Genomic DNA, 114,295 nt, shown 5'->3' on the forward strand with positions numbered 1-114,295 from the left:
TCGTGGTGGCGTGGACGGACTGGCCCCTCGGCATCCAATCGGGCAAATACGATCTCATCACCTCCAACGTCACCGTGACCGAAGAGCGCAAGGAGCTGTACGACTTCGCGAGCTACCGGCAGGATCTGCTGGGCTTCTACGTCCGTGCCGACAGCCCGATCTCGAGCATCGAGAAGGCCGACGACATCTCGGGCCTCAAGGTCATCGTCGGCTCGGGCACCAACCAGGAGAAGGTGCTGCTGAACTGGAACGAGGAGCTCACCGCCGCGGGCAAGGCCCCCGCCGAGCTGCAGTACTACGACGACAACGCCGCAGGGAACCTCGCGCTCACGTCGGGCCGTGCCGACGCGACCTTCGGTCCCAACGCGACCTCCGCGTGGGCGGCGAAGGAGACCGGCGAGACGAAGCTCGTCGGCATCATCCCGGGCGGCTGGCCGCTGCACGCCGACATCGCCGCGGGCACCAAGAAGGGCAACGGCCTCATCGAGCCCGTGCAGATCGCGCTGAACGCGCTGATCGAGAACGGCACGTACGCCGAGGTGCTGAAGGTCTGGAACCTCGAATCCGAGGGGATCGAGACCTCGCAGATCAACCCGCCGGGACTGCCGAAGTCCTGACCGCCCGCGCGGCCCGGTCCTTCACGGGGCCGGGCCGCGCGCTGTTTCTGATCGAATGGATGCCATGACCGCCTCGCTCCCCGCCCCGCACGACCCACGCTCTGGAGGCCTGACGATCCGTCTCGTCGAGCCGCACGAGCACGCCGAGGCGGGCAGGATCACGGCCGAGGCCTATCGCCACAGCTACGAGGGGCTGACCGAGGGCTACCTCGCGTCGCTGGCCGACGTCGAGGGCCGGGTCGCGCAAGGCGAGGTATGGGTGGCCCTCGACGGCGACGAGATCGTCGGCACCGTCTGGGTCCCCCGGCCCGGCGAGCGCTTATCGCCCCTGGCCCGGGAGGGCGAGCTGGACTTCCGGCAGCTGGCTGTGGCGCCCGCGGCCCGCGGACGCGGGGTGGGCGAGGCCCTGACCCGGCACGTGATCGCGCTGGCGCGCGGGCGCGGCGCGCGACGCGTGGTGATGAACAGCGGCCCCGAGATGCTCGGCGCCCACGCGCTGTACCTCAAGCTCGGCTTCCGGCGCCTCACCGAACGCGAACAGCCGGTCGAGGTGGAGCCCGGGCGGTTCCTGGACCTGCGGGCGTTCGGGTACGACCTCTGACCGGGCTCTCGAGCACAACTCCTGCAAAAGGCGTTGGTGTGCGGGGCGCGGAGGCGAAGCGCGGGCGTTCTGCCGGAGTCGTGCAGCCGTGTCCTGGTCCGCGGACCCGGGCAGAACCGTAGCGGCCGGGAATCACCCGGCGACGATCGTGAACTCCCACGGCATGTCGGTGTAGACGACGTGGACCGTCAGCGGCCGACCCGATGCCTCGTCGGGCAAGGGGACGACGTGGGTGGTCGCTGCCATATCGGCCGTGCACACATCATTCGGCGATTCGGCGAGGGAGAGCGTGATCGTCCCGGCATCCTCCGCCCGGATTCCGGTGACGGTGGGAGGACAGCTCGAGCTGCCGTACGTGACGAGGGCGAGATTGCCGTCATCGGCGACGATCGCGCGGGGCTCGGAATCATCGAAAGCCGCCTGAACGCCGGGCGGGACACCCGCGTACCGGTCGGTAGCCACGCCCGGGACCCCACATCCCGCGAGCGCGAGCAGAGACGCGAAAGCAGCCGAAAGGGCGAGAGCTGGTCGTTGCGCCATACCGAACACCATCCTTCTCGCCCAATCTCACCGGGGGAGTTCCACGGTCGCATCTCATCGGGCGGCTCGACAGCGCGCGCTGCGCCGCGTGACGGATTCGTTACTCGCGTGGGGAACATCGGCGCGCAGAAACCGGGCACTGCGGTCTCGACGAGAAAGGCGGGCCGCGCGCATGGCAGTTCTCTCGCGCGTCGTTCTCGGCCTACCCGGTCGCCCTCGTTCTCGCGCTGACGCTCACCGATTCGCTGTCCGTTCGTGCGAGGGACCGCGACGGTCGCGAGCGCGTTCGTCAACTGTCGGGATTCCTGCTGATCCGGAGCACCCGGGTCTACACCCGCAGCCCCGCCACCGGGGTGGGCCTCGCGTTCCTCGTCACCGCCCTCGACCAGGCCGTCGGCGCCCCCGTCGTCGGAAGTCTGACCACGTCGGTGAACGCACCCACGGCTTTCCCCATCGCGGCAGCCCTGGCCGTCATCGGAGCCGTCACCGGGCCCGCGGCACACGACGGTATCGCCGCTCGACGGTGAGGGATGCCGATCCCCGACCCCGTGGCGAGATCGCGCAAGCCTCATCCGGCCAGATCCGTGCGTGCCTAGGTGTTGTGGCTGGGGAGGTTGGGGACGCGTGAGGCGGGGGTGCCGTTGATGGCGGTGTGGGTTCGGTGGTGATTGTAGTGATGGAGCCAGGGGGCGAATGCGGCGGTGCGTTCGGTTTCTGATCTGTATGCGCGGGCGTAGGCCCATTCTTGGAGGAGGGTGCGGTTGAGGCGTTCGACTTTCCCGTTCGTCTGGGGCCGGTATGGGCGGGTGCGGATGTGGCGGATGGGGCCGAGGGCGTCGCGGAACAGGTGGGAGCGGTAGCCGTTTCCGTTGTCGGTCATCACGGCTTTTACCTCGATGCCGGCGCCCTGGAACCAGGCGTGGGCGCGGGTCCAGAACGCGGTGACGGTGTCTTTGCGTTCGTCGCTCAGGATCTCGGAGTACGCCATCCGGGTGTGGTCGTCCACGACGGAGTGGATGAACGCGTACCCGTGGCCTTTGCCGGCCCGGTTGCGTTTGCCCTGGGCGGGTCCGTGGATGCGGTGCCCGCCGCCGTCGGGGATACGACCGAGCTTCTTCACATCCATGTGGACCAGATCGCCCGGGGTGGCGGCTTCGTAACGGTTCGTGGCGGCGCGGCTGGTCTTGATCCGCACCCCGGTGCCAGGGTCGGTCCACCGTAACGGCGGACACCCGTAGCGACGCAGGATGGCCTGCACGGTGGAGCGATTCAACCGCAGCTGCGCGGCGATACGCGCCGGCCCCCACCGTCTCGACACCCGCAGGCTCACCACCCGCCGCTCCACCCGGGCCCGAGTGCGGTTCGGGTTCACGCGCGGGCGGGAGGAACGATCGGCCATCCCCGCCGCGCCGGCCTCACGGTAACGGCACGCCCACCGGGCGGCGGTGGTCACCCCGACGCCGAAACGCTCGGCGGCGCGGCGCAACGGCCACCCTTCATCAACGATCAGACGAGCAAGGCGCAACCTTCCAGCGGGCGCGAGAACAGCATTAGCGTGGGACATCGAGGACCTTCTGGTTTCGGAGCGGTTAGTTGTGGTGACTCCACTCCACCAGAAGGTCCTCACCTACATCTACGTCCCTAACCACCCAGGTCAGAACACCTAGGGTGACCGGCGTGATACACGCGGTGGAGGGGCTCGTTTTCCGGTCGGCTTCGAACCGGCGGGCCGGTCGCGCGGTGTTCGTGCTGATCCATGGCATCGGCATGTCGCATCGGTATCTCCGCCGTCTCCACGCCGAGCTGGCGACGGATGCCGACGTGCACACGATCGACCTGCCCGGCTTCGGGGGCCTGCCCACGCCGGACCAGACCCCCGACGTCGGGGAGATGGCCCAGGGGCTCGGCGTCGTCCTCGACGAGCTCGGTGTGCGGCGAGCCGTGCTCGTAGGGCACTCGATGGGAGCGCAGTGGGTGGTCGAGCTGGCCATCCGGCGGCCCGACCTCGCCGACGCGGTCGTCGCGATCGGGCCCGTCACCGATGATCGGCGGCGAGGCGCCCTCACCCAGGCGCTGCTGCTGGCCCGCGACTCGGCTCTCGAGCCGCTCGGCGCCAACGCCATCGTGCTGACCGACTACCTGAGGTGCGGCCCGGTCTGGTACGCGCGACAGGCGCGCCACATGCTGCGGTATCCCCTCGAGGAGAGGGTCTCGCGGCTGCGGATGCCGCTGCTGGTGGTGCGCGGCGGATCCGACCCGATCGCTCGGGAGGCGTGGGCACGTCGGCTGAGCGATCGGGCGCTGAGCGGAACGCTCTGCACCGTCGAGGGACACCGTCACCTCGTGCAGTTCACGGCCGCCACCGTGGTAGCGGCACGCATCCGGGCGTTCGCCCTCGACAGATGACTCCGGGCGAGCGTCTCGGCGACGTGGCCGTCAGAGCGGCGACCACGTGACGGCGAGCACGGTCACGTCGTCTTCTTGCTCGGTGGCCGCGGCACGGTCGATGAGCTCGGCAACCACGGTGTCGACGTCGACGCACCGCTCGAGAAACTCGGCGTAGCGGTCGATCGAGTCGAGCGACCCCCCGAACAGGTCGAGCACGCCGTCGCTCACACTCACGATGCTGTCACCGGATTCGAGAAGGGTCTCGGTGCTGCTCCAGCTCGTGCCCACGCCGATGGGGAGGTACCCCGACCGGAGGAACTCGGTACAGCCGCTGGCGCGACGCAGCACCGTGAGCCCGTGGCCGGCATCGACCCAGCGCAGCATCCCGTCGGCAGAGATCCGCGCGTGGAAACACGTGGTGAACTGCGCCCCGATCATGTCGGTGGACCCCGTGCTGAGCCCGAGCGCCGTACGCTGGAACGCCTCGGCGGGGTCGGGGTCGGCGAGGCCGCTGCGGATGACCGTGCGAACCGCGGCCGCGATCATGCCGGCACCGACGCCCTTACCCATGACGTCGCCGAGCGTGAATGCCGCACCCCCGTCGGGCGTGCTGTACCAGTCGAAGAAGTCGCCCCCGACCGTGCGCGCCGGAACGCACGCCCCGGCCGCGCGGAACGCCCCCGGGAGCTCGGACGCATCGGTGGGTTGCAGAGAACGTTGCACGAAGGCCGCTTCCGACACCTCGGCCTCGGCCAGGCGTCTGCGGCGCTGCGACCTCGACAACGCCAGCGACGAGCGCCGCGAGAGCTCGTTGACCACGGCCGCCGCGCCCGCATAGACGGCGAGGGCGATGAGCAGGCGCACGAGCTCGCTCACGGTGAGTCCGCGATCGACGGAGAGGGCCAGGGGCGAGAGCAGCGTCACGCCTACGCCGACGAGCGGCAGCAGGATGCGCCACCGCCCGTCTCCCGCGGCGATCCAGATCACCGGCAGCACGATGATCGCCAGGAACACCGACTGACTGTCGCCGGTGCCGAAGCGCAGCAGACCGATCGCGATGAAGTCGCCGAGGGGAACAACGATCTCGACGCGCCTGAGGAGCGGCCAACGCCCCATGGCACCCGCGAGCACCAGCAGCGCGACCGCGACGCCGACTCCCTGCCACATGCGCGCGGCATCGGTCACCAACAGCCACGGCAATGCGGCGCTCGCGACGGCGGCGATCGCGACGAGGGCCGTCACGATCGCCTGCTTCGCCAGCGGCTCCCACGAGGTGTGAACGGCCGTCAGCACCCGTGACGCTCCGCTGAGCGACCGATCACGCGTCCGCGGAAGCTCCTGGGTCATGCGCCCAGTCAATCCGGCGATACGCGTCGAAGGCCAGAAGTGGTCGTGAACCGAAACGGAACGCCCGAGATGCGAAGATGCGCCCGCACCCGCGGGTGCCCGTCGTTCGGGGATCCCGGCTGCTCACGGCGGGAGCGATCCGGACGGGTCAGGCGCGGTCGTCGGCCGCGGGCAGCGGCTTCGCGAAGCACCGCGACGCGGGGAAGCGCACGTACGGCGGGAACACGTCGATGACGCGATAGCCGATCCGCTCGTACAGGGCGATGGCCTCGGGCTGGCGGTCGCCGGTCTGCAGGATGAGCCGCGACGCGCCGCGCGCGAGGGCGAGGCGCTCGAGCTCCGCCATGAGCGCGCGGCTCGCGCCCTGTCCGCGGGCGCGTCGATCGACGAAGACCCGCTTGACCTCCAGTTCCTCGCCGAGGGCACGCAGCGCCGCGTGGCCGACCGGCTCGCCCGCGGCATCCACAACGAGGATGACCTCGACGATCGTCGCGGGATCGACGGCGAAGTCCTCGGCCAGAACGGCCTGCGTTTCTTCGTCGAAGGCCGCGAACACCTCGGCGTAGCGGGGGCCGATCTCGTCGTCCATCGCCGCGCGCAGCGCGACGGCGCGCTCGTCGTGCCAGTCGACGCGCTCGATGGTCCAGGTCGGATGCCGCGTCGTCATTCCGTCAGTATCGCCGGGACCGCGCGACGGCCGGGAGCAGCCGGAAACGGCGGGTAACACGGCCGATGCCGCCGCGCCGGTCACCGATTCGACGACGGTCGTCGCAGGGCCGGACTCAGAGCCACCACGAGAGCGACGAGCACCGCTCCCGCGGATATCCCCACGGCGACCCGGAGAGAAGACGTGGATGGAGCCGCAGCCACACCCAGCAACACTCCGGTCGTAAGAGCGACGAAGAACGTGGCCGACAGCCGCTGCGTGAGCTGGAGGAAGGATGCCGCGACCCCGTGCAGCGTGGACGGCGCGAACCCGAGGGTGATGGCACGGAGCGCGGGTTCGATCAGGCCGCCCGCCAGCCCCATCGCCGTCTGGAGGACGATCACCGCCGTGAACAGGGTCCACGAGTCCCACACGAGGGTCGCGCCGACGAGCAGCACGAGGCAGACCAGTTCGACGGCGAGACCACCGCTGACGGCCGCCGACCCGAGTCGCGCGTAGATCGCCGCGCTCGCGCGCGACGTGAGCAGGCGAGCGAGGGAGCCGGGGATGAGCCCGGCCGCGATCACGAGCGCCGGGAGGTTATGCGCCTGCAGGAAGTAGACGGCGACCACGGTGGACAGAGCGAGAAGACTGCCGAACCACAGCAGGGCGACGACGTTCCCAGCCACGAAACCACCCGAACGCAGCAACGCGGGGGCGAACAGCGGCAGCCGCCCGCGCCGCGCATACGCGCGCTCCCACAGGACCAGGGCCGCTACCGACAACAGCACCACGACCGAGACGCCGATCGTGGACGATGCCGGCATCCCGGGATCGATCACCGGCAGCGTGACGAGCACGACGATCGCCCCGAGGAGGACGATCCCCGGCACGTCGAGGCCCGCCGTCAGTCGTGCCGGGCGAGCCCGGGGAAGCGAACGCCAGCCGCGCCACGCGGCGATCGCGGCGAACGGCACGGGAAGAAGGAGCACGAGCCGCCAGCCCAGCTCGGCCGGCAGCAGCCACAGCAGTCCCCCGGCCGACAGCGGCCCGACGATCGCCGCGAACGCACCGACCGCGCTGTACGCGCCGAGGGCGCGCACGCGTGCGGTCCCGTGCGAGGTGTCCTGGATGATGCCGAGCACCTGCGCGCTGATGAACCCCGCGCCCAGGCCTTGTGCGAGACGCCCCGCGACGAGCAGCCAGACCGAGGGGGCCAGGGCGGATGCCACGGCCCCCACCACGAACGCGAGCATTCCGGCCACGAACAGCTCGCGTCGACCGAACGCGTCACCGAGCCGGCCCGCCGGCACCAGCCCGAGGCCGAACGTCAGCGAGTATGCCGCGAGGAACCACTGCACGCCCGAGGTGGCGGCATCCAGGGAGGAGGCGACGGTGGGCGCCGTGTAGGCGATCACCGTCGCATCGAGCAGCGTCGCGAAGCCCGCGAGAAGGCAGCACGTCAGGGCCGCCCGGGCGGACTCGTCCCTCGCGGTCGCCGCCGAGGCGGTCGTCACGACACGGCGCCGACCAAGGTGGCCGTCTCGCGCGCGGGGGCGCCTTGCGACCCCGCCGACCGCGAACCGGCCGGGTCGGCATCCGTCCACAGCGTCGTCGGCAGCTCGCGGCGGAGCACCGGGATGACCTCGGTCGCGCGCTCCCCCACGGCCACGGCGTCGAACCCGAGCTCCTCGGCGCGCACCGCCGCCTCGACCGTCTGCGCGAACCGGTCGGCGGGGCTGACCTGCTCCCCGGTGAGGGGGTTGGCGGAGAACGGGATGATGTCGAGCAGCTGGAACTTCACGATGCGGCTCCCGCCGGCTCGATGCCCTGGGCCGTGGCGATGCCGTGCGCCCGAGCGAGGGGCGTCTTCTCCCCCGCCTCGATGCCGACCGGCAGGCGGTTCTCAGCCGGCGGCAGCGGGCACGTGGCGAAGTCGGTGTACGCGCAGGGGAGGTTCACGGCGCGGTTGAAGTCCACGACCGTCCGGCCCTCGGCATCCGGCTCGGCAACCGACAGCGAGCGGTTCGCGGCGTACGTGGTGAGCCCGCTCGTGGCATCCGTGAAGAGCACGTTCAGCGTGCCGGGGGCGTGCCCGGGGAAGGCGACGAGGCGGAACGTCTCGCCCCGCAGCTCGAATTCGAGGTACCCCGGCGACTCGTACACGTGCGAGAGCCCGTCGACCGCTGCACCCACCTCGTGCGGCCGCGGAGTGGCGTAGCGGACGAACCGCGCCTCGACCCGCCACCGCGGGTTCGGCACATACGTCGGCGTGCCGGCGTAGGAGCCGAGGAAGGGGAAATCGGGCCGACGAGGGCGGAGGATGTCGCGTCCCCCGCGCCGCGCCACCTCGATCACACCCCCGTCGAACCCGACGGTCACGCCCTCACGCTCGGCGATCGGACCGAACGCGTGGCGGCCGGTCACCGTGGCATCCCCGATCCGCAGGGACTCGCCCGCGGCCAGCTCCACCACGGGGCCCTCGTCGGAGGTGTGCCACCGCCCGGGGATGCCCGGGTACGGCTGCGCCTCCTCGTCGATCCAGTACAAAGCGGCCACCGCGAGGAAGCCGTGCGGATCGGCACGGCGCTCCTCGTGCGTGCGGTGCCAGTCCTCCCACTCGCGGGCGAACTGCGCGCGGTCGAGGGGCGCCTGCGTCGTGACGCTCATGATCGTCCCGTCGCTCAGAGGGCCGCGGCCAGGGCGGCCTCGGGCAGAGGGAGTCCGAGGTTCTCGCGCAGCGTGGTGCCCTCGTACTCGGTGCGCAGCGACCCGCGCTCCTGCAGCAGCGGGACGACGCGGTCGACGAACTCATCGAGCCCCGACGGCACGACGTGGGAGCCGAGCACGACACCGTCGGCGCCGCCCTCCTGCACGAACGTGTCGAGCTGGTCGGCGACCTGCTCGGGCGTGCCGATGTACCCGGGTGCGCGCGCGACCTCGTGCGCGAGGCCGCGGAGCGTGAGGCCCTTCTGCTCGGCGAGCTCGCGCCACGTGCGCACGGTCTGGAAACGGTCCTGGAAGATGAACGCGCGACCCTGGATGAAGGCCGGCGCCTCGGGGTCGGGATCGATGTCCGGCACGGGACCGTCCAGGTCGTACGCCGACAGGTCGCGGTTCCACACCTGCTCGAACGTCACCTGGATCGTGCGGTCGCTGAGCTGCTGCTCGAGGATGTGCCGCGCCTTCTCCTCGGCATCCGCCCGGCTGTCGCCCAGGACGAACCCCGCGGACGGCAGGATCTTCACGTGCTCGGGATCGCGGCCGAACCGCGCCGCGCGCTCGCGGATGTCGTCGCGGAACGCCTTGCCCTCGGCGAGCTTGGAGTACGGCGAGAAGATCGCGTCGGCGGTGGATGCCGCGAAGTCGCGGCCCTGCGGAGACACCCCGGCCTGCACGATCACCGGGCGGCCCTGGGGGCTGCGCGGCACGGTGAACCGGCCCTCGATGTCGAACTGGCTGCCGTGGTGCGAGAACTCCCCGGCCCGACCGTCGCGCAGGAAGACGCCGGACTCCTTGTCGGCGGCGATCGCGTCGTCGGCCCACGAGTCCCACAGCTCACGGACGGTGGCCACGGTCTCCTCCGCGCGCACGTACCGGTCGGCGTGGGCAAGGAAGCCGCCCCGACGGAAGTTCGCACCGGTGTACGCGTCGAACGAGGTCACGACGTTCCAGCCCGCGCGACCGCCCGAGAGGTGGTCGAGACTCGCGATCTGCCGCGCCAGCTCGTACGGCTCGTTGAACGTGGCGTTGAGGGTGCCGACGAGTCCGAGGTGCTCGGTGACCGCGGCGATCGCGGCGAGCACCGGGAGGGTGTCGGGGCGACCGGCGATGTCGTGGTCGAAGATACGGCCGTCGCGGGCGCGCAGTGCGAGGCCCTCGGCGAGGAAGAAGTAGTCGAAGCGCCCGCGTTCGGCGGTCTGCGCCACGTGCCGGAAGGTCGAGAAGTCGATCTGGCTCCCGGCATCCGGGTGCTCCCAGGCGGTGTGTTCGTTCACGCCGCCCACGTAGGCGGCGAGGATGATCTGCTTGCGCGTGCTCATGGTGTTTCGTCCTCTCAGGCGACCGGGGTGGCGTAGCGGCTGGGGAGACCCTCGGGCAGGCCGAGGCGGCCGCGGAGGGTGGTGTGCGGTGCCGACTGCACGAGACCGCGGTGGCGCAGCTCGGGCACGAGGTCGTCGGCGATGCGGGGCAGGTCGTCGGTCGCGACGCCCGGTCGCAGGCGCACCCCGGCGTAACCGGCGGCGACGAGGTCGTCGATGACGTCGGCGACGGTGGATGCCGAGCCGGCGACGATCCGCGCGTCCGAGACGAGCGGCCGGCCGAGGGCGTCGAGCCGCGCCAGGCGGTCGGCTCCGCTCTCGCCACCGGGTTCGTCGAGGAAGACGAGGAGGTCGGCGACGATGAGGAGCGGTTCGCCCTGGCGCTCGACGGCGCGCTCGGCATCCCGCACCGCGTCGACGATCGAGCGGGAGTGTGCGGCATCGGCCGGCGTGACGAACACCACGTCGGCGGATCGCGCGGCGAGGCGGTACGGTCCCTCGGCGTGCGCGAGGGCGGCGACGACCGGCTGCCCCTGCGGCGGGCGCGGGGTGATCGACGGCCCCCGCACCGAGAAGAAGCGGCCCTCGAAGTCGATGCGGTGCACCTTGTCGGCATCCAGGAACCGGTCGGTGGCGGCGTCGCGGATCTCGGCGTCGTCCTCCCAGCTGTCCCAGAGGCGGCGTACGACCTCGACGACGTCGGCCGCTTCGTCGAAGGCCTCATCGACGAACGCGCGGAAGGCGGGGTCGTCGAGAGCCACGTCGCCCGGGTGCGGGCGACGGCCCACGTGCGCGGCCTCGTCGGCGCGCACCGAGACCTTCACCTGCACGCCCGCGCGCCCCTCGCTGACGTAGTCGAGCGTGGCGATCGCCTTCGACACGTGGAACGGCTCGGTGTGTGTCACCGTCACGACCGGGAGAAGACCGATGCGCGAGACCGCGGGGGCCACGCGCGAGGCGATCAGCACGGCGTCGAGGCGCCCGCGTACCTCGTCGGTGCGTTCGTCACCCGTGAGGAATCGTTCGGACTGCAGGGCGAGCGAGTCCTCGATCGAGACGTAGTCGAGGCCGGCCCGCTCCGCGGTGCGGACGAGGTCGATCCAGTACGCGGCGGTGAACAGGTCGGCGGGGCGTGACGACGGCTCGCGCCAGGCGGCGGGATGCCACCCGGCTCCCTCGAGCGCGACGCCGATGTGCGGGGGACGCGATGTAGTCATGAAGGTCTCCTTCGGTATCGGTGTCAGGCGGCGACCGCGGCGGCGGAGCCGGCCGGTCGCCAGCCGAGGCGGGGAAGCACGCCCTCGGCGATGTCGGACAGGATCTGGCGGTACTCGTCGCGGTGGAACGCGTACGGGACGGCGACGCGCACGGCGGTGCGCCCGTCGATCGCCGGGTCGGCGCGCAGGCGCTCGACGATCTCATCGGTCGAGCCGACCAGATCGCGCTGGAACACGACGCCCCGGGTGGGGGCGAGGGTGCGTGCCTCGCGCCCCGCCGCGAACTCCGCGTAGTGCGCCCGCTGCGCCGCCGTCGCGCTGTCGGTGGGGACGATCACGCGCTCCACCCCGACCGCCGGCTCGCCGGGTCCGACGAACGCGGCGTCATACTCGTCGATCCGCGCACGCTGGACCGTCTCGAACGATGCGTCCCCGTCGGCCGCGGCCAGGTTGCCCAGCAGCAGCTTCAGGCCGTGCTGTCCGGCCCACCGCACGGAACGCGCGGACCCGCCACCGAGCCATACCCGGTCACGCAGCGACGGCACGTGCGGCTGCACGCGCGGGATCTGCGGCCCGTACGGCGTCGCGATCGCATCGTCGGCCAGGGCGCGCCCCTCGAGGGCCTCGAGGAACCGGGCGATCAGCGTGTACGGCTCGATGTCGTCGAGCTCTCCGACACGGCCCAGAGGGCGCAGCACCTCGCGATGCGGCGCCGAGGAGCTGATGCCGACGTTGAGGCGCCCGCGCGAGAGCACGTCGACGGTCGCGAAGTCCTCGGCAAGGCGGAACGGCGTCTCGTACCCGAGCGGTACCACCGCGGTCTCGAGGCGGATCGTCGAGGTGCGCTGGGTCGCCGCGGCCAAGAACGGCAGAGCCGACGACAGACCGCGTTCGAGGTGACGCTGGCGGACGCCGGCCACCTGATAGCCCAGCTCCTCCGCGTACTCGATGAGCCGCAGGGTCTCTTCCAGACCGCCGGACGGGTCGCTCTCGTCGTACGTTCCCGGCAGGGTCAGCCCCGCCTCGGCGATCGTGGGTGTGGGAGGAATCGGCATCCGAATCTCACTCGCTCTTCCACGCGGCCACGAGCGAGTCCAGACGCGAGTCCGCGCCGAGGCTCACACCGTGCACCGCGTCGCGGGTGCCGAGGATCGAGGTGAGCTCGTGCACCGGAATCTGGTACACCTGGCTCGCGATGCGCGCCTGCGCCTCGGCGAGCACCTCGTCGCGGGCGGCGGGGTCGCTGATCGCCAACTGCTTCTGCAGCAGGGCCTCCAACGTCGGGTCGTCGATGCGGTAGCGCGTCGTGGCCTTCGAGAAGGTGGTGCGCAGCACGTCGCCGTCGGCACGGGAGAGGTTTCCCCACACGATGTCGAAGTCACCGTTCTTCTGCGCCTCGAGGAAGTCCGGCACCGGTCCGCTCTGCAGTTGGATGTCGATGCCGACGGCCTTGAGCTGCTGCTGGATGAGCTCGAGCGAGGTCTGATTGGGGCCGAAGTTGGTGATCCACCACAGCTTCAGCTGCAGCTTCTGACCGTCCTTCTCGCGGATGCCGTCGGCCCCGGCCGTCCAGCCGGCGGCGTCGAGCAGCGCGGCGGCGCGGTCGGGGTCGTACCCGAACGACGCGCTCTCGTCGGCATAGCCCGGGGTGGTTGCGGCGAGCGCGCTCGTGGCGATCGCGAAGTAGTCGTTCAACGCGGTGTCGCGCACGGTCTTGGCATCGACGGCTGCGGCGATGGCCTGGCGCACGGCGAGGTCGGCGACGATCGGGTGCGACAGGTTGAACGACAGCCCGAACGAGATACCCGGGTTGCCACGCCACACCAGCGGGTAGCCGGCCTGTTCGAGGGAGGCGACATCGTTCGGCTGCACGCTGCCGGCGACGTCGACCTGGTCGGAGGTCAGGCTGCCGGTGCGCACGCTCGCCTCGGGGACGATCTGGAATGTCACGGAGTCGAGCCGCGCGCGGCCGTCGTTGCCGAGGGCCGCGGGGGCCCAGGCGTAGTCCTCACGCGCCGTCAGCACCGTCGAGGTGTCCTTCGTGTAGGTCTTCAGCGTGAAGGGGCCGGTCCCGACGACCGCCTTGCCGTCGGCGCGCTGGTCGTAGGGGACGGCGAGGGTGGCGTCGCCGACGATGCCGAGGGCCACCGACGCGGTGGAGTTGGGGAACGCCGCGTTGGGACTCGAGAAGCGCACGAGCGCGGTGTGGTCGTCGACCACGTCGGTTCCGGCGTAGCCGACGAAGCTGCTGACGGCCTGGCTCAGCGCGCCCGCGGCGACGATGTCGTCGAAGGTCGCCTTGACGTTGGCCGCCGTGAAGGGCGTGCCGTCCGAGAAGGTGACGTCGTCGCGCAGCGAGAAGGTGAACTCCGTCGCGTCGGCGTTCGAGGTGTACGCGGTCGCGAGCCACGGATCGAGGGCGCCCGTCTCGGGGTTCTGGTACAGCAGCGAATCGACGAGCTGCCGGGTGACGTACAGGGTGTCGTTGCCCGAGCCGGTGCTCGAGGGGTTCAGCGAGATCGGGTCGTTCGCGACCGCGAACGTCAGGTCTCCGCCCTGGACCGGGGTGGCGGATGCCGTGTCGGCACCGGGGGCGGCGGCGGTGTTCGCGCACGCGCTCAGGGCGAGAGCGGCGGTCACGGCGAGGGCCGCCGCGAGAGTGCTGCGTCGGGTGGTCATGGTGCTCCTTGCAGGGACAGGGTCAGGACGGGTTCGGGTGCGGAGAGGGCACGGCCCGGAATGGCATCCAGCAGCGCGCGGGTGTACTCGCTCGACGGGGTGTCGAAGACGCGGTCGGCGTCGCCGAGCTCGACGAGCCGGCCCCGGCGCATCACGCCGACGGTGTGGGCGATCTGCCGCACCACGGCGAGGTCGTGCGAGATGAAGAGATAGCTGAGGCCCCTCTCGCGCTGGATGTCGGCGAGCAGGGTGAGGATCTGGTGCTGGATCGACACGTCGAGCGCCGAGACGGGCTCGTCGAGCACGAGCAGATCGGGGTCGATCGCGAGGGCGCGGGCGATCGCGACGCGCTGCCGCTGCCCGCCCGACAGATCGGCCGGCCGCCGCCGCAGGGCCGCGGCCGGGAGCGCGACGAGGTCGAGCAGCTCGGCGGCACGGGCCCGTCGCTCGGCGCGGGAGCCGACGCCGAAGGCCCGGAGCGGGTCGGTGACGATCGTCTCGATGCTCCACCGCGGGTTCAGCGCCGCGTACGGGTTCTGCTGCACCAGCTGCACGCGGCGGCGGAGCTCGCGCAGCGGCCGGCCGGTGAGACCGGTGACGTCGACGCCGTCGATGCGCACGCGCCCGGCGGTCGGTTCGGTCAGGCGCAGCGCCAGCCGCGCGGTCGTCGTCTTGCCCGACCCCGACTCGCCGACGAGAGCGAGCGTGCGACCCCGGTCGAGGCGGAAGCTCACGCCGTCGACCGCGCGCTGCACCGCGCGACCGCCCGGGAGCACGAACTCCTTGACCAGGTCGTCGACCTCGAGCACGGGGGATGCCGTCTCCGTCGGTCGCGACGGTGCCGCCGTCGCGCGGGAGGAGGTGGACCCCGGGGCCCGGTCCTCGGTGGAGGGCGGGGTCTCGGCATCCGTCACCAGGCCCCCGCGGAGCGCGGGACCGGTGCCCGGGGCAACGGCATCCCGCGCCCTGTCGACGTTCAGGCTGGGAGCTGCCGCGATCAGCCGGCGCGTGTACGGATGCCGGGGAGAGCCGAGCACCTCGGAGGGTGTGCCCTGCTCGACGATGCGCCCGTCGGTCATGACGACGATGCGGTCGGCGCGATCGGCGGCGACGCCGAGGTCGTGCGTGATGAGCAGCAGGCTCGACCCGCGCTCGCGTTTGAGGGCGTCGAGGTGGTCGAGGATCTGCCGTTGCACCGTGACGTCGAGGGCACTCGTGGGCTCGTCGGCGATGAGGAGCGCGGGGTCGCCGACGAGGGCGATCGCGATGAGCACGCGCTGCCGCATCCCGCCCGACAGCTCGTGGGGGTACTGGCGAGCCCGGACGGCGGCGTCGGGGAGCCCGGCGCGCTCGAGGGCCTCGACCGCGCGGACCGCTGCCGTGCGCCGGTCGGCGAGGCCGTGCACACGCAGCACCTCGGCGACCTGATCGCCGATGCGCACGACCGGGTTGAGGCTCACCGTCGGGTCCTGCGGCACGAAGCCGATCCGGCGACCACGTACGGCGCGGAGCTCGCGGTCGGATGCCGCGACGAGATCGCGACCCTCGAAGTGCACCGCTCCCGCGCTGACCCGCGCCGCGGCGGGCAGCAGCCGGACGATCGCGTGCACGGTCGTGGACTTGCCCGAGCCGGACTCTCCCACGATCGCGACCGTCTCACCCGCGGCGATGGACAGGCTGACCTCGCGCACCGCCTGGATGTCGCCGCGGGGTGTGCGGTAGGCGACGGCGAGGCCGTCGATGTCGAGGAGGCTCATCGGCGTGCCCGCCCTTCGCTGTCGAGGCCCCGCGAGAGGCGATTTGCGGCCAGCACCGTGACGGCGATGGCGAGACCGGGCAGCGCCGTCAGCCACCAGGCGGTGCGGAGGTAGTCGCGACCGCCCGAGACGAGCGCACCCCACTCCGGCGCCGGGGGCGGTGCGCCGTAGCCGAGGAAGCTCAGGGCCGAGACGGCGAGGATCGCCGTGCCGAACTCGAGCACCGCCAGCACGGCGACCGGCGCGATGGAGTTGGGCAGCACGTGTCGCAGCAGCACCGCGATCCAACCGTTGCCCGAGGCGCGGGCGGCCTCGACGTACGGCGCCGTGCGCACCCGCAACACCTCGGATCGCAGCACGCGCGCCACCGAGGCCACGCTCGCGATGCCCACCGCGATCGCGACGTTGACGGTGCCGAACCCGAGCGCCGTAATGATCGCGAGCGAGAGCAGGAGGCCGGGAATCGCGAGCAGCACGTCGGCGACGCGCATGAGCACGGCATCCGTCCGCCCACCGACGAAGCCGCTGACGAGCCCGATCAGCGAGCCGACGACCACGCCCACGGCGACCGCGATGGCCGCCGCCGACACGGTGAGGGCCGTGCCGTGCACCACACGGGTGTAGAGGTCGCGCCCGAGCTGGTCGGTGCCGAACAGGTGCGCCGGCGACGGCGCCTGCAGATTGTCGGCGGGGGTGCCGCCGAGCGGGTCGCCGGGGGCGAGCAGCGCCGGCCACAGGGCCGCGATCACGACGACCGCCAGCCACAGGATCGACGCGGCGACCAGCGGTCGGCGCAACGCGGCGGGGATTCGACGACTCGGGGATGCCGTGGACCCGGAGCCGCGGGCGACGACGGCGTCGTCGAAGCGGTCGACCGCGGTGGCGGCGAACGCGTCGAAGGACTGCTCCCGACGGTCGGGGACGAGGGCGACGGTCTCGGACATCACAGGGCCGCTGTCTCGAGGGGCGCGGGGGCCGTGGCGTCCGCGGGGCGACGCCGCACCCGCCGCGGTGACGCGCTGCTCAGCACGATGCGGGGGTCCAGCAGCGGGTAGAGCAGGTCGACCGCGAGGGTGGTCAGGACGAAGACGGCGGCGGCGAACAGCACGATGCCCTGCACGACCGGCACGTCCTGCTGCTGCACCGCGAGGGCGGTCACGCGCCCGATGCCGGGACGGGAGAACACCGTCTCGGTCACCACCGTGCCCGAGAGCAGTTGGCCCACGACCAGGCCCGTCACGGTGAGGGCGGGCAGGGCGGCGTTGCGCAGCGCGTGACCGAGGTGCACGCGCACACGGCCCGCGCCCTTGGCCCAGGCGGTGTCGATGTACGGCTCGCCGAGCGCGGTCGTCAGGCTCTTCGAGAGCAACTGGGCGATGGCCGCGCTCGTGGGGACGGCGAGGGTGATCGCGGGCAGCACGAGCGCGGTGAATCCCTTATCCCCCATCGCGGGGAAGAGCGGAATCTGGAACGAGAACCACTGGATCAGCACCAGCCCGAGCCAGAACGAGGGCACGGCCACGCCCAACGGCGGGAGGGCGAGCAGGAACGCTGACAGACGATGCGAGCGCGTCAGCGTCGCCGCGATCGCGATTCCGGCGCCGAGCAGCACGGCGACGATGAGCGCGAGGCCCGCGAGCTGCGCCGTCGGGGGGATGGCCTCGCCGATGACCTCGACCACCGGACGCCCGGTCGAGATCGATGCACCGAGGTCGCCCGACAGGATGCCGCGCAGGTGCAGCAGGTACTGCACCCACAACGGCTGGTCCAGACCGTAGCGCTGGCGCAGGGCGTCGAGCTGCTCCGGCGAGATGTCGGTCGCATCTCCTCCGGCCAGCAGCGCCACGGGGTCGCTCGGCAGCGCGTACAGCACCAGGAACGACAGCGTGTAGGCCGCCCACAGCACGAGCAGCGCTTGAGCGAGGCGCGTGGCGACGTACCTCGCGAGCACGCCGCGGGCCGGGGAGAGGGCGCTCATGCGGGGTCCTTTCGTCGTTCGGGAGGGGGCGGCGCGATGCCGTCCACCGAGGATGCGACCGGCACGCGACCGGATGCGAGCGGCCTGAAACGCGATGTCGTGGATCGTCACCGACCGACGTCCACCTTCATGCGCCGTCACAAAGCGGCGTCTGGAGGCCGGAACGTTTGCTCGCGCGCGCGAACCGGCGCAGAGTGGCCCGGTGACCTCCCCCGCGACCCTCGACATCCCGCACGCCGACGCCACCGTCCTCGACAACGCCGCCTGGCACTCACTCGCCGGACCCCACGCGTCGTTCGCGATCGGTGGCGACCTCGTGCGGCGGTACCCGGCCGACGTCGCCCCGTTCGTCGCGGTGCGCACGTGGGACGACCCCGGGGTGTGGGACGCCCTTCGCGACCTCGTCGGGCCCGGCGCCGAGGTCGGCCTGTCGGGTTACGACGGCGAGATCCCGGCAGGATGGGAGCACGTCGGCGGGGGCGAGGGCGTGCAGCTCGTCGAGACTCCGGCTCTGCGAACGCGACCCGACCACGAGGCGATCGAGCTGGATGCCGATGACGCGGCCGACATGATCGCGATCGTCGAGCGCAATCAGCCCGGCCCGTTCCGGCCCCGCACCTACGAGCTCGGCCGGTATATCGGCATCCGTCGACAGGGGCGGCTCGTCGCGATGGCCGGAGAGCGTCTGCACCCCACCGGCTGGACCGAGATCAGCGCCGTCGCCGTGGACGCCGACCACCGGCGCCAGGGCCTGGCCTCGCGCCTCGTGCTCGACGTCGCCTTCCACATCCAGCAGCGCGGCGACCGGGCTCTGCTGCACGCGGCGGCGGCGAACGTCAACGCGATCGCGGCGTACGAGAAGCTGGGGTTCGCGCTGCGACGCCGCAACCGTTTCGCGGCGGTACGCACGCCGGCGTGACGCACGGCGGCACGAGCGTGTCGTGCCACGGCCGGCTCCCGGCGAGTTCGGCAGTGGACACGTCGACCTGTGCGGTGTAATCTCGCCGCAGCATCTTCGTGATGCGAGCACTGGTATGTAACTCGTTTCGAGCGAGGCAAGGCCTGAGCTTCGACCAACACCCTTGGTCAGAGTTCGGGCCTTTTTTGTTGCCTTTTTTTCCGCGAGTTCGATGACGAACGACAAGGAGTACGGTCATGGCCACCGTCAACTACTCGACCCTGGCGGGCGACGTCCTCTCCGCCGTGGGCGGCGAAGACAACGTCGCGGGAGTCGTGCACTGCGCGACCCGCCTGCGCTTCACCCTGCGCGACCGCGCCCGCGCCGACAAGGATGCCGTCACCGCCCTCCCGGGCGTGATCACCGTCGTCGAGAACGGCGGGCAGTTCCAGGTCGTCGTGGGCAACAACGTCTCGAAGGTGTACGCGGGCCTTCCCGCCTCGCTCACCGAGGGGGACCGCACCCCCGCCGCGGACGGGGGCGGTCAGAAAGTCGGCATCCTCTCGCGGGTGATCGACGTCGTCTCGGCGATCTTCGCGCCGATCCTCGGCGTGCTGGCGGCGACGGGCATCCTCAAGGGCCTGCTCATCATCCTCTCGACCGCGGGCGTGCTGCCCGCGACGTCGACGACGTACCAGGTGCTGTTCGCCACCGCCGACGCGTTCTTCGCGTTCCTGCCGATGCTGCTCGCCGTCACCACGGCCCGCAAGTTCGGCGCGAACGTCTTCACCGCGATGGCCGTCGCGGGCGCCCTCATCTACACGAACCTCGTCAACGTCACCTGGGTCGTCGACGGCGAGCGCGTGCCGATGACGATGCTGGAGTACCTGCGGGCCGGAAACCCCGTCGACTTCCTCGGCATCCCGGTGCTGCTGCAGACCTACACCTCGTCGGTCGTGCCCATCATCCTGGCCGTCTGGCTGCTGTCGTACGTCGAGCGCCTGGCCGACCGGTTCATCCACGAGGCGGTGCGCAGCTTCATCACGCCGCTCATCAGCCTCGTGATCGTCGTCCCCGTGACCCTTCTCACCATCGGCCCCGCCGGCACCTGGGTCAGCGCCCTCATGGCCGACCTCATGACCGGTGCCTACCAGTTCTCGCCGATCGTGCTCGGCATCCTGATGGGTGGCCTGTGGCAGGTGCTCGTGATCTTCGGCGTGCACTGGGGCATCGTGCCGCTGTTCATCAACAACATCGCCAACACCGGCTTCGACTACATGAAGTCCGCCGCCTTCCCGGCCGTGCTCGCCCAGGCCGGTGCCGCCCTCGGCGTGACGCTGCGCCTGCGCGAGAAGAAGACCAAGGCCCTCGGCTTCTCGGCGACGCTCGCTGCCGTCTTCGGCGTGACCGAGCCCGCGATCTACGGCATCACCCTCCCGCGCAAGCGCGCGTTCCTCGTCGCGGGCATCTCGGGTGCCGTCGGCGGCGCGATCGTGGGCGCGGGCGGCGTCAAGGTGTTCTCGACCGGGGCACCCGGACTGCTGACCCTGCCGATCGGCATCGACCCCTCGGGCGACCCGACGAACTTCCTCTGGCTGATCGTCGGCACGATCATCGCTTTCGTGCTCTCGGCCATCGGCACCTATTTCTTCGGGTTCAGCCGTGCCGACCTGGCGAAGGACCGCGCCGCCGCCGCGGCGGAGCGCGCCCCCGCCGAGGCGGCACCCGCTGGTGCGTCGCCCGCCGACGCGTCGCTCACCGTCCTCTCCCCCGCGCGCGGCGAGATCGTCGCCCTCTCGGAGGTTCCCGACAAGGCGTTCGCCTCGGGCGCGATGGGGCAGGGCTTCGCCGTGCGACCGGCCGACGGCACGTTCGTCTCGCCCGCGGCCGGCGAGATCGTCGTGGCGCAGGGCCACGCGTACGGCATCAAGACCGCCGACGGCGCCGAGCTGCTCGTGCACATCGGCATCGACACGGTCGGTCTCGACGGCGCTCCGTTCACCCCGCGGGTCGCGGTCGGCGACACCGTGGCGGCCGGGGCGCCCCTGGTCGACGTCGATCTCGCGGCGATCCGCGCGGCGGGACTGGATGCCATCACCCCCGTCGTCGTGATCAACAGCACCGACTTCGGCGCTTTCGAGGTGCCCGGCCTGGGCGCCGCCGCCGCGGGCGCTCCCGCCCTCGTCGCGACCAAGGAGAACTGATGCAGTACCGCGAACTCCCCGACTTCCCCGCCGACTTCTTCTGGGGCGGATCGACCTCGGCCTACCAGGTGGAAGGGGCCATCGACGAGGACGGCAAGGGCCCCTCGGTCATCGACGCGAACAACGTCGGCCGGGCCGACCGTACGGCCTACGCCGTCGCGAGCGACCACTACCACCGCTACGCCGAGGACATCGCCCTGATGGCCGAGATCGGGTTCCGGGCGTACCGCTTCTCGATCGCGTGGACGCGGATCATCCCCGACGGCGACGGCGAGATCAACCCGCTCGGCGTCGCGCACTATCACGCGGTGATCGACGAGCTGCTGGCCCGGGGCATCGAGCCGATCGTGACGATGTACCACTTCGACCTCCCCCAGGCCCTCGCCGAGAAGGGCGGGTGGTCGAACCGGGCGACCGCCGACGCGTTCGTGCGCTACGCGGAGGTGCTCTACCGCGAGTACGGCGACAAGGTGCGCTGGTGGCTCACGATCAACGAGCAGAACATGATGATCCTGCACGGCACCGCCCTCGGGGTGAGCACGGGCGACGCCGCCGACGCGAAGCGCGATCTGTACCAGCAGAACCACCACATGTTCCTCGCCCAGTCCCGGGCGATGGCGCTGTGCCACCGGATGCTGCCCGAGGCGAAGATCGGACCGGCCCCCAACATCGCCTACGTCTACCCGGCCTCCAGCAAGCCGGACGACGTCGTCGCCGCCGACGACTGGAACGCGGTGCGCAACTGGCTCTACACCGATCTCGCCGTGCACGGCCGGTACAACTCGCTCGCCTGGGCGTACCTGGTCGAGCGCGGGTGGGAGCCGACGATCGAACCGGGCGACCTGGAGGACCTGGCATCCGCCCGCCCCGACTTCGTGGCGTTCAACTACTACGCGACCCAGACCGTCGCGGCATCCACGGGCACGTCGGCGGACCTTGCCGCTCGCCCCGGGGATCAGCAGATGGTCCGCGGCGAGGTGGGGCTGTATCGCGCCACGCAGAACCCGAACCTGCCGACCAACGCGTTCGGGTGGGAGATCGACCCGGTCGGCTTCCGGACGACCTTCCGTGCCCTCTGGGACCGCTACCGCCTGCCCCTTCTGGTGACGGAGAACGGCCTCGGCGCGTTCGACACCCCCGAGGAGGACGGCTCGATCCAGGACGACTACCGCATCGACTACCTGCAGCGGCACCTCGAGCAGATGCGCCTGGCGATCGCGGACGGCGTCGAGGTGCTGGGGTACTGCCCCTGGTCGGCGATCGACCTCGTCTCCACCCACCAGGGCGCCGCGAAGCGCTACGGCTTCATCTACGTCGACCGCGGTGACGACGACCTGCGCACGCTCGCGCGCACGCGGAAGAAGTCGTCGTACTGGTACGCCGACGTCATCGCCACGCGCGGTCGCGCGCTCGAGCCGGCACCCACCGCCGAAGCGTGACAATGAGGGTGGGGTCCCACCGACCCCACCCCATCGCGTCGCCCGCCCCGCGGCTCGCCGCGGCATCCAAGGAAGATGCAATGGAGATCATCCGGGTTCTGAACAACAACGCCGCCATCGTGCGCGGCGACGACGACGTCGAGATCGTCGTGCTCGGCAAGGGCATCGCCCATGGGAGGAAGCGCGGCGAGCGCCTCGACGACGCCGCCGTCATCGACCAGGTCTTCCGGCCCGACTCCCGGCATCCGGTCGAGAGGATCGCCGCCTACCTGTCGGACATCCCCCTCGACGTCGTTCGGTGTGCCGCCCTCGTCGCCGAGCGTGCCCACGACAGGCTGGGGATCCGCGTGTCGCAGGCGCTCATCCTCCCCCTCGCCGATCACCTGGCCTTCGCGATCGACCGCGTCCGGCGCGGGATCGAGATGGACTACCCCCTGCGCTGGGAGGTGTCGCAGCTGTACCCCCGCGAGGTGGCGGTCGGGCGCGAGGCGGTGGATCTCGCCGCCGCGCGCCTGGGTGTCGTGCTCCCGGCCGACGAGGCGATCTCGTTCGCGCTGCATTTCGTCAACGCCGCGTTCGCCTCGGAGGGCATGGCCCCCACCATCCACATGACCGAGCGCATCGGCCGGGTGCTGGAGGTGGTGTCGCAGTCGATGGGGGTGACCCTGGATGCCGAGTCGATGAACGTCGCGCGCTTCGTCACGCACCTGCGCTACCTCTTCGTGCGCCTGGACGCCGACGCCTTGTTCGACGACCCTTCCGCCGAGCTGCTCGGCGGCATCCGCGCCTCGCATCCCGCCGCGTACGCCTGCGCGCAGCGCGTGCGCTACCTGCTCGAGATGGGCGGGGCGCGCCTCACCGAGGACGAGGTGCTCTACCTGGCGCTGCACGTGGCGCGGGTCACCACGCGCGCCGAGACGCGCACCGACTGAGGGGCGCTCTGCGCGGCACCACGGCGCGCGCGGGAGCGAAGCGGGCACACCGACGAACGCGGTCGGGTGCCGGCGGATCACTCCGCCGACACCCGACCTGCTCCCGAGCGCTCAGGCCGCGGCGACGGTGATGTCGAAGGTGGTGCGCTGGCCGTCGGCGCCGGCGATCCAGCCCTTCGTGGCGCCGGCCTTTCCGGCGGAGAATGCCGCGTTCAGCGAGACCTCGTCGTCGTCGGGGCTGAGGACGGCGGCGTCGAAGTGCGCCACGCTGTCGTCGTCGGAGCCGCCGGTGCCGGTGAAGGCGCCGCCGTTGTCGGCGTCGAGGACGACGACCAGCGTCTGCCCGACCTGCAGGGTCACCGGGCCCTTGGCGAGGTCGGCCGGGGTGAGCATCAGCGGGGCGGGCATGCCGCCGAGGACGACGCCGTCGGCGTCGGGGGCCTCGTCCGCATCGCCGGCCGGGGCGGGCACGCCGTCGATGTAGGTGTCGCTCTGCGGGGCGGGCACGCCGTCGACGTAGGTGTCGCTCTGCGGGGTGGGCACGCCGTCGACGAACGTGTCGCTCTGCGGGGCGGCGAACGCAGCTGCTCCGCCGGTCATCAGACCCACGGCGAGGATCGAGGCGGTCACAGCGGAGAGGGTACGAATGCGCATGAGCTGCACCTTTCAGTCGACGCCGCAGCCCGTTCCGGGTGAACGAGCGATCATCGCGGCCTGTACCCCTTCATGGCCGGCACCCCCCGAGGCCTTTCACCTCGGACGGAACTTTTTTCGGAGATGTTCCACGGCGCGTCACACCGTCGAGGTCGACGACCGACGCGACGTCCGCATGCGCACCGCCAGACGTGCCGCGCCGGCGAGGCTCAGCCCAGGGACATAGCAGCGGAGGAGGGCGAGGGCGATCGCCGGGAGATGGATGGCATCGGGGTAGACGACCCACAGGGGGCAGAACTGCGGCTGGAACTTGTTCTTGAAGTGCGCCAGCGAGCGGAAGCCGTACGCGGGCTCGAGCGCGCCGCTCAGCGTTTCCAGGAACCGGTCGACGGCCGAGAGATCTCCGGTGTCGCCGCCGCGGTGGGGAGCCAGCGGCGACCCCGACAGGCTCAGCAGCGTGCAGCCGTCCGCCCGCAACTGCTCGACCACCGCCCCGATGAGGAACTCCATGATCCCGTTCATGGCGTCGTGGCGTCGGCGCATGACATCCAGGGCGTAGCCCGTCAGCCCCTCTTCGCCGAAGACGGGGATCCATGTCGTGACCGCGACGATCCGTTCCGATGCATCGCGGGCGAGCATCAACCGCGCCGCCGGGTCGGCCGCCTCATCGACGGTGCCGAGGGTGAAGCCCATCTCGGGGATCGACTTGTCGGCGACCCAGGCCTCGGAGATCTCGCGGATCTGCACGCGGTCGACGAGCGTGAGCGCACTCCACGACACCCACTGCGCCCGGACGCCCTCCCGGTGCGCGCGGTTGGTGGCCGTGCGGACGTCTTGCCGCTTCTTTCCCGCGGGAGTCCACGTTCGCGGGTCGAGGACGGCCTCGTCGGCCACCCGTGTCCGCCGCCACTGCAGTGCGTCGAGCGCCGTGGCCGCGGCATCGTCGACGCTGTAGAAGACCGGGATCCATCCGTTGTCGCCGCAGAACTCCACGAACGCCGCCCCGATCTCTTCGCGACATCGATCGGCGCCGAAAGCGCCGCCCAGCGTCACCGCCACGCCCCCGTGCAGACGGTAGGCGAAGCCGGCATCCGCTTCCCCGGCGAACCAGTACGTATTGCCGGGCCAGGTGGCCATGAAGCCCAGGGAACCGCAGCCGCGCTGCAGCATCTCCCGTGCCCGCACGCGATCTTCCGCGCCCTGCACGGATGACCGGCTGAACACCAACCGTGCGGTCGCCGCCACGCACACCGTCCAGAAGACGGCGGACGGCAGATACCAGAGGGCCTGCGACACGGCGGTCGTGGGGACGGCGTGCACCCATCCGCCGGGCAGGAGCGAGGGCGGCAGCAGCCGCAGGGGGACGTCGCGCAGCAGCTCGCCCACCGTCGGCCGTGGCGAGAAGTCCGCCGCAGCGAGCAGTCCGCCCGCGAGCGACAGCACCGACACCGTTGCGGCCCCGATCGAGATCGACGCGAAGAACGAGCCGACGGCGCTCGTCGTCGGCGGGACCGACACCGAGCGGCGGCACACGAAGAGCGTCACGGCCACACCGAGGGGGACCAGGGCTGCCGCGAGGAGGCCCACCAGGGACTGCCACGCCCCCGACGCGTCGGTACCCCGGACCTGGGCGAGCAGAGCGAGCATGTCCGGTTCCGAGACGACGAAGAGAGCGGTCATCCCCGCGAACACGAGCAGGTTGACCGTGATGGCCACGCCCAGAGCGGCCAGCCGACCGCGGAGAATGCCCCACGCGGCGACCAGGAGGACGACGAGCGGAAGGGCGGCGATCCACCCGGCGCTCGGCTGAAGCTCGTGGTAGCTCGCCGCGTCGGGACAGGGGACGATCGTCGAGCCCGCCGCACACGTCACCGCATCGGCGACGACCAGCGGATCGTACGACAGCCATCCGTAGACGGAGAGCAGTCCGGCGCCACTGCCCCAGAGGGTGGCGACGATCGGCCCCACCGCGGTGATCGCCGTCAGAGCGCACAGCAGGACACGGACCTCGTGATGCGAGCTGCGCTGCCCTCGCATTCCGGCTCTCCGGCCCCCGAGGAGCACCCCTGCGCCGAGCCCTACCGGGAGAGCGAGCAGCGAGAACAGGTCGCTCGCCGACGCCGCATAAAGGAACACCGTCACCGCCGACACCAGACACGCCCCCCGGACGCGGCGACGCCACAGGGCACCCGTGAAGCAGCTCGCGGCCATCGCCACAGCCAGGAGCGCGGGGACGGGGGTCGCCCCCGTGGCCGGCGACTCGCCGAGCGGGATGGCGGGGAAGAGGTTCGTCTCCCACCCCCCGACGGCCAGACCCGCCGCCGACGTGACGACGCCCCCGCAGGCGTAGGCGAACAGCATGCGTGCGCCTCCCATGAGGCGTTCGGCCCATCCGCACACGAGCACGACGGCGATCACGACGACGGGAAGCGTCGCGGGATCGTCCACCCGGGCGAGGGTCAGCACGATCGCGCGGAGGTCGTAGACGCTCGCGCCTCGGAAGGCGCCCGCGTTCATGGAGACCACGCTGACCGCGATGACGATGGCAGCGAGGGTGAGAGTGGCGAAGGGAAGGGACCGCCGACGGTCCGTGGTCACCGCGACGAGCGTGGACCCCACGCTCAGGAGGTTGCGACGGTGACGTCGAAGCTCACGCGCTGGCCGTCGGGTCCCGAGACCCAGGCTGTGGTCGTGCCGGGCTTGTGGGCGAAGAAGGAGGCGTCGTCGGTGGCGTCGGCCGCTTCGAATTGGACGATGCCGTCGTCGCTGGATCCGCCCGTGCCCGTGAAGGTCCGGCCCTGGGGCGCGTCGGAGACGACGAGGAGGATCTGGCCCGGCTGCAGCGTCACGGGCCCTGCGGCCAACTGGTTCGGGGTGAGGATCAACGGGGCGGAGGGGGCATCGATCGCGTCGTCTGCGGGGGCGGGGACGGTATCGATGTAGGTGTTGTCGTGTGGGGCGACGGCGTTTTGGAGCGCGGCGACGGCGGTGCCGCCGATGAACCCCAGGCCGCCGATGAAGATCACAGCGGTGGCGGCGGTCAGTGCGGTCAGGGTCTTGATGTTCATGGGAGGGGCCTTATCTCTCAGCTGCGGCCCGTTCCGGTGAGCGGGCGGTCGGCGCAGCGTCGTTGTGTCCATGGCCACCACCGCGCCGGACCTTTCATGTCGCCGAACATTTTTTTCGACGATTCGAGGTGAAAGCATCGCCCGAGCCCGGACATGATGATTTCGTGCACACACTTCCGATGGAACGCTCCCGAGCGTACGAATCGCTCGTACGAACGCACGGCGATGCGGTCCTCCGCTTCCTTCGTCGACGAATCGATCCGCAGACCGCGGACGATGTCTTCTCCGAGACGATGCTGATCGTCTGGAGACGGTTCGACGATGTGCCCGAGGAACCCCTGCCGTGGCTGTACGTCACCGCGCGCAACTGCCTGCGAAACGCCGAGCGTTCCGCACGGAGGCAGTGGCGGGTGGCGGAGCGGATCATCACCGTCGACCCACCGACCGACACCGTGGACCCCGGCCCGGAGGAGGATCCGCGTGCCGACTGCCTGCGCGCGGCCCTGGCCCGCCTGTCGGCCACCGACGCCGAGGTCCTGCGCCTGTGGGCGTGGGAAGAACTCGGACCGCCCGAGATCGCGACGATCCTGGACATCACGACCAACGCGGCCACGATCCGCCTGCATCGAGCCAAGAAGAAACTGCGACAAGAGATGGAAGCACCACGCCGACCAACCGGCACCACCACGAAAGGGGGAGAGCGATGAACGACGATGACCTGAGGGCCCTGATGCGCCAGGCGGACCCGAGCGCGGGCGACCCGCGCCTGGACGATGCCCGGATCCGGCGCATCGTGGCCGCCGCGGAGCGCGACGACCTCGCCGGCAACACCGCGACCGCCCCCCGCCACCGGCGGCGTCTGTTCGCCGGGGTCTCCCTCGGAGCCGCCGCAACAGCCGGGGCGGCTGCCCTGATCGCCGGCCTCGTCGCCACGCCCGCCATCCAAGCCCCCGGCCCCGGCCCCGACGAGACCCCCGCCGCGTGCCAGGCACCGACCGTGGCGAGCCTGCAAGAATTCGACACTGCCTACGAAGCCACCGCCACAGCCGTCACCGGCGAGAACGTCACCCTCACCGTCACCGAGGTGTTCGCCGGCACCCCCGGCACGACGTTGACCGTCGAACAGGTGCAGGAAGACACCGGCGTGCTGTTCACCGCCGGCCAGACGTACCTCGTCGCCGCAACGGACGACTTCATCTCACCCTGCGACAGCGGCCCCGCAACGGACGCGCTGCGACAGCTCTACACCACCGCATTCGGGACGTCCTCGAACGGCTGATCGCTGCAGGCCGGGGCCCGCGCCCCGGCCTGCGGTCACAACTCCCGAGGGATCGCGACGCGGCCAGAACGTCGACGACGTCTCTTCAGCGCTCTGCCCCGCCGCGATCTTGCACGGGCTCACCCGTGTCTTCGGCGGACGCGTTCTCGCTCCCGGGGCCCTGAGAGATGTAGTCGTCGGTGGCATCCCTCATCGCCATCAGCACCGCCGAGAACTCGGCGAGGAACGCCGGCGAGTGCGCGGCGAGCATCGCGTCGAGGCGCCGCCCGAGAGGCGCGAAGAACTCATCGGCCAGCCGCTGGACCTCGGGTGTCGAATGCAGGGTCACGACCCGCCGATCCGCCTGCGTGCGGCTGCGGGTCACATGGCCGACCGCTTCGAGCCGGTTCAGAAGGGTCGAGGTGGCACCGAAGCTGAGTCCGATCTGGTCGCTCAGTCTCGCAGGCGACAGCGGCGTGCCGCGCTCTTCGGCCCCGAGGATCTCGATCATCGCCGCGGCGTCCGTGGAGTGCAGTCCGGCGTATGCGGCGAAGGCCCGCGCGACCTGCGCGTACGTCGCACCGTAGGCGCGGAGTGCGTCCGTGACCGAGGGCGAAACCGGGTCCGAAGAGTGAGCGGCGTCGTCGTCACCCATGAAGCCCTCCGTTCCGGCATCCCGCGACCGGACTTGCAGGTTATCACTTCATCAAGTTATTCTCCCAAAGAACCATTTCACTGTGAAACTATTTGAGGAGAGACACCATGCCACGATCCGAGAGTGCGCGCCGCTGGATCGGCCTGATAGCCGTGGCTCTGGGGGTCGCCCTGATCGTCGTGGACACGACGATCGTCAACGTCATCACCCCCTCGGTGATCGACGACCTGGGCATCGACTCGAGCCAGGCGCAATGGATCCAGGAGTCGTACGCGATCGTCTTCGCCGCGCTGCTCCTCGTCGTCGGACGCCTCTCCGACCTGTGGGGGGCGAAGACGGTGTTCCTCGCCGGCGTCGTCGTCTTCGGCCTCACGAGCCTGCTCGCCGGTCTCGCACCCACGGGCGAGATCCTGGTCCTCGCCCGCTTCCTGCAGGGCATCGGCGCCGCGGCCGTGCTGCCGACCTCGCTCGCCCTGCTGAACGCGATGTTCGTCGGCGCCGCACGCGGTAAGGCGTTCGCCGTCTGGGGTTCGACGATCGGCGCCGCCACCGCGCTCGGTCCCGTCCTCGGCGGGTGGCTCTCGGAGCACGCGTCGTGGCGCTGGGCGTTCGGCATCAACATCCCGCTGACGATCGTGATCGTCGTCATCGGCGTGCTGTTCCTCCTCCAGCCCGCCCGCTCGCGTGGCGGCGTCGACGTCATCAGCGCCGCTCTCTCGGTCAGCGGTCTCGGACTGCTCGCGTTCGGGCTCGTCGAGGGTCGTGTCTACGGCTGGATCCTGAGCGAGAACGCTCTCGAGGTGTTCGGCTTCCGCTGGGACTCCGGCCTGTCGCCCGCCTTCGTCGCACTCGTCGCCTCGGCGTTCCTCCTCGCCTCGTTCATCTGGAGGCAGGCACGGCTCAGCCGCCCCGGCAGCCGCCACCAGCCGCTCATGGACACGCGCCTGTTCTCGATCGCGTCCTTCCGCAACGGCAACGTGGCCACCCTGATCATCGGGCTCGGCGAATTCGGCATCATCGCCGTGCTTCCCCTCTGGCTGCAGTTCACCCTCGGCTACTCGCCCCTGCAGGCGGGCCTCGCCCTCGTCCCGATCGCGATCGGCAGCTTCGTCGCCAGCGGCATCAGCTTCCCCCTCTCGAACCGCGTCAGCGCGCTGGCCTTCGTGCGACTCGGACTGGTGCTCGAAGTGCTCGGCCTCGCCGGCCTCGGTCTCGTCGCGGCTGTCACCGACGCATCGTGGCTGCTCATCGCGGTCGTCCTCTTCTTCTACGGCGTGGGCGTCGGCTTCGCCACCGCGCAGGTCACCAACGTCGTCCTCGCCGACGTGCCCGCCGAGGAGGGCGGCCAGAGCTCCGGCATCCAGAGCACCTTCCGCCAGCTCGGCTCGGCGCTCGGGATCGCGGCGCTCACGACCGTGTTCTTCTCGACCTTGGGCGGGGGACTGCAGAACAGGCTCGAGGCCAGCGGGTATGCCCCTTCCGACGCGAAAGGCTTCGCCGATGCCGTGACCGACAGCGCCGGCGCGGCGATCGAACCGATCGGTCAGGTGCCGGGCCTCGAGAACGTCGCCGACCTGGCACGTCAGGCGATGACGGATGCCGTGGCCTTCGGCGCCGTCCTCGCCGCCGGGTTCTTGGTGGTCGGCGTCATCGCCACCTTCCTGATCCCCTCGCGCCCGGCGGGCGTCGAGGCAGCGCGCGGCGCCGAGCGGCAGACCGGCGAGCCGTCGGCCGCGGCGACAGCCACGACGGAGGTGGCGCGATGACGGCGCGCCGGCGCGTGCTCATCAGCGGCGCGAGCATCGCGGGGCCGGCGCTGGCCTTCTGGATGGAGCGCGCGGCATGGGACGTCACCGTCATCGAGCGCGCGCCCGAGCTGCGCGCGGGCGGGCAGAACATCGACATCCGCGGCGCTGGCCGCGAGGTGGTGCGCCGCATGGGAGTCGAAGATGCGATCCGGGCCCGGAACACGCGTGAGGCGGGAACGCGATTCATCGGGACCCGCGGGCAGACGGTGGCGAGCTTCCCCGCCGGGCGTGACGACACCGGCGGGGCGACGGCCGAGCTCGAGATCCTCCGCGGCGAGTTGTCGCGGGTGTTGTTCGACCTCACCCATGAGCGCGTCGAGTACCGCTTCGGCACCACGATCCGTTCGATCGACGATCGCGGCGCCGGCGCACACGTCACGTTCGACGACGGAACCGACGAGCAGTTCGACCTCGTCGTGATCGCCGAGGGCATGCGCTCTCGCACACGCCGATTGATCTTCCCCGGCGTCGATCCGATCGTCTCGAAGAACATGTCGACGGCGTACCTGACCATCCCACGCGAGCCCGACGACACCGACTGGTGGCGGTGGTACACCGCCACGGGCGGACGGAGTATCAGCCTGCGCCCCGACAACCTGGGAACGATCCGCGCCACACTGTCCTACCCGACCCGCGGCGACGAGCGGGCCGACACAGGCGACGACGACTCCGGTCGTTCGCGAGACGCGCTGCTCAGGCGATTCGCGGATGCCGGGTGGCAAGCGCCTCGCGTGTTGCGCGAGATGGCCCACGCTAAGGAGTTCTATCTCGACAGGGTCGGCCAGGTACACCTCGACACGTGGCACCGTGGCAGCGTCGCACTCGTCGGCGACGCCGCCTATTGCGCGTCTCCCCTGAGCGGCATGGGCACGACCCTCTCGCTCGTGGGTGCCTACGTCTTGGCCGGCGAGCTCGGGCGCAGCACCGATGTCGAGACGGCCCTTCAGCGCTACGAGGACATCCTCCGTCCGTTCGTCGAGCGTGCACAGGATCTGCCACCAGGCACACCGCGACTCGCGAATCCCCGCTCCCGCGCCGGACGAGCCCTCTTTCACGGGGTGCTGCGAGCGGCCTCATCGCGCGCCGGACGTCGGCTGACCACGGGCCTGTTCCGCCCTCCCGCCGACACGTTCGCACTGCCCGACTACGGGTGACCCGCAGGCCCGGTGCCGCCGGCCCCTCGGGGGGAGAGAACGTGGCGGATCGCATCCCGCGGCCCACGCCTGCGGCAGCGCGTGCGCTTGTGCTCGAGAGGGGCGAGGCGCGTCCATCTGTGCTATCTTTTAGGTACTACCTCCCCTAAAGATAGGAACATCATGGCAAAGGTCGTCGTCTTCGGCTCCACCGGCTACGCGGGAAGCAACATCGCCGCGGAACTCACCCACCGCGGTCACGAGGTCGTCGGCGTCTCGCGCTCGGGCGGCGAGACCGCCGAGGGCGTGGCATCCGTCGCCGGCTCGATCTTCGACGAGGCGTTCGTGCGCGAGGTCACGGCCGACGCGCAGCACATCGTCGTCGCCCTGCCCGCGACCGCGCGCCAGGAGGGCGAGCCGAACCTGATCGTCGCCCTGCCCGCGGTCGTCTCCGCCGCTCTGTCGGCGGGAGCGCGCCTCGGCGTCGTGGGCGGCGCCGGTTCGCTCGCCGTCGCCGAAGGCGGCCCGCGCCTGGTCGACACCGACGAGTTCCCCGCCGCTTTCGTGCCCGAGGCACGCGCGCACGGCGAGATCCTCGACGCGCTGCGCGGCAGCGACACCGCCCTCGACTGGTTCTACCTGAGCCCCGCCGCCACCTTCGGCTCGTGGAACCCCGGCCAGCGCACCGGCACCTTCCGCCTGGGCGGCGACGTGCTGCTGACGGATGCCGAGGGCACCTCCGCGATCTCGGGCGCCGACTACGCCATCGCCTTCGTCGACGAGATCGAGCAGCACGCTCACCCCCGCGCGCGCTTCTCTGTGGCTTACTGAAACCCGACCGATCGAGAGGACGCCCATGGACGAGGTACTCGGCTTCGACCCGTACAACCCCGACTGCCCCAGCCGGCAGCTGGTGGACCGGATCGGCGACCGCTGGACGATTCTCGTCATCGGCGTCCTCTCGGACGGACCCGCGCGCCACGGCGATCTCGCACGACGAGTCGCCGGCATCTCCCCCAAGATGCTCTCTCAGACCTTGAAGGGTCTCGAACGCGACGGTCTGCTCACCCGCACCGTCCAACCCACGAGCCCGCCCCACGCGATCTACGAGCTCACCGAACGCGGCGCGAGCCTCGGCCCCCTGCTGCTCGCGGTCGAGAACTGGGCACGCACCCACATGCAAGACGTGCTCGACGCGCGTCACGCGTTCGACGAAGCCGCCCCCCGATGACAGGACACCCCATGCACGACCTCCTCTACGTCTTCGACGCCTACTGCGGCTGGTGCTACGGCATGGCGCCGGCCCTGCACGAGCTGGCCGCCGATGACGACATCCGCATCACCGTGGTCCACGGCGCCCTGTTCTCGGGCGCGAACTCCGCCCCGATCGGGCGCTTCGGCCACATCCCCGGCGCGAACGCCCGCATCGCCGAGCTGACCGGTGTCGCCTTCGGCCCCGACTACGAGCGCCTCCTGAGCGAGGGCCGCACGCTGCTGGACTCGGATGCCGCGGCCCGCGGCCTCGCCGCCCTGCGCGCGAGCGCGGGCGATGACCGCGCGCTCGAGATGGCGGGCGCCATGCAGGCGGCGTTCTACCGCGACGGTCGCAGCCTCTCGGATGCCGAGACCTACGCCGCCATCGCGGCCGACCGCGGACTCGACGCCGACGCCGTGCAGCGGCACCTCGACGACGACGTGATCGCCGGCCAGGCCCGACGGGACCAGGACTGGCTCGCCGAGCTCGGCGTCCACAGCTACCCGATGCTGCTGCTGCGGCGCGGCGACGAGCTCGTGCAGATCGGGAGCCCGACCGCGTCAGCCGCCCAACTGCGGGCGCAGATCACCGCCGCGGCGCGGATCGTGCCGGCACCGCACGAGGCCACCGCAGGGCTCGCGTGCAGCCCGGACGGGTGCGCCGACTGAACGCACGCCTCACGAAGGCATGACACCGGTCGTCGCGGGTTCCGCGGCGGCCGGCTCCGCATCCTGGCGGGGGCGGGACTCAGAGCAGTCCCGCCCCCGCCAGGATCGACGTGTGCTTCAGGTCGGAGGCCACGACCGTCATCCCCGCCGTGATGCCGGGGTGGGTGTGCTGCGTGATGCTGCGGACGAGGCTCTGCGTCACCGCGTCGTCGCCCACCTCGGTCAGGGTGTCGTTGATGATCACGGCGTCGGGGTCGAAGACGTTGGCGACGCTGCCGACGGCGCGACCGATCTGCCAGCCGATGTCGGCGAACAGACGCCGCACGGCGGGGTCGCCCTGCGCCGACGCGGTCGACAGCTCCTCGTACGCCTCCGCGTTCATGTCGACCCCGCGCGCCTGGAGGAACAGCCGGAGCTGATTCGCCGTCTCGGCGGCGAGGCATCCACGTTGCCCGCAGGGACAGATCACGCCGTCGGCGTGGACGCTGACGTGACTGATCTCACCGGCGAAGCCTCGCGCCCCCTCGAACACGCGACCGTCGACGACGATGCCGGAGCCGATCCCCTCGTGGCCGATCCCGAGGACGATGAAGTTCTTCCTCCCGCGTCCCGCCCCGAGGCGGAGCTCGGCGAGGGTCGCGAGCGTCGCACCGTTGGCGATCGTGACGGGAAGCCCGAGCGCCGATGCGAACTCGTCGACGGTCGCACCGTCGGTCCAGCTCGGCATGAGCGCGCGCGCGCCAGCCGGGTCGACGAGCTGACGCTCGTAGTCCACCATCGTCGGAAGCCCGAGGACCGCGCGCGCCGGGTGGCGCCCCTCGTCGCGATCGAGTGAACGTGCGAGTGCGACGAGGGTGCCCACCGTATGCGAGCGACCCCGCGCGATATCGGCATTCGCTTCGGCGACGGACAGGATCGCTCCGGCGGAGTCGACCAGCGCGACCCGGAGACGGTCGGGAGAGATGTCGGCGGCGAGCGTGACCTCTTGTCGCACCGGGAGGCGCAACACCCGCGCGGGGCGGCCCACACCGCGGTCGGGTCCGCGGTCGGCGTCGGCTTCGTCGACGAGCCCGGCCTGCTTCATGTCGTCGACGATGCCGCCGAGCGCACGACGGGAGAGCCCCGTCACCTCCGCCAATGCGGTCCGACTCGCCTCGCCGCTCTGACGCAGGTGTTCCAGGATGCGCGCGCGGACGTACTGCTGGAACGCCGAGACGGCGGACTGATCGGAAGACACCTCAGCACTCTACTCGGATGGACCAATTAATGTCGCTCGCTTCACAAAATTAGGTGCGCCATTATCGACAGAACGCTCGGATTACCCAGCGATGACGGGGATTGTGCGTCCGACGCTCCCTTATGTTTCCGGCATGTTGAGGACCTATTACGTTTCATATGATCCCTAATTACGTCACGCATCGGTCTGTTTAGATCCTCTCAGTTCCCAAATTCGCAAAGGACTGTTGTGATCTCTCTCCCCACCCTGGGCCGGCCGGGCGTCGATGACCCCGTGCTGGCGCGCATCCGCTCCCTCGACATCGCGCCCACCGGCTTCGGCGCGGTCGCGACGGTCGATGAGCAGTGGAAGACGCGCGCGTCGGCGGCCCCGACGCCGGGGCTGGAGGCGTTGACCGTCCTGGTGAAGGACAGCATCGACGTGGCGGGCCTGCCGACCACCGCGGGGTCCCGCGCACTCGCCGAGTCCGTTCCGGACCGGGATGCCGACATCATCGCTAACCTGCGTCGCGCCGGTGCCGGCATCGTCGGCAAGACCAACCTGCAGGAGCTCTGCGGATGGGTCACCTTCGCCGCCCCGGGAGGGTACAGCGCGCGGGGAGGATCGCCCCGCAACCCCCGCGGGCACCGCTTCCCGACGGGCGGATCGAGCTCGGGATCCGCCGCGGCGGCGGCCGCCGGCCTCGTGGACGCCACGATCGGCACCGACACCGGCGGGTCGATCCTCGTTCCGGCGGCGAACTGCGGCGTCTACGGTCTGCGTCCCACCGTCGGGCTGCTGTCGCGCCGCGGAGCGCTGCCGATCACCCTCGCGCAGGACACACCGGGTCCGCTCGCCCTTCGCGTCGCCCACCTCGCGGCCGCGCTCGGCGGGATGCGCCCCGACGATCACCGCCGGTACCTCGACGCCCTGCGCGTCGACCGCCTCGCCGGCGCGCGCATCGCCCTCTGCCTGGCCGGCCCCGAGGCGGACGCGCAGACCGCGTGGGCCGACGCGGTCGCGACCCTGATGACCGCGGGGGTCGACCTGCGGCCGGCCACCACGGCGATCCCCGTCGACCGGCCCAGCGACCTCCTCGTCCCCGCGTTCGACTTCCGCGACTCAGTCGGTGAGTACTTCGACGCCCTCCCCGCCGGTTCCCCCGTCCGCGATTTCGACACGCTCTACGCGCACTACCGCGACGCGACTCCCGACGAGCAGCCCTACGGCATCGACAACATCGAGGCCTCCGCGCGGGTGGACCTGAGCGCCGACCGCGCCTTGCGCAACCGACTCCGCGCCGACGAGTACGACGCGGCACAGCGCGTGCTCGAGCATCTGCGCGAGATCGACAGTGTCGACGCCGTGCTGTTCCCCGGTCCGCTCGCGACATTCCTCGCCAGCAAATCCGGCCACCCCGCCGTCGCGCTGCCCGCCGGCACGCTCCCCGGCGGCCGACCCTTCGCCCTCAGCCTGCTCGCCACCCGCCCCGACGACGAGCAGTACCTGCTCGATCTCGCCGCCTCGTGGGAACACCTGATCGGCCCCACTCCGTCCGCCTGCCCCTGATCCACCTCACCTCGACGCGTTCGCGCACCACCCCACCCGAAGGAGCTCCTCCCATGCCACGCCCCCTCCGCGTGACGGCGGCCATCGCCCTCTCGCTCTCCGTCACCGCCGCCCTCGCGGGCTGCGCCGGCTCGTCATCCGGCTCGTCGACCGACGAGCTCGACATCGCCACGACCGTCAGCGCCGTGAGCTTCGACCCGTACCTGGCCGACTCCGGTCCCTCGATCTGGATCCTGCAGCCCGCCTACGAGACGCTCATCACCAAGAACGTCGACGGCACCTACACCCCCGGCCTCGCCTCGGCGTACGAGTACCTCTCCCCCACCAGCTTCCAGCTCACCGTGCGCGACGGCGTGACCTTCTCCGACGGCACCGCCCTCGACGCGGCCGGTGTGGTGGCCAACCTCGAGCGCGTCAAGACCGTCTCGGGTCCCGCGATCGGCAACGCGGCGGCGATCGACACGATCACCGCGACGGATGCCAAGACCGTCCTGATCACGCTGTCGGCGCCCTTCCCCGCGATGGAGGATCTGCTGTCGCACAACGTGGGGATGATGGTCAGCCCGGCCGACCTGAGCAGCCCGGATCTCGCCACCGAGCCGGCGGGCACGGGCCCGTACGTCCTCGACACCGACGCCACCGTGTCCGGCGACCACTGGCGCTTCGTCCGCAACGCGAACTACTGGGGCGATGCCTCGGCCTTCTCGTACGACGCCCTGGAGTACAAGTACTTCACCGACCCGTCGTCGACGCTGAACGCGGTGCGCGCCGGCACGATGGACATCGCCCTCGGCAACACCACGACGGCCGCGGCCGCGAAGTCGGCGGGGCTGCAGATCGTCACGCAGTCCACCGACACGTGGGGACTGGTCCTCGGCGACCGCGCCGGCACCAACCAGCCCGCGCTCGGCGACGTCCGCGTGCGGCAGGCCCTGAACTACGCGATCGACCGCGACGCCATCACGAAGGCGGTCGTCGGCGAGTACGGCAGCCCCGCGCACCAGTACTTCGGAACCCAGACCACCGGCAACGTCCCCGCTCTCGACGACGCCTACCCGTACGACCCCGAGAAGGCGAAGGAGCTGCTGGCCGACGCCGGGTACGCGAACGGATTCACGTTCGCCGTCACCTCGGTCCCCGGCATCCACGACGCCATGGTCCAGGCCATCCAGGGGTACCTCGCCGAGGTCGGGGTCACGATGACCATCGACCAGGACGGCGACTTCTTCGCCAACGTCCAGGCCGCGAAGGACCCCGCCTACGCCCTGACGTACACGCAGGGCGACATGTACACCACGCTGGCGCCGATCGTCACCCCGACGGGCGTGCTCAACCCCTACAAGTCGTCGGACGAGCGGATCAACAGCCTGTACGCCCAAGCGGCCGCGTCGAGCGACCCGGCCGAGCAGACGTCGCTGTACCAGCAGATCGCGCAGATCGTCTCGGACGACGCGTGGTTCCTGCCGGTGTACTACGCCGACGTGATCGTCTACGCCTCGAAGAACGTCCAGGTGAAGCTGTGGCCCGGCGAGGGCTACCCCTGGATCTACGCCTGGTCGCCGATCTCCTGATGTCCCGCGGTCGGGGGCGGGGCCGCGAGCCCCGCCCCCGACTCCCACCCTCGCGTTCCTCCTCCGGAAGGAGAATCCCGTGCTCTCGGTCATCGGACGCCGTCTCGCGATCGCCGTCCCCCTCGTGCTCCTCGTCTCACTGCTGACGTTCCTGCTCGTCCCGCTGATCCCCGGCGACCCCGCCGCGACGATCCTGGGCAACACCGCCACCCCCGCACAGCTCGCATCGCTGCGCGACGCGCTGGGCCTGGACCGCCCGCTTCTCGAGCGCTACCTCGACTGGCTCACCGCGGCGCTGCGAGGCGACTTCGGCACCAGCTTCTACGACCACTCCCCCGTGCTGGACACCATCGCCGCCCGCATCCCGGTCACGCTGAGCCTCACGCTCGCCGCGACCCTGCTGTCGCTGATCGTCGGCGTGGGGATGGGGGTGCTCGCCGCGGTCCGTGGCGGCATCGTCGACCGCGCCGTGCAGCTGGTGTCGGTCGTCGGCATGGCGCTGCCCAACTTCTGGCTCGCCCTCGTCCTCGTGCTCTGCCTGGCGATCTGGGTGCCGATCTTCCTCCCGTCGGGCTACATCCCGTTCGAGGATGACCCCAACGGCTGGTTGCGCAGTCTGACGCTGCCGACGATCGCGCTCGGGCTCGCCTCGGCGACCGCGATCGCCCTGCAGACCCGCGCCAGCCTCACCGATCTCGCACGGCGCGACTTCGTCCGCATCCTGCGCGCGAAAGGCGTGTCGCGCACGTCGATCATCACGAAGCACCTGCTGCGCAACGCCTCGGGCCCCGTCCTGACGGTGACCGGCCTGCAGTTCGTCGGCATGCTGGGCGGCGCGGTCGTGATCGAGCAGGTGTTCGCGCTCCCCGGGCTCGGCAGCCTCATCTTCGCCTCCGTGTCGAAACTCGACGTTCCTCTCATGCAGGGGGTCGTTGTCGTCATGACCCTGCTCGTGGTCGCCGTGAACCTCCTCACCGACCTCGTCTCCGCCTGGCTCAACCCGAAACTGAGGTGACCATGTCCACCGCCCTCTCCCCCGCGCCCGCGGTCCCCACCGTCCGGACCCGCCGCGCCCGCCCGCGAATCTCGGTTCCGCTGGTCCTGGCACTCCTGTGGATCGCGATCGTCGTGATCGGCGCGATCGCCGCGCCCCTGCTCACCCCCTACGACCCGGTCAAGCAGGACCTGGCGAACACGCTCTCCCTCCCGACCGCCGCGCATCCGCTCGGAACCGACGGCCTGGGGCGCGACATCCTCAGCCGCCTGCTCCACGGCGGCCAGGTGAGCCTGCTCGGCGCCCTGCTCGCTCTCGTGGTCGCCTTCGTCATCGGCGTGCCCGCGGGGCTCACGGCCGGCTACTTCCGCGGGGGCCGCTGGGATGCCGTCTCGGCACGCATCATCGACCTGCTGCAGAGCGTGCCGGTCATCGTCATCCTGCTCACGATCCTCGCCGTGACCGGGAAGAACGTGTACACGGCCATGGCGGTGTTCGGCCTGATCGTCTCGCCGGTGTTCTTCCGACTCGCCCGCGACGGCGCCGCCGCCACGAGCGCGGAGCTGTACGTCGACGCCGCGAAGGTCTACGGGCTCCGCTCGCCCCGGATCATCGCGCGCCACGTGCTGCCGAACGTTCGCAACCCCCTGATCGTCCAGGCCACGATCGTGCTGAGCCTCGCGCTGCTCACGCAGGCGGGCCTCAGCTACCTCGGGCTCGCGAGCCCTCCCCCGGCACCGAGCTGGGGCGGGTCCGTGGCCGACGCGAACACCTACATCAACCAGCAGCCGTGGATGCTCGTCCCCTCCGGTCTCGTCCTGGTGCTGACCATCCTCGCGTTCACCGTCGTCGGCGACGCGGTGCGGGATGCCATTCCCGGCAACGCCGGCACCGGGCGGGGCGTGATGGTCGCACGGACCCCTCTCCCCGCCGACGCGACCCCGGTGGACCAGCGGGGCGCGATGCTGTCCGTCCTCGGGCTCTCCGCGGCCGCCGGCGCGACGCCCCTGCTCACCGACGTGTCGTTCGAGCTGCGGCGCGGCGAGATCCTCGCCCTGGTCGGCGAGTCCGGCTCCGGCAAGACGATGACCGCCATGTCGATCATCGGTCTGCTGCCGACCGGCGTCGAGGCGACCGCGGGGCGCATCGTGCTCGACGGCGACGACCTGCTCACTCTCCCCGAGAGCGAGCTGCGCCACGTCCGCGGCCGTCGCATCGCGTACATCGGCCAGGAGCCGATGGTGAGCCTGGACCCGGCGTTCTCCGTCGCGCACCAGATCGACGAGTCGCTGCGACTGCACCGCACGCTCGACCGCCGCGCCCGCCGGGACGAGGTGCGCCGGCTCCTCGCGCAGGTGAAGATCGCCGACGTCGAGCGCGTCGCACGCTCGTTCCCGCACGAGCTCTCGGGTGGGATGGCACAGCGCGTCTGCATCGCGATGGCCCTGGCCGCCGAGCCCGAGCTGCTGATCGCCGACGAGCCGACCACGGCGCTGGACGTCACCGTCCAGGCCGACATCCTCGAGCTGCTGCGCGAGCTGTGCCGGGAACGGACGATGGCGATGATCATCGTCACGCACGACTTCGGGGTCGTCGCCGACGTCGCGGACCGCGCGATCGTGATGCTGCACGGGCGGATCATCGAGAACGCCGCCGTCGAGGAGCTCTTCGATCACCCGAGCCACGAATACACCGCAGGTCTGCTCGCGGCGAACCCCGCGATGCGCGGCGACGAACACGCCGTCTGGTATGCCGATGAGGAGGCGAGCACCCGATGATGACCACCACGACACCCGCGCCCGCGACCGACGGGACGCTGCGCGTAAGCGACCTGCGCGTCACCTACCGCAAGCGCGGTCTGTTCACCCCGGCGTACACCGCGATCGACGGCGTCTCGTTCGAGCTGAAGCCCGGACGCACGCTCGGCCTCGTCGGCGAATCCGGCTCCGGCAAGAGCACCATCGGACGCGCGATCCTGGGCCTCACCCGCGTGGCCGGGGGACACATCTCCTACGACGGGCGCGACATCACGCACCTGCCGCTCGCCCGTCGACGCGAGGTGAGCACGCAGATCCAGGTCGTCTTCCAGGACCCCTACAGCTCGCTGAACCCCTCCCTGACGGTGGGCGACATCCTCACCGAACCGCTGCTGGCGCTTCGCCGGATGACGCGGGCCGAGGCGGACGGCATCGTCCGCGGCCTCCTCGACCGCGTCTCCCTGCCCGCAAACGCCGTCGACCGCTACCCGCGGGAGTTCTCGGGCGGACAGCGCCAACGCATCGCGATCGCCCGCGCTCTCGCCGTGTCGCCGCGACTCGTCGTCTGCGATGAGCCCACGAGCGCGCTGGATCTCACGACGCAGGCGCAGGTGCTCGACCTCATGGCGGAGCTGCAGCGCGACCTCGGCGTCAGCTATCTGTTCATCTCGCACGACCTCGCCGTCGTGCGCCAGGTCTCGCACGAGGTCGCCGTGCTCAACAAGGGCCGGATCGTGGAGTTCGGCCCCACCCGCACCGTGACCGAGACGCCGGCCGACGACTACACGCGTCTGCTGCTCGCCGCCGCTCCCGTCCCCGACCCTCGCCTGCAGCAGGAGAGGCGCCTCGCCCGCCGCGCCCTGCTGGCCGGCGCCTGACCGTCCCCGAAGGAGCCCCCATGGCCCAGATCACTCTCGCCGCCGTGCAGTCCGAGCCGGTGTGGTTCGACCTCGACGGCACGACCGACAAGACCGTCGCCCTGATCGCCGAGGCGGCCGCCCACGGCGCGCGTGTCATCGCGTTCCCCGAGACCTGGCTGCCGGGCTACCCCAGCTTCATGTGGTTCGGCGACGAGGACTACCGCGCGCCGTTCCGACAGCGCTACCTCGAGAACTCGCTCGTGGCGGGCAGCGCGCAGCATCGGCGGATCGAGGCGGCGGCGCGAGAGGGGCGCATCACCGTCGTCCTCGGTCTGAGCGAACGCGTGGGCGACGAGCTCTACATGGCGCAATACGTCATCAGCGACGACGGCATCACCACCATGAAGCGGCGGAAGCTGAAGCCGTCCGCGGTCGAGTGGGACATCTTCGCCTCCGGATCCGGTGCCGATCTCGAGGTCGTCGACAGCTCCATCGGCCGCATCGGTGCCCTCAACTGCTCCGAGAACCGCCGTCCGCTCCTCCGACACGCCCTGTTGTCGCAGAACGAGCAACTCCATGTGGCCTCGTGGCCCCACTTCGGGCTCTATCCCGGGTTCGTCCCGATGAGCGCCGAGGCGAGCATGGCCGCGAGCTCGCAGTACGCCGCCGAGGGCGGTGTCGTGACCCTCGCCCCGACCATCGTGGCCGGCGCCGCCTACCTCGAGCTGCTCGAGCTCCCGGAGGGCGAGCGCGATCGCATTCTCAGCGGCGGCGGTTCCACGCGCATCTTCGGACCTTTCGGTGAGAGCATCGCCGAGCCGCTCGCCCCCGAGGTCGACGGCATCCTGTACGCCACCGTGGACGAGTCCCTTCTCCGTCGCGACCAGGAGTACGACGCGGACCCGACCTCCATCGTCAAACCGTGGTGAGCGCCCTCGCGGGGGGAGAGGATGCCGCCCGGCCCGGCCGTTCGCCGATCGCGAGCTTCGCCTTCCCCGCGTTCCGCGCCTACGCGGCGAGTGCGCAGCTCGCGTTCATCGGCTCGTGGATGCTGGGCACGTCGCAGAGTCTGCTCGTGCTCGACCTCAGCGGCGGGAGCGGCGCGGTGCTCGGCATCACCGCGGCCATCCAGTTCGTCCCGCTCCTGGTCCTCGGCCCCGTGATCGGCGTGCTCGCCGACCGGTGGGGACCGCGTCGCCTGCTCATCGCCGGGGAAAGCACGATGGCCCTGGTCGGGCTCGCGCAGGCGACGTCGCTCCTGCTGGGGGTCATGACCCTTCCCCTCGCCCTCGTCCTGGCCGCGGTGTACGGCCTCGGTTCCGCGCTCGAGAGCGCGATGCGGCCCACGGTCATCACCGAGATCGTGCCGGCCCGTGTGCTCTCGAACGCCGTCGGGCTCAACACCCTGTTCTTCCAGCTCGGCCGGCTGATCGGCCCGAGCGCCGCGGGGTTCCTCATCGCGGGATTCGGGAACGGCCCGTCGTTCGTCGTCGGCGCCGCCGCCCTGGGCGTCTTCGCTCTCGTGCTGACCCGGCTGCCCCGCCGGCGCGACGGCCAGCCCGACGGCGACGAGGCCGTTCCCGCGGGGATGGGGCACGCGGTGCGCTTCGTCTTCACCGAACCGCGCCTGCGCCTCGTCTTCGCGCTCACCGCCGTGGCGGGACTCATCTCCCCCAACATCCTGTCGATCGCGACCCTGGCCGCAACGCAGGACTTCTCCGCGGGAGCGACCGGCGTCGGGCTGCTCGGGTCGGCACTCGCGGTCGGCACCATCGCGGGGGCTGCCCTGACGGCGGTCCTCGGTCGGGTCACTCCCCGCTCGATCGCCGCTGCCGCCATCGGCGTCTGCCTGCTCACCGCGGCCACCGGTGCGCTGCCGACCTTCCCCCTGTACGCGGTCGGCCTCGTCCCGGCGGGAATCGCCTCCATGCTGCTGATGGCGCAGGGCGCCGCCTTCGTGCAGCTGGTCACCCCGCACGCGCTGCGCGGCCGCGTCAACGCGCTGTTCGCGATGGTCACGCTCTGCGGCATCCCTCTCGGCTCTCCCGTCCTCGGGATCCTCGCGGATGCCGTGGGGGCGCGATCCGCCTCGATCATCGCCGGAGGGGCCGTCGCCGTCGCGCTCGGCGTCGTCCTCCTCGCGCTGCGCGGCGGATTGCGACGCCCGTGACGCCGGCGGCGCCCCGGTCGGCGGATCTCAGCGCGTGCCCTCCTCCCGGTCCGACGTCTCCGCGGCGAACGCCCGCACGGCATCCTCCAGCACCGTGAAGAACCGCCGGCGGCCCGCGGTCGGAGCGGTCCGCGCGCATCGACCGGCGGGCAGCGCTGCGCGCTGACGTGCGACCGAGGGACGCAACAACACACGAGGAGCGCCACGCCTCCCGTGCCGCTCAGCCGACGAACCGCTCCGCCAGAGCCGACCGCCGCACCTTCCCGGCGTCGTTGCGCAGCGGCGTGGTCGACACGTGCAGCGCGACGGGCGCGCGACGACCCAGGTGCGCCCGGGCGTGGGCCATCACCGACGCGGATGCCGCTGGGTCGGTGAGCCGGACGGCGGCGTGCACCACCTGGCCCAGCTCGTCGTCGGCGACGCCGAAGGCGACGGCTTCCGCCACGGCGGGATGCTCTTCGAGCGCCGCCTCGATGACGGCGGGGGCGATCTTGTCACCCCCGCGGTTGATCATGTCGTCGGACCGGTCGTGCAGGAAGAGGTAGCCGTCGGCATCCACGTGTCCGACGTCGCCGAGGGTGTCCCAACCCTCGGCGTCGCGGCGCGAGCTCGCGCCCACGTAGGCGTAGGCGGGGGCGGCGCCGCGCCGCATCCACACCAGTCCGCCCTCGCCCGTGGGCAGGTCGCGCCCGCTGTCGTCGCGGATACGGATCTCGGTGCCCCCGATCGGCCGCCCGACGCTGCCCGGGCGCTCGAGCCAGTCGGTGCCCGTGATGCGGGTGAGACCGTTCGACTCGCTGCCGGCGTACACCTCGTCGACCCGCTCGGCGCCGATCCAGTCGAGGAAAGCGCGCTTCAGTGTTGGCGCGCACGGCGCCCCCATGTGCAGCACGCTCTCGATGCTCGCGACGCGCTCGGGCACCCGCGCTTCGGCGGGCAGACGCAGCAGCCGCGCCATCATCGCGGGAACCAGCAGACCCCACGTCGCCCGGTGCGTCTCGACGGCCGTGACCCACGCGGCGGGATCGAAGCGGTCCAGGATGACGAGACGGTGACCCGTCAGCAGGCCGCGGAACGCGTAGGTGAACACGGCGGAGTGCCACAGGGGTCCGGCGACGATCTGCGTCGCCCGGTGGGGCAGGAACTCCGCGACCGGGCGCGAGGGATCCAGGGTCGCGGGCGCGGCGGCGCGCACGATCTTGGGCCGTCCCGTCGAGCCCGAGGTCGCCGGGGCCTTCCAGCACGATGCCGCCGTATCCGGCAGCTCGCCGCCGCGCGGGGCCACGCGCGCTCCGGGCAGCCACGCGATCCCCGGCGACACGGGCCGCGACCCCACGGCGGCCGCGGGCACGGCCAGCGCCTCCAGGGCGCCGCGCTCCCCCGCGGTCAGCTCGGTCGACAGGGGCTGCGGCGTCGCGCCCGCCCGCCAGATCCCGAAGCAGGCGATGACGAAGTCACGCCCGTTGCGCAGCGACACCGCGACGAGGTCGTCGCGCCGCACCCCACGGCGGAGGAGTTCGTGCGCGAGCGCCGAGGCCGCGGCATCCAGCTCCCCCGCCGTCATCGCCCCGGCACTGTCCACGACGAGGGGCTCGTCGGGATCGGCCCGCGCGCGCTCAGCGAGGATCGCCGAGAATGTCTGCTCGGTCATCGCGCGCTCGCCAGCGGCACGCGGGCGTAGAACTCCTCGTGCGCTCGCGCGGCGCGATCCCACGTGTGGGCGCGGGCGAGCTCGACCCCGGCGGCCGCGTCGATCGACGCCCGTCCGCGCAGCACCGCGTCGAGCCGGGCGGCGATCTCGGATGGCGTCGACGCGTAAAGCACCGCGTCGCCGAACACCTCGCGGATCACCGGCAGGTCTCGCGCGACCACCGGCGTGGCCGCGGCGAGCGCCTCCATCGCGGCGAGACCGAAGCCCTCCTTGGTCGAGACGAACGCGAGCGCCCGCGCCTCGGCGACCAGGGCCGGCAGCGCGGCGTCGTCGACCGGACCGAGGATGATCGGACGGATGCCGAGCTCGACGGCTCGCGCCTCGAACCGCGCGCGGTAGTCGCGGTAGTCGAACAGCGTCTCGCCGCCGCCGAAGACCAGGCGCAGGTCGGGGTGCGTTTCGCGCGTGAGGGCGTAGGCCTCGAGCAGGTCGATCGAGCCCTTCCGCGGCTCGATGCCCCCGAGGGCCAGCACGTACGCGCCGAGCTGACTCCTCCACTGAGCCCGGTCGTCATCGGCCGCGGCCGCGAACCGCTCGGCATCCACCCCGTTCGCGATCACCTCGGGCCGCACGCCGTAATCGCGCTCGACCTCGCGCGCGACGGCCCGCGAGACGCACAGTCGCGCGACCGGTTCGACGACCGCACGGTCGTGGCAGGCCACGAGCTGCGGCGTCGTGAAGGTGTCGAGGTGGTGGATCGTGCGGACGACCGGGATGCCGCGACGAAGCGCCGCGTTCGCCGAGATGCAGTCCTGCGCGTGGACGATCTCGGCATCCGGGTCCAGCGCCGCGGCCATCAGCTCGATCGAGCGCTCGATGCGTTCCCCCACGCCCTCGCCGTCGCGCGGGGGGAAGGGCACGACGCGCACGCGGACGCGCGGGTCGACCGGACGGAAGAACGCGGTGTCGTCGCCGCGCCCCAGCGTCCACACCTCTACGTCGTGCCCGCGCGCGGCCAGCGCCTCGGCGAGCGCGAGGGTGTGCACGACCCCGCCGCGGGGTTTGGTGGAGTAGGTCAGCTGCGCGATGCGCATGGGTCGTCCTTTCCGCGGCGAGCACGGGGTCTACGCCGGCGCGCTGAGCCGGTAGGCGTGTTCGGCGCGCTGCGCGAGGTGGTTGAGCGAGCGTCGCGCGCGGGCCACGTCGGCGGAGACGTCGGCCTCCGCGACGGCGAGCCCGCCCTTCGCCCAGGTCTTGGCGACGATCTCGCCCGCGGGGTCGACGACCTTCGCCTGCCCGAGGAAGCGCAGGCCGCCCAGCACGCCGGTCTGGTTCGACGACACGAGGTAGACCTGGTTCTCGGCCGCGCGCGCGCAGTCGTACAGGTCGAACAGGTGGGCCTGCCGGTCGTTGCGGATGCGGTCGGACCGGTCGGTCACGCTCGCCGGCCACGCGCTCAGGCACGCGATGACCTGGGCACCGTCGAGCGCGACCGACCGCGCCGCCTCGGGGAAGGTCTTGTCGAAGTCGATCAGCATCCCGATGCGACCGACCGGGGTGTCGAAGGCGCGGAAGTCGTCGCCGGCGGCGTAGACCTCCGATTCGCCCAGCGGCAGGTGCACCTTGCGGTGCACCCCCAGCACGCCGTCGCCGTTCACACAGACGGCGGTGTTGTACCGCCGCTCCTCGCCGCCGTCGACGGCGCGCTCGGCGATTCCGAAGCACACCGTCATGTCACCCGCCAGCGCGACGATCGCGGCCACCTCGGGCCCGTCGATCTCGACGGAGTGCGGGATGCCGTCACCCTCCTCCACCGGATGGTGCAGGTCGAGCAGGTAGCCGCCGATCGTGGCATCCGGGAGCACGAGAAGGTCGACGCCGCGCCCGCGCGCGTCCTCGACGATGCCGGGGAGCTTCGCGAGCGTGCGGTCCACGTCGCGGCCGAAGTGGGCCGCCACCGCAGCCATCGTCACGGATGCCATTCCCCGAGAGTACGCGCTGGCCGCTCAGCGCACGGCGAGGACGCCGCGCGACGCCGCCACGATGCCGGCGGCGACGTGCTCGGCATCCCGTGCGATCGCGTGGAAACGGCCCGAGCCCCACGTGTGCAGCCACGGAAGCCCCACGAAGGAGAATCCGGGGACCGCCGTCGCGCCGCGGTCGTGCGCCGGGTGCCCGGCCGCATCGAGCACGTCGAGGTCGCCGAGCCACGACCAGTCCGCGCGGAAGCCGATGGCCCAGACGACGGCGTCGATCTCATCGAGGTCGAGCCGGGTGGGGCCTCCGCCAGGCGTCCACACCGGCCGGTAGCGCTCTTCGACGGGAGCGTCGATGCCCTCGCGGGCGATGTAGTTGTCGATGTCGTTCTTGATCGACTCGGCGACCGCGTCGGCCCGGTCGAGGTTGGCCGTGAGGCTGTCGTCGAACGCGAGGGTTCCGTCGGCGACGCCGATCGCCCGTCCGTGCAGGCCCATCCCCTGCGCCGCGAAGAGGCGGAGGTCGATGTCGCGTCCGCCGTCGCGCCCGGTGACGTAGTGGTTGGTCGCCGCGCGTTTGGCCGCGGCCTGCTCTCCCACCGGCACGTCGTAGACGCCCATGTCGGCGAGCCACGTCATGCAGTCCCGCCCGCGGTAGAACCGCGCCACGCGCGGCGCGCGCCCCACGGCGAGGTGCACCTGGCGCCCCTCGAGGTGGAGGTCCTCGGCGATCTGCGTGCCGGACTGCCCCGTCCCCACCACGAGCACCGAACCCGGGAGCTGTCCCGCGTTGCGGTAGTGGTGCGAGTGCATCTGGACGATGCGCTCGGGCAGGTCGTCGGCCCACGACGGCGTGATGGGGCGGTGATAGCCCCCGGTCGCCGACGTGACGGCATCCGCGGTGATCTCGCCCGCGCTGGTCTGCACGACGAACACGCCGTCGTCGCGACGGTCGACCCGCCGCACCTCCACACCCTCGGCGATCGGCGCGTCGAACGTGTCGGCGTAGCCGCGCACCCAGGCGTAGACCTCGTCGCGGGTCATGAACCCGTCGGGGTCGGGGCCGTCGTAGGGGTAACCGGGAAGCCGGCAGTGCCAGTTCGGGGTCACGAGGGTGAAGTTGTCCCACCGCCCGTCGCGCCACTCGTGCGCCGCGGACTCCCGCTCGATCACGACGTGCCGCACGCCCGCCTGCGCGAGGTGCCAGCTGACCGAGAGGCCCGCCTGGCCGCCGCCGACGATGACCGCGGAGTAGTGGTCGCCCGGCTGCAGGTCGACGGCGATCATGACGCACCCACCGGGAGGGGAGGCTCCATGCGCAGCACGGTGACCTCGCCGCCGTCGTAGGCAGCCGCCGACCGCACGATCTCGTCACGGGATGCCATGGCCGAGGTGCACGCGAAGCCGTAGGCGGCCCGCACGCGTTCGCCCGCGGCATCCAGGGCCTCGCTCGATCGCGCGACGAAATCGGCGACGTCGTAGCTGCTCCCGGTGGTGAGGTAGTCGTGCATCACGAGGCTCGGCGAGTAGTGCGAGGACTCGACACCGTCGGGCCAGCGCACCGCGAAGCGCATCTCAGGCACGGGCCAGCTCCTTCCAGCCCTCGACGTGCTCCCCGGCCGTCTCGGCGACCGGGCCGTACACGTCGGGCCTACGGTCGCGCAGGTGGAACATGCCCCCGCGCATCGTCCGGAACGTCTCTTCGATGTCGATCTCGGCGATGGCGAGCCCGGTGCCGAGAAGGGTCGTCGCGAGGATGTTGCCGCCCGGGTCGACGACCTTGGCGTTGCCGACGTAGCGGAGCGATCCGAAGGTGCCCGACTGGTTGGATGCCATCCAGAACACCTGGTTGTCGAGGGCCCGCGCGATGTCGAACTGGTTGAACCGGTAGGTCCAGCGGTCGTCCTGCAGGTTCTCGGCGGTCGCGGTGCGCGCCGCGGGCCACGCCGACATGCTCACCACGATCTCGGCGCCGTCGAGGGCGAGCATGCGCGCAGCCTCGGGGAACGCCTTGTCGTAGCAGATCTGCATGCCCACGCGCCCGACGGGGGTGTCGAAGGCGCGATAGGTGTCACCGGCCGAGTACGACATGTTCTCGCCCAGCGGCTGGTGCACCTTGCGGTACGAGCCGTAGATGTTCTCGCCGTCCAGGCACACGGCGGCGTTGTACCGCGTCTCACCGTCGTCGGCCAGCTCGCAGAAGCCGATCGTCACGACCATGTCGCCGACGAGCTCCTGCACGCGGGCGATCTCGGGGCCGTCGAGCCGGATGGCCGGCGGCATCGAGCGCTTCGTGGTCTTGACGGTGTCGCCGTGGTTGCCGAGGGAGGAGAGGTACCCGCCGATGGCGGCCTCGGGGAACGCGAGGAACGACACCCCCGCGGCGCGCGCCTCGGTCACCAGGTCGGCGATGAGCGCGTAGTTCTGCTCCAGGTCTCGGGTGAAGTTCGCCGAGACGGAAGCCACTTTCATGGTCATGCCGGGCCTCAGAGGTTGTAGGTGGAGTTGATGATCGCGCCCTTGCGCGCGTAGTAGATGAGCGCGTCCTGCACGTCGAGCGGGTGCGCGGGGATGACACCCTCGATGAGGTCCTCTTCGCGGATGCCGTGCAGGGCCAGGCCGAAGCGGCAGCAGTAGACCGTGCCGCCCTCCTTGATGAACGTCTCGAGCGAGTTGTTCATGTTCAGCTCGCCGGGGAAGCCCGCGTCGCCCGTGGTGGGGAAGCCGCGGTTGGCGGTGGCGGCCAGCGTTCCCGGACCGTAGAGGTAGATGGCCGACTCGAAGCCCTTGCGCAGGGCCCGGGTCGCCTGGAGGATCGCGACGAAGCTCACCGAGGACTCGTGCGGGATGCCGTGGATGAGCGTGAAGTACGACTCGCCGTTCTCGGCCTGGAAGTCGGGGAAGAGCTTGGTGGAGCCGTAGATGTTGCTGCCCTTGGGGAGCGAGGGGTGCGGAACCTCGCCGAGGGACTTGGCGATGTTCTCGGCGATCTGAGCGTCGATGTCGGTGGTCATGATGGTGTCCTTCGCGTCGGTGGAGCCGGGGATGGAGCGTTTGTCTGATACCAGGCTCGTCGGTTCGTGTTTCGGATTGGTTTCGGCCGGAAAGAGGTTGCGTTACGCCTGGCCGAGGCCCGTGGCATCCGTGTCGAGCGCACGGGTCTCGACGCCGTCGGGCCACCGCAGCACGACGCCGGGCTCGGCGCTGAGTTCGCCGATCGTCGCCGAGTGCGCGAGCGGCGAGGGGATCTCGGGCGCATCGGCAGTGAGCATGCCGTACCCCGGGAAGCAGGTGAGCCAGTCGCCGAAGGCGACGTCGGGCGGTGCGGGGATGTCGGCCACGTCGATGCGCGCGCCGGTGCCCGACGCCTCGGCGAGCATCGCCGTCGTCCCGACGATGCCGGCCATGCTGACGTCTTTCGCCGCGGCCGGTCGGTGCGCGGCGAGGAGCCCCGCCAGGTGCCGCAGCTCCTCGCCCGTCCGGGTGGAGGTCGAGTCCCACTGGCGTCCCTCGAAGCCGCGGCGCCAGCGGCCGTGCAGGTCGACGGTGAGTCCCAGCCGGTGCCCGGCTCGCCCGCCCCCGCCGGGGATCGGCGCGGTCGTGCGCCCCAGCGCGGTCACAGCCAGCGACGACGCCCCCCGCAGCTGCGTGTGCCCGCCGAGGATCGGCACATCCCACGCGACCGCGGCGCTGCGCAGCCCCGAGACGATGCGGCGCACCGCCGACGGGGTGGCGGCCGACACGGCATCCATCAGTCCCACCGCCCGCGCACCCATCGCCGACAGGTCGTTGACGTTGACCAGCACCCCGCACCACCCCGCCCACTCGGGGTCTTTGTCGATGAGGGCGGGAAGGATCGCGTCGGTGGCGACCACGACGTCGGTGCCCGACACGAGCGCCCCGTCGTCTCCGACCCAGCCGTCGCCGCCGAGGGAATCGGGATGGTCGTCGCGGATGCCGGCGAGCACGTCGCCGAGGGGCAGCTTCATCGCCCCGACGAGGTCGGCGATGCGGTCGATGGGCCAGCGCATCCGCACGTGGGGGGTACCGCCGATCGAGGTCTCGCCCCAACGCACCCACCCGAGGTGACGGAAGAGGGGCTCGTTGCGTTCCTGCACGGTGGCGTCGAAACGCAGCACGCCCCGGCTCACCGCCTCACGACACGCTTCGCGAACGAGAGCGGAACCGATCCCGCCCGCGTGGCGAGCGCCGCGGCGCACGACGAGACGCCCACCCGTCCACCAGCCGATGTCGCGCGCGGTGGCGGGGGCGAGCCGCACCCCGCCGAGGACGTCGCCCGCGGCGGTGGCCGCGACCAGCACCACGGTGCGCGGGTCGTCGTCGATGTCGTCGTGATCCGACCCGGCGAACAGTCCCTGCTCGTCGACGAACACGTCGCGCCGGATCGCGCGGTAGGCGGCGAGGTCGGCGGCATCGGCCACCCGGATCACCCACGCGGGCGCCTCCTGCGCACGGGGTGCGCCGGTCAGCACCGGCACGTCGAACATCACGCGCCCGCCGTCTTGAGGATGCTGCACGCACCGCACGCGGCACACCCGGCCTTCTGATCCTCGCCGCGCATGCCGGCCGCGTGCAGCAGCTGCGCGACCCGTGAGGTGATGTCGTCGACGACCGCGCGGTGCGGGGCCGGCACCTTGTCGACGTCGGTGGCGAGCGTGCCCTTGAGCGGGCGGAACGGCACGACGAAGGGGTAGACGCCCATCTCGATCAGCTCGCGCGCCCCCTCGACCGCCTCGTCGGGGTCTTCGCCCATGCCGACGATGAGGTAGGTCGACACCTGGTTCCACCCGAACACCCGCACGGCCTCGCGCCACGCGGCGCGGTACTCGTCCATGCTCACGCGGGACTTCCCCGGCATCCATCGGCGGCGCACGTCGTCGTCCATCGACTCGACATGGATGCCGATGGATCGGGCACCCGCGTCGTACAGGTCGGTGATCGCCTGCAGGTCGGCGGGCGGCTCGCACTGCACCTGGATCTCGAGCTGCGGGACGGCGGCCTTGACCGCCCGCACGCAGCGCGCGAGGTGCTTGGCGCCGCGGTCCCATCCGTTCGAGGTGCCGGTGGTCATGACCATGTGCGTCACGCCGTCGAGCCGTACGGCCGCCTCGGCGACCTCGGCGAGCATCGCGGGGGTCTTCACCGCGATCGTCGTGCCCGCATCGAGCGAGGCCTCGATGGCGCAGAAGCGGCAGCGCTCGCTCTCGTCGTAGCGGACGCAGGTCTGCACGACGGTGGTGGCGAGCACGTTCTTGCCGTGGAGCTTGGCGATCTTGTCGTAGGCCACGCCCTCGTCGGTCTGCAGGTCGTAGAACTTCGGCCGGACGACCGGGGCGACGTCGAAGCCGAGATCGGCACCGTCGCGGGTCAGGCGCCCAGACGCGGTGATGACGTACGGACTGTTCGGATTGAGGGGGATGGCCGCGCCCTCGCCGTCGACGACGAAGTGGCCGTCGTCGCTCGGGCCGGCTCCGCCGGTGCGGCGGACGGGGGCGTCGCTGCGGACGCCGAGCAGGGCTAGGCTGACACGCGTCGAGACGCGATCACGATCGGCGGGTGCGAGCGCTGAAGCGTTGTCCATTCCCCCAGTAGAACGATGGCGTGTTTCGAGACGACGTCCAGCGGATAGCGGTTCTGTTTCCGCATCCTGAGTGTTCGCGCTTTCCGTTCAGCCCGGGCGGGGGCCGGAACCCGCGATGACGGACCGTGACGCCGCGACCCCCTCCCGGTCGGCGACGCCGTTAGCGTGACGAGGGTGACCCGGCCGCTGCGCTCCCTCGGATTCCTCACCATCGGCCTCTTCGACCGCGAGAACCCGCGGGCCGGGCACGAGACGACCCTCTCGATCATCGAGCGCGGCGAGCGCCTCGGCTTCGACAGCGCGTGGCTGCGCGACCGGCACCTGCAGTACGGCATCTCGTCGCCGGTCGCGGTGCTCGCGGCGGCATCCCAGCGCACGAGCCGCATCCGCCTGGGCACCGCGGTGATCCCGCTGGGGTGGGAGAACCCGCTGCGCCTGGCGGAAGACCTCGCGACGGTCGATGTGCTCACCGGCGGGCGGCTGGAGCCCGGCTTCTCGGTCGGGGCTCCGCGACGCTACGACGAGATCGCCCCCGCGCTGTACCCCGACACCGCCGACCAGGAGGACTTCGGCTACGAGCGCCTCGCGCGCCTGCGCCGCTTCCTCGCGGGTGAGCGGGTCAGTCCGTTCTCGGGCACCGAGGGCATCGAGGAGTACTCGGAGCGCGTCGAGCCCCACGCCGCGGGTCTCGCCGGTCGCCTCTGGTACGGCGCCGGGAGCCCGGCATCCACCACCTGGGCCGCCGAGAACGGTTTCCATCTGCTGACCAGCAGCGTCATCCAGTCGGTGCACTCGACCGACTTCGACGTCGAGCAGGACGCGCAGATCCGCCTGTACCGTGAGACGCACCCCGATGGCGAGAACGCCCGGGTGTCGCAGGGTCTCGTCGTCGTACCGACCGACTCAGCGACGCCCGCGCAGCGCCGACGCTATGAGGCGTACGCGGAGTCACGGCGGGGGCGCGTCGGCATCCCTCAGGGTCCGCGGGGGCTGCTGTTCGCCGAGGATCTCGTCGGCACGTCGGAGCAGATCGCGGAGCGGCTGCTGTCGTCGCGGTCGTTCCCGCAGGTCGACGAGGTGGCGTTCGCGCTGCCTTTCGCCTTCGAGCCCGACGACTACGCGCAGATCCTGGAGGACATCGCCGGGCGGTTGGGGCCGCTGCTCGGGTGGGCGCCGTCCCCTCGTTGACACCCGGATCCAGGATGCCGTGACCCGCCGCGGCATCCCGCGCACAACCTCCGCGATGCGCACAACCTCCGCCCCCACACCCGCAAATCACGCGAAGTTGCGCACATCACGGAGCGAGCGCACCCGCGGCGCCGAACCCGCGCCCCGCACGACCAGCGCACCCGCGGCGCCGCAGAACCCGCGCCACCCGCCACCCCCTCAGCGCTGCCGCGCCACCGCCCGGGCCAGCCGTGCCGCGGCCTCGCGCAGCAACGACTCGTCGGTGTCGCCGTAGGCGAGGCGCAGGTGCCGGTCGGCATCCGTCCCGGGGCCCGAGGGGAAGAACGATCCGCGCTGGTACTCCACGCCCTCGGCGCTTGCGTCGGCGGCGAGGCGGTCGGCATCCAGGGAGTCGTCGGTCAGACGCGGCCACAGGAACAGCCCGCCGTCGGGCACCGTGACGTCGAAGAAGCCGGATGCCGTGAGCGCCTCGGCCAGAGCGTGCGCCCGCGACCGGTACAGCTCCCGCGCCGCCCCCAAGACGCGCGGGAACAGTCCGGCGTCGCTCGTCAGCAGCTCGGCGACCACCGCCTGCACGAGAGTCGACGAGTGCGAATCCTGGCGGCTGCGCAGGGCCACGGCATCCGGAATCAGGCGCTCGGGCAGCACGACCCAGCCCAGGCGCAGACCCGGGCCGAGGGTCTTGGTGAAGGTGTTGACGTGGATGACGTGGTCGGAGTCGTGGAACGGCGCGAGCGACTCGGGCTCGCCGTGGAAGCGCAGCTCGCGGTACGGGTCGTCGGCGAACACGACGAAGCCGTACTTCTCGGCGAGATCCACGAGTTCCCGACGCCGGGCTGTGGGCAGCGACGACTGCGAGGGGTTGTGGAACTCCGGCACCGTGTACACCGCGGCCGGGCGCGCGCCGGCGCGCAGCTCGGATGCCAGGGCGTCGACGTCGAGCCCGTCGGCGCCGACGCGGATGGGCAGCACGCGCGCGTCGGCGAGCTCGAGGCCGCGCAAGAACAGCGGGAACACCGGGTTGTCGACAGCGACGAGATCGCCACGCTCGAGCACCGTCTGCACCGCGATCGCGAGGCCGTGGAAGCCGCCGTTGGTCACGAGCACGCGCTCCACGGGCACGCCCTCGTGCGCGGCGATCCACTCGCGCAGGGCGGGGATGCCCTCGGTGCGCGAGTACTGCAGCGACGGCGCACCGGCCCGACCGAGCACCCGGGCGGTCGCCTCGGCGAGCTCGGCGCTCGGCAGCACGGAGGGGTCCGGGATGCCGCCCAGCAGCTCGATCGCATCGGCGCGGCGGTCGCGCAGGGTTTGGTCGCCGAACCCCTTCGGCGCCGTGAAAGCCTGCACGAGCGCAGGACGGGAGGGGGCGAGAACGCTCATCGGGGACTCCGGAGGTCGGGGGTGGGGATCGCGTCGACGAGGGCCCGCGTGTATTCCTCGCGCGGGTGCGAGAGCACGTCGGCCACGCGCCCGGCCTCGATAACCCGTCCGTCTTTGAGCACCGAGACCGTGTCGGCGATCTGCCGCACGAGCGCGAGATCGTGCGAGACGAAGAGGTAGGTCAGGCCGCGTTCGCGCTGCAGCCGGCGGAGTACGTCGAACACCCCCGCCTGCACCGTCACGTCGAGCGCCGAGGTGGGCTCGTCGAGCACGATGACGTCGGGTTCGAGCACCAGGGCGCGTGCGATCGCGACGCGCTGACGCTGACCGCCCGACAGCGCGTCGGGGCGACGGCGGGTGAGCTGCGACGACAGGCCCACGGCATCCAGGGCCGCGGCGACCTTCGCCGACCGCTCGGCCCGCGTGCCGACGCGGTAGCGGTCGAGGGGTTCACGGACGATGCGCCCGACGCTCCACGTGGGATCCAGCGAGGTGAAGGGGTTCTGGTACACGAGCTGGAGGTGGCGACGGATGCCGCGGAGCTCCGCCTCGGTGCGCCCGGTCGCGGGTTTGCCGTCGATGAGGATCTCGCCGGCGTCGGGGGTCTCCAGGCCCAGCAGCAGCCGTACCGTGGTGGTCTTGCCCGAGCCCGACTCCCCCACGAGGGCGTGGGTCGTGCCCGGCGGCACGCGGAACGACACCGCCGATACCGCCGCGCGCTCGGACCCGTCGACCACGAAGCTCTTGGAGACCTCCCGCACCTCGATGCGGGTCGCGGTGGTATCGATGGTCCACGCGTCGACCCCGCGCCCGTCGGCATGCCGGTAGCGGTCGGGGTTGAGCGCCGGGGCGTCGGCCTGCAGCTGCAGCGTGTAGGGCGAGGTCGGCGCCTGGAAAACCTCGCGCGTGCGCCCCGCCTCTTGCACCCGCCCATCCTTGAGCACGACGATCTCGTCGGTGCGCTCGGCGGCGATCGCGAGGTCGTGCGTGATGAGGAGCAGACCGATGCCGAGCTCGGCGCGCAGCTCTCCGAGCAGGTCGAGGATGCGCTTCTGGATGGTGACGTCGAGCGCGCTGGTGGGCTCGTCGGCGACGAGCAGCTCGGGCTTCGGCAGCACCGCGAGCCCGATGAGCACGCGCTGCAGCATGCCGCCGGAGAGCTGGTGCGGGTACGAGCCGTAGACCCGACCCGGGTCGGGCAGGCCGACGCGGGCGAAGACCTCGAGGATGGCTTCGCGCCGGGCGTCGGCATCCGTGATCCCCGCCAGCTCAGCCGCTTCGTGCGCCTGCGAACCGACGGTGCGCACGGGGTTGAGCGCGTGCGAGGGATCCTGCGGTACGAAGCCGATGCGCCGGCCGCGGAAGGGGCGGAACCGCGCCTCGCTCAGCCCGAGCAGCTCGTCGCCGCCGAACTCCACGCGCCCGCGCGCCCGTCCGGTGGCGCGCGGCAGCAGCCGCAGCACCGACCGCGCGATCGTCGACTTGCCCGAGCCCGACTCGCCGATGAGGGCGAGGCTGCCCCCGGCCGGGATCGAGAACGACACGTCGTGCACCACGGGGGTGCGGCCGTAGGCCACCGTGAGACCGTCGACGCGCAGGAGGGCGGTCGCGGGAGACGTGTCGGGGCGCAGGGGAAGAGTGAGGGTCATGACGTCCTCCGAAGCCACCGGCTGATGCGGTTGATCGACAGCACGGTCGCCACCGTGACGAGCGCCGGCCACACGACGAGCCACGGCGCGCGCGGGTAGTCCTTGCCGGCCGAGATGAGCAGACCCCAGTCGGATGCCGGGGGCGGATCGCCGTAGCCGAGGAAGGCGAGTCCCGCGATGACGAGGATCGACAGGCCGAACTGCAGCACGGCGAGCGGGATGAGCGAGCGCGAGGCATTGGGCAGGACGTGCCGGAACAGCACGTGCAGGCTCGATCCGCCCTGCAGCCGCGCCGCCTCGACGAACACCGACGAGCGCACCCGCAGCACCTCGGAGCGCATGACCCGCGCGAACACGGCGACGGCCGAGACGCCGGTGGCGATCGCGGCGTTGATGGTCTGGAAACCCAGGGAGCTGACGATGACGACCGCGAGCAGGAACGCCGGGATCGCCAGCAGCACGTCGACGAAGCGGGCGAGCACGGTGTCGGTCCACGACCCGAGGAACCCGGCGAGCAGGCCGATGAGCCCGCCGACGACGACGCCGATCGCGACGGCGACCAGGGCGCTCGTCACCGACGACTGCGCGCCGAAAACGATGCGCGCGAACAGGTCGCGGCCGAGGTGGTCGGTGCCGAGCAGGTGCGCGACGCTCGGCGGCTGCAGCTTGTCGGCCGGCACGCCCTGCGCGGGATTCTGCGACGTGAAAAGGGTCGGCGCGACCGAGAAGGCGAGCACCACGGCCACGACCGCGAACGACACGACGACACCGACCGGGACGGCGAGACGGATGCCACGGACCCGGGCGATCGCGGGGCGCGACGGCGAGACGAGCGCGGTCATACGATGCTCACCTCCTCGCGCAGCAGCGGCGCGGGCTCCGTCCGGGACGCGACCGCCGCGGTGCGCGAGCCGATGGACACGCGGGGGTCGAGCAGGGGGTAGGCGAGGTCGGCGAGCAGGTTCACGACGACGAACACGATGGCCGCGAGCGAGACGACCGCCTGCAGCACCGGGAGGTCCTGGCTGGCGACGGCCTGCTCGACGAGGGTGCCGATGCCGACGCGGCCGAAGATCGCCTCGGTGATGAGCGCGCCGCCGAGCAGTTCGCCGACGATGAGCGCGAGCACGGTCACGGTCGGCAGCGCCGAGGGCTTCACGAGGTGGCGTGCGAAGAGCGCCCCCTGGCGGAGGCCCCGCGAGCGGGCGACCGCGACGTACTCCTGCCGCGACTCGTGGTCGAGCGAGGCGATGAGCACTTCCGCGAGCTGCGCAGACACCGGGATGCCGAGTGCCACCGCCGCGAAGAACGTGCCCCAGGGGGTCTCGGTGTCGATCATGCTGAACAGCCCGAGACCGAACGCGAACACGTGGATGAGCAGCAGGCCGATGACGAAGTTGGGCACCGACAGGAAGAGCGAGGGCAGCGAGCGCACCACGCCCTGGCCGAAGCGTGCGGGAATGAATTGCGTGCCGTACGCGATCGCGACGGCGAGCACGATGGCCACCAGCAGAGCGACGGCCGCGAGGCTGAGGGTGGAGCCGAGCGCGTCGAGCACGAGGGTGCTCACCGGCAGGTTCGATCGCAGCGAGACGCCGAGGTCGCCGATGACGAAGCGTCCGAGCGAGGCCCCGAGCTGCACCCACCAGGGCTGGTCGAGGCCGTAGTAGGCCACGATGCGGGCGATGTCGTCTTCGGTGAAGCCCGCGTCGGGCGTGCGCAGGATGCTCGAGATCGGGTCGCCGGGCAAAATGCTGAGCACGAAGAACGTGAACAGATACGCCAGCAGCACGACGACGATCGCTTGACCGGTGCGCCGCAGCGCGAAGCCGCCGTAGGTGCGGAGCATGCTCTCTCCTCTCGTGTCGGTGAGCCGATGGGGGTGGATGCCATGGCATCCACCCCCATCGGGATCAGCCGTTCAGCCAGGCGTCCAGGTAGTACGCGTAGGCGAGGCCGTTGTACGTGACGCCGCTGACCTCGGGGGACTGCACGTAGACGCGCTGCACGATCTGCGTGAGCGGCACGAAGTAGCCCTGATCGAGCACGTAGCCCTGCAGCTCGTCGGCGACCTTCGCGCGGGCATCGCGGTCGGTGGCGGTGGCGATCCTGGTCGACAGGTCGTTCAGCGTGGCATCCGAGGTCCCCACCTTGAACCAGTCCTCGTCGCCCTTCTTCTGCGAGGTGAGCACGCCCGCGACGGTTCCGACGTCGACGAAGCTGCGCGTGATCTCGGTCGCCGGGATCGTGGCGTTGCCGATGACCTTCTGGCCGTACGTCGGCACGTCGTAGGTCTCGAGGTTCACGTCGAACCCGAGGCTGGTCAGCTGCTGGTCGACGAGCTCGTCGACCGACTGCGAGGCCTGCAGGTAGGGGTTGGGGTAGAGCGTGAACGACAGCTTCTGGCCGTTCTTCGTGCGGACGCCGTCGGACCCCTTCGCCCAGCCCGCCTCATCGAGCAGTGCCGCAGCCTTGTCGGGGTCGTAGGCGAAGTCGGCGCTGTGGTCGGTCGCCTCGGGCACCGTGCTCTGAATGAACGACTCCGCCGCGAACCAGTCGTCGGTGTAGACGGTCGAGAGGATCTCGTCACGGTCGATGCCGTGCTGCACCGCCTGGCGCACCTTAATGTCGTCGAAGGGCGCGACCGAGGTGTTCAGCGCGTAGCCGTTGACGAACCCGAGGTAGCGGGGGGTCTCGACGGTCAGCCCCTCCTGCTTGAGGGCCTCGAGGTCTTGCGGGCTGGCGTTGTACGCCACCTGCGCCTGGCCGGACTCGACCGAGGCGGTGCGCAGCGTCGGCTCGGCGACCTGCTTGTACGTGATCGTGTCGAGGTAGGCGGGGCCCTCGTGGCCGATGGCCTCCGGACCCCAGTCGTAGTCGTCGCGCTTCTTCAGCACGACGCTGTCGCCGTCGGCGACCTTCTCGACGACGAAGGGACCACTGCCGATGTCTTTCGTCAGGTCGGCCTGCTGGTCCGCGGGCAGGGCGAGAGTGGCCGGCGAGATGAGGATCGAGCCGTGATAGGCCAGGGTCGGGATGAAGCTCAGCGTCGGGGCTGCGAACGACACCTTCACCGTCGTGGCATCCACGGCCTCCGCCCCCACGTAGTTGGCCGAGGGGAACAGGCCGATGCGGTTGATGCCCTCGTCGGGGCGCCCCTTGGCCCAGATGTCGATGTTGGCGACGACCGCGGCGGCATCCAGAGGCGTGCCGTCGGAGAACGTCACGCCGTCCTTCAGGTGCAGCGTCAATTCGGTCTTGTCGGCGTTCTCGTCCCAGCTCTTCGCGATCCACGGGCTGAGGTTTCCCTCGGCGTCGACGTAGACGAGCTTGTCGGTGAGGTGGCCCCAGATGTGGCCCTGGTAGCTCGAGATGGAGCTGTTGTTCGGGATCCAGGTGGCACCGAGAGAGTCGATGAGGAACACCAGATCGCCGCCGGGCTTGGGGGTCGAGCTCTCGGCCGGGGCGGCGGAGGTTCCGGCACCGCACCCGCTGAGCAGGACGGCTCCGACGGTAAGGGCGGAGGCGACGCCGAGAAGGCGTCGGAGGCGAGCGGTCATGGGGGTCCTTGTGCGGTGAGGAGATCGGGTTACAGGGCTTTTCCGGGGTTGAACAGACCGGCTGGGTCGAGCGCGTTCTTGATCGCGAGCTGTGCGACGCGCACACGTTCGGCGAGCTCTTCGGCGGCGAGCTCGCGCTTGACCGTGCCGATGCCGTGCTCACCGCTGACGGTGCCGCCGACCGCGAGCGCCGCACGCACGAGGTCGTCTGCCGCGTCGTGCAGCACCCTGGGCACCGCAGAAGGATCGGCACCGGCCGGGATCGGCAGGGTGATGACGGGATGCAGGTTGCCGTCGCCGGCGTGGGAGACCGCGCTCACGGCGACGCCGTAGCGGGCCTCGATCTCGGGGAAACCGGCGAAGACCTCGGCGATGCGCGACTTGGGCACGGCGATGTCACCGGCGACGAACCAGGACCCCTCGCCGAGGCGACGGCCCGCCCGGCGCAGTTCCCACAGCAACTGGGCGTCCGCATCGCCCTCGGTCTCGACCCGCGCGCCAGCGGCCTCGAGGGCGATGGTCAGTTCGGCGGTCTGCTCGTCGATGCCGAAGCCGTCGAGCTCGATGAGCAGCAGCGACGCCCCGCGGGCACGCAGTCCGGAAGCGTTCGCCGCGTCGATGGCGTCGAGGGTGGGCTCGTCGAGGAACTCGATGACGCTCGGGCGCACGCGCGACGCGGTGATGGCGCCGATTCCGGCGGCTCCGGCCGCCGTGGAGTCGAAGAACGCCGTCACCGTACGACGGGCGACGGGCAGCGGTCGGATGCGCACGGTCGCGCGCACGACGATGCCGAGCACCCCCTCCGATCCCACGAACAGCGAGACGAGGTCGAGTCCGGTGACGCCCTTGATCGAGCGGTGGCCGATCGAGACGAGGCTGCCGTCGGCGAGCACGACGTCGAGGGCGAGCACCGACTCGCGTGTGACGCCGTACTTGGCGCAGCGCAGGCCCCCGGCGTTGGTGGCGATGTTGCCGCCGATCGTCGAGATGCGCCAGCTGGCGGGGTCGGGGGCGTAGAAGAGGCCGAGAGGGGCGAGGTGGTCGTTGAGGGCGGCGTTGAGCACGCCGGGCTCGACGACCGCGACCTCGTCGGCGGGCGAGACCTCGACGATGCGGTTCAGGCGCTCGGTCGTGATCACGAGCTGGTCGGCGTGAGCCGAGGCACCGCCGGAGAGGCCGGTGCCGGCACCCCGGGGGACGACGCTCACCCCGTGGCGGGCGGCGAGACGTACGAGCTGCTGCACCTGCTCCGCCGACGCGGGGAAAGCCACCGCGGGCCCGTCGAGCCCTGCGGCCCCGTGCCGGGGCGCGGTGGCGGCGTCGTACGCGAACGCGGTCGTCTCGGCGGACGGCGGGCGCACCTCGATACCCGGCGCCTCGGCGCGGACGTCGTCCAGCAGAGCGGACAGACCCGTCGACGGGGCGATCGCGGTGGGAGCGCTCATGGGCGGACCTCTCGGTGGGAAGCGGATACGGTGGGCTCCGGCCGAACATAGGCGGGACCGAAGGCGGGGTCACCTCCGACGACACGCTCTGTCGCGATGCGTCACCGTCCGTCACGACGCGTCGCGGGGCGTCACGAACAAGCGCGCGAAAGAGCGTCCCGCCGCGCTCGCGCCCCGCCCAGCTCTGTTGAGTGTCCAAGACACGCCGTAACCCCGAGCTGAGTTGCGGCGTGTCTTGGACACTCAACAAAGCGGGGAGCGCGGCGTAACAATGACGTCTCGCGGCGCTGCGTTACGCCCGTGATTGTGTACCTGCGACCGCGGCGGCACAGTGGGCGTCTCGGCGGGATCGGCCCGCCGCGAAGGGATCCCCCGATGCCCGACCGCATCCACCTCGCCGTCGCCCTCGACGGTGCCGGCTGGCATCCGGCCGCCTGGCGCGAGCCGTCGGCCCGGCCCAGCGAGCTCACGTCGGCGCGGTACTGGCGCGATCTCGCCGCGATCGCCGACAGCGGCGGCATCCTCTTCGCCACGATCGAAGACGCCCTCTCGCTCGGCGGGCGCTCGTTCGAGCCGGATGCCGAGACCCGGCGCGACCGCGCCCGGGGGCGCCTCGACGCGGTGCTGGTGGCGTCGTTCCTGGCTCCGGCCACGCGCCGCCTGGGCCTCGTGCCGACCGTGACCACCGCGCACCCCGAGCCCTTCCACCTCGCCACGGGCCTGCAGACCCTCGACCACGTCAGCCGCGGCCGTGCCGGGGTGCGGATCGTCGCCGGATCGACGCCGCAGGAGCGCGCGAACTTCGGCCGCCGCGCCGACGGCCCCACCGTGCGCCCCGCGTCGGGACGGATCGAGGACGACCCTGCGATCGTCGCCGCCTTCCGTGAGGCGGGTGAGGTCGCCGACGTCATCCGCCGCCTCGCCGACTCGTGGGAGGACGACGCGATCGTCCGCGACCTCGAGACGGGGAAGTTCCTCGACCGCGACCGCGTGCACAACGTCGAGTTCGCGGGCGAGTTCTTCTCGATCACGGGCGCCTCGATCGTGCCGCGCTCCCCGCAGGGCACGCCGCTCATCACCGCGCTCGCCCACCAGACGGTGCCGTACCGCCTCGCGGCCGAGCACGCCGACCTCGTGTACGTCACCCCCTCCGACGCGGCGGCGGTCGCCGGCATCCTGAGCGAGATCGCGGATGCCGCGGACGCGGTGCGCGCGCTCGACGAGCCGCTGCGCGTGTTCGCCGATCTGCTCGTGCTCGTCGAAGAGACCCCGGCCGCGGCCGCCTCGGCCTGGGAGCGCCTGCAGGAGCGCGCGACGCTCGCGACCGACGCCCGCGTGGTGGTGGGCACCCCCGACGACGTCGTCGACGAGCTGCGTGCGTTGGCAGACGCCGGCGTCGACGGGGTGCGCCTGCGGCCCGCGCGCCTTCCGGCCGACCTCGAGGCCATCGCCGACCGGGTCGTGCCGCGTGCGGCGGCCGCCGGCATCCTGCTCCCCGACGACGGGGCGCCGACGCTACGCGAACGCGTCGGACTGCCCCGCCTCGCCAGTCGATACGCCCGTCAGGAGGTCGGCGCATGACCCGCCGCCAGATCCACCTCGCCGCGCACTTCCCGGGCGTGAACAACACCACGGTCTGGACCGACCCGACCGCGGGCAGCCAGATCGACTTCGCGTCGTTCGAGTACTTCGCCCGCACCGCCGAGCGCGGCTTCTTCGACTACCTCTTCCTCGCCGAGGGGCTGCGTCTGCGCGAGCACCGCGGGCAGCTGCACGACCTCGACGTCGCCGGCCGCCCGAACACGCTCGCGATCCTCACCGCCCTGGCCGCGGTGACCGAGCACATCGGCCTCGTCGGCACGCTCAACACGACCTTCAACGAGCCCTACGAGCTCGCCCGTCAGCTCGGCACCCTCGACCTCCTGTCGAACGGGCGCGCCGGGTGGAATGCCGTGACCAGCTCCGACGCCTTCCACGGCGCGAACTTCCGCCGCGGCGGCTACCTCGACCACGCCGACCGGTACGTCCGGGCGGCGGAGTTCGCGGCGCTGTCGAAGGCCCTGTGGTCGTCGTGGCGCGACGACGCGATCGTGGCGGATGCCGACACCGGCGAGTTCCTGCGGGAGGACGCCGTCGCGCGGGTGCGGCACGAATCGCGCCTGTTCGACGTCGACGCGGTCTTCGACGTTCCGCGGTCGCCGCAGGGCCGCCCCGTGATCGTGCAGGCCGGGGACTCCCCCGACGGCCGCGACTTCGCCACCGAGCACGCCGACGTCGTCTTCTCGATGCACACGGCGTTCGACGATGCGCAGCAGTTCTACCGCGACGTGAAGGGGCGTCTGGCGGCGAACGGCCGCGACGAGGACTCGCTGAAGATCCTGCCCGCGGCCACCTTCGTGCTCGGCGACACCGCCGACGAGGCCCGCGAGCGCTCGCGCGAGATCGCCCTGCAGCAGGTGCGGCCGCAGACGGCGATCACCTACCTCGAGCAGATCTGGAACCGCGACCTCAGCGGGTACGACGCCGACGGTCCGCTCCCCGACATCGAGCCCGACACCGGCGTCGAGACCGCGCAGGGCTTCGCCGGCCGCCACGCGGCGATCCGGGCCCGCGTCGGCCAGCTGCGCGAGCAGGCGGTCGCCGAGAACCTCAGCATCCGCGAGCTCGTCATCCGCTTGACCGCGAAGCACACCTTCGTCGGGACACCGGAGCACGTGGCATCCGAGATCGACCGCTACGTGCAGGAGCGCGCGACCGACGGCTTCACCGTCGTCGGGCACGTCACCCCGCACGGCATCGACGAGTTCGCCGACCGGGTGGTGCCCCTGCTGCAGGAGCGCGGGTCGTACCGGCGCTCGTACGACGACGGCGCGACGCTGCACGACCTGTTGGGGCTGCCGCCCGTCTCCGATCCGGTGCCCGTGCCGTGACCGACCTCGTGATCGTCGGCGCGGGTCCGCGCGCGGTGATGCTCGTCGAGCGTCTGCTCGCGCGCCGCACCCGCGCGGCCAGTCCCCCGCTGCACATCACGCTCGTCGACCCCTACCCGCCCGGCGCGGGACGCATCTGGCGGCGCGCCCAGTCGCCGCTGCTGAAGCTCAACTCGATGGCGCGCGACGTCACCGTCTTCACTGACGAGACCTCGACCATCTCGGGCCCCGTGCGCTCGGGCCCGTCGCTCATCGAGTGGGCCGAGCGGGTGCGCGACGGCCGCATCCCCGACGCCGAGATCGATGATCCCGACCTGGATGCCGAGCTCCGCGCGCTCCGCGGTGACAGCTTCCCCACCCGGCGGCTGCAGAGCGCGTACCTCGACTGGTTCTGGCGGCGGACCGTCGCGATCGCCCCGCCGGGCGTCGAGGTGCAGTATCGGCCGGGCACCGTGCAGTGGGTGGACGACACGGTCGAGGGATACGAAGTAGCTCTGGACGACGGCATCCGTCTGCCCGCCGACATCGTCGTCTACGCGCTCGGGCACAACGGGCGCGAGCCGGTCGGTGAAACGGTCGAGCTGATCGACGCCGCCGCGCGGGCGGGCCTGACGTACGTACCGCCGGCGTTCACCGCCGACGCCGACCTCTCCGTTCTCGCGCCCGGCGACGACGTGATCGTGCGCGGCATGGGGTTGGCGGCGGTGGATGCCATCGTGCTGCTGGCCGAGGGACGCGGCGGCCGCTTCTCACCGGCACCGGACGGGACGCTGCGCTACGAGCCCTCCGGTCTCGAACCGCGGCTGCACCTCGGCTCGCGTCGCGGGGTGCCGTATCGCTCGAAGGTGTCGTCGGAGCTACGCGGCGACCCACCCGTCCGCGAGGTGCTGACGGCGGCCGCGATCGCCACGTTGCTCTCGCGCCCCGGCCCGGTCGATTTCCTCGTCGACGTGTGGCCGCTCATCGCCCGGGAGCTCGTGTGGGGCCACTACCGCGAGCTGTTCACCGGGCACCCCGAGCGCGTGCTCGTGCCCTGGGGCCAGTTCCGCGAGACCCTGCGCGAAGTCGACGGCGACACCGACGCACTGCGCCGCGCGGTCGCCGAGGTCGTCCCCGATCCGCTCGACCGGTTCGACGTGCCGGCGCTCGACCTGCCCCTCGCCGGGCAGACCTTCGAGGATTCCCGCGCCGCGCACGACCGCGTGCGCCGCCACATCGTCGAAGACCTGCACCTGCGTACCGCGCCGGAGCGCAGCACGTCGCAGGCACTGTTCCTGACGACCCTGATGTCGTTCCTGGCGCTGGCCGACATCCCCACCGACCGCTGGAGCGCCCGCTCCCGCGCGGTCGACCTCCCCGTGACCTGGCACACCTTCTTCAGCTACGTCGCCTCCGGCCCGCCCGCGCACCGGCTCGAGGAGCTCCTCGCCCTCGCCGACGCCGGGATCGTGCGGTTCCTCGGACCCGACGTGTCGGTGCGGGTCTCGGACGACGGGTTCGTGGCATCCTCTCCGCGGGTCGGCGGCGAGGTCATCGCGCGGGCGCTGGTCGACGCGTGGCTGCCCGGCAGCGGCGCCGCCGCGAGCGACAACCCGGCGCTGCGCGAGCTCGCCACCCGTCACGGCCGCGAGGTGTACGTGAGCGACGAGAGCTTCACCGGCTCGCTCGGGCGCATCGACGTCGACCCCGACGGTCGCGTGATCGCGCGGGACGGCACCCCGCACGCGAACCTGTTCGCAATCGGCCCGTTCACGTCGTCGACCGAGGCGGGTGCCTTCACCCGCCCGCGCTCCGACTCCCTGTCGCTGCGCCAGACCGACCGCGTCGCCGAGGCGGTGTCGGCCGCCGTCGCTACCGCCGCGCAGGCCCGCGCGTTCTCCGGCTGAGCGCCGACGCGCGGCCCGGCGGCGCGACGGAGTTGCGGCCGTCGGGCGGCCGAGCGGCGCACAACGCGGGCCGAACTCCTGAGAAACGCCGCGAACCGGCCCGGAGCCGTCCGAATCGACGCGTCTCGGACGATTTCTCAGGAGTTCGGCCCGGCCCGGCCGAGGCCCACTAGGCCCGCGACCGCTCCAGCACCTCGGCCAGGTGCCCGACGAGGGAGCGGGATGCCGTAGCCCCGACGCCGAAGAACGTCTCGTCCACGTCCTCGACGGCGCGGTTCGCCTCGCGGGCCCGCTCACGCCCTGCCGCAGTGGCGCGCACGCGCACGGCGCGGCGGTCGTTGGCATCCTGACGCCGTTCGACGAGGTCGCGCTCGGCCAGGACGCGGATCACCTGCGACACCATCATCGGGTCGGCGCCCGCGCGCTGGCTCAGCATCGCCTGCGTCATGCCCTCGTCAGTGTCGTCGTCCGTGAGCACCGCCAGCAGCACGAACTGCACGTGCGTGAGATCGTGTGGAGTGAGCGCCCGCCGGATGGCGGCCTGCCACCGGTTCGTGACCTGCCACAGCAGAAAGCCGGGACTGACGTCGCCGGACGGGAAGCGGCTGTCGAGCGGAGTCGTCATCCCTCGATCATCGCGCGTGCGATGACGTCGGCGTCGGTATCGGTGATCTCGACCAGCCCGCGTCGCAACTCGTACCGGAGGCGACCCCGATCCACGACGTCATGACGTTTCCACGAGGGCGACGAGTCGGTCCAGGTCTTCCGGCACCGAGGTCGCGAACCCCGAGAACGCGGTGCGTGCCCACAGCCACGACAGCGGCCCCTCGAGCGTCACCTCTGCCGTCACCCACGACCCGGTCCCGACCGGCTCGACGGTGTGCCGGAAGGTCAGTCGGGTTCCCGGCATCCGCGTGACATCCGTGTAGACGCGGTCGGTCTCGACCTCGGCGACGACGAAGGACACGCGGGGTCCGCCCTTCGGCTTCAGGATGCCGCGGGCCCCCTGCCGCACCGGACCGTCGAGGCGCACCCACTCGGTGTCGGGAGACCACTCGCTCCAGGAGTCGTGGTCGATCCATCGGGCGTAGAACGCCGAGCAAGGGGCGAAGGACGTGCGGGTGGCGGAAGCAAGGGAGCGCATGCATTTAGTATGCGCGCATACTTTATGAATCCGCAACGCCCATCGCCCCGAGGCGCACCCGAGTGTCCACGCCGAAGCGGACGCCCGATACGGAGACGGCGCGCGTCCGGGCGGCACCGACGACACCTCCCGTCGGGCGGGTCAGCGCAGGCGCCGCGCCACCTCCGCCATGGCCTCGGCGAACGCCTCCTCGCCGCCCTCGCGGCCACCCGACAGGTTCACGCCGACCACGCCGGGCAGCGCGAGCATCTCCTCGGCGAGCGCGACCGTCAGCGCGATGCCCTCGGCCCGCGGGTCCGCAGCGCCCCGGACGCGGGCCAGGAACCCGTGCGGGAGCACCAGGGTCGTGAACGACTCCAGCAGGTCGGCGGAGGCGGCATCCACCACCACCGGCACGCAGGGGATGTACCGCACGTCGGCGGCGACCTCGTCGATGAACCGCCGCACCGCCGCCGCGCCCCCGGCGTGGTTCACGAAGCACACGTCGGCCCCGGCGTCCACCTTCTCGCGCAGCCGCGCCGCGCGCCGCTCGACGGGGGGCGCGGCCGGCGATGCGGCGACCGACACGACGTGCCCGACCGCGCGGGCGAGTGCTGCGGCCTCGGTCGAGTCGAGGTCGAACACGGGCGCGGCGTCGGGCCGGTGCCCGGTGCGGGTGTGGTCGCCGGTCACGCAGTGCACCCCCGCGACGCCTTCCACGGCCAGCGCCGCCAGCTCGCCCTCGATCGCGACCCGGTTGCGGTCGCGCATGTTCAGTCCCGTCCACACCCGCAGCCCCCGCTCGTGCAGCAAGCGGGCACGGTACGCCGGCGGGAACTGCACGCGCGCGCTTCCCGCGTCGCCCGCGAGCACGGCATCCACGTTCCCGGCGAGCGCCGCGGCGCACGCGTCGAGGGATGCCACGCTCAGCGCCCGCGCGGGCAGGTCGGCCACGATCCAGGGACGCGTGCCGAGGGCGGCCAGGGTGTCGGCGGCCGCAGCCGTCCGCGCACCCGTAGCGGGACGAGCGACGCGGTCCACCCCCGTCCAAGGCACGGTGGGCCGATCCACGAAGAGGCAGCGGTGCTGTGCGTCGATCTCGCACGAACCGTCGAACCCGACCCCGCCGCACGGGCCGTACTCCATGCGTTTGGGGCATGCGTCGATGAGCGGCAGCGAGATCATGCGGGGAGTGTACGAAGTGCGTGTTTCGCCGAATGTTCGTCTCGGCAACATCGCCGAAACGCGGATTCTCTACGCTCGGCCCTACCCGCAGCGCTCCCCGGAGGTGGCCATGATCACGGCCGGCACCACATTCGGTTCCGATGTCGACGACACCGATTCGCTCGTCGATGACCCCCTCGCCCTGATGGTGCGGTGGCTGCCGACCCCCGACAGCGAGCTGCGGCCCCTCGCCGCCCTCTCGACGATCGGCCTCGACGGCCTTCCGTCGGTACGCCACGTGCTGGTGAGCGAACGGGATGCCGCGGGCCTGACGTTCCACACCGATTCCGCCAGCACGAAGGTCGCCGAACTCGCCGCCAACCCGGTCGCCGCCGTCGCCGTCGCGTGGCCCGAGATCGGCCGGCAGCTGGTGGTGCGCGGAGTCGTGCAGCGCGTCAACGCCGACGAGGCGGCTCGGGTGTACGCGGAGCGCTCGCGCTACCTGCAGCTGCTGGCGTGGATGAACACGCGCGAGAACGCCCAGCTGCCCGCCGCCGCCCGGCAGCGCCTGTGGGCCGACTTCGACGACACCCATCCCGAGCTGACCCCGCCGGCCCGCTGGGTCGGCTTCCGTCTGCGCCCGGTGACGCTGACGTTTTGGCGCGGTGACCCGATCGGACAGAGCACGCGACAGCACTACACCCTCGTCGACGGACGCTGGGCGGGCGAGATCCTGGCGGGCTGACGTGGACATCACGACCGTCACCTCGTACCGCGCCGCGCGAGAGCGCGCCGACCTCACCCTGGCCCCGGGCGAGGTGGTCATCGCCGGCGGCACCTGGCTGATGAGCGAGCCGCAGCCCGACACGACAGGCTTCGTCGACCTCACCACGCTCGGCTGGCCCGACCTCGAGATCACCGACGCGGGTCTGCGCATCGGGGCGACGTGCACCATCGCGCGCCTGCTGGAGTGGGCCGAGAACGAGGCTCCCGCCGCGTGGACCTCGCTCGCGCTGGCCCGCCCCGCCGCGAACGCGCTGCTGGCGTCGTTCAAGATCTGGAACACCGCCACCGTGGGCGGCAACGTCTGCCGGGCCTTCGCCGCGGGCGCCATGATCTCGTTGCTGTCGACCCTGGATGCCACGGCCCTGATCTGGACGCCCGACGGCGGCGAGCGCCGAATGGCCGTGGCCGACCTGGTCATCGACAATGCCGCGACCTCGCTGACTCCCGGCGAGGTGCTGCGCGCGCTCGACGTGCCCGCGCACGCCCTGGGCGCGCGCGTCGGGCTGCAGAAGATCGCCCTGGCCGAGCTCGGACGATCGGGCGCCGTGGTGAGCGCGCGTGTCGACACCGACGGCTCGGCCGTGTTCGTCGTGACGGCGGCGGTGCGCCGGCCGCGCGTGCTGCGCTTCGCGCGTGTTCCGAGCGCCGGTGAGCTTCGTGACGCTGTGGCCGCCGCGACCGACTTCTACACCGACCCCCTCGGCACCGCCGACTGGCGACGCGGGGTGAGTGTGGTGCTCGCCGAGCGGGTACGCCAGGGGTTCCTCGCCGCAGAGCGGGAGGGCCTCGCGTGAAGTTCCACATCAACGGCTCCCCCGTCGACGCGGAGCCGCGACCCGGCCAGTGCGCGCGCACCCTGCTGCGCGAGACGGGGCACGTCGAGGTGAAGAAGGGGTGCGACGCGGGCGACTGCGGTGCGTGCTCGGTACTCATCGACGGCTCGCCGACCCACTCGTGCATCGTTCCCGCGGTGCGCCTGGAAGGCCGCTCGGTCACGACGGCCGCGGGGCTCGCCCCCGGCGACGCCCTGCACCCGGTGCAGGAGGCACTGGCCACCGGCTTCGGGTTCCAGTGCGGTTTCTGCACCCCGGGCATGAGCGTCACGGCATCCACGCTCACCGCCGACGACCTCCCCGACCTCGACCGCCGCATGAAGGGCAACCTCTGCCGGTGCACGGGCTACCGCCCGATCCGCGAGGCGATCCGCTCGGCCGTCCTGGGGCCGGTGCGCGAGACCGGTCCCGCGGCGCACACCTGCACCGACCACCCGGGCGCGGGCGGGTGCGGCGGCGGCGCAGCGGCATCCCGTGGCGACGGCCGCGTCGGCACCTCGGTCGCGCCCGAGGCAGCACGCCGCGTCGTGCAGGGCCGCGAGCCCTACACCTTCGACGATCCCGTCTCCGGCGGCCCGCCGCTGGTGCTGCGCGTCGTGACCTCGCCCCACGCGCACGCCCGCGTCGTCTCGATCGACACCGCCGCGGCCCTCGCGATCCCCGGCGTCGTGGCCGTGTTCACGCACGAAGACGTTCCCGACGTGCGTTACTCGACGGGGCGGCACGAGCACCGCACCGACGACCCCGACGACACGCGCATGCTCGACGACGTCGTGCGCTTCATCGGCCAGCGCGTGGTCGCGGTGGTCGGCGAGACAGCCGAGGCGGCGGATGCCGGGTGCCGAGCGATCACGATCGAATACGACGTGCTGCCCGCCGTCTTCGACCCCGAAGAGGCACGTCGGCCCGGAGCGCCGCTGCTGCACCCCGACCGCACGCCCGAGGAGCGGGTGATGGATGCCGGACGCAACGTCGTCGCGGGCTTTCACACCGGCCACGGCGGCGACATCGACGCGGCCCTCGCCGCCAGCGACGTCACCGTCTCGGGCGAGTGGCGGACGGCGCGCGTGACGCACGCGGCGCTCGAGACGCACGGAGCGATCGGCTGGCTCGACGACGAGGGACGCCTCGTGATCCGTTCGTCGACCCAGGTTCCCTTCCTCACCCGCGACGAGCTGGCCCACATCTTCGGCCGGGAGCGGGAGAGCATCCGCGTCTACGCCAACCGCGTCGGTGGGGGCTTCGGCGGCAAGCAGGAGATCTTCACCGAAGACCTCACCGCGCTGGCGGTGCTGAAGATCGGCCGCCCCGTGGCGTTCGAGTTCGCACGCACCGATCAGTTCGTGCGCGCGTCCCTCCGACATCCGATGCGCGTGCGCGTGACATTGGGGGCGGATGCCGGGGGCACGCTGACCGCGATGAAGCTCGACGTGCTGAGCGACACCGGGGCGTACGGCAACCACGCGATCGGTGTGCTGTTCCACTCGTGCGCGGAGTCGACGACGCTGTACCGCGTGCCGACGAAATGGATCGACGCCGAGGCGGTGTACACGAACAACCCGCCGTCGGGCGCGTTCCGCGGCTACGGTTTGGGCCAGGTGGTGTTCGCCGTCGAGTCCGCCCTGGACGTCCTCGCCGACAAGCTCGACATCGACCCGTTCGACCTGCGCCGCCGCAACGCGGTGAAAGAGGGCGATGCCCTGCACCCCGACGACGACGAGAAGTACGAGGAAGACCTGATCTGGGGCAGCTACGGCTTCGACCAGTGCCTCGATCTCGCGCAAGACGCCCTACGCCGCGGCAACGGCGTCCAGGCCCCCGCGGGCTGGGTCGTGGGCGAGGGCATGGCGGCCGCGATGATCGCGACGATGGCCCCGCGGGGCCACATCGCGCACACCACCGCCACCCTGCGCCGCGACGGCACCTACCTGTTGCGCGTCGGCACCGCCGAGTTCGGCAACGGCACCTCGACCGTGCACCGCCAGATCGCCGCGACCGTGCTCGACGCGACGCCCGAGCGTCTGGAGCTGTGGGCCGCCGACACCGACGCCGTGCGCCACGACACCGGCGCGTTCGCCTCGGCCGGCACCACCGTCGCGGGCAAGGCCCTGCACGCCGCGTGCACCGTGCTGCGGCGGCGGATGACGACCGTCGCCGCGGAGCTCGTGGGCGGCGATGCCGGGAGCGCCGAGCTCGTGGCATCCGGAGTCCGTGTGGGCGACGAGACCGTCACGTGGGAGCGGATCGTCGCGGCCTCGCCCGCCGACCACGTCGACGCCGAGGGGCTCACCGCCGACGGCGCCGAGTTCGGCGACGTGCGCTCGCTCGCCTTCAACGTGCACGCGGTGCGCGTGGCCGTCGACCCCGAGACGGGCACGGTGAAGGTGCTGCAATCGATCCAGGCCGCCGACGCCGGCGTGGTGATCAACCCCGCCCAGTGCCGCGGGCAGATCGAAGGCGGCGCGGCGCAGGCGCTCGGCGGTGCTCTGTACGAAGAGGTGTACCTCGAAGACGGCGTCGTGAAGAACCCGGTGTTCCGCACGTACCGGGTCCCGCAGTTCGCCGACGTCCCCGACACCGAGGTGTACTTCGCCGAGACCGACGACACGGTCGGTCCGTTCGGGGCGAAGTCCATGAGCGAATCGCCGTACAACCCCGTGGGCGCGGCGATCGGCAACGCGGTGTCCCGTGCCCTCGGGCGCCGCGGCTACGAGCTGCCGTTCTCGCGTGACCGCGTGTGGCGTCTGGCGGCGAGCGTCGAAAGCGGCACGCCCGCTACCGTGTGAGCCACGACCCCGCTCCGCGTCCATCGAAAGGCTGACGTGACCGCATTCCTGCCCCTGCCCGGGCCGCGCGCCGAGGGCGAGGGCCTCCGGGTACAGCACGGGCTGCTGCGGTACGTGCGCGAGGCCGCGGCATCCGGTTCGCCCCTTCCGGGCGAGCTCGACCTCACCGCACGGTTGGCGTGCACGCGTCAGCAGCTGCGGCGCGCGATGGCGGCGTTGGAGGCCCAGGGGATCGTGCGACGACGCCAGGGCTCGGTCACCACCGTCGATCCGATCGCCCTGCGCCTCAGCGTGCGATTGGAGGAGCAGTTCGAACACACCGAGCTGCTCGACCGGCTGGGCTACCGCTCCGAGGTCGAGACCCTCACGATCGGCCAGGTCGAGCTCGGGGCCGAGTCGGGGGCGGCGATGGAGCTGGCGCCGAGCTCTCCGGCGCTGGCCGTGCGCAAGCGCTGGCGGGCCGACGGCACGGTGGCGATGATCGCGGATGACGTGGTGCCGCTCGAGGGCGGCATGCCCGACGACCCCGAAGAGTCTGTGTTCAGCGTCGCCGCGCGCGTATGGGGAGAACCGGTCATCTGGGAGGTCGCCACTCCCGGGGTCTCGACTCTGGGGCCGGAACTGGCCGAGCTCTTCGAGCGGCCGACGGGCACGCCGGTCCTGACCCTGGAGGTGATCGGCATCGGCGCCAGCGGCCGGCGCCTGCTGCACAGTCTCGAGTACCACGATCCGACACTGGTGTCGTACTCGTTGGTGCGTACGGTGCGACCGCCGTGGGGCGGCGCGGCGCGGCCGCCGCGTGCCTAGGAGGGCCTCAGGCCCAGAACCCCTCGTGCGCCCGGGCGGCCTCGTCTTCCAGCAGGGGACCGACGACCTCGATGCGCCGCTGACCGCGGGCGAACACCTCGCGGCACGGCAGCGAGAAGGTCGGGTTCTCGGGGTGGTCGCCGGTCAACACGAGAAGGCGTTGCTCTGACAGGGCGTAGACCACGCGGTCGATTCCGCACCAGTACGCCGCGCCCGCGCACATGGCACAGGGCTCGGCGCTGGTGAACAGCGTGGTTCCCGCCATCGCGTCGGGTCCCAGCGCCCGGAAGGCTGCGGCGACGGCGCGCAGTTCGGCATGCTGTGTGGGGTCGCCGTCCGGGGGGAGCGAGTTGTTGCCGGCGGAGCTGACGACCTCGCCCGACGCGGTGGTCACGAGGGATCCGAACGGGTGCGCGCCAGCGGCGCGGGAGCGCTCCGCGACGTCGATGCTCTCACGCAGGAGGGCGAGGTCCGCGGGTGGGAGCGAGGGGCCGACATCGATCGTCAAGACGGTCTCCTTGTGAACAAGTGCTACGAAGAATTTGAGCACCGCGAGGGGTTCTCCCAGAATCATGCCTGAGCATTTCCCTGAAGTTACGGATTGCGAAAGGTCCTGCATCAGCTTGTCAACAAGTGACGTTTGATAGCTAACCTTCGAGGCGACCCGAACGAAAGATCTCCATGCTCACAGACCCCTCGCCCACGCGCATCGACGAGGCGACGATCCGCGCACTCCCCAAAGCGGAAGTCCACGTGCACCTGGAGGGGACCTTCGCGCTCGCGGACATCCTATTTCTCGCGAAAGAGAACGGCGAGTACCTGCCCGGCCCTGCCGCAACGCTCTTCGACATCACCACCCACGACGCCTTCGCCGCGCCCGCGGTCAGCACCGGCGGCGGGGCGGGTGCCGGAGCCGCCGGGCTGAGCGGGTTCCTCCGGTTCCTCGACTGGCAGTGCGGACTCGTCCGCACCCCGGCCCAGGCGGCCCGCGTGGCGTACGCCTTCGCCGCCCGGCAGAGCGCGTCGGGCGTGCGCTACTCCGACGTCATCGTCAACCCGACACACTGGAACGCCTGGCGGGGCCGCGAGATCGCCCTCATGCGCGCCCTCTCGGCCGGGTTCGACGAAGCCGAGCAAGACGGCCTGTGCGCCGTCGGCATCGCCTACTCGCTGCTGCGCAGCCAGTCCGCCGCCTCGGCGGTCGACGCGGTGGCCACCCTCGCCTCCGCCCGACCCGGCCATGTCGTGGCCATCTCGGTCGACGGTGACGAGAAGGTGACCGGACGCACCGGCGAGAAGTTCCACGAGGCGTTCCGGCTGGCCCGCGCGACGGGTTTCCGCCGCACCGTCCACGCGGGCGAGTCCAGCGGTCCCGACGGCGTGTGGGACGCGCTCGACCTGCTCTTCGCCGAGCGCATCGATCACGGCGTGCGTGCGGTCGAGGACCCGGCGCTGCTCGCGCGCCTCGCGGCGGACGGGATCAGCCTCGGCGTCTGCCCCCGCTCGAACCTGACCCTCGGCATCTACCGTTCGTGGGACGAGCATCCCCTGCCGCGACTCCTCGCCGCCGGGGTCGAGGTCACACTGAACACCGACGATCCCGCCCCCCTGGGGTCGTGCCTCGAGGCCGACTGGGCGGTGACGGCCGAACAGTTCGGCTTCGACGAGGCCACCATGATCGGCTTCGCCGCGCGTTCGATCGAGGCCTCGTTCGCCGACGACGACCGCAAGGCCGCGCTGCGGTCGGAGCTGGCGGCGGTCGTCGACGAGCGCTCGCGCACGGGGGCACTGTCGTCATGATCCGGTTGCGCCTGTCCCTCACCCTCGCCGCTGTCGGCGTGGTGCTGGCGGGCGCGTGCGGAGCGGCCGTCGCCACCGCCCAGGTGCGCGAACCCGCCACGATCCCCCTCGCTCCCGTGGTCGCGGCCTGGCCGACCGGCTTCGTGGCCGAGGGGATGAAGTCGGAACCCCTTTACACCGAGCACATCCGCATCGAACGCGACGGCGACGACCTGCGCCTGCGCATCGAGGTCGTCGGACAGGGTGACGAGCCGTTCGGAACGCAGGAGGGCGCGGTACACGTCGGTGCCGACGGAACCGTGGCCTGGTCGTCCGGCTGCCCGAAGGACCCCGCCACGTGCGCGGACGACACGCAGCTGCGAGGGTTCCTGACCACCGCCGCCCTCCTCGCTCTCGCACGCACCGACCGGCTGCCGCACGACGGCGTGGTGCGAGAGGTGCACGCAACGCCCGCCGTGTGCGTCGACGATGCTGCGCTCCACCCCGACGCGCCCCCGGCGGTCGTGCGCCTCGATCCCTGCTTCGATCTCGCCACCGGCGCCGTGCTCGCGCACTGGTCGCCCGACAGCGCCGCCTTCGTCGGTGCGACCCTCGCCCCCGGCTTCACCGTCGAATCCCGTCCCTGACCATTCCTGCACCCGACACCACCCGACCCGAAAGGCCGTCCATGCGTATCCGTCCTGCTCTCCTCGCCGTGCTCGCCGCCGGCGCCCTCACCCTCGCCGGATGCTCCGGCGGAGGCTCCGCCTCGTCGACCGCGTCCAGCGGAGGAGGCGATGACGTCATCCGCGTCGGCGCCCTCACGCCGGGCAACGCGAACGACGGCGCCTTCAACCAGGCTCTCGCCGACGCGCTGAAGAAGCTCCAGGACGAGGGTGAGATCACCTATCAGCTGCGCGAGGGCATGGCCGACCCTGCCACGAGCGAGCCGGTGGTCGCCGACTTCGCCAGCCAGGGCGTCGATCTCGTCATCGGCCACGGCATCGAGCTCGGGGATGCCATCTTCTCGGTCGCCAAGAACTTCCCCGACGTGCACTTCACCGCCTCGGGCGGCCCCGACATCCTCGACAAGTACACCGACAACGTCGAGACGTGGACCTACGACTCGGCCCAGGTCGGCTACCTCTCGGGCTACATCGCCGGTTCCACCGGTGCCACACCGATCGGCCGCGTCGAGAGCATGGAGCTCGACTTCGTCAAGGCCACCGACTCGTTCTTCCAGCAGGGCCTGACCGCCGCGAACCCCTCGGCCTCGCTGCTGCCCGTGGTCTACGCCGGCAGCTTCGACGACGCCGAGGCCGCCGCCTCCGCGACCACCGGCCTGATCAGCCAGGGCGCTCAGCTCGTGTACACGACCGGTGACGGAATCGCCGCCGGCGTGGGCGCCGCCGCCTCCACAGCGGGCAAACTGTCGGTCGGGGTCTCCCCCGCCGCCGGCTCCGAGGCGCTGAAGACCAACGTCTCGACCGTCGACATCGACATGTACCCGATCGTGAAGGGCTGGGTCGACGAGGTGAAGGCGAAGAAGTTCGGCGGCAAGAGCGTCACCTCCACGCTCGCCAACGGGGGGATCGTGTACCAGGACATCAACACGGTGGGCGGTGCGGTCCCGGCCGATGTGGCGACCAAGGTGAAGGACCTGGTGACGGGGATCTCCGACGGAAGCGTGACCGTTCCGTGACGAAGGCCCATGCGCGGACCGATCGGGCGCTCGTCGCCCGGTCGGTCTCGCGCCGTTTCGGCGCCGTCCAGGCGCTCGACGATGTCGACTTCGAGGTGCGCGCGGGCGCGGTGCACGCCCTGGTCGGCGAGAACGGCGCGGGCAAGTCCACCCTCGCGAAGATCCTCGCGGGCGTCGACAGACCGGATGCCGGGACCCTGACGCTCGGGGGCGAACCCTACGCGCCGCGCGATCGCGCCGACGGCCGCATCCGCGGCGTCGACCTCGTGCCGCAGCAGCTCAGCCTCGTCGGCGAGCTCACGCTCGTCGAGAACCTCCTCCTCGCGGGTCGCCGCCGCCTCCTGCGTCGCCGTGCGGCCCGCGCGAGTCTCGTCGCCACCCTGGAGCGTGCGGGGGTGAGCGTCGACCTCGACGTTCCCACCGCACGTCTCAGCCAGGCGCACCGGCAGCTCGGCGAGATCGTGGTCGCTCTGGCCGAGGGGGCGACGACCCTGATCCTCGACGAGCCGACGGCCAGCCTCGGCCCCGTCGAGGTCGGCGGACTGTTCGATCATCTGCGGGCCCTGTGCGACCTCGGTACGGCCGTGGTCCTCATCACGCACCGTCTCGACGAGGTGCGGGCGGTCGCCGACGACGTGACGGTGCTCTCGCATGGCCGCCGGGTGCACGCCGGCCCCGCCCGGGGACTCGAACCGGCCGCGATCGCCACGCTGATGGTCGGAGAACTGCCGGCCCCCGCGACACGCGCCCCGCGGGCCCCCGGCGAGATCGTCGTCGACCTGCGGGGCGTCTCCGCCGCGACCGACGCCGGCACCCGCCTCGACGACGTCACGCTCAGTGTCCGTGCCGGAGAGATCGTCGGTGTCGCCGGTGTCGCCGGCAGCGGTCAGGACGCGCTGCTCGAGGTGCTCGCGGGGCTTCGGGCTCCGGCATCCGGGATCGTCCGCGTCGCTGACGTCGCCGACCCGGACGCCGCACAGCTGCTTGCGGCGGGGGTCGCCTGGATCCCCGAGGAGCGCTCCGACGCCCTCGTGCCCACGCTCTCGCTCGGCCAGACCCTCGACGTCTACGACGTCGCGCGCGGGGCTGGCCGCGGGGCTTCCGCCGGCGATGCCGCGGAGCGCCTGCGCGCGTTCGACGTGCGACCGGCCGTGCCGTCGCTCGCCGCAGGGGGCCTCAGCGGCGGCAACCAGCAGAAGCTCCTGCTCGCGCGCGAGCTCGGGCGGTCGTGGCCGGGCACCCCCTCGGGCGCCCCGCGCCTCGTGCTCGCCTACGGCCCCTCGCAGGGGCTCGACCTTCGGGCCGCGCAGGCCGTGCGCGAACGACTGGTGGCGGCGGCCGAAGCGGGTGCCGCGGTGCTCGTCGCCTCGCACGATCTCGAAGAGATCCGCGACGTCGCCGATCGCGTCGTCGTGCTGTACTCCGGCCGGGTCGTCGCCGACCTCCCCGCTTCCGAGGCCACGACCGCGCGCGTGGGCGCGGCGATGGCCGGCCTGACCGACCCGCATCCCGCCGAGGACACCGCATGACCGCCTACACCGACCTGCTCCCCACCACCGACGAGCTCGTGCGCCTGCGCGCGGTCGCCGCCGGGCTCGAGGCCCCCGACCTCATCGTGCGCGGTGGGCTCGTGCAATCGCCTGGCACCGAGGAGTGGCTCGAGCGCGACGTGATCGTCGCGGGCCGGCACATCGCGGCGCTGACGCCGTGGGGCCACGTCGCCGTCGACGACACCGTGGAGCAGGTCGACGCGCGCGGGAGCCACGTGGTACCGGGGTTCATCGACACCCATCTGCACATCGAGTACACCAACCTCACGCCGGGGGAGCTGGCCCGCCTCTCGGTGCCGCGCGGGACGACCACCGTGTTGACCGACCCGAACGGTGCGGCGAACGTCTGGGGCACCGCCGGCATGGATCTACTGCGGCGCACCCGCACGCCGCTGCACATCTTCGAGCAGGTCTCGCCCACCACCCCCACCTCGGCCGAGCTCGAGCGCGGCGGCCAGGTGATCGCCGAAGAGGTCGTGCGCGCCCGTCTGCACGACGACGACACCGTGACGCTCGGCGAGAGCAACCCCTTCGACCTCGGGGAGCTGTCGACCGGGCGCTTCCGCGCGGCACTCGCGGCGGGACGGCGGCTCACCGGTCACACGGCCTCGCAGACGGGCGAGTCGCTGTGGGGCTACCTCGCGGCCGGCATCGGCGACGACCACAACGCCCGCACCGTCGACGAGGTGCTCGAGCGCGTGCGGCTCGGAACCCGGATCACGGTGATGGGATCGTCGTTGACCGACAACACCGGTCCGCTGTTCGCCGACCTGGACGCCATCGCCCCGGCGCTGCGATCCCTGAGCTTCTGCGCCGACGACAAGCACGCCCTCGATCTCTCGACCGAGGGACACATCGACCACCACGTGCGCGCGGTGATCCGCGCGGGCGTCGACCCGCAGCTGGCGTACCGGATGGCGACCACCCAGCCCGCGCTGTACTACCGACTCGACCAGGTGCTCGGAGTGCTGGCGCCCTCGCGACTGGCCGACATCCTCGTCATCCCCGACCTCGCCGACGTGAGGCCGGCGGTCGTCGTGGTGGCGGGCGAGATCGTCGCCCGCGACGGCGAGGCGCTCTTCGCCAACACCGACGTCATCCCGCACTGGGCGCGCGACACGGTGCATCTGCCCGCCGAACTGCCCGCCGATCTGTTCTCGGTGCCCGCGCCCACCGGCGCCGACCCCGTGCACGTGCGCGCGATGGAGATGTACGACGGGTACTTCAAACGCGCCTTCACCGCGCGCCTGCCCGTCGACGACGGCGAGGTCCTCGCCGACCCGGCGCAGGACGTGCTCAAGATCGCCGTCGTCGACCGCCACCGCGGCGAGGCGATCTCCGGCATCGGGTTCGTCCGCGGGTTCGGGCTGCGCCGCGGGGCGATCGCGATCACCATGAACTGCCCCAACATGAACATCTCGGTGGTCGGCGCCGACGACGCCTCCATGCGCTTGGCCGTCGAGGAGCTCGGCCGGATGGGCGGGGGCTTCGTCACCGTCGCCGACGGCGAGGTCCTCGCCCGGGTCCCCCTCCCGGTCGGCGGCATGATGAGCGACGCCCCGTTCGAAGAGACGGCCGCGGCGCTCGCGGCGGGACACGCGGCCACGCATGCCCTCGGATGCCGCATCCCCTCGCCGTACATCATCCTGTCGTTCGTCGGCCTGTACGTCGTCCCCGACCTGGGCCTCACCGAGCTCGGGCTCATCGACGCGGCGACCCAGCGTTTCGTCGACGTGCTGCTTCCGGGCCCGGTCGACGCGTGCGGTCACGAGCACGAGGCGACGTCGTGAATCGTTTCCGGCTGCGCTCGCTCACCTCGACGGCGGTGGTCGTGGTCATCGTCGTCGCCGTGGCGATGGCTCTGATCGTCTTCGCGGGCGCCGACCCACTCGTGGGACTCCGCGGACTCGTCGAGGGCGTGTCCAGCTCGCCGTACCGGGTCGGCGAGCTTCTGGTCGGCGCGGTCCCGGTCGCGATCGTCGCCCTGACGCTCGTGCCGGCGCTGCGGGCGGGAGTGTTCTCGGTCGGGGCGGAGGGGCAGGTCGTGATCGGCGCGATCGCAGCGACCGCCGCGACCTTCGCGGTGCGCGGTGTGCTCGGCGACGCAGCACCCGCCCCGCTGTACTGGCTCACGGGGGCGGCGGCGGGAGCGGCCGGCGGCGCGCTCTTCGCCCTGCTGCCCGCCTGGCTCGCCGCGCGGTGGAACGTCAACGTCATCCTCTCCACACTGCTGCTGAACTACGTCGCCGCGGGGGCGCTCGGCTGGTCGTTGCGCACGTGGCTCGCCAGCCCCGAGAACACCGCGACACCGCAGAGCGACAAGCTCCCGGCTGCGGCCGCCCTTCCCGACCTCATCCCCGGCACCCGCGCGCACGTGGGCGTGCTGCTGGTCGTGGTGGCCGTGGTGGTCTTCGAGTTCTGGCGGCGCAGCCCCCATGCGACACGCGTGCGCATCTTCGCCGAGCGGCCCGCGCTGGCCCGCCGTCTGGGCGCCACCCGCACCCGCACCATCGTGACCACGATGCTCGTGTCGGGCACCGGCGCGGGAGTGGTGGGGTGGATGCAGGTGGCCGGCGTCAACGACCGGCTCTTGGCCTCGGTCTCGGGTGGCGTCGGCTTCTCAGGCCTCGCGGTCGCCCTGCTCGGCGGCCTCCTGCCGGTCGGGATCGCGGCTGCGGCGGTGTTCTTCTCGGCTCTCGCCGTCGGCGCGGTCGGGATGCAGTCGGCCACGGGCACCGTTCCGTCGTCGATCGCCGACGTCATCAAGGGTGTGCTGCTGCTGGGCGTGGCGGTGGTCGCCGCGACGCGCCCCGGGCTGGTCGCTCCCGCGCACGCCGCGCCCGCTCCCGCGCCGGACGACGGCGCGCTGGGCGCCGACGAGACGGCGGCCGCGACGGCCGCGTCGGGAGAGCCGCTCCTGGCCGACGCGTCGGCCCAGCCCCGCACCGCCGCGGAGGGAGCACGATGAGCGCCGAGTTGTGGGTGTCGATCCTCGTCGGGGCTCTCGCCCTCGCTGCACCTCTCGTGATCGCCGGGATCGGCGAGGGGTTCGTGGAACGCGCGGGCCGATTGAACCTCGGCATCGAGGGGATGATGATCCTCGGCGCCCTCGCGGGCGTCTTCGTCGCCGCCTCGGCCGGGCCGTGGATGGGGCTGTTGGCCGGAGCCGTCGTGGGGGCTGTGCTGGCGGCGGGGATGAACGCCCTGGTCTACCTGTTGCGCGCGAACGAGATCGTCGTGGGCGTGGCGGTGACGATGCTGGGCCTCGGCCTGTCGACCTACCTGTTCCAGCTGTGGATCCCCGCCGGCACGACCAACGTCAGCGTCGACACGCTGGGCCGTGTCGATCTGGGGCCGCTGAGCGAGGTCCCCGTGCTCGGTCCCGTGCTGTTCGCGCAGAGCCCGGTCGTGTACGCCGCGGCGGTCCTCCTCGTCCTGGCGTGGGCCCTCGCGCGGTTCACCCGCTTCGGCATCCAGGTGCGTGCGGTCGGCTCCGACCCGATCTCGGCGGCGCTGCGTGGCGTGCGTCCGCGCGAGGTCGGCGAGCGCGCGCTGCTGCTGGGCGGCACGCTGGCGGGGGTGGCGGGAGCGGCGATCGCCCTCGGCTCCATCGGCGCGTTCACTCCCGGCATGACCGCCGGGCGCGGGTACATCGTGCTCGCGATCGTCATCATGGGTCGCATGACACCGGTGGGTATCGCGCTCGGTGCGCTGCTGTTCGGCTTCCTGCAGTCGTTCTCGCTGCTGGCGCAGTCGGCCGCCGCCCAGTTGCCCAGCGAGATCTACGCCACGCTCCCCTACCTGGTGACCTTGGTCGTGCTGGTGCTCACCTCCCGCGCGCAGCTACGTCGCCATTCCGCTCGATTGCGTACCGCCTGACCGATCGGCCCCCGCCCGCACAGAAGGGTTCTCCCATGTTCCGTCGTCCTTCCCCCGTCGCCGTCCCCGCCGACGAAGAGCACTGGATACGTCTCGTCGCCGACCTCGCCGCGGGATTCGCCGCGACCGTGGCCGACGACGATGCGACGGCCCGGCTCCCCCTCGACCACCTCGCCGCCCTCTCGGCGAGCGGCCTCGACGCGGCGTTCCTGCCGAAGGCGGCCGGCGGTCTGGGACTGTCGTATGCGGCCCTGGGCCACGTCGTGCGGACCCTGGCGCACGCGCATCCGGCCGTCGCAACGGTCTGGCTCATGCACGTGGGGGCCGCGCACGCGCTGGTGACGACGTCGCCGCCCGCGCAGGCGGCGTTCTTCGCGGCCGAGCTGCGCGCCGGCAAGCGGTTCTCGAATGCGCTGTCCGAACCCGCCGGCGGCAACCACTTCCTCACGTCTCAGCAGGATGCCGAACCAGCCGACGACGGGTGGACGCTCACCGGCCGCAAGCTCTTCGTGTCGGGCTCGGAAGCCGCCGACCATCTCTTCCTCAACGCCCGCGTCGACGGCGAGCCGGGGTTCTTCGGCGTCACCGTCGACGACTCCGTCTCGTTCCCGCCCATCGAGGAGACGATGGGCATGCGTGCGACCCGCAGCCGCACGATCGTCTTCGACGGCACTCCGCTGCCCGCCGCCCGCCGGTGCGGGCCGCCGCCCGCCGATGCCGCCAACCTCATCAGCGTCGGCTTCGCGTTCTTGTCGATCGGGATCGCGGAGGCGGCTCTGGATGCCGCCGTCGCCGCGGCGATCCGCTCCCGCGGCGGCTCGCGCGTGGCCGATGCCGGGTGGGCACGGCAGCAGACGGGCCTGGCGTGGGCCGAGGTGACGGCCGCGGCGCTGCTGGCAGAGCGCACGGCGTGGCTCGCCGACACGCGTTCCGACCAGACCATGCCCGCCGCGATGGAGAGCAAGATGCTCGCGAACGAGGTCGCCAAGAAGGCGGCGGCGCTGGCGTTGTCACTCGGCGGCGGCGGCGCCTACCTGGTGTCGTCGCCCATCCAGCGCATTTTCCGCGATGCGCAGGCCGGCGCGCTCATGGCCTATTCGGTGCCGTTCAGCGCGGAACTCGTCGGTGACGGGGTGTTCGAAGACGCCGGCGCGCAGTGAGGCGCCGGCGGCTCAGAGCGGCGTCGCCGTGCCCCGCACGGTGATGCCCCCGGATGCCGGGACCTCGACCTCGAGCACGCTCGGGCGTCCGATGTGCCGCCCCTGCCGCACGGTGAGGGCGAACGGCGCCGGAACACCGATGCGATCGCGCAGGTAAGCGCCGAGCGACGCCGCGGCGGAGCCCGTCGCGGGGTCTTCGGTGATGTCGGCGACGGGGAACAGGTTCCGCGCCTCGACGACGACACCGTCGGCGATCTCGGCGTCGACGTGCACGACGATCACGGTGCCTTTCCATCCGCGCTCGTCGAGCAGTTCGCGCAAGGGGCCCGGGGGGAAGGTGAACGCGTCGAACAGCTCTCGCGAGGCGACCGCGACCACCGGGTGCAGGTTGCCGGCGAAGGACTGCGCCAGCGGCATCCGCTCGTCGAGGTCGTCGCGGCTCAGGCCGAGAAGGCTCAACAGGCGGTCGGCGACGTCGTGCTCGAGGTCGATGACGTGCGGGTCGACGCTCGTGAACCCGGCCGTCACGCGCCCCTCCGCGTCGCGTGCGGTGGTCACCTCGACCGCTCCGGCCGCGGTGTCGAAGACGAACTCCCCCGGCCCCTCGTCCTCGGCGAGCGCGACCGCGGTCGCGATGGTGGCGTGCCCGCAGAAGGGCACCTCGTCGTCGGGCGAGAAGTACCGGACGCCGATGCGTTGTCCCGCGCGTGCGGTGACGAACGCGGTCTCGGGGTGGCCGAGGTCGGCGGCGATGCGCTGCATGTGCTCCTCGTCGAGACCGGTCGCGTCGAGCACCACACCGGCCGGGTTGCCGCCGCCGGGTTCGGCGGCGAAGGCGAGGAGTTCGAGGACGGCGGGTTTTTCGGTCATACGTCGATTCTCCTGCCCCCACCGCCCCACGGCGCACGGCCAATCGTGATCGTCTGGCCCTGCGCCGCGTCGCCGCGCGGCCGTACCCCGGTCGGCGCCCCCGCTGCTGCGTTTGGGGCGCGTTCTTCCGTTTGGGGCACGGAATTCCGCGCCCCAAACGCACTTTCGCGCCCCAAACCCGGGAGTCGGGGGCGTGGGGCGGGGGGCGGGGCGGCGGGGCGGGGCGGGGCGGCGAGGGGTCAGCGCGGCTCGGCCGCCAGGTGCAGCACGGCCTCGGCCAGGGCGCGGATCCCGACGGCCACGTCTTCGCCCGCCACGGCCTCGTCGGGGTGGTGGCTGATGCCGTCGGGGTTGCGCAGGAACAGCATGCCGACGGCGGTGATCGCACCGATCGACATCGCGTCGTGCCCGGCACGGCTGAACAGGGTCGGGGCCTCGCCGCCGATGCCGGCACGCACCACGTCCTGCAGCAGCGGGGCGCAGAAGACCGCCGGGGCGCTGTGCACCTCGCGCGCCTGCCAGCGCAGACCGCGGCGGCCCATGATGGCGTCGAGCTCCCGCGAGATCTCGTCCCACGTGTGGTCGCGGGTGGTGTCGAACTCGCCGCGCAGGTCGAGGGAGAAGTGCGCCTCGCCGGGCACGACGTTCACCGCGCCCGGGAAGGCTTCGAGCTGACCCACGGTGCCGATGATGTGGTGCTCGCCGCGGCAGATCCGTTCGACCGCGAGGGCAGCTTCGCTCGCGCCGAGCAGCGCGTCACGGCGCATGTCGTACGGCGTGCCGCCGGCGTGACGGGCCTCCCCCTCGACGACCACCTGAAACCGACGCGCCGACGCGATGGACGACACCGCGGCCAGCGCCTGGCCGCTGCGATGCAGTTCGGGGCCCTGTTCGATGTGCGCTTCGAGATACGCGATCAGCTGGTCGGGACGGCGTGCGGCCTCGCCGATGCGGCCCGGGTCGAGACCGAACTCGCGGAACGCCTCGCGCAGGCTGATCCCGTCGGCGTCGGCGAGATCCCACCACGACGGGTCCCACTGCCCCGCCACGGCCGACGAGCCGAGCAGGGCCTTGCCGAAGCGCGTGCCCTCTTCGTCCGAGAAGGCGACGACCTCGAGGGCGAACGGGAAGGGGCTGGATGCCACGCCCTCGTCGTCGACGCGACGCACGAGCCGCACGACCTCGAGCGCCATGAGCACGCCGACGATCCCGTCGAAGCGTCCGGCATCCGGCACCGTGTCGAGGTGCGAGCCCATGAGCAGGGCCGGCGCGTCGGGGGCGCCGGCGGGCGCGAGGCGGCCCACCTGATTGCCCGCCGCATCTTGCCGCGTGGTCATGCCGAGCTCGCGCATCCACTCGGCGGCGAGCCGGTTGACGCGGGCGTGCTCGGGCGAGAGGTAGACGCGCGTGATGCTCCCCGGCGTCGCGGTGACGGCGGCGAGTTCTTCACAGCGTCCCATCACCCGCCGCGCCGCCGACGCGATGCGTTCGGGTGCGACCTGCAGGCGCGTGGCGAGGGTCATGCCCGCACTCCTCGCGCGACGGATCGGTGACTCGCCCCGAATGCACGCGGCGAGGGCTCCGGAACGCACAGATGGCTCGAGTCAGCGGAAGCCGCGACGAGGCGGGAGCACCGGCTCACGGCGGCGGGGCGTGAACGGTGACGTGCCGCGAATGTCCGCGCGAAGGCTCTCTCGGCGTACGCGTGCCCGAAGTCGGCGAGGGAAGGCGGAGCGACGGACGTCACGAGCGTGCCCCCGCGTAAACGCCCTGCGCCGCCTCGACACCGCCGCCCGCGGGCACGGCCGCGCCGTGACGGCGCAGGACCGCCTCGAGCGCGGCGAGGGTGGTGAGCACCGCGTCGGTGCGGGCGTTGTAGCCCATGGTGCCGATGCGCCAGACCCGACCGTGCAGCGGACCGAACGACGTGCCGATCTCGATGCCGAAGTCGCTCAGCAGCTCGGCGCGCACCGCGTCGCCGACGACGCCCTCGGGGATCTCGACGGCGACGACGTTGGTCATCTTGTGCGCGACGTCGCCGAAGACCGCGAGCCCGAGGCCTTGGACCCCGGCGAGCATCGCGTCGCCGTGCAGGCGGTGGCGCTCGATCACGGCATCCCGGCCCTCGAGCAGCAGCACGCGGGCGCACTCCCGGGCGCCGTAGAGCATCGAGGTCGCTTCGGTGTGGTGGTTCAGGCGCCGCGGCCCCCAGTAGTCGAGGATCATCGCGAGGTCGAAGTAGTTCGAGCGGATGAAATCGGATGACACCGCGTCGCCCTCTTCACGGATGCCGGCCTCGACGCGGGCACGCGAGCGCGCGACCTCGACGGCGCGCTCCGAGAGGCTGATCGGCGCAGAGCCCGACGGGCCGCCGAGGCACTTCTGCAGGCCCGCGGTCGCGGCATCCAGGCCCCAGGCGTCCATCTCGAAGGGGTTGCCGCCGAGCGAGGCCGTCGCGTCGCTGTAGAACAGGGCGCCGTGCGCGCGGCAGATCTCGCCGATCTCGTCGAGCGGCTGCAGCATGGTGGTCGACGTGTCGCCCTGCACGCACGCGACGAGGTGCGGCTTGACGCGCTCCACCGCCTCGCGGATCGCCGACACCGGGAACACCTGGCCCCACGGCACCTCGATCGTGTGCACCTCGGCGAGCGCGCGCTCGGCGATCTCGGCGAGGAGGTGGCCGAATCGCCCGAAGACGGGAACGAGCACGCGGTCGCCCGGGCGGATGAGCGACACCATCGCGGCCTCGATACCGGCGCGCGAGGTGCCGTCGATGAGCAGGGTCGCCTCGTTCTCGGTGCCCCACACCTGGCGGTAGAGCTCCTGCGTCTCGTTCATGGTCGCGGTCATGAACGGGTCGTACTGCCCGACCAGCGGTGCCCCCATCGCGCGCAGCACGCTGGGGTAGGCCGAGATGGGGCCGGGGCCCATGAGCAGGCGGGCGGGCGGGTCGATGGGGCCGGGGATGGCGGTGTTCACGAGGTCTCCGTGGGACGAGAGCGGGTGGATGCCACGAGCGCGGCGAGGCGACGGGCGAGACGGACGAGGGCGATATCGGTGCCGGCCCGCGAGACGAGGCACACCCCGACGGGGGCGGGGCCTGCGGGCGCGGGCAGGGTCAGCAGCGGCACCGAGATCGACGGGAGCCCCGCGACCGCGGCCGGTGCCGTCATGCGCAGGGTCGCCGCGCGCACGGCGTCGACGTCGGCGGTGCGCTGGGGGGCGGGACCGGGCACGGTCGGGAAGATCAGCACGGCGCCGTCGACGAGCTCGGCCAGGTGCGCCGCGATCGGCTCCAACTCCGCGCGGGCCGCCGCCTCATCGACGGGGGTGATGCCGGAGGCGATGCGGAAGCGCTCCGCGACGGCCGGACCCACGGCGCCGGGATGCGCGCGCATCCACTCGCCGTCGTTGCGCCAGGCCTCGGCGCCCTGCACGGTGCGGAAAGCCGCGAACGTGGTATCGAGGTCACCGCTGTGCACCGCCCGAAACGGCGGCGGATCCTCCGACGCGGCGAGCGCGGCCAGCAGGCGCGAGAACGCGTCACGGGTCGCGGGCTCGGCGCACGCCAGAATCTCCTCGGGCACGAGGAAGCGCCACGGCAGGTCGGCGCCCGAAGCACCGTAGACGTTCTCGGTCGAGGCCGAGCCGTCGTAGCTGAGGCACCAGTCGGCGACGCGCTGGAGCGTCTCGCCGTCGCGTGTGAGCCAGCCGATCGTGTCGAACGACTGCGCCAGCGGGAGCATGCCCTGGCGCGGGACGAGGCCGTGCGTGGTGCGCAGACCCCACAGCCCCTGGTACGACGCGGGCACTCGGATGGAACCAGCGGTATCGGTGGCGAGGCCGATGTCGGCGTGGCCGCCGGCGACGGCCGAAGCCGGTCCGCTCGACGAGCCGCCGGGAAGCGCGCCGACGACCGCGCCGTTGGGCGGGGTGCCGTAGTGGACGTTGTCGCCGGCGATCGAGTAGGCGAATTCGTCGGTGCGGGCGATGCCGCGCAGCGATGCGCCGCCCCGCAGCAGGTCTGCCACCGCCGGAGCCGTCGACTTCTCGGGCCGCGCCTCTTCGAGGAAGGTGGGGTTACCGGCCCCGATGCGGAAGCCCGCGATGGCGAACAGGTCTTTCACCGCGACCGTGAGCCCGGCCAGCGGTCCTTCCCATCTGCCCTGCAGGAACGGGTCGCCGACGCTGCGCCAGATGGTGCGGTCGAGCGCCGGTGTGCGCAGGGTGACGTGCGCCGCGGTGATGAGCCACGCGCCGTCGATGCGCTGCCAGACCTGCGTCTGCAGACCGCGGCCGCCGCCGAGGAAGTGCGACACCGAGACGAGCAAAGCGATATCGCCGTCGGCACTCGGGCCGCCCGGCCCACCGGCCGACGCGAGCGGGCGGTAGTGGATCTCGGCGATCTCGCGCGGGGGCACGCCGCCGCGCAGCGACCGGAAGCCGCTGATCGCGTCGTGCCCGACGAGCAGACCGGAGGTGTCACCGCGGAGGGTCTCGGTTCCGGGCGCGAAGAACGCATCGAGCGCGTCGAGGTCGTTGGCGACGATCGCGCGTTCGTACGCGTCGAATGCCGCGCGCAGGTCGGCGGGCATCTCGGGGGGCTTCGTCATCGCTCGCCTCTCTGTCGGTCGGTGCGACGTCGGTCGGTGCGACGCTCCTCGAGTCTCCCTGACGCGACGCGACGGAACCCTGCCGTAGGTCGCCGGAACCACGCCGTGGGGCGCGCCGTGGGCACGCGATCGGAGGGGACGGGGGCCTCCGCCCGGGCCAGCGCGAGGGCGAGCGCGGGGGTCATGCCACCCCTCCCCCAGACGACGACTCGGATGCGAGCGGCTCGGGCTCGACGGCCGGAACGGCCGCGAAGTCCGCCTCACGGATGCGGGCGTGCACCCCCGAGACGATATCGACGACCTGCGAGATGTCGAAGTCGGTCGCGGCGCTGAGGTACGCGTAGGCGAGGTGCTCGTCCATGCCCCAGCGGCCGTGGATGAGCGAGAGCGATGAGCGCACGCAGGCGCGCATGGCGGCGTCGAGGTCGGGGTCCATGCCGGTGGGCACGAGGTATTCGGGCGTGCGCACGAGCGGGCCGGTGACCTCGCCGAACGCCGCGCGCGCCGCATCCGCCGGGACCACTTCGAAGCGCAGGGTCGCGCGCAGCGACGCCTCGAGCGCGGTGAGGGCCACCTCGCCGTCGCCCTGGGCGAAGTGTGGATCGCCCACGTAGGCGAGCGCTCCCTCGACCTGGACGGGAAGGAACAACGTCGTGCCCTCGACGAGGAGATTGATGTCGATGTTGCCGCCGTGATCTCCCGGTGGCACGGAGTGCGGGCGTTCGGCGCCGGCGACGGCGACGCCCATCGTGCCGAGGAACGGCGCGAGGGGGTACGCCACCACGGGTTCCGCTCCCTCGACCACGGGCAGAGTACCCACCAGCGCCCCGTCTCGCTCGGCGACGGCCGAGAAGACGCTGACGTTGTGCTCGCCGCGCGGCAGCTCGCCGACGAGGGCGCCCTTGCCGTGGCGGTTCGAGATGACGCCGTACGGCACACGGGGAACGAGCGTCTCGACCGTGATCTTCAGCAGGTCGCCGGGCCGTGCTCCGCGCACGTGCACGGGGCCGACGACGACGTGCGGGCCGTCGGCGAACGGGTCGCGGGCGACGGATGCCGCGATGTCGATCGCGTCGTCGAGCACGGCCTCGGGGGCAACGCCGTGCGAGGCGAAATATGCCCGGGGATCCTTGCCCTGGTCGTCGAGGATGCCCTCGTGGCTCACGGTGTCGAAGGTGACGCTCTCGCCGGAGGCGATCTCGAGCACCGACGCATCGGTCGCGCAGGGCAGGCGCCCCCACAGCACGGTGTCGGGCGTGGCCCGGAGGTAGTGGTCGCCGGGGATGGGCCCGACGCCCGGCTGCAGAATGGGCAGCGACGTCGGCGCGGCGATTCGACCGCCGTCCGTCGACCCGGTGCCGCGTTCCGCTGCCACGCCGCTCACGCGTCGACCACCGATGCCGAGCGCAGCAGCTCGCGGCCCTCGCGTTCGGTCACCGGCGCTCCCCGGCGGTACACCGACTCGCCGCGAAGCCAGGTCTCGCGCACGACGCCGGTGAGCGTCTGGCCGTGCCACGGCGAGACGGGGTTGCGGTACTCCAGAGCCTCGGCGTCGACGACGAACTGCTCGTCGGGGGCGAAGGCGACGAGGTGCGCCGGTGCGCCCGGGGCGATGACGCCCAGACCGTCCAGGCCCGCGATGCGCGCCGGTCCCGTCGTGAGCAGGGGCAGCAGGCTCTCGAACGCGAGTCCGCGCGCGCGTGCCGTCGTGTGGATGGCCGACAGCCCGGTCTGCAGCCCCGCGATCCCGCCCCAGGCGAGGCCGAAGTCGGGGTTGCCCTTGAGCTCGACGGTGGCGGGCGAGTGGTCGCTGACGATCGCGTCGATCGTGCCGTCGACGACCCCGGCCCACAGCAGGTCGCGGTTGTCGCCGCCGCGGATCGGCGGGCAGCACTTGAAGGCGCTGGCTCCGTCGGGCACCGCGTCGGCGTCGAGGGTCAGGTAGTGCGGGCAGGTCTCGACCGTGAGTCGGACCCCCTCGGCCTTCGCGGCGCGGACGTCGTCGAGCGCGCCGCCGTCGGAGACGTGCACGATGTGCGCGCGAGCGCCGGTGCCCCGCGCGGCGTCGATGACGCGACGGATCGCGGCCCGCTCGCTCATCGGCGGGCGGCTGGCCTCGAAGTCGCGGTAGTGCGGGCCGAGGGCGCCGTCGGCGTGCAGGTGAGCGGGGTCTTCGGCGTGCACGATGAGCAGGCCGTCGAAGGTGGCGAGCTCGGCGAGGCAGCGTTCGAGCTGCTCGGCGTCGAGGTGGCCGAACTCGTCGATCCCGCTGGGCGACAGGAAGCACTTGAACCCGACGACTCCCGCGTCGGCCAGGGCACGCAGTGAACCGAGATTCTCGGGCACGGCGCCGCCCCAGTAGGCGACGTCGACGGCGAGCTTTCCCGCGGCGGCCGCGCGTTTGGCATCCAGCGCCTGCGTCGTGGTCGTGACGGGCAGGCTGTTCAACGGCATGTCGACGATGGTCGTGACCCCACCCGCGGCAGCCGCCGCCGTGCCGGTCGCGAAGCCCTCCCACTCGGTGCGTCCCGGTTCGTCGAGGTGCACGTGCGAGTCGACGAGGCCGGGCAGCAGCACGGCGTCGCCGGGCAGGACGGTGTCGGCGGTGGCGTCGAAGGGTTCGACGGCGGTGATGACGCCCCCGTCGATGACGACCGTGGCGGGCGCGAACACGCCGTCGGCGTAGACGCGGCGGGCGGCGATCCGTGTGCTCATGCCGATCACGCTAAGCGCCCCGCGTTTCGCCGATGTAACCGTCATCAACATTCATGCGAAAATCCCGACATCCGTGACCTGTGGAGAAGGAGTCGCCGCGACGAACGCCCGCGGCGGCCGCGCGTACTCGTCGCGCTTGCTCGTGCCCAGGCCCATGCGCACCATGCCCGATGCCATCCCCACCGCGGCCGCGACCCCGTCGACCACCGGCACGCCGAGGCGTGCCGTGAGCTCGGTGCACAGGTCGGCCATGCCGGCGCAGCCGAGCACGATGACGTCGGCGCCGCCCGCGGCGGCCTCGGCGCCGTACCGCTCGATGAGCGAGACCGCCTCCGACCCCGTGTCCTCGAGGTCGAGCACCGGAATGCCGGTCGCCGCGAGCGAGACGCACGCCCGCTCCATGCCGTAGCGCGCCACGAGGTCGTGCGCCCGGCCGAGCGTCCGGCTGAGGGTCGTGACGACACCGAAGTGCCGCCCCGACACCGCGGCCAGGTGCATCGCCGCCTCGGCGATCCCGACGACCGGCACCTCCACGAGCTCGCGCGCGGCATCCAGACCCGGGTCACCGAAGCAGGCGATCACGTAGGCGTCGGCGGGGTGGGAGCCGTCGCGGTCGGCCGCGACGAGCTCGACCACGGCGGCGGCCGCCGCGATCTCGTCGGTGTGGCTCTCGATCGCGGCGGCGCCGGTCGCGGGACACACGGCGTCGATGACGACGTCGGGCCCCGCCACCCCCCGGGCGGCTTCCGCGATCTTCGCGGTCATCGCCCGGGAGGTGTTGGGGTTGATGAGCAGGATCCTCACGCGGTGGCATCCGTTCGCGGTGCGTTCGGCGAAGCCTGCACGGGAACCTCGGCCGAGATCGCGGCCGGCTCGGATGCCGCGGTCGCGGCGGCCCCGTCGACGGTGCCGTCGGAGATGCCCTCGGTCTCACCGTCGAAGGTCGGGACGCGGGGGTCGAGACGCTCGAAGAGGAGGAAGAGCACGTAGCCGAGGCCGCAGCCGATGAACCAGCTGTAGTCGCTGATCGCGGAGATGTTGAACAGGCCCAGGTCGGCGAAGAGCTTCGGGAAGATCGCGATCGCGACGGTCGGGACACCCGCGGTGATGACGGCCTTGACCGCATTCGGGTTGAAGCCGTTGCGATACCAGTAGGGCCCCTCGGCATCCATCGTGAACATCGCGTCGACCTTCACGCGCTGGCGGGCGGCGATGTAGTAGCCGGCGATCAGGATGCCGAAGAGCGGTCCGATCAGCGCGCCCAGCACGCCGAGCGAGTAGTGGATGGCGTCGCTGTTGGAGTACCAGTTCCAGGGCATGAGGAACGTCGAGCCGACGGCGGCGATCATGCCGCCCGCGCGCCACGAGATCTTCTTCGGGGCGACGTTGGAGAAGTCGAAGGCGGGCGAGATGAAGTTGGCGACGATGTTGATGCCGACCGTGGCGGTGACGAAGGTCAGGCCGCCGAGCAGGATCGCGAAGGGCGTGTCGATCTGCTCGACGGTCTTGATCGGGTCGGTGATGAGCGAGCCGAACACCGGCACGGTGGCCGAGGCGGTGATGACCGTCAGCAGCGAGAAGAAGAGGAAGTTGATCGGCAGGCCCCAGAAGTTGCCCTTCTTGACCGCGGCGAAGCTCTTGCCGTAGCGGGCGAAGTCGCCGAAGTTGAGCATCGGGCCGGAGAAGTACGACACCACCAGCGCGATGGCCGCGAACATGACCGGGATCGACGCCCAGAAGTCGAGCTGCGTCGTCGACAGGGTGAAGGAGATGTTCTGGATGCCGGCCTGCGACACGAGGTACACGGCGAGCACGATCATGACGAGGTAGACGGCGGGACCGGCCCAGTCGATGAAGCGGCGGATGACCTCCATGCCGTTCCAGAACAGCAGGAACTGCGCGACCCACAGGATGCCGTACGAGATCCAGCCGAGCGCCGACAGGCCGACGAACGAGACGTCGAGCAGAGCCGCGGAGCCCGGGATGAACTTCAGGAAGACGATGTTCAGCGACTCGGCCGCAAGGAACGTCTGCACGCCGTACCAGGCGATGGCGATGAGGCCGCGGATGATCGCGGGGATGTTGGCACCGCGGATGCCGAAGACCACGCGGTTGATGACGGGGTAGGGCACACCCGTCTTCTGGCTGGGCTTGGCGACCATGTTCGCGAACACCTGCACGATGACGATGCCGGCGATGAGCGCCACGAGCACCTGCCACGACTGCAGGCCGAGCGCGAACAGCGAGCCGGCGGTGACGTACCCGCCGACGGAGTGCACGTCGCTCATCCAGAAGGCGAAGATGTTGTACGACGACCACTTCTGCTTGCGCAGCGGCGCGAGGTCTTCGTTGGCCAGACGGTCGTCGTAGTGGGGCTTCATGTTGCCGCCCCCGTGGGGGTGGCCGGCGGCCTCCACGAGATCGTGGGGGCCGGTGAGCGGTGTGGATGTCATGTCGTTCCTCTCGGGGCGAAGGATGCCACGACGTGGAGTCCGCGGCCGGAGTGGTGCACGTATGTGAAGTTATTGGTTCACGCCGCCTGCCCGGTTTCGCGTTTGTAACAGATGTGTGAAGTCACTCCTTCACCATCTGGTTCACCCGGCGCCCCTCTAGACTCGGGGCATGCCGCAGCCGCCCCTCACCGAGCCCGTCGACCTGGCCGCGGGCGCCGGCGCGCTCGAAGCGGGTGCCGACACCTCGAACGCCACGAGCGGGACAGACACCGGCGGAACCGACCCGACGGCATCCGTCGGCGCGCGCATCCGCGACCTGCGCCAGGCGCGCGGCATCTCCGCCCGCGCGCTCGCCAAGACCCTCGGGATCTCCCCCAGCGCCGTCTCGCAGATCGAGCGCGGGGTCATGCAGCCGAGCGTCTCGCGGCTGATCGCCATCACCGACGCCCTCGGCGTTCCACTCGTCGCCGCTTTCGATCCGGCATCCGATCGTCCCGTCGAGCCCGCCGGGCCCTCGGGCTTCACGCTGCAGCGCGCGGGGCAGTCGCCCGACATCGTGCTCGACAGCGGGGTGTCGTTCCGCCGCCTCACCCCGGGCTCGTCGCCCGGCGTCGACTACTTCGAGTCGGTCTACCCGCCGGGAGCCGCGGCCCACGGCGCCGACGGCCTCTTCCACCACGAGGGCTACGAGGTCGGCACCGTCGTCGCGGGCGAGTTGACGATCGATTTCGAGGCCGAGCGCGTCATCCTTCGCGCGGGCGATGCGATCAGCTACCCCTGCTCGGTCCCGCACCGCCTGCACAACACCGGCGACGTCGACGCCGTGGCGCACTGGCTGATCGTGCACGCCTGACACTGCGTCACCACGCCACATTCGGTGCGGCCCAGCCCACCCCTCCGCATCACCACAGGGCTTCGCGCGAGAACAGGTGAAAGCGCGGCGGATCGGCCTGTTCTCGAAGAATCGCCTGTTCTGGTGGTGCGGCGCGTCCGCCCGAATGTTCCCCACAGCAACATTGCTGACACATCCCGCCACAGCCCCGTAACGCAGTCCCCCTAGCCTGGCGAGCATGCACCTCTCCGACTTCAACGCCGCTGACGACGCCGCGGCGGTCGCCGTCGCGCGCGTCTGGGCCGACGTTCCGGGCTGGGTCGACGCCGTCGTCGGCGGCCGTCCCTACGCCGACGTCGCCGCCCTCGCGTCCTATGCCGCCGATTTGGCGGCCGCCTGGTCGCCCGAAGACCTCGAGGCCGCCCTCCACGCCCACCCGCGCATCGGCGCCAAGGTCTCGGGCGACGGCGCCGAGGCCGCGGCATCCCGACGCGAGCAGGGCTCGATGGCCGACGCCGCCGATGCCGACATCGCCGCGATCGCCGCCGGCAACGCCGCCTACGAGGAGCGCTTCGGGCGCGTCTTCCTCATCCGCGCCGCCGGCCGCACCCCGGGCGAGATGCGCGCCGAGCTCGAACGCCGCCTGCACAACGACCACGACGCCGAGACCATCGAAGCCACTCGTCAGCTCGCCGAGATCGCGCTGCTGCGCCTCGGCACGACCTTCGCCGACGATGCTCCCGCCGAGCCCGAGGACGCGGAATGACCCACATCACCACGCACATCCTGGATGCCACGGCCGGCACGCCCGCTCCCGAAGTCACCGTGACGTTGGCCCGCCTGCACGGCGACGCGATCGCCGAGGCCGCCACCGACGCCGACGGACGGCTCGCCCTCGGCCCCGACCGCCTCGACGACGGCGACTACTCCCTGACGTTCGCGACCGGTGCCTACTTCCGGGGGCGCGGCGTGGCGTCGTTCCACCCGGTCGTCACGGTCGCCTTCACCGTCTCGGGCGAACAGCACCTGCACGTGCCGCTGCTGCTGAGTCCCTTCGCTTACTCGACCTACCGCGGCAGCTGAGGAGAACGTCCATGAAGGTCATCGTCATCGGCGCCGGCGTCGGGGGCACCTCCGCCGCGCTCGCGCTGCAGAAGCTCGGCCACGACGTCGTCGTCTACGACCGCATGCGCGAGAACCGCCCGGTGGGTGCGGCGCTGTCACTGTGGTCGAACGGCGTGAAGGTGCTGAACTGGCTGGGCCTCGGACCACAGGTCGCCGCCCTCGGCGGCCGCATGGACGACATGGCCTACTACGACGGGCACACCGGCGACGAGCTCTGCCGCTTCAGCCTCGCGCCCGTCACCGAACAGACCGGTCAGCGGCCCTACCCCGTGGCCCGCGCCGACCTGCAGCAGCTGATGATGGATGCCGTCGGCTCGGCGAACATCCACCTCGGCAAGCAGCTGGTCGCCGTCGCCGACGACGGCGAGACCGTCACCGCCACCTTCGCCGACGGCAGCACGGACACGGCCGACCTGCTCATCGGTGCCGACGGGGCGCGCTCGATCGTGCGCGACTACGTCACCGAGCCCACCGGCATCCGTCCCGAACGCACCTACTCCGGCTACGTCAACTACAACGGCCTGGTCGCCGCCGACGAGCGCATCGGACCGCTCGATCAGTGGACGACCTACGTCGGCGACGGCAAGCGCTGCGCCGTCATGCCCGTTGCGGGCGACCGCTTCTACTTCTTCGTCGACGTTCCCGGTCCGTCGGGCGTGGTCGAAGACCGCATGGCCGCGATGGAGCACGCATTCGGCTCCTGGGGCGCGCCCGGCGTGCGCGCCCTGCTCGACGGGATCAACCCCGACGAGTCGCTGAACCGCGTCGAGATCTGGGACATCGATCCGTTCGACACCTGGACGCGCGGGCGCGTGGCGATCCTCGGCGACGCCGCGCACAACACCGCCCCCGACATCGGCCAGGGCGCGTGCTCGGCGCTGGAAGACAGCTTCGCCCTCGGCATCGTGTTCGCCACGACCACGCTCGGCGTCGAGGATTCGCTGAAGCGCTACGAGCGCATCCGCACCGAGCGGGCGGGCGACCTGGTGCTGCGCGCCCGCAAGCGCGCGCACGAGACGCATGCGTTCGACGTCGCCGCGACCCAGGCCTGGTACGACGGCCTCCGTCACGAAGACGGCACGGGCATCATCCGCGGCATCGTCGGCAACATCGAGGGCAGCCCGGTGGAACTCGGGGCGAGCGTCATGCGCTGACGCGCGAGCGTGTGACCGCGTGTGACGGCGAAGCGCCGAGGGGCGCGCGTCGGATGACACCGTGGTGTGAGGTCAGCCCGATCCTCACCTTCCGGAGGCACCATGTCCGAATACTTCGACCGCACCGCCGACAAGACCTACACCAAGGTCTACAAGGCCGAGACCCCCGACATCCTGGCCGCCTTCGCGGCGTTCGACCAGGCCGTGTTCGCTGCCGAGGGCCGCGCGATCCCGTTGAAGTTCCGCGAACTCATCGCCCTCGCGGTCGGTATCACCACGCAGTGCGTGTACTGCATCGACGCCCACTCGCAGAACGCCGTCAAGGCGGGCGCCACCGAGGCCGAGCTCGCCGAGGCCGCGTGGGTCGCCACCGCGATCCGGGCCGGCGGCGGATACGCGCACGGACGCCTGGCGTTCAAGCTGGCCGACGACGCGAGCCCGCACCAGCACTGACACGTGTCCCACGTCTCGCCGCTCGAAGAAGAAGCCCTCGAGCACATCCGTGCCCTGATCCGCATCGACAGCGTGAACACGGGCGACGCGCGAACCATCGGCGACGGTGAGACGCGTGCCGCGCTCTACGTGCAGCAACGCCTCGACGAGGTCGGCTACGACACCACGCTCGTCGAGCCCGTTCCGGGACGCGCGAGCGTGATCGCGCGTCTGGCCGGCCAGGATCCGGATGCCGGTGCCCTCGTCGCCCACGCCCACCTCGACGTCGTGCCGGTCGACGCCGAGAACTGGACGCACCCGCCGTTCGGGGCGGAGATCCACGACGGCATCCTGTACGGCCGCGGCGCGGTCGACATGAAGGACTTCGCCGGGATGCTGCTCGCGATCGCGCGGGCGTTCCGGCGCGAGGGGGTCGTGCCCCGCCGCGACCTGATCTTCGCGTTCTTCGCCGACGAGGAGGCGGGCGGGGTGTGGGGCGCGCGGTGGATCGTGCAGAACCGGCCGGAGCTGTTCGCCGGGGCGACCGAGGCACTCAGCGAGGTCGGCGGCTTCTCGCTCCCCCTTCCGGGCGACCGCCGCGCGTATCTCGTCGCCACGGCGGAGAAGGGCGTGACCGCGGCGACCCTCACCGCCCGTGGGCACGCGGCGCACGGTTCGCGCCCCACCGCCGACAACGCGGTCGTGCGCCTCGCACGAGCCGTCGCCGCGGTGGGAGCGCACCGATTCCCCGTCGTGCGCACCGCGACGCTCGAGCGGTTCTTCGAGCTGTACGGGCGGGCGAGCGGTGAGCCGCTGGACGGCGACGACCTCTCGCGCCTCGGGTTCGCGGCATCCCTCATCGATGCGGGGGCACGCAACACCGCCTCACCGACCGTGCTCGCAGCCGGAGGGAAGATCAACGTCATCCCCGCCGCGGCGAGCGCGACGCTCGACGTGCGGGTGGCGCCGGGGCAGGCCGACGCGGTGCGGACGCAGCTCGCCGCCGTCGTCGGCGACGACATCGAGATCACGTGGGCGCGCGACATCCCCGCAATCGAAGCGCCCGCCGACGGCCGGCTGGTGGGAGTGCTGCAGGAGGCCGTGTCCGCCGAGGACCCCGACGGCACCGTCGTGCCGTACCTGCTGCCGGCCAGCACCGACAACAAGCACCTCTCGCGTCTCGGAATCCGGGGCTACGGGTTCGTACCGCTGCGGGTGCCCGCCGACTTCGACGTGTACGGGCAGTTCCACGCCGCCGACGAACGCGTGCCCGTGGAGGCGCTGTTCTTCGGCACGCGGGTAACGGCGCGGATCCTGCGCGACGCCTGACGCGCGGTGCCGTCGTCTCGGGGCCCGAGACCCGTATGACGCGGGCGGGGTGCACAACTCCTGCAGAGCGGGGGCCTTCGGGACAGGACGCGCGCGAGGCACGGGATGCGCAGGAGTTGTGCAGCCGCGACCCGTCGCAGAACCGTCGGTCAGACGGTGAGAATCAGACGTGGAAAACGGCGTGCACCTCGCCGCCCAGCACGTCCCGGCCGCCCAGACCGTCGATCTCGAGCAGCGTCGCGATGCCGACGACCTCGCTACCCACCGCCTGCAGCAGCTCACGGCCCGCGGCGAGAGTGCCGCCGGTCGCGAGAACGTCGTCGAGCAGCAGCACACGGGCGCCGGCGGCGTTGTCGTCGTGCATCTCGATGGTCGCCGACCCGTACTCCAGGTCGTACTCGACCGCCGCCGCAGGCCGGGGCAGTTTGCCGGCCTTGCGAATGGGCATGAGGCCCACGTTCGCGACGATCGCCGCCGCCCCCGCGAGCAGGAATCCGCGCGCCTCCACGCCCGCGACGGCGTCGAAGCGTCCGGCGAACGGCTCGATCAGTGCCTCGACGACGGTGCGCAGTGCCGCGGCATCCGTGAGCAGCGGCGTGATGTCGCGGAACACGATCCCCGGCTTCGGGTAGTCGGGGATGCTGGTGATGAGCGATTCGGCGCGGGAGAGGGCGGAGGTGTCGGGCACGGCCCCAGCCTAATCCCGGCCCCGCGCCCGGCCTCCCTCCCCCCCGAATCGCTGACTCGCGCCACATGCACGCCGAGACCCACCCGCCGCGTACATACACCGCACGTCACGGCGGGCGAGAGACTTGACGCCAATGCAAGCGCTTGCACTAACGTGGCCGCATGACTTTCACGCAGGAAGATGCGCGCGCCGACCTCGCCTCCGCGCCCGGCTCCCAGTGGTGGCGCACCGCCGTCATCTACCAGATCTACCCCCGCTCATTCGCCGATGCGTCCGGCGACGGCCTGGGCGACCTGCCCGGCGTCACCGCGCACCTCGACGACCTGCGACAGCTGGGCGTGGACGCCATCTGGCTCAGCCCCTTCCAGCGATCGCCGCAGAAGGACGCGGGCTACGACGTCGCCGACTACCGCGACGTCGACCCGATCTTCGGCACGCTGGCCGACTTCGACGCGATGCTCGCGGGCGCGCACGAGCGCGGCATCCGGGTCATCGTCGACCTCGTGCCGAACCACTCCAGCGACCAGCACGTCTGGTTCCAGCAGGCCTTGAGGGCCGCGCCCGGCAGCCCGGAACGCGCGCGGTACATCTTCCGCGACGGCAAGGGCGAGAACGGCGAGCTGCCCCCGAACAACTGGGAGAGCGTGTTCGGCGGCGGCATGTGGAAGCGCGTGACCGAGGCCGACGGCACGCCCGGCCAGTGGTACCTGCACATCTTCGACGAGAGCCAGCCCGACTTCGACTGGACGAACGAGGAGGTGCGCGCGGAGTTCCGCGACATCCTGCGCTTCTGGCTCGACCGCGGTGTCGACGGGTTCCGCGTCGACGTCGCGCACGGCCTCATCAAGGCCGAGGGCCTGCCCGACTTCACGCCCGACCCCGACGGCGGCTCGATGGGCGGCGACGCCGAAGAGGTTCCGTACTGGGGCCAGCCCGGCGTGCACGAGGTGTGGCGCGAGTGGCACGAGGTGCTCGCCGCGTACGACGGCGACCGCGCCCTGTGCGCCGAGGCGTGGCTGCCCACCGTGGAGCAGACGGCGCTGTGGGTGCGTCCCGACGAGATGCACCAGGCGTTCAACTTCCACTACCTCGAGACGAAATGGGATGCCGCGGCCCTGCGCGCCGTGATCACCGAGTCGCTCGAGCAGTACGGCGCCGTCGGCGCCCCGAGCACCTGGGTGCTGTCGAACCACGACGTCGTGCGCCACGCGTCGCGTCTTGCGCTGACGGCCGAGAACCCGCAGGGCGCCGGCATCGGCCCCAAGTCGCCGGGCCAGCCCGACCCCGTGAAGGGCCTGCGCCGCGCCCGTGCGGCGACGTCGCTCATGCTCGCCCTCCCGGGCTCGTCGTACCTGTACCAGGGCGAGGAGCTGGGCCTGCCCGAAGTCATCGATCTTCCCGACGACGCTCGTCAAGATCCGACCTGGTTCCGCACGAACGGCGAGCGCTACGGGCGCGACGGATGCCGCGTGCCCCTGCCGTGGACCGCCGACGCCCCCGCGTACGGGTTCAACAGCACCGGCGAATCGTGGCTGCCCCAGCCCGCCCAGTGGGCCGAGCTGGCGCACGACGTGCAGGTCGACGACCCCGCCTCGACCCTGTCGCTCTACCGCTCGCTCCTCGCCGAGCGTCGCAGTCGCAACCTCGGCGCCGGCGACCTCGAGTGGCTCGACGCGTACGGCGACGACGTCGTGGCATTCCGCAATGGTTCGCTCGTCGTGGTCGCCAACCTCGGCGACTCGCCGGTGGAACTGCCCGCGGGCGAGGTGCTCGTGGCGAGCGGCCCGCTCGATGGCAACCGCCTGCCCACCGACACGACGGTGTGGATCGCGGCGGCCTGAGCCGCGGCATCCATCGCTCCTCCGAGACCGTGGTCGGTATCGACGACGTCGCGCGTGCGGCGGGGGTGTCGACGGCCACGGTCTCGCGGGCGTTGAGCGGTCGCGGGCCGGTCTCGACGACCACCCGCGATCGCGTGCTCGCGACCGCCGACCGTCTTGGCTACGTCGTGTCGGCGGCGGCGTCGAGCCTGGCGACGGGCCGCGCGCGAGCCGTGGGTGTCGTCGTGCCCTTCCTCGACCGGTGGTTCTTCAGCACGGTCCTGGCGGGGATCTCCGACGCCCTCGTGCGCCAGGGCTACGACATCACGCTCTACAGCGTGAGCGCCGAACCCGCCGAGCGCCGCCGCGTCTTCGACGACCACCTGCGCCGCCGGCGCATCGACGCGGTCATCACGATCGCCATCGAACTGGATGCCGAGGAGTCGGCGTCACTGCGCGGACTCGGCGTTCCGATCGTCGCGATCGCCGGCCCCAACCCGCTGCTGACCACCCTCACCGTCGACGATCTCGCCGTCGGACGCCTGGCCACGGCGCACCTGATCGAACGGGGACACCGCAACATCGTGCACATCGGAGCCGACGCCTCCTCCAACGCCGGCTCGTCGGTGCCGGCGCTGCGACGCCGCGGCTTCGAGGAGACGCTCGCCGCAGCCGGCCTCTCGGCCCGCGCGGTCGAGCCGGCCGACTTCACCATCGAGGGCGGATCGGCTGCGGCGGCGCGCGTGCTCGCGGGCGATGATCGACCGACGGCCCTGTTCGCGGCATCCGACGAGATGGCCATCGGGGCGATCCTCACGGCGCGCGAACGCGGGCTGCGGGTGCCCGAAGACCTCTCGGTCATCGGTATCGACGGGCACGAGCTCGGCCGCTGGTTCGGCCTGACCACGGTCGATCAGTTCGCGCGGGGCCAGGGCGAGCGGGCCGCCGAGGCGGCGTTGGCCGAACTCGACGGTGCCACGCCCGCGCACGGTCGCGGCACCCTTCCCTTCGAGCTCGTCGACCGGGGATCGACGGCTCCCCCGGCGTTCTGAAGTCTCCCCGCGCGGGCCGGCGTGCCGCGTCACGAGACGCCACATGCGCAAACGCCGACGCCGACCTGCCTCAGCGGCCCGCGTCGCGGAGGGAGCCGACGGTGGTCGCCGCGGGATCGGTGACCAGGCACGTCACCAGCCGATCTCCGCGCGCCCAAGACTTCTGCGTGGGACTGACGTAGACGTAGTCGAAAGCGGAATGCTCGTAACCGCGGCCCACGAACGGGGCGAAGGCTTCGACGCAGCCGGCGTCGGCCTCTCGCGCGACGGCCTCGTCGCCGGGGTACCCGTGCGACGGCGCGGGACTCGACGATGACGCGTCCTCCAGGGGGAACTGCGCATAGATCTCGTAGGAGTGGGCGTCTGCGCAGTCCACCAGGTTGGCGTCGCCGATCTCGCCGCGGCCCCGCTTGCTGAAGCACTGGCCGATCTGGAGAACGAACGTCGGCTCCGTGGCGCTGGGCGACGGCGCGATCCCGTCGACGGGCGACGACGCCGACGGGTTCGGCGCGGCGGGCGGAGGCGACGCACGCAGTGCGAGCCCGAGGCCCACGGCCACGACCGCTCCGACCAGCACCGTCATCACCGCACCCACGACGATGCCGGCGATGGCGAGACCCCGCCCGCCCTCGCGAGTGCGGCGCAGCAGCACGAGAGCCATCGCCCCCACCACGATCCCGCCGAGGGGGGCGGCGAAGCCCAGGATGAGAGCGACGACGGCGATGGCGCCGATCGGTCGCTTCGTGGATGCGGGGGCGACCTCGACGGCGCGGTGCGAGGCCGGGTCAGCGGGAGCATCCCCCTCCGCAGTCGGCACCGGCGGGTCGGCAGCGACCGCATCGCGCTCGCGCGGTTCGTCCTCGCCCGACGACGTGTGCTCGCTCTCGTGGATCAGTCCCCGTTCCGCCAACCGCATCCTCGCCACGCGGGTCGCCGCGGTGAAGACCGCGTTCACCGACGACGCGGACTCCTCCCGCTCGAAGTCGGCCACGGCGCCGGAGGCAGCGGCGGCGAAGCGCACGCGAAAGCACGCGGGCGCCGCCGTGGTCGACGATGCGGCCTGTTCCGACGGGCGGGAGACCTCGAGCACGCCACCGTCGTCGCGCACGACGAAGCCCTGCTCCGACAGCGTCGCGGCGACGGCTCGCCGCGCGTGCGCGGGCGGCACGGAAAGGAGCAGACGCGTCGTCTCGGCCATCGGTCACCTCGCCAGGAAGAGCCGTGCGGGCGCACGGCATCGCTCACCCTAGGTGTGCGGTGCCACGCCGGAACGGTGCGGTGCGGTCATCCCGGACGATCTCACCAGGTGCTTCACCCACCTCGCGCCCGTCGCCCCCGGCATCGCATCCTCGCCCGGGCGGCCACGGGTCACGTCAGCGCGCGGCCCCTCGCAGCGAGCCCGTGATCTCGCCGTCCGGGTCGAAGACGAGGCACGAGACGGCGCGGTCTCCGGCGGCCCACGTCTCCTCGAGGGGAGCGAGGTAGGTGGAGGTGAGCCGCGATGCCTCGTAGTCGATGCCGATGTACTCCGCGAACGCCGCACCGCATCCGTCGATCGCGGCGTCGTCGACCGCGGTGTCACCCGGGAAGGCGCCGTCGGGCAGGAGGAACGACGAGAAGACCTCGTAGGTGTGCGGCACGGCGCAGTCGACGAAGTTGTCGGACGAGACGAACCCCTGGGGGACATCGTCGAGGCACTCGCCGATGGGGAGCGCGTAGAGGTCGCTCGGGGCCTGCTCGTCGGGCGCGGCGCTCGCTCCTCCGTGCGACGCGCTAGGGGGCGCGACGAACGAGTCGTCGCCCGGCCCGGCGCTGGTCTGCGTTCCGAGCAAGACGAGGAAGAACAAGACGGCGATGCCCGCGATGGCGCTCAGGACGGTGAGGACGGAGCCGGCGATGATGCCGGTGAGCGCGAGAGCGCGGCCCTTCTCACCGGTGCGCTTGATCTGCGCGAGGCCTACCGCGCCGGCGATGATGCCGCCGATCGGCACCAGGAAGCCCAGCACGATGGCCACGATCGACACGACGTTCGTGGAGCTCACGTCATCGGCGGGCGCCGCGGGGTGTTCCTCGCCGGGGAACGACGCCGCGGGCGAGGACGGAGAGGGGGTGCCCGTCAACGGGTCGGGCGCTGTCTCGAGCGCGGTGTCGGCCGCGGCGGGAATCTCGCCGACCACGAGCCCCTGGAGCGTGAGGCGGGTGCCGACGAGGTGCGCCGCTTCACGAGTCACTTCACCCGTTTTGGCCGCTCCGACCGCCCCACCCTTGACGAAACCGCCGGCGGCGGAGTGCTCGAACGCGGCCACGGTTCCGCCCTCTTCCGCGCAGAAGTGCACGTCGAAGCGCACGTGCATATCCCGCCCGGCGAAGGCCCCGGTGACGATGGTCGTGGCGAGGCTCCCCCGCGACACGTCGAGCGAGCCGGACGCCGCCCGCTGCACAGTGAATCCCTGTTCGGTCAGGGCCGCTGCGACCGCCTCCCGAGCCGGGTCGACGGGAACGGTGAGGTGCAACAGCGTGGACGACATGGGGACTCCCGGGTGAAGGGCACCGGCAGAGGCGCGGCGCGCTCTCAGGGTAGCCAGCAGCCGCCCCGTGCCGACAAACCGGTGGACCGGTCCACCCCCGGTGGGGGGAATCCCGCCCGGCTACCGGATGCGCCCCGTGAGATCGTCGCGCGTCAGCGTGTCGGCCTCGGCGAGCACGGCACGGGCGGCATCCCGGGCCCCCTCCACGTTCCACAGGAGCACGCCCACCACCCGGTCGTCGTCGAGGTAGTAGACGACGCCGCGCTCGGTGTCGACCCAGTCCTCCACCGTGTCGAGCTCGGCATCCAGCGTGCCGACCGCCTCGTAGCGGATCCCGAACACCGCGGAGTAGGAGTACGGCGTGTGGGTGTAGGCCTCGGCCGCGCCGGCGAGATTGCGCCCCGCGGTCTTGCCCTGCTCGTTGGCGTTGTCGACGTGCTCGACCCGGCGGCGACCGAGCAGACGGTCGGGGTAGCTCGCCGCGTCGCCCGCGGCGTAGATCCCGTCGATCGATGCCCGCAGCTGCGCGTCGACCACCACACCGTCGTCGACGGCGAGACCGGCCCGCTCCGCGAGGCCGGCGGCCACCTCGATGCCCAGGCCGCTGACGACGGCGTCGGCGCGCACCTCGTCGCCGTTCTCGAGCGAGAGGCGAACGCCCTCGGCATCCGCGTCGCCGCCCTCGACCTTCGACCCCGCGACGATCTCGACGCCCGCGTCGCGGAAGAGTTTCTCGAAGCGTTCCGCCAGGCCCGCCGGGAACACCGCGTCGCCGAGCACCGCCCCCGTGTGCACGAGCACGGTGTCGACGCCGTTCTGCACGAGGGCCGCGGCGAGCTCCGAGCCGATGTAGCCGCCGCCGACGACGGCGATGCGGTCGACCTCGTCGGCGAGCGCGCGGAGGCGGCGATAGTCCTCGGCGGTGCGGAACGACAGCACCCGCTCGCCGTTCGAACGGTCGTCGACCGGCAGGGGCACGGGCTTGCCGCCGGTCGCGATGAGGAGCTTGCCGTACGAGAACGTCTCGTCGACGGCATCCACTTCGTGCGCCTCGGGACGGATCGCCGTCGCGCGCGTGCGCAGGCGGATGTCGGCGCCGGTGTCGCCGGCCGTGCCCAGCGGGACCTCGTCCCAGGTGAACTCGTCGTCGGTCCACAGCTTCTTGCTCAGGGCGGGTCGCGTGTACGGCTCGTCGACGTCGTCGCTCAGGATGCCGATAGAGCCGTCGGCGTCGATCTCGCGGATCCCGCGGGCGGCGGTGTCGGCGACCATCCCTCCGCCGACGATGAGGTAGTCGAAGTGTGTGGTGGTCATGGCGGAAGCCTCGCCGCCCGACCTGACCGCCCGGGGCGGCTTGCCCCGTCCCCCACCATCCGCTACCCCCCCCCGCCCCCTCCCCGTTGAGTGTCCAGGACACGCCGCACGGGGCACCGGCCACACGGCGTGTCCCGGACACTCAACGGAGGGGGGCGGGCGAGTGCGGCAGCGGGCGCGGAGACCGCCGACGGCGAAGCCGCGCGAACTAGGCTCGGAGGATGAGCGTCGACCTCGAGAGCCTGTACACCGACCTGCACGCCCACCCCGAGCTGTCGTTCCAAGAGACGCGGACCGCCGGCGTCATCGCCCGGCACCTCGCCGACCTCGGCCTCGAGGTGGAAGAGGGAGTGGGCCGCACCGGCCTGGTCACCCGCATCGACAACGGCGACGGCCCCGTCGTCTGGCTGCGCGCCGACATGGACGGCCTCCCGGTCGAGGAGCAGACCGGCCTGGCCTACGCCAGCACCGCGCGGGGCACCGACCCCGCCGGCAACGCCGTGCCCGTGATGCACGCGTGCGGACACGACATGCACGTCACCGCTCTCATCGGGGCGCTCGAGCGTCTCGTGGCGACCGCCGACGAGTGGTCGGGCACGGTCGTCGCGGTGTTCCAGCCGGCCGAGGAGTACGGCGCCGGGTCGCAGGCGATGATCGCCGACGGAGTGCTGGAGCGCTACCCGAAGCCCGACATCGTGCTCGGTCAGCACGTGACGCCGCTGCCCGCGGGCACGATCGGAGTGCGACCCGGCACGCAGATGGCGGCGTCCGACGGTCTCACCGTCGTCATGCACGGCCGCGGCGGTCACGGTTCGCGTCCGCACTCCACGATCGACCCGATCGTCATGGCCGCCGCCACCGTCATGCGTCTGCAGACCGTCGTCTCGCGTGAGGTCGACCCGCGCGACGTGGCCGTCGTCACGGTCGGCTCGATCCACGCGGGGCTGAAGAACAACATCATCCCGGCCGAGGCGAAGCTCGAGCTCAGCCTGCGCTACCCCGACGACGCCGCGCGCGAACGTGTGCTCGGCAAGGTCGAGCGCATCATCCGCGCCGAGGCCGACGCCTCGGGTGCCGAGCAGACCCCGACGATCACCACCGACCACACCCTCCCCCCGACGATCAACGACCCCGAGGCCACGGCCCGGCTCACCGGCGCCTTCCGCCGCGCGTTCGGCGAGACCAGCGTCGTCGACCCGGGCATGTTCACCGGCAGCGAGGACGTGTCGTGGTTCGCGCGCGAATCGGGTGCCCCGCTGGTGTTCTGGTTCTGGGGCGGAGTCGACCCGCAGACCTTCGCCGATGCCCTGGCCGGCGGCACGATCGAGCGCGACATCCCGACGAACCACTCGCCGTTCTTCGCCCCCGTCCTGCAGCCGACGATCGACCGCGGCGTCGAGAACCTGGTGGTCGCCGCACGGGAGTTCCTCGGCTGACGATCGTGCGGGAAGGGTCGACACGAGCGGCGACGCGTGTGAGGGTGGGACGACGCCCATCCCCCCGGAGGACGCCATGACCGATTCCCGCACGCCCGACACGACGACCGCGACGCCGCTGCTGCTGCTGCCCGGAGCGGAGATCGTCGCCGCCATCCGCTCCCTGCTGATCTGGGGCGTCGTCGCCGCGACGGCGGCGGGGATGTTCATAAGAGGCTCGCACAGCAGCTGCTCCGGCGGCGTCGCCTCCAGCGGCGACGGCTACATCGGCGCCGACGGCGCACCGACCGACGTCGAGCCGCTGTGCGGCACCGTCACCATGAGCCCGAGCCCCCTGCTGTTCGTGATCATGGCGTTCATCGTGATCGGTTCGCTCACCCGGGTGCTGCGCCGGGCCGACGATGTGCCCCAGGCTCTCGGCATCCTGAACAACGCGCGCATGGCGTTGGTCGTGGTGACCCTGGTGGCCCTGGCCGTGAGCTGGATCGCGATCATGACCCTGCACGTCGACGACTGGCGTTCGTTCTCGCTCTTCTCGCCGTTCCCGTTCGGCCAGTTCGACGTCGAGACGACCCCGATCACGCAGCGCTGACGCGACCGGGATTTCGTGCGAGAGCGGCCGCGCCGCCGAAGTCCAGCCCCTCCCGCCGCCGAGATCGTCCGGCATACGGTGTCGGGCGTGACGTTCAACGACAATGCCCGCGTCGGCAACAACACCGCCAGACGCCGCGGGGGAACCGTGGCCGCTGTCGGTGGCGGCACGGTGGGCCTCGGCGCGATCGTGGTGCTGCTCTTCTCGTTCTTCACCGGCACCGACCTCACGGGTCTGATCGGTGGCGGGGGTGCACCCGCCGGCACGTCGGGCGGTGGCGAAGCACTGACCAGCTGCCGGACGGGGCAGGATGCCAACGGTGACGACGCGTGCCGACTCGCGGCCGCGTCGCTCAGTGTGGACCAGTTCTGGCAGGAGCGCCTGGAGGGCTACACCCCGCCGCAGCTGATCATCGTCGACGGCGCCACCTCGACGCAGTGCGGCGCCGCATCCAACGCGACCGGGCCGTTCTACTGCCCGCCCGAGCAGACGGTGTACGTCGACCCCACCTTCTTCGCCCTGCTGCGGGAGCAGTACGACACCACCGCGGGTCCGCTCGCGCAGCTGTACGTGCTCGCCCACGAGTACGGGCACCACGTGCAGAACCTCACCGGGGTCATGCAGCAGCATCCCGCCAACGGCACCGGCCCCGACAGCAACGGCGTGCGCACGGAGCTGCAGGCCGATTGCTACGCGGGGGCGTGGGTCGCCGCCGCGGGCGAGCAGGTCGACGAGAACGGTACGCCGTACCTCGAGCCGCCGACGCAGCAGCAGATCACCGACGCGCTGGCCGCGGCGGCCGCCGTCGGCGACGATCACATCCAGATCGAGTCCGGCGGGGTGGTCAACCCCGAGAGCTGGACGCACGGCTCGAGCGAGCAACGCCAGCGCTGGTTGGACGAGGGCCGTCAGGGCGGGGTGAACGCCTGCGACACGTTCGCGGTGTCGGGGCAGAACCTGTAGTCCGCGGCATCCTGCCCGGGGTGGTGCGGTCGGGGCGTCGTGCCGTCGGGCCGTCTGCCGTCGAGCCGTCGTGCGGAGTCGCGGCGCGACACCCCGGTCCGGGGTGACCGGATGCCGGGGTGTCGGCCGCGATGTCCGCACGACGGTCGCCGTGGGACGCCGGGGCGTCACTCCTCGCGGGTGCGCCTGCCCAGGATGACGAACACGACGACGCCGACGACGACGACCGCACCGCCGCCGACGAGCAGGCCGAGCGCGAGACCGGGCATCGCCGCGCCGTTCGACGACGGCTCGGTCGACGGCGCCTCGGTCGCATCGGCCGCGCTCGCGCAGGGCGAGTCGCTCGAGCCGGCCGAGGTGCTCGCCCCCGTCGAGGTGAACGCGAAGGTGCCCGAGACGGGGTGCCCGTCCGACGACACCGCGCGCCACTCGACGGTGTACGTCCCCGGCGCGCCGAGGGCGACCGGAACGGTGAGGGTCGGACCCGCCAGCCCCACGCAGTCGGTCTCGTAGTGACGACCGTCGGGACCGAGCACGATGACGATGTTGCCGCCGTCGTACCCGAGCAGGTTGGCACTGAAGTCGAGCGTCACCTCCGACAGCGACGACACCGACGCACCGTCGGCGGGCGAGGTGGCGACGAGGCTGTCGTGAGCCGACGCGGCCTGCGCCCCACCCGTCACGGCGGCGACCACGATCGCCCCCACGGCCAGGGCCCGCACGACGGCGTTCGGTGCGCGCATGCTCAGCTGCGCTTCGAACGGCGAGCGAACGCGAGGGCGCCGAGCACGGCACCGGCGGCCGCCACGACCAGCGCCGCGATGCTCAGGCCGAGCGCGAGGCCCGAGGAGTCGCCCGACGACGCCGGTGCGGCGTCATGCGCGGTCGGCGCAGCGGATGCCGTGGCGTGGGCGCCGTGGCTGTGCCCGGCCGTGGGCGGGGTGTCGTTGATGTAGAGCACCGGTGCCGGCTCCAGCGTGTCGTCGGCGGCGACCTGGTCGGGCGTCGCCGCCCAGTCGACGACCGAGCCATCGGAGTAGGTCTGCTCGGCCGGGAGCACGAGATGCCCGGTATCGGGCACCGGTCCGAGCACGGCCGAGAAGATCTGGAACTGGTCCTGCCCGATGCCGACGCCGGGATCGGCCTGCCACACGATCCTCAGCGGCGCCTCGGTGAGGGTGTTGCCGTCGACCTCGACGGGCGCGGGCAGCGCGCCCTTCTCGACGGTGGCGGTCCACCCCGGAACGGGCTGCACGAGCACCGCGCTCAGCGGGGTGTCGGTGGGCAGGGTCACCTCGAGCTTGACGGTGGATGCCGTCTCCGACTCGGTCGGAACGCGGAAGTTCACCGTGGCGTAGCTGCCCGGAGTGGCGGTGTTCGGGTTGACGGTGACGTGGGCGGATGCCGCCAACGGCACGCCGATCGCGAGGGCCGCGCCGGCGGCCAGACCCACGAGGGTACGACGAAGAGTGGTCTTGCGAGACATGTTGCTGCTTTCTGCGGATGCGCACGCCGAACAGACACGGTGCGCGCGAAGGATGAGGGGTTGTGGAGGTCACGCCGCGAGCGGCGGACCCCGATGCCTCATCGGCGACAACATCGTCATCGCCATCGTCAGCAGCGGCGGCTCGGGCGCCGTGTTCGCACCGTGCACCTCGGGCGTCAGCCCCAGGAACGGCCGCAGAGCGCGCACGACCGCGACGAGGAAGCGCACGACCGCCTGCACCGCCTGCTCACCGCGGCCGAGGGCGACGACGGTGACGACCGCCGCGAGCGCGTGAGCCGCCCACATCCACGGCGAGTGCGACGCGTGCGCGGCCGGCAGGTGCGGTGCGGCCGCGGCGTCGAGGATGGCGGCGGCGCCGTGGTGTCCGGAGCCGGCGACGACGGCACCCCCGCCCTGCAGGTCGAGCACGAGCAGGGAGTGGAACAACGCCTGGCTCAGCACGACGGCGATCGACAGGCGCCACCACGACAGCGACCGCCCCGCCAGCAGCACGCACACGGGTGCGGCCAGGCACAGGGCGAGCGCGATGTTGAGCGCGGGTGGCACCTCGGTGCCCACGGAGGAGTGAGAGACGGTCGCGACGAAGGTCGCGAGCGATGCCGCGGCGGCACCGCGACCCACGCGCTGCGCGCGCCCTGCTCTCGACGACATCGGACTCCTTCGTGACCAGCCTAAGCGGCGCGCCCGCACGGCGGCACTGAACCGAGTGCGGCCGGTGTCGAGACGACACCGCGATACTCGATGACCGTAGATCCTCCGACGGAGGCGATCACCGTCGAACGAGCAGTCCCGTCGTTCGCTCCGCGCGCGGGTGCGTGCAGAACTTCTCGCCTTCTCGAGGCTCGACGACCGGACCCTCGCAACCGCAATCCCTTCCGCGTCGAGGCATGTGCAACCGTGGTTCGGGATCAACACGTGCCAGGAAGGGCCGAATGACCGCCGCAGCTGCTCTTGCCGACACCCTCGCCGCACACATCGACACCACCGGGTTCCGTGCCCACGGACTCCACGTGCGCGTCGGCGATGCCACCGCCACGCACGGGTGGAGTTCCGACGAACGCCGCGAGATCCACTCGGTGGCCAAGGCGGTGAGCGTGCTGGCCGCCGGCATCGCCGCCGACGAGGGGCTCATCGACCTCGACGGACCCGTCGCGGACATCGTCCCCGCGCGCGCCCCCGACCTGACGTTGCGGCACCTGCTCTCGATGTCGAGCGGCATCGACTACCCGTGGTCTCCGACGATGATGACCGACACCACCGATGTCGCGGCGGAGTTCCTCTCCCGCCCCTCCCTCGGTCGCCTCTTCCAGTACTCCAACGCCAGTACCTACACCGCGATGCACGTGCTGGCGCAGCGCGTCGGCGATGTCGCGGAGTACCTCGGTCCGCGCCTGTTCGCCCCGCTCGGACTGAACGAGATCACATGGAACCGCTGCCCGAACGGCCGCGTGCTCGGGGGCGAGGGTCTCTCGCTGCGCACCGAAGAGATGGCACGCCTGGGTCTGCTGATTCGCGACCGGGGCGAGTGGCGCGGCGAGCGCCTGGTGTCGCCGGGGATCGTGGATGCCATGCACTCGCGGTGGATCGACACCGGCGGCACGGGCGACGGCTACCGCCGCTACGCCCTGGCGGGGTGGGACGGTCCTGGCGACGCGTGGCGGCTGCACGGCGCGTACGGGCAGCTGATCGTGTTCGCGAGCGAGGCGGTCGTGACGATCAGTGCCGATGATCACGCCGGCGCGGACGCCCTCGCGACCGCCATTGCCCGAGCGGCCGCTGCGCGCTGAAGCGCCCGATGCGGCGGACGGGAGCACCGCGTGGCCGCTCGCCGTCCGTCACGGTCTGGCTACCATGCCGTGAACGACGTGCGCGTCGGATTGCGCCCAGACCCCAGGACGCGTAATGTCGCGCGCCGTGACTGACGAAAGTCGCGATGCCGGCGAAGAGACGCCGATCGCCAAGCGCATCCTCCTCGGCGAGCCGCTCACGTCGGAGAAACTCGACGAGCAGCTCCTCCCCAAGAAGATGGCGCTGCCGATCTTCGCCTCCGACGCCCTCTCCTCCGTCGCCTATGCCCCGCAGGAGCTGCTGATGATCCTGCTCATCGGCGG

At 71.7% G+C, this 114,295-nt stretch carries 103 protein-coding genes and 1 pseudogene (2 of these 104 cut by a window edge); 51 read left to right on the top strand and 53 right to left on the bottom strand.

The genetic code is table 11. The annotated features are described in order from the left end of the window. Together QE412_RS11315 and QE412_RS11320 are read left to right on the top strand one after the other, a co-directional pair. A protein-coding gene (locus QE412_RS11315; RefSeq protein WP_307483622.1) for an ABC transporter substrate-binding protein crosses the window boundary here: on the top strand, positions 1–617 show its 3' portion. Its footprint begins 364 nt before the window's first position; 617 of the gene's 981 nt are visible here — the last part of the coding sequence; its start codon lies off the left edge, out of view; it ends in the stop codon at positions 615–617. A gap of 64 nt (positions 618–681) precedes the next feature. Further along, the gene (locus QE412_RS11320) at positions 682–1,218 is read left to right on the top strand and encodes a GNAT family N-acetyltransferase (RefSeq protein ID WP_307483624.1); all 537 of its coding nucleotides are present in this window, start codon (positions 682–684) and stop codon (positions 1,216–1,218) included. A 132-nt stretch (positions 1,219–1,350) separates the two neighbouring features. Here the strand turns inward: QE412_RS11320 and QE412_RS11325 are convergent, their stop codons facing one another. Then, positions 1,351–1,680, bottom strand: coding sequence for a hypothetical protein (locus QE412_RS11325; RefSeq protein ID WP_307483627.1), 330 nt, complete (start codon positions 1,678–1,680; stop codon positions 1,351–1,353). Positions 1,681–2,111: 431 nt separating this feature from the next. Here QE412_RS11325 and QE412_RS11330 point away from each other — a divergent pair, with 431 nt between their 5' ends. After that, positions 2,112–2,285: a hypothetical protein gene (locus tag QE412_RS11330; RefSeq protein WP_307483631.1), complete on the top strand. Its 174-nt coding sequence runs from the start codon at positions 2,112–2,114 to the stop codon at positions 2,283–2,285. A 65-nt stretch (positions 2,286–2,350) separates the two neighbouring features. Here the strand turns inward: QE412_RS11330 and QE412_RS11335 are convergent, their stop codons facing one another. After that, the gene (locus tag QE412_RS11335; RefSeq protein ID WP_307479428.1) at positions 2,351–3,322 is read right to left on the bottom strand and encodes an IS481 family transposase; all 972 of its coding nucleotides are present in this window, start codon (positions 3,320–3,322) and stop codon (positions 2,351–2,353) included. A gap of 113 nt (positions 3,323–3,435) precedes the next feature. On the opposite strand from QE412_RS11335, the gene QE412_RS11340 reads away from it, so the two are divergent. Next, a complete protein-coding gene (locus QE412_RS11340; protein WP_307483634.1) occupies positions 3,436–4,164 on the top strand; it encodes an alpha/beta fold hydrolase in 729 nt (242 codons plus the stop codon). Positions 4,165–4,194: 30 nt separating this feature from the next. Here the strand turns inward: QE412_RS11340 and QE412_RS11345 are convergent, their stop codons facing one another. The 12 genes from QE412_RS11345 to QE412_RS11400 all read right to left on the bottom strand — a co-directional run bounded on the left by QE412_RS11345 (position 4,195) and on the right by QE412_RS11400 (position 17,813). Next, the gene (locus tag QE412_RS11345) at positions 4,195–5,493 is read right to left on the bottom strand and encodes a PP2C family protein-serine/threonine phosphatase (protein WP_307483637.1); all 1,299 of its coding nucleotides are present in this window, start codon (positions 5,491–5,493) and stop codon (positions 4,195–4,197) included. Positions 5,494–5,641: 148 nt separating this feature from the next. Beyond that, complete coding sequence (locus QE412_RS11350; protein WP_307483640.1) at positions 5,642–6,160, bottom strand: GNAT family N-acetyltransferase; 519 nt, start codon at positions 6,158–6,160, stop codon at positions 5,642–5,644. A gap of 80 nt (positions 6,161–6,240) precedes the next feature. Next, positions 6,241–7,656, bottom strand: coding sequence for an MFS transporter (locus QE412_RS11355; protein WP_307483643.1), 1,416 nt, complete (start codon positions 7,654–7,656; stop codon positions 6,241–6,243). Beyond that, on the bottom strand, positions 7,653–7,943 hold the full coding sequence (locus QE412_RS11360; protein WP_307483646.1) for a hypothetical protein: 291 nt from the start codon (positions 7,941–7,943) through the stop codon (positions 7,653–7,655). The genes QE412_RS11355 and QE412_RS11360 overlap by 4 nt, the downstream gene beginning before the upstream one ends. Then, positions 7,940–8,809, bottom strand: coding sequence for a DUF1684 domain-containing protein (locus tag QE412_RS11365; RefSeq protein WP_307483647.1), 870 nt, complete (start codon positions 8,807–8,809; stop codon positions 7,940–7,942). The genes QE412_RS11360 and QE412_RS11365 overlap by 4 nt, the downstream gene beginning before the upstream one ends. A 14-nt stretch (positions 8,810–8,823) precedes the next feature. Next, the gene (locus tag QE412_RS11370; RefSeq protein ID WP_307483650.1) at positions 8,824–10,182 is read right to left on the bottom strand and encodes an NtaA/DmoA family FMN-dependent monooxygenase; all 1,359 of its coding nucleotides are present in this window, start codon (positions 10,180–10,182) and stop codon (positions 8,824–8,826) included. Positions 10,183–10,196: 14 nt separating this feature from the next. Further along, positions 10,197–11,399, bottom strand: a complete 1,203-nt coding sequence (locus QE412_RS11375) for an LLM class flavin-dependent oxidoreductase (protein ID WP_307483652.1) — start codon at positions 11,397–11,399, stop codon at positions 10,197–10,199. Between the two features lie 23 nt (positions 11,400–11,422). Further along, positions 11,423–12,454: an LLM class flavin-dependent oxidoreductase gene (locus tag QE412_RS11380; protein ID WP_307483654.1), complete on the bottom strand. Its 1,032-nt coding sequence runs from the start codon at positions 12,452–12,454 to the stop codon at positions 11,423–11,425. Positions 12,455–12,461: 7 nt separating this feature from the next. After that, positions 12,462–14,078, bottom strand: coding sequence for an ABC transporter substrate-binding protein (locus tag QE412_RS11385; protein WP_307483657.1), 1,617 nt, complete (start codon positions 14,076–14,078; stop codon positions 12,462–12,464). Then, positions 14,075–15,835, bottom strand: a complete 1,761-nt coding sequence (locus QE412_RS11390) for a dipeptide ABC transporter ATP-binding protein (protein WP_307483660.1) — start codon at positions 15,833–15,835, stop codon at positions 14,075–14,077. The genes QE412_RS11385 and QE412_RS11390 overlap by 4 nt, the downstream gene beginning before the upstream one ends. Then, the gene (locus tag QE412_RS11395) at positions 15,832–16,779 is read right to left on the bottom strand and encodes an ABC transporter permease (protein WP_307483663.1); all 948 of its coding nucleotides are present in this window, start codon (positions 16,777–16,779) and stop codon (positions 15,832–15,834) included. The genes QE412_RS11390 and QE412_RS11395 overlap by 4 nt, the downstream gene beginning before the upstream one ends. After that, positions 16,779–17,813, bottom strand: coding sequence for an ABC transporter permease (locus tag QE412_RS11400; protein WP_307483666.1), 1,035 nt, complete (start codon positions 17,811–17,813; stop codon positions 16,779–16,781). Before QE412_RS11400 ends, QE412_RS11395 begins: the two co-directional genes overlap by 1 nt. 202 nt (positions 17,814–18,015) lie before the next feature. Between QE412_RS11400 and QE412_RS11405 the strand changes: the two genes are divergently transcribed. The 4 genes from QE412_RS11405 (at position 18,016) to QE412_RS11420 (ending at position 23,286) form a co-directional block, all read left to right on the top strand. Continuing rightward, the gene (locus tag QE412_RS11405) at positions 18,016–18,732 is read left to right on the top strand and encodes a GNAT family N-acetyltransferase (RefSeq protein ID WP_307483669.1); all 717 of its coding nucleotides are present in this window, start codon (positions 18,016–18,018) and stop codon (positions 18,730–18,732) included. A 236-nt stretch (positions 18,733–18,968) separates the two neighbouring features. Next, entirely contained in the window at positions 18,969–20,915 is a 1,947-nt protein-coding gene (locus tag QE412_RS11410) for a beta-glucoside-specific PTS transporter subunit IIABC (protein ID WP_307483672.1), read from the top strand. Then, positions 20,915–22,354, top strand: a complete 1,440-nt coding sequence (locus tag QE412_RS11415; RefSeq protein ID WP_307483675.1) for a glycoside hydrolase family 1 protein — start codon at positions 20,915–20,917, stop codon at positions 22,352–22,354. The genes QE412_RS11410 and QE412_RS11415 overlap by 1 nt, the downstream gene beginning before the upstream one ends. 80 nt (positions 22,355–22,434) lie before the next feature. Next, positions 22,435–23,286, top strand: a complete 852-nt coding sequence (locus QE412_RS11420; protein ID WP_307483678.1) for a PRD domain-containing protein — start codon at positions 22,435–22,437, stop codon at positions 23,284–23,286. 111 nt (positions 23,287–23,397) lie between these two features. On the opposite strand, the gene QE412_RS11425 is transcribed toward QE412_RS11420, so the two are convergent. The 3 genes from QE412_RS11425 to QE412_RS11435 form a co-directional block, all read right to left on the bottom strand. After that, on the bottom strand, positions 23,398–23,940 hold the full coding sequence (locus QE412_RS11425; protein ID WP_307483681.1) for a hypothetical protein: 543 nt from the start codon (positions 23,938–23,940) through the stop codon (positions 23,398–23,400). A gap of 138 nt (positions 23,941–24,078) precedes the next feature. After that, entirely contained in the window at positions 24,079–26,559 is a 2,481-nt protein-coding gene (locus QE412_RS11430; protein WP_307483684.1) for a bifunctional lysylphosphatidylglycerol flippase/synthetase MprF, read from the bottom strand. Between the two features lie 2 nt (positions 26,560–26,561). Beyond that, entirely contained in the window at positions 26,562–27,008 is a 447-nt protein-coding gene (locus QE412_RS11435; RefSeq protein WP_307483688.1) for a hypothetical protein, read from the bottom strand. Positions 27,009–27,187: 179 nt separating this feature from the next. Here QE412_RS11435 and QE412_RS11440 point away from each other — a divergent pair, with 179 nt between their 5' ends. Continuing rightward, complete coding sequence (locus QE412_RS11440) at positions 27,188–27,715, top strand: RNA polymerase sigma factor (protein ID WP_307483690.1); 528 nt, start codon at positions 27,188–27,190, stop codon at positions 27,713–27,715. After that, a complete protein-coding gene (locus QE412_RS11445) occupies positions 27,712–28,287 on the top strand; it encodes a hypothetical protein (protein WP_307483693.1) in 576 nt (191 codons plus the stop codon). Before QE412_RS11440 ends, QE412_RS11445 begins: the two co-directional genes overlap by 4 nt. Before the next feature lie 85 nt (positions 28,288–28,372). Here the strand turns inward: QE412_RS11445 and QE412_RS11450 are convergent, their stop codons facing one another. Next, entirely contained in the window at positions 28,373–28,921 is a 549-nt protein-coding gene (locus QE412_RS11450) for a MarR family winged helix-turn-helix transcriptional regulator (RefSeq protein WP_307483695.1), read from the bottom strand. A gap of 107 nt (positions 28,922–29,028) precedes the next feature. Here QE412_RS11450 and QE412_RS11455 point away from each other — a divergent pair, with 107 nt between their 5' ends. The 5 genes from QE412_RS11455 to QE412_RS11475 all read left to right on the top strand — a co-directional run bounded on the left by QE412_RS11455 (position 29,029) and on the right by QE412_RS11475 (position 33,785). Next, complete coding sequence (locus QE412_RS11455; protein WP_307483697.1) at positions 29,029–30,687, top strand: DHA2 family efflux MFS transporter permease subunit; 1,659 nt, start codon at positions 29,029–29,031, stop codon at positions 30,685–30,687. Further along, positions 30,684–31,883 carry an FAD-dependent monooxygenase gene (locus tag QE412_RS11460; RefSeq protein WP_307483699.1) on the top strand — a complete coding sequence of 400 codons (1,200 nt, stop codon included), beginning with the start codon at positions 30,684–30,686 and terminating at the stop codon, positions 31,881–31,883. The genes QE412_RS11455 and QE412_RS11460 overlap by 4 nt, the downstream gene beginning before the upstream one ends. 162 nt (positions 31,884–32,045) lie before the next feature. After that, positions 32,046–32,693 (top strand): NAD(P)-dependent oxidoreductase, encoded by a 648-nt coding sequence (locus QE412_RS11465; RefSeq protein WP_307483703.1) that lies wholly within the window; start codon positions 32,046–32,048, stop codon positions 32,691–32,693. 25 nt (positions 32,694–32,718) lie between these two features. Then, on the top strand, positions 32,719–33,093 hold the full coding sequence (locus tag QE412_RS11470) for a winged helix-turn-helix transcriptional regulator (RefSeq protein ID WP_307483707.1): 375 nt from the start codon (positions 32,719–32,721) through the stop codon (positions 33,091–33,093). Positions 33,094–33,104: 11 nt separating this feature from the next. Next, a complete protein-coding gene (locus tag QE412_RS11475) occupies positions 33,105–33,785 on the top strand; it encodes a DsbA family protein (protein ID WP_307483709.1) in 681 nt (226 codons plus the stop codon). A 79-nt stretch (positions 33,786–33,864) separates the two neighbouring features. Here QE412_RS11475 and QE412_RS11480 read toward each other — a convergent pair whose 3' ends face one another. Further along, positions 33,865–35,022: an ROK family transcriptional regulator gene (locus QE412_RS11480; RefSeq protein WP_307483713.1), complete on the bottom strand. Its 1,158-nt coding sequence runs from the start codon at positions 35,020–35,022 to the stop codon at positions 33,865–33,867. A 228-nt stretch (positions 35,023–35,250) separates the two neighbouring features. Here QE412_RS11480 and QE412_RS11485 point away from each other — a divergent pair, with 228 nt between their 5' ends. The 7 genes from QE412_RS11485 to QE412_RS11515 all read left to right on the top strand — a co-directional run bounded on the left by QE412_RS11485 (position 35,251) and on the right by QE412_RS11515 (position 43,922). Then, complete coding sequence (locus tag QE412_RS11485; RefSeq protein WP_307483716.1) at positions 35,251–36,570, top strand: amidase family protein; 1,320 nt, start codon at positions 35,251–35,253, stop codon at positions 36,568–36,570. Positions 36,571–36,623: 53 nt separating this feature from the next. Then, positions 36,624–38,141: an ABC transporter substrate-binding protein gene (locus QE412_RS11490; protein WP_307483719.1), complete on the top strand. Its 1,518-nt coding sequence runs from the start codon at positions 36,624–36,626 to the stop codon at positions 38,139–38,141. A 79-nt stretch (positions 38,142–38,220) separates the two neighbouring features. Continuing rightward, positions 38,221–39,156 carry an ABC transporter permease gene (locus QE412_RS11495; protein ID WP_307483721.1) on the top strand — a complete coding sequence of 312 codons (936 nt, stop codon included), beginning with the start codon at positions 38,221–38,223 and terminating at the stop codon, positions 39,154–39,156. 2 nt (positions 39,157–39,158) lie between these two features. After that, entirely contained in the window at positions 39,159–40,913 is a 1,755-nt protein-coding gene (locus QE412_RS11500; RefSeq protein WP_307483724.1) for a dipeptide/oligopeptide/nickel ABC transporter permease/ATP-binding protein, read from the top strand. Continuing rightward, positions 40,913–41,770 (top strand): ATP-binding cassette domain-containing protein, encoded by an 858-nt coding sequence (locus QE412_RS11505; RefSeq protein ID WP_307483726.1) that lies wholly within the window; start codon positions 40,913–40,915, stop codon positions 41,768–41,770. Before QE412_RS11500 ends, QE412_RS11505 begins: the two co-directional genes overlap by 1 nt. A 20-nt stretch (positions 41,771–41,790) precedes the next feature. Continuing rightward, positions 41,791–42,681: a carbon-nitrogen hydrolase family protein gene (locus tag QE412_RS11510; protein WP_210072616.1), complete on the top strand. Its 891-nt coding sequence runs from the start codon at positions 41,791–41,793 to the stop codon at positions 42,679–42,681. Then, a complete protein-coding gene (locus QE412_RS11515; RefSeq protein ID WP_307483729.1) occupies positions 42,675–43,922 on the top strand; it encodes an MFS transporter in 1,248 nt (415 codons plus the stop codon). Before QE412_RS11510 ends, QE412_RS11515 begins: the two co-directional genes overlap by 7 nt. Positions 43,923–44,142: 220 nt before the next feature. Here the strand turns inward: QE412_RS11515 and QE412_RS11520 are convergent, their stop codons facing one another. The 9 genes from QE412_RS11520 to QE412_RS11560 all read right to left on the bottom strand — a co-directional run bounded on the left by QE412_RS11520 (position 44,143) and on the right by QE412_RS11560 (position 53,151). Further along, a complete protein-coding gene (locus tag QE412_RS11520; RefSeq protein WP_307483731.1) occupies positions 44,143–45,573 on the bottom strand; it encodes an AMP-binding protein in 1,431 nt (476 codons plus the stop codon). After that, positions 45,570–46,667, bottom strand: coding sequence for an MSMEG_0565 family glycosyltransferase (locus QE412_RS11525; RefSeq protein ID WP_307483733.1), 1,098 nt, complete (start codon positions 46,665–46,667; stop codon positions 45,570–45,572). The genes QE412_RS11520 and QE412_RS11525 overlap by 4 nt, the downstream gene beginning before the upstream one ends. A gap of 30 nt (positions 46,668–46,697) precedes the next feature. Continuing rightward, on the bottom strand, positions 46,698–47,555 hold the full coding sequence (locus tag QE412_RS11530) for a carbon-nitrogen hydrolase family protein (RefSeq protein WP_307483734.1): 858 nt from the start codon (positions 47,553–47,555) through the stop codon (positions 46,698–46,700). Between the two features lie 24 nt (positions 47,556–47,579). After that, on the bottom strand, positions 47,580–48,836 hold the full coding sequence (locus QE412_RS11535) for an MSMEG_0569 family flavin-dependent oxidoreductase (RefSeq protein ID WP_307483737.1): 1,257 nt from the start codon (positions 48,834–48,836) through the stop codon (positions 47,580–47,582). After that, positions 48,833–49,123 (bottom strand): MSMEG_0570 family nitrogen starvation response protein, encoded by a 291-nt coding sequence (locus QE412_RS11540; RefSeq protein WP_307487184.1) that lies wholly within the window; start codon positions 49,121–49,123, stop codon positions 48,833–48,835. The genes QE412_RS11535 and QE412_RS11540 overlap by 4 nt, the downstream gene beginning before the upstream one ends. Position 49,124: 1 nt before the next feature. Continuing rightward, positions 49,125–50,027, bottom strand: a complete 903-nt coding sequence (locus tag QE412_RS11545) for a carbon-nitrogen hydrolase family protein (protein WP_307483739.1) — start codon at positions 50,025–50,027, stop codon at positions 49,125–49,127. An 8-nt stretch (positions 50,028–50,035) separates the two neighbouring features. Further along, positions 50,036–50,563 (bottom strand): MSMEG_0572/Sll0783 family nitrogen starvation response protein, encoded by a 528-nt coding sequence (locus tag QE412_RS11550; protein ID WP_058595835.1) that lies wholly within the window; start codon positions 50,561–50,563, stop codon positions 50,036–50,038. 102 nt (positions 50,564–50,665) lie between these two features. Then, a complete protein-coding gene (locus QE412_RS11555; protein ID WP_307483743.1) occupies positions 50,666–52,087 on the bottom strand; it encodes an MSMEG_0567/sll0787 family protein in 1,422 nt (473 codons plus the stop codon). Beyond that, positions 52,057–53,151, bottom strand: a complete 1,095-nt coding sequence (locus QE412_RS11560; RefSeq protein WP_307314412.1) for an MSMEG_0568 family radical SAM protein — start codon at positions 53,149–53,151, stop codon at positions 52,057–52,059. The genes QE412_RS11555 and QE412_RS11560 overlap by 31 nt, the downstream gene beginning before the upstream one ends. Before the next feature lie 165 nt (positions 53,152–53,316). Between QE412_RS11560 and QE412_RS11565 the strand changes: the two genes are divergently transcribed. Continuing rightward, positions 53,317–54,339: an LLM class flavin-dependent oxidoreductase gene (locus tag QE412_RS11565; RefSeq protein WP_307483745.1), complete on the top strand. Its 1,023-nt coding sequence runs from the start codon at positions 53,317–53,319 to the stop codon at positions 54,337–54,339. A 198-nt stretch (positions 54,340–54,537) separates the two neighbouring features. Here the strand turns inward: QE412_RS11565 and QE412_RS11570 are convergent, their stop codons facing one another. The 6 genes from QE412_RS11570 to QE412_RS11595 form a co-directional block, all read right to left on the bottom strand. After that, positions 54,538–55,722: an aminotransferase-like domain-containing protein gene (locus QE412_RS11570; protein ID WP_307483748.1), complete on the bottom strand. Its 1,185-nt coding sequence runs from the start codon at positions 55,720–55,722 to the stop codon at positions 54,538–54,540. Further along, a complete protein-coding gene (locus QE412_RS11575) occupies positions 55,719–57,371 on the bottom strand; it encodes a dipeptide ABC transporter ATP-binding protein (RefSeq protein WP_307483750.1) in 1,653 nt (550 codons plus the stop codon). The genes QE412_RS11570 and QE412_RS11575 overlap by 4 nt, the downstream gene beginning before the upstream one ends. Next, positions 57,368–58,213, bottom strand: coding sequence for an ABC transporter permease (locus QE412_RS11580; RefSeq protein ID WP_307483753.1), 846 nt, complete (start codon positions 58,211–58,213; stop codon positions 57,368–57,370). The genes QE412_RS11575 and QE412_RS11580 overlap by 4 nt, the downstream gene beginning before the upstream one ends. Further along, a complete protein-coding gene (locus QE412_RS11585) occupies positions 58,210–59,220 on the bottom strand; it encodes an ABC transporter permease (RefSeq protein ID WP_307483755.1) in 1,011 nt (336 codons plus the stop codon). Before QE412_RS11585 ends, QE412_RS11580 begins: the two co-directional genes overlap by 4 nt. 64 nt (positions 59,221–59,284) lie before the next feature. Continuing rightward, on the bottom strand, positions 59,285–60,931 hold the full coding sequence (locus QE412_RS11590; protein WP_307483759.1) for an ABC transporter substrate-binding protein: 1,647 nt from the start codon (positions 60,929–60,931) through the stop codon (positions 59,285–59,287). Positions 60,932–60,960: 29 nt separating this feature from the next. Then, entirely contained in the window at positions 60,961–62,376 is a 1,416-nt protein-coding gene (locus QE412_RS11595; protein ID WP_307483761.1) for an FAD-binding oxidoreductase, read from the bottom strand. A 375-nt stretch (positions 62,377–62,751) separates the two neighbouring features. On the opposite strand from QE412_RS11595, the gene QE412_RS11600 reads away from it, so the two are divergent. From QE412_RS11600 to QE412_RS11610, 3 genes are read left to right on the top strand one after another with little or no spacing between them, the layout of a single operon-like run. Beyond that, complete coding sequence (locus QE412_RS11600; protein WP_307483762.1) at positions 62,752–63,957, top strand: LLM class flavin-dependent oxidoreductase; 1,206 nt, start codon at positions 62,752–62,754, stop codon at positions 63,955–63,957. Further along, positions 63,954–65,306 (top strand): NtaA/DmoA family FMN-dependent monooxygenase, encoded by a 1,353-nt coding sequence (locus tag QE412_RS11605; RefSeq protein ID WP_307483763.1) that lies wholly within the window; start codon positions 63,954–63,956, stop codon positions 65,304–65,306. The genes QE412_RS11600 and QE412_RS11605 overlap by 4 nt, the downstream gene beginning before the upstream one ends. Next, positions 65,303–67,192 (top strand): FAD/NAD(P)-binding protein, encoded by a 1,890-nt coding sequence (locus QE412_RS11610; protein WP_307483765.1) that lies wholly within the window; start codon positions 65,303–65,305, stop codon positions 67,190–67,192. Before QE412_RS11605 ends, QE412_RS11610 begins: the two co-directional genes overlap by 4 nt. 169 nt (positions 67,193–67,361) lie before the next feature. On the opposite strand, the gene QE412_RS11615 is transcribed toward QE412_RS11610, so the two are convergent. From QE412_RS11615 to QE412_RS11625, 3 genes are all read right to left on the bottom strand, one after another. Next, the gene (locus QE412_RS11615; protein ID WP_307483767.1) at positions 67,362–67,817 is read right to left on the bottom strand and encodes a MarR family winged helix-turn-helix transcriptional regulator; all 456 of its coding nucleotides are present in this window, start codon (positions 67,815–67,817) and stop codon (positions 67,362–67,364) included. A gap of 99 nt (positions 67,818–67,916) precedes the next feature. Beyond that, a complete protein-coding gene (locus QE412_RS11620; RefSeq protein WP_307483769.1) occupies positions 67,917–68,336 on the bottom strand; it encodes an SRPBCC family protein in 420 nt (139 codons plus the stop codon). A gap of 141 nt (positions 68,337–68,477) precedes the next feature. Next, on the bottom strand, positions 68,478–69,500 hold the full coding sequence (locus tag QE412_RS11625) for a methylenetetrahydrofolate reductase C-terminal domain-containing protein (RefSeq protein WP_307483772.1): 1,023 nt from the start codon (positions 69,498–69,500) through the stop codon (positions 68,478–68,480). Between the two features lie 109 nt (positions 69,501–69,609). On the opposite strand from QE412_RS11625, the gene QE412_RS11630 reads away from it, so the two are divergent. The 4 genes from QE412_RS11630 to QE412_RS11645 are packed head-to-tail and all read left to right on the top strand — an operon-like array spanning position 69,610 to position 74,691. Next, positions 69,610–70,224 (top strand): pyridoxamine 5'-phosphate oxidase family protein, encoded by a 615-nt coding sequence (locus QE412_RS11630; protein WP_307483775.1) that lies wholly within the window; start codon positions 69,610–69,612, stop codon positions 70,222–70,224. A gap of 1 nt (position 70,225) precedes the next feature. After that, positions 70,226–71,059, top strand: a complete 834-nt coding sequence (locus tag QE412_RS11635; protein WP_307483778.1) for an FAD binding domain-containing protein — start codon at positions 70,226–70,228, stop codon at positions 71,057–71,059. After that, a complete protein-coding gene (locus tag QE412_RS11640) occupies positions 71,056–73,884 on the top strand; it encodes a molybdopterin-dependent oxidoreductase (protein ID WP_307483780.1) in 2,829 nt (942 codons plus the stop codon). Before QE412_RS11635 ends, QE412_RS11640 begins: the two co-directional genes overlap by 4 nt. A 36-nt stretch (positions 73,885–73,920) precedes the next feature. Next, the gene (locus QE412_RS11645) at positions 73,921–74,691 is read left to right on the top strand and encodes a GntR family transcriptional regulator (protein WP_307483783.1); all 771 of its coding nucleotides are present in this window, start codon (positions 73,921–73,923) and stop codon (positions 74,689–74,691) included. A gap of 7 nt (positions 74,692–74,698) precedes the next feature. On the opposite strand, the gene QE412_RS11650 is transcribed toward QE412_RS11645, so the two are convergent. Continuing rightward, on the bottom strand, positions 74,699–75,199 hold the full coding sequence (locus QE412_RS11650; protein WP_307483787.1) for a nucleoside deaminase: 501 nt from the start codon (positions 75,197–75,199) through the stop codon (positions 74,699–74,701). 173 nt (positions 75,200–75,372) lie between these two features. Between QE412_RS11650 and add the strand changes: the two genes are divergently transcribed. The 8 genes from add to QE412_RS11690 are packed head-to-tail and all read left to right on the top strand — an operon-like array spanning position 75,373 to position 84,761. After that, the gene (gene add, locus QE412_RS11655) at positions 75,373–76,491 is read left to right on the top strand and encodes an adenosine deaminase (RefSeq protein ID WP_307483790.1); all 1,119 of its coding nucleotides are present in this window, start codon (positions 75,373–75,375) and stop codon (positions 76,489–76,491) included. After that, positions 76,488–77,117 (top strand): hypothetical protein, encoded by a 630-nt coding sequence (locus QE412_RS11660; RefSeq protein ID WP_307483792.1) that lies wholly within the window; start codon positions 76,488–76,490, stop codon positions 77,115–77,117. The genes add and QE412_RS11660 overlap by 4 nt, the downstream gene beginning before the upstream one ends. Positions 77,118–77,158: 41 nt before the next feature. Then, positions 77,159–78,172, top strand: a complete 1,014-nt coding sequence (locus tag QE412_RS11665; RefSeq protein ID WP_307483795.1) for a BMP family lipoprotein — start codon at positions 77,159–77,161, stop codon at positions 78,170–78,172. After that, the gene (locus QE412_RS11670) at positions 78,169–79,701 is read left to right on the top strand and encodes an ATP-binding cassette domain-containing protein (protein ID WP_307483799.1); all 1,533 of its coding nucleotides are present in this window, start codon (positions 78,169–78,171) and stop codon (positions 79,699–79,701) included. Before QE412_RS11665 ends, QE412_RS11670 begins: the two co-directional genes overlap by 4 nt. Continuing rightward, positions 79,698–81,512 carry an adenine deaminase C-terminal domain-containing protein gene (locus tag QE412_RS11675; RefSeq protein ID WP_307483801.1) on the top strand — a complete coding sequence of 605 codons (1,815 nt, stop codon included), beginning with the start codon at positions 79,698–79,700 and terminating at the stop codon, positions 81,510–81,512. The genes QE412_RS11670 and QE412_RS11675 overlap by 4 nt, the downstream gene beginning before the upstream one ends. After that, positions 81,509–82,690, top strand: coding sequence for an ABC transporter permease (locus QE412_RS11680; RefSeq protein WP_307483804.1), 1,182 nt, complete (start codon positions 81,509–81,511; stop codon positions 82,688–82,690). Before QE412_RS11675 ends, QE412_RS11680 begins: the two co-directional genes overlap by 4 nt. Next, positions 82,687–83,601 carry an ABC transporter permease gene (locus QE412_RS11685; protein ID WP_307483805.1) on the top strand — a complete coding sequence of 305 codons (915 nt, stop codon included), beginning with the start codon at positions 82,687–82,689 and terminating at the stop codon, positions 83,599–83,601. The genes QE412_RS11680 and QE412_RS11685 overlap by 4 nt, the downstream gene beginning before the upstream one ends. A 35-nt stretch (positions 83,602–83,636) precedes the next feature. Next, positions 83,637–84,761 (top strand): acyl-CoA dehydrogenase family protein, encoded by a 1,125-nt coding sequence (locus QE412_RS11690; protein ID WP_307483811.1) that lies wholly within the window; start codon positions 83,637–83,639, stop codon positions 84,759–84,761. 12 nt (positions 84,762–84,773) lie between these two features. Here the strand turns inward: QE412_RS11690 and QE412_RS11695 are convergent, their stop codons facing one another. From QE412_RS11695 to QE412_RS11730, 8 genes are all read right to left on the bottom strand, one after another. Further along, positions 84,774–85,631, bottom strand: a complete 858-nt coding sequence (locus QE412_RS11695; protein ID WP_307483815.1) for a PhzF family phenazine biosynthesis protein — start codon at positions 85,629–85,631, stop codon at positions 84,774–84,776. A gap of 239 nt (positions 85,632–85,870) precedes the next feature. Continuing rightward, the gene (locus QE412_RS11700; protein WP_307483817.1) at positions 85,871–87,154 is read right to left on the bottom strand and encodes an allantoate amidohydrolase; all 1,284 of its coding nucleotides are present in this window, start codon (positions 87,152–87,154) and stop codon (positions 85,871–85,873) included. A gap of 220 nt (positions 87,155–87,374) precedes the next feature. Then, positions 87,375–88,562: a pyridoxal-phosphate-dependent aminotransferase family protein gene (locus QE412_RS11705; RefSeq protein WP_307487187.1), complete on the bottom strand. Its 1,188-nt coding sequence runs from the start codon at positions 88,560–88,562 to the stop codon at positions 87,375–87,377. Between the two features lie 44 nt (positions 88,563–88,606). Further along, the gene (locus QE412_RS11710) at positions 88,607–90,244 is read right to left on the bottom strand and encodes an AtzH-like domain-containing protein (RefSeq protein WP_307483820.1); all 1,638 of its coding nucleotides are present in this window, start codon (positions 90,242–90,244) and stop codon (positions 88,607–88,609) included. A 181-nt stretch (positions 90,245–90,425) separates the two neighbouring features. Further along, the gene (locus QE412_RS11715) at positions 90,426–91,619 is read right to left on the bottom strand and encodes an acetamidase/formamidase family protein (RefSeq protein ID WP_373426548.1); all 1,194 of its coding nucleotides are present in this window, start codon (positions 91,617–91,619) and stop codon (positions 90,426–90,428) included. A 5-nt stretch (positions 91,620–91,624) separates the two neighbouring features. Beyond that, positions 91,625–92,959 carry an allantoinase AllB gene (allB, locus tag QE412_RS11720; protein ID WP_307483823.1) on the bottom strand — a complete coding sequence of 445 codons (1,335 nt, stop codon included), beginning with the start codon at positions 92,957–92,959 and terminating at the stop codon, positions 91,625–91,627. 51 nt (positions 92,960–93,010) lie between these two features. After that, positions 93,011–93,763: an aspartate/glutamate racemase family protein gene (locus tag QE412_RS11725; RefSeq protein ID WP_307483826.1), complete on the bottom strand. Its 753-nt coding sequence runs from the start codon at positions 93,761–93,763 to the stop codon at positions 93,011–93,013. Next, positions 93,760–95,412, bottom strand: coding sequence for an NCS1 family nucleobase:cation symporter-1 (locus QE412_RS11730; RefSeq protein ID WP_307483829.1), 1,653 nt, complete (start codon positions 95,410–95,412; stop codon positions 93,760–93,762). The genes QE412_RS11725 and QE412_RS11730 overlap by 4 nt, the downstream gene beginning before the upstream one ends. 169 nt (positions 95,413–95,581) lie before the next feature. Here QE412_RS11730 and QE412_RS11735 point away from each other — a divergent pair, with 169 nt between their 5' ends. From QE412_RS11735 to QE412_RS11760, 6 genes are all read left to right on the top strand, one after another. Then, on the top strand, positions 95,582–96,265 hold the full coding sequence (locus QE412_RS11735) for a helix-turn-helix domain-containing protein (RefSeq protein WP_307483832.1): 684 nt from the start codon (positions 95,582–95,584) through the stop codon (positions 96,263–96,265). Between the two features lie 217 nt (positions 96,266–96,482). Then, positions 96,483–97,010 carry a 2-oxo-4-hydroxy-4-carboxy-5-ureidoimidazoline decarboxylase gene (gene uraD, locus QE412_RS11740; RefSeq protein ID WP_307483836.1) on the top strand — a complete coding sequence of 176 codons (528 nt, stop codon included), beginning with the start codon at positions 96,483–96,485 and terminating at the stop codon, positions 97,008–97,010. Continuing rightward, the gene (gene uraH / locus QE412_RS11745) at positions 97,007–97,327 is read left to right on the top strand and encodes a hydroxyisourate hydrolase (RefSeq protein WP_307483839.1); all 321 of its coding nucleotides are present in this window, start codon (positions 97,007–97,009) and stop codon (positions 97,325–97,327) included. The genes uraD and uraH overlap by 4 nt, the downstream gene beginning before the upstream one ends. An 11-nt stretch (positions 97,328–97,338) precedes the next feature. Then, entirely contained in the window at positions 97,339–98,523 is a 1,185-nt protein-coding gene (hpxO, locus tag QE412_RS11750; RefSeq protein ID WP_307483842.1) for an FAD-dependent urate hydroxylase HpxO, read from the top strand. Between the two features lie 102 nt (positions 98,524–98,625). Beyond that, a complete protein-coding gene (locus QE412_RS11755) occupies positions 98,626–98,976 on the top strand; it encodes a carboxymuconolactone decarboxylase family protein (protein WP_307483845.1) in 351 nt (116 codons plus the stop codon). Between the two features lie 3 nt (positions 98,977–98,979). Beyond that, positions 98,980–100,284, top strand: coding sequence for a M20/M25/M40 family metallo-hydrolase (locus tag QE412_RS11760; protein WP_307483848.1), 1,305 nt, complete (start codon positions 98,980–98,982; stop codon positions 100,282–100,284). A 163-nt stretch (positions 100,285–100,447) separates the two neighbouring features. Here the strand turns inward: QE412_RS11760 and QE412_RS11765 are convergent, their stop codons facing one another. After that, positions 100,448–100,972, bottom strand: coding sequence for an adenine phosphoribosyltransferase (locus tag QE412_RS11765; protein WP_307483851.1), 525 nt, complete (start codon positions 100,970–100,972; stop codon positions 100,448–100,450). A 161-nt stretch (positions 100,973–101,133) separates the two neighbouring features. Between QE412_RS11765 and QE412_RS11770 the strand changes: the two genes are divergently transcribed. Further along, the gene (locus tag QE412_RS11770; protein WP_307483855.1) at positions 101,134–102,813 is read left to right on the top strand and encodes a glycoside hydrolase family 13 protein; all 1,680 of its coding nucleotides are present in this window, start codon (positions 101,134–101,136) and stop codon (positions 102,811–102,813) included. Between the two features lie 29 nt (positions 102,814–102,842). Then, positions 102,843–103,844, top strand: coding sequence for a LacI family DNA-binding transcriptional regulator (locus QE412_RS11775; RefSeq protein ID WP_307487194.1), 1,002 nt, complete (start codon positions 102,843–102,845; stop codon positions 103,842–103,844). A 70-nt stretch (positions 103,845–103,914) separates the two neighbouring features. On the opposite strand, the gene QE412_RS11780 is transcribed toward QE412_RS11775, so the two are convergent. The 3 genes from QE412_RS11780 to QE412_RS11790 form a co-directional block, all read right to left on the bottom strand. Then, on the bottom strand, positions 103,915–105,042 hold the full coding sequence (locus tag QE412_RS11780) for a DUF4190 domain-containing protein (protein WP_307483858.1): 1,128 nt from the start codon (positions 105,040–105,042) through the stop codon (positions 103,915–103,917). Positions 105,043–105,217: 175 nt separating this feature from the next. After that, entirely contained in the window at positions 105,218–106,372 is a 1,155-nt protein-coding gene (locus tag QE412_RS11785) for a DUF4190 domain-containing protein (RefSeq protein ID WP_307483861.1), read from the bottom strand. A 120-nt stretch (positions 106,373–106,492) separates the two neighbouring features. Then, positions 106,493–107,686, bottom strand: coding sequence for an NAD(P)/FAD-dependent oxidoreductase (locus QE412_RS11790; RefSeq protein WP_307483863.1), 1,194 nt, complete (start codon positions 107,684–107,686; stop codon positions 106,493–106,495). Positions 107,687–107,907: 221 nt separating this feature from the next. Here QE412_RS11790 and QE412_RS11795 point away from each other — a divergent pair, with 221 nt between their 5' ends. From QE412_RS11795 to ypfJ, 3 genes are all read left to right on the top strand, one after another. After that, positions 107,908–109,122: an amidohydrolase gene (locus tag QE412_RS11795; protein ID WP_307483866.1), complete on the top strand. Its 1,215-nt coding sequence runs from the start codon at positions 107,908–107,910 to the stop codon at positions 109,120–109,122. A 76-nt stretch (positions 109,123–109,198) separates the two neighbouring features. Further along, positions 109,199–109,714 carry a hypothetical protein gene (locus QE412_RS11800; protein WP_307483870.1) on the top strand — a complete coding sequence of 172 codons (516 nt, stop codon included), beginning with the start codon at positions 109,199–109,201 and terminating at the stop codon, positions 109,712–109,714. Positions 109,715–109,801: 87 nt separating this feature from the next. Continuing rightward, on the top strand, positions 109,802–110,677 hold the full coding sequence (gene ypfJ / locus QE412_RS11805) for a KPN_02809 family neutral zinc metallopeptidase (protein WP_307483872.1): 876 nt from the start codon (positions 109,802–109,804) through the stop codon (positions 110,675–110,677). 167 nt (positions 110,678–110,844) lie between these two features. Here ypfJ and QE412_RS11810 read toward each other — a convergent pair whose 3' ends face one another. The 3 genes from QE412_RS11810 to QE412_RS11820 all read right to left on the bottom strand — a co-directional run bounded on the left by QE412_RS11810 (position 110,845) and on the right by QE412_RS11820 (position 112,835). After that, a complete protein-coding gene (locus tag QE412_RS11810) occupies positions 110,845–111,420 on the bottom strand; it encodes a copper resistance CopC family protein (RefSeq protein WP_307483875.1) in 576 nt (191 codons plus the stop codon). Positions 111,421–111,422: 2 nt separating this feature from the next. Beyond that, a complete protein-coding gene (locus tag QE412_RS11815; protein ID WP_307483878.1) occupies positions 111,423–112,163 on the bottom strand; it encodes a YcnI family copper-binding membrane protein in 741 nt (246 codons plus the stop codon). Positions 112,164–112,232: 69 nt separating this feature from the next. Then, positions 112,233–112,835: a hypothetical protein gene (locus QE412_RS11820; protein ID WP_307483881.1), complete on the bottom strand. Its 603-nt coding sequence runs from the start codon at positions 112,833–112,835 to the stop codon at positions 112,233–112,235. A 281-nt stretch (positions 112,836–113,116) separates the two neighbouring features. Here QE412_RS11820 and QE412_RS11825 point away from each other — a divergent pair, with 281 nt between their 5' ends. Further along, positions 113,117–113,971 carry a serine hydrolase domain-containing protein gene (locus tag QE412_RS11825; RefSeq protein ID WP_307483884.1) on the top strand — a complete coding sequence of 285 codons (855 nt, stop codon included), beginning with the start codon at positions 113,117–113,119 and terminating at the stop codon, positions 113,969–113,971. Positions 113,972–114,086: 115 nt separating this feature from the next. Then, a pseudogene (locus QE412_RS11830) lies at positions 114,087–114,295 on the top strand (APC family permease); it runs 1,887 nt beyond the window's last position.

Origin of the sequence: Microbacterium trichothecenolyticum, from assembly GCF_030818955.1 — a bacterium.
GTDB lineage: Bacteria > Actinomycetota > Actinomycetes > Actinomycetales > Microbacteriaceae > Microbacterium > Microbacterium trichothecenolyticum_B.

Excerpts from the sequence above, each read along its gene's own strand:
- QE412_RS11320 (WP_307483624.1), top strand. The coding sequence starts at position 682 with ATGACCGCCTCGCTCCCCGCCCCGCACGACCCACGCTCTGGAGGCCTG.
- QE412_RS11335 (WP_307479428.1), bottom strand. The coding sequence starts at position 3,322 with ATGTCCCACGCTAATGCTGTTCTCGCGCCCGCTGGAAGGTTGCGCCTT.
- QE412_RS11345 (WP_307483637.1), bottom strand. The coding sequence starts at position 5,493 with ATGACCCAGGAGCTTCCGCGGACGCGTGATCGGTCGCTCAGCGGAGCG.
- QE412_RS11350 (WP_307483640.1), bottom strand. The coding sequence starts at position 6,160 with ATGACGACGCGGCATCCGACCTGGACCATCGAGCGCGTCGACTGGCAC.
- QE412_RS11365 (WP_307483647.1), bottom strand. The coding sequence starts at position 8,809 with ATGAGCGTCACGACGCAGGCGCCCCTCGACCGCGCGCAGTTCGCCCGC.
- QE412_RS11370 (WP_307483650.1), bottom strand. The coding sequence starts at position 10,182 with ATGAGCACGCGCAAGCAGATCATCCTCGCCGCCTACGTGGGCGGCGTG.
- QE412_RS11375 (WP_307483652.1), bottom strand. The coding sequence starts at position 11,399 with ATGACTACATCGCGTCCCCCGCACATCGGCGTCGCGCTCGAGGGAGCC.
- QE412_RS11380 (WP_307483654.1), bottom strand. The coding sequence starts at position 12,454 with ATGCCGATTCCTCCCACACCCACGATCGCCGAGGCGGGGCTGACCCTG.
- QE412_RS11385 (WP_307483657.1), bottom strand. The coding sequence starts at position 14,078 with ATGACCACCCGACGCAGCACTCTCGCGGCGGCCCTCGCCGTGACCGCC.
- QE412_RS11390 (WP_307483660.1), bottom strand. The coding sequence starts at position 15,835 with ATGAGCCTCCTCGACATCGACGGCCTCGCCGTCGCCTACCGCACACCC.
- QE412_RS11395 (WP_307483663.1), bottom strand. The coding sequence starts at position 16,779 with ATGTCCGAGACCGTCGCCCTCGTCCCCGACCGTCGGGAGCAGTCCTTC.
- QE412_RS11400 (WP_307483666.1), bottom strand. The coding sequence starts at position 17,813 with ATGAGCGCCCTCTCCCCGGCCCGCGGCGTGCTCGCGAGGTACGTCGCC.
- QE412_RS11410 (WP_307483672.1), top strand. The coding sequence starts at position 18,969 with ATGGCCACCGTCAACTACTCGACCCTGGCGGGCGACGTCCTCTCCGCC.
- QE412_RS11415 (WP_307483675.1), top strand. The coding sequence starts at position 20,915 with ATGCAGTACCGCGAACTCCCCGACTTCCCCGCCGACTTCTTCTGGGGC.
- QE412_RS11420 (WP_307483678.1), top strand. The coding sequence starts at position 22,435 with ATGGAGATCATCCGGGTTCTGAACAACAACGCCGCCATCGTGCGCGGC.
- QE412_RS11425 (WP_307483681.1), bottom strand. The coding sequence starts at position 23,940 with ATGCGCATTCGTACCCTCTCCGCTGTGACCGCCTCGATCCTCGCCGTG.
- QE412_RS11435 (WP_307483688.1), bottom strand. The coding sequence starts at position 27,008 with ATGAACATCAAGACCCTGACCGCACTGACCGCCGCCACCGCTGTGATC.
- QE412_RS11440 (WP_307483690.1), top strand. The coding sequence starts at position 27,188 with ATGGAACGCTCCCGAGCGTACGAATCGCTCGTACGAACGCACGGCGAT.
- QE412_RS11445 (WP_307483693.1), top strand. The coding sequence starts at position 27,712 with ATGAACGACGATGACCTGAGGGCCCTGATGCGCCAGGCGGACCCGAGC.
- QE412_RS11450 (WP_307483695.1), bottom strand. The coding sequence starts at position 28,921 with ATGGGTGACGACGACGCCGCTCACTCTTCGGACCCGGTTTCGCCCTCG.
- QE412_RS11455 (WP_307483697.1), top strand. The coding sequence starts at position 29,029 with ATGCCACGATCCGAGAGTGCGCGCCGCTGGATCGGCCTGATAGCCGTG.
- QE412_RS11460 (WP_307483699.1), top strand. The coding sequence starts at position 30,684 with ATGACGGCGCGCCGGCGCGTGCTCATCAGCGGCGCGAGCATCGCGGGG.
- QE412_RS11465 (WP_307483703.1), top strand. The coding sequence starts at position 32,046 with ATGGCAAAGGTCGTCGTCTTCGGCTCCACCGGCTACGCGGGAAGCAAC.
- QE412_RS11470 (WP_307483707.1), top strand. The coding sequence starts at position 32,719 with ATGGACGAGGTACTCGGCTTCGACCCGTACAACCCCGACTGCCCCAGC.
- QE412_RS11475 (WP_307483709.1), top strand. The coding sequence starts at position 33,105 with ATGCACGACCTCCTCTACGTCTTCGACGCCTACTGCGGCTGGTGCTAC.
- QE412_RS11490 (WP_307483719.1), top strand. The coding sequence starts at position 36,624 with ATGCCACGCCCCCTCCGCGTGACGGCGGCCATCGCCCTCTCGCTCTCC.
- QE412_RS11500 (WP_307483724.1), top strand. The coding sequence starts at position 39,159 with ATGTCCACCGCCCTCTCCCCCGCGCCCGCGGTCCCCACCGTCCGGACC.
- QE412_RS11505 (WP_307483726.1), top strand. The coding sequence starts at position 40,913 with ATGACCACCACGACACCCGCGCCCGCGACCGACGGGACGCTGCGCGTA.
- QE412_RS11510 (WP_210072616.1), top strand. The coding sequence starts at position 41,791 with ATGGCCCAGATCACTCTCGCCGCCGTGCAGTCCGAGCCGGTGTGGTTC.
- QE412_RS11520 (WP_307483731.1), bottom strand. The coding sequence starts at position 45,573 with ATGACCGAGCAGACATTCTCGGCGATCCTCGCTGAGCGCGCGCGGGCC.
- QE412_RS11525 (WP_307483733.1), bottom strand. The coding sequence starts at position 46,667 with ATGCGCATCGCGCAGCTGACCTACTCCACCAAACCCCGCGGCGGGGTC.
- QE412_RS11530 (WP_307483734.1), bottom strand. The coding sequence starts at position 47,555 with ATGGCATCCGTGACGATGGCTGCGGTGGCGGCCCACTTCGGCCGCGAC.
- QE412_RS11535 (WP_307483737.1), bottom strand. The coding sequence starts at position 48,836 with ATGATCGCCGTCGACCTGCAGCCGGGCGACCACTACTCCGCGGTCATC.
- QE412_RS11540 (WP_307487184.1), bottom strand. The coding sequence starts at position 49,123 with ATGCGCTTCGCGGTGCGCTGGCCCGACGGTGTCGAGTCCTCGCACTAC.
- QE412_RS11545 (WP_307483739.1), bottom strand. The coding sequence starts at position 50,027 with ATGACCATGAAAGTGGCTTCCGTCTCGGCGAACTTCACCCGAGACCTG.
- QE412_RS11550 (WP_058595835.1), bottom strand. The coding sequence starts at position 50,563 with ATGACCACCGACATCGACGCTCAGATCGCCGAGAACATCGCCAAGTCC.
- QE412_RS11560 (WP_307314412.1), bottom strand. The coding sequence starts at position 53,151 with ATGGACAACGCTTCAGCGCTCGCACCCGCCGATCGTGATCGCGTCTCG.
- QE412_RS11570 (WP_307483748.1), bottom strand. The coding sequence starts at position 55,722 with ATGAGCGTTCTCGCCCCCTCCCGTCCTGCGCTCGTGCAGGCTTTCACG.
- QE412_RS11575 (WP_307483750.1), bottom strand. The coding sequence starts at position 57,371 with ATGACCCTCACTCTTCCCCTGCGCCCCGACACGTCTCCCGCGACCGCC.
- QE412_RS11580 (WP_307483753.1), bottom strand. The coding sequence starts at position 58,213 with ATGACCGCGCTCGTCTCGCCGTCGCGCCCCGCGATCGCCCGGGTCCGT.
- QE412_RS11585 (WP_307483755.1), bottom strand. The coding sequence starts at position 59,220 with ATGCTCCGCACCTACGGCGGCTTCGCGCTGCGGCGCACCGGTCAAGCG.
- QE412_RS11590 (WP_307483759.1), bottom strand. The coding sequence starts at position 60,931 with ATGACCGCTCGCCTCCGACGCCTTCTCGGCGTCGCCTCCGCCCTTACC.
- QE412_RS11595 (WP_307483761.1), bottom strand. The coding sequence starts at position 62,376 with ATGAGCGCTCCCACCGCGATCGCCCCGTCGACGGGTCTGTCCGCTCTG.
- QE412_RS11600 (WP_307483762.1), top strand. The coding sequence starts at position 62,752 with ATGCCCGACCGCATCCACCTCGCCGTCGCCCTCGACGGTGCCGGCTGG.
- QE412_RS11605 (WP_307483763.1), top strand. The coding sequence starts at position 63,954 with ATGACCCGCCGCCAGATCCACCTCGCCGCGCACTTCCCGGGCGTGAAC.
- QE412_RS11615 (WP_307483767.1), bottom strand. The coding sequence starts at position 67,817 with ATGACGACTCCGCTCGACAGCCGCTTCCCGTCCGGCGACGTCAGTCCC.
- QE412_RS11620 (WP_307483769.1), bottom strand. The coding sequence starts at position 68,336 with ATGCGCTCCCTTGCTTCCGCCACCCGCACGTCCTTCGCCCCTTGCTCG.
- QE412_RS11625 (WP_307483772.1), bottom strand. The coding sequence starts at position 69,500 with ATGATCTCGCTGCCGCTCATCGACGCATGCCCCAAACGCATGGAGTAC.
- QE412_RS11630 (WP_307483775.1), top strand. The coding sequence starts at position 69,610 with ATGATCACGGCCGGCACCACATTCGGTTCCGATGTCGACGACACCGAT.
- add (WP_307483790.1), top strand. The coding sequence starts at position 75,373 with ATGCTCACAGACCCCTCGCCCACGCGCATCGACGAGGCGACGATCCGC.
- QE412_RS11660 (WP_307483792.1), top strand. The coding sequence starts at position 76,488 with ATGATCCGGTTGCGCCTGTCCCTCACCCTCGCCGCTGTCGGCGTGGTG.
- QE412_RS11665 (WP_307483795.1), top strand. The coding sequence starts at position 77,159 with ATGCGTATCCGTCCTGCTCTCCTCGCCGTGCTCGCCGCCGGCGCCCTC.
- QE412_RS11675 (WP_307483801.1), top strand. The coding sequence starts at position 79,698 with ATGACCGCCTACACCGACCTGCTCCCCACCACCGACGAGCTCGTGCGC.
- QE412_RS11685 (WP_307483805.1), top strand. The coding sequence starts at position 82,687 with ATGAGCGCCGAGTTGTGGGTGTCGATCCTCGTCGGGGCTCTCGCCCTC.
- QE412_RS11690 (WP_307483811.1), top strand. The coding sequence starts at position 83,637 with ATGTTCCGTCGTCCTTCCCCCGTCGCCGTCCCCGCCGACGAAGAGCAC.
- QE412_RS11695 (WP_307483815.1), bottom strand. The coding sequence starts at position 85,631 with ATGACCGAAAAACCCGCCGTCCTCGAACTCCTCGCCTTCGCCGCCGAA.
- QE412_RS11700 (WP_307483817.1), bottom strand. The coding sequence starts at position 87,154 with ATGACCCTCGCCACGCGCCTGCAGGTCGCACCCGAACGCATCGCGTCG.
- QE412_RS11705 (WP_307487187.1), bottom strand. The coding sequence starts at position 88,562 with ATGGGCCCCGGCCCCATCTCGGCCTACCCCAGCGTGCTGCGCGCGATG.
- QE412_RS11710 (WP_307483820.1), bottom strand. The coding sequence starts at position 90,244 with ATGACGAAGCCCCCCGAGATGCCCGCCGACCTGCGCGCGGCATTCGAC.
- allB (WP_307483823.1), bottom strand. The coding sequence starts at position 92,959 with ATGAGCACACGGATCGCCGCCCGCCGCGTCTACGCCGACGGCGTGTTC.
- QE412_RS11730 (WP_307483829.1), bottom strand. The coding sequence starts at position 95,412 with ATGACATCCACACCGCTCACCGGCCCCCACGATCTCGTGGAGGCCGCC.
- QE412_RS11735 (WP_307483832.1), top strand. The coding sequence starts at position 95,582 with ATGCCGCAGCCGCCCCTCACCGAGCCCGTCGACCTGGCCGCGGGCGCC.
- uraD (WP_307483836.1), top strand. The coding sequence starts at position 96,483 with ATGCACCTCTCCGACTTCAACGCCGCTGACGACGCCGCGGCGGTCGCC.
- uraH (WP_307483839.1), top strand. The coding sequence starts at position 97,007 with ATGACCCACATCACCACGCACATCCTGGATGCCACGGCCGGCACGCCC.
- hpxO (WP_307483842.1), top strand. The coding sequence starts at position 97,339 with ATGAAGGTCATCGTCATCGGCGCCGGCGTCGGGGGCACCTCCGCCGCG.
- QE412_RS11755 (WP_307483845.1), top strand. The coding sequence starts at position 98,626 with ATGTCCGAATACTTCGACCGCACCGCCGACAAGACCTACACCAAGGTC.
- QE412_RS11770 (WP_307483855.1), top strand. The coding sequence starts at position 101,134 with ATGACTTTCACGCAGGAAGATGCGCGCGCCGACCTCGCCTCCGCGCCC.
- QE412_RS11780 (WP_307483858.1), bottom strand. The coding sequence starts at position 105,042 with ATGGCCGAGACGACGCGTCTGCTCCTTTCCGTGCCGCCCGCGCACGCG.
- QE412_RS11785 (WP_307483861.1), bottom strand. The coding sequence starts at position 106,372 with ATGTCGTCCACGCTGTTGCACCTCACCGTTCCCGTCGACCCGGCTCGG.
- QE412_RS11790 (WP_307483863.1), bottom strand. The coding sequence starts at position 107,686 with ATGACCACCACACACTTCGACTACCTCATCGTCGGCGGAGGGATGGTC.
- QE412_RS11795 (WP_307483866.1), top strand. The coding sequence starts at position 107,908 with ATGAGCGTCGACCTCGAGAGCCTGTACACCGACCTGCACGCCCACCCC.
- QE412_RS11800 (WP_307483870.1), top strand. The coding sequence starts at position 109,199 with ATGACCGATTCCCGCACGCCCGACACGACGACCGCGACGCCGCTGCTG.
- QE412_RS11810 (WP_307483875.1), bottom strand. The coding sequence starts at position 111,420 with ATGCGCGCACCGAACGCCGTCGTGCGGGCCCTGGCCGTGGGGGCGATC.
- QE412_RS11815 (WP_307483878.1), bottom strand. The coding sequence starts at position 112,163 with ATGTCTCGCAAGACCACTCTTCGTCGTACCCTCGTGGGTCTGGCCGCC.
- QE412_RS11820 (WP_307483881.1), bottom strand. The coding sequence starts at position 112,835 with ATGTCGTCGAGAGCAGGGCGCGCGCAGCGCGTGGGTCGCGGTGCCGCC.
- QE412_RS11825 (WP_307483884.1), top strand. The coding sequence starts at position 113,117 with ATGACCGCCGCAGCTGCTCTTGCCGACACCCTCGCCGCACACATCGAC.